Source organism: Microtetraspora fusca (genome assembly GCF_001570365.1).
Classification (GTDB): domain Bacteria; phylum Actinomycetota; class Actinomycetes; order Streptosporangiales; family Streptosporangiaceae; genus Microtetraspora; species Microtetraspora fusca.
Map to the genome: position 1 here is coordinate 183,220 of NZ_BBYK01000042.1, position 113,846 is coordinate 297,065.

The 113,846-nt window shown below is 71.2% G+C and carries 100 protein-coding genes and 1 pseudogene (2 of these 101 only partly in view); 49 read left to right on the plus strand and 52 right to left on the minus strand.

The genetic code is table 11. The features are described 5' to 3' along the window. The 3 genes from AWQ68_RS10055 to AWQ68_RS10065 form a co-directional block, all read right to left on the minus strand. Nucleotides 1–510, minus strand: partial view of a vWA domain-containing protein gene (locus AWQ68_RS10055; protein ID WP_066938174.1) — the start only. The gene continues 1,458 nt to the left of window position 1, outside the view; 510 of the gene's 1,968 nt are visible here — the first part of the coding sequence; the start codon lies at nt 508–510; its stop codon lies beyond the left edge, outside the window. A gap of 72 nt (nt 511–582) precedes the next feature. Then, nucleotides 583–1,434 (minus strand): hypothetical protein, encoded by an 852-nt coding sequence (locus tag AWQ68_RS10060; protein WP_066938177.1) that lies wholly within the window; start codon nt 1,432–1,434, stop codon nt 583–585. A 91-nt stretch (nt 1,435–1,525) separates the two neighbouring features. Next, the gene (locus tag AWQ68_RS10065) at nt 1,526–2,935 is read right to left on the minus strand and encodes a sigma 54-interacting transcriptional regulator (RefSeq protein ID WP_157545090.1); all 1,410 of its coding nucleotides are present in this window, start codon (nt 2,933–2,935) and stop codon (nt 1,526–1,528) included. 174 nt (nt 2,936–3,109) lie between these two features. On the opposite strand from AWQ68_RS10065, the gene AWQ68_RS10070 reads away from it, so the two are divergent. Then, the gene (locus tag AWQ68_RS10070; protein ID WP_066938179.1) at nt 3,110–4,279 is read left to right on the plus strand and encodes an FIST signal transduction protein; all 1,170 of its coding nucleotides are present in this window, start codon (nt 3,110–3,112) and stop codon (nt 4,277–4,279) included. Between the two features lie 124 nt (nt 4,280–4,403). Here the strand turns inward: AWQ68_RS10070 and AWQ68_RS10075 are convergent, their stop codons facing one another. Beyond that, nucleotides 4,404–5,768: a pyridoxal phosphate-dependent decarboxylase family protein gene (locus AWQ68_RS10075; protein WP_066938182.1), complete on the minus strand. Its 1,365-nt coding sequence runs from the start codon at nt 5,766–5,768 to the stop codon at nt 4,404–4,406. A 228-nt stretch (nt 5,769–5,996) separates the two neighbouring features. Here AWQ68_RS10075 and AWQ68_RS10080 point away from each other — a divergent pair, with 228 nt between their 5' ends. The 3 genes from AWQ68_RS10080 to ilvA all read left to right on the plus strand — a co-directional run bounded on the left by AWQ68_RS10080 (nt 5,997) and on the right by ilvA (nt 8,633). After that, the gene (locus AWQ68_RS10080) at nt 5,997–6,569 is read left to right on the plus strand and encodes an RNA polymerase sigma factor (RefSeq protein ID WP_245655836.1); all 573 of its coding nucleotides are present in this window, start codon (nt 5,997–5,999) and stop codon (nt 6,567–6,569) included. Continuing rightward, the gene (locus tag AWQ68_RS10085; RefSeq protein ID WP_066938183.1) at nt 6,566–7,249 is read left to right on the plus strand and encodes a hypothetical protein; all 684 of its coding nucleotides are present in this window, start codon (nt 6,566–6,568) and stop codon (nt 7,247–7,249) included. Before AWQ68_RS10080 ends, AWQ68_RS10085 begins: the two co-directional genes overlap by 4 nt. Before the next feature lie 169 nt (nt 7,250–7,418). Beyond that, nucleotides 7,419–8,633, plus strand: a complete 1,215-nt coding sequence (gene ilvA / locus AWQ68_RS10090) for a threonine ammonia-lyase (protein WP_066938186.1) — start codon at nt 7,419–7,421, stop codon at nt 8,631–8,633. 153 nt (nt 8,634–8,786) lie between these two features. Here the strand turns inward: ilvA and AWQ68_RS10095 are convergent, their stop codons facing one another. The 7 genes from AWQ68_RS10095 to hppD all read right to left on the minus strand — a co-directional run bounded on the left by AWQ68_RS10095 (nt 8,787) and on the right by hppD (nt 16,004). Then, complete coding sequence (locus tag AWQ68_RS10095; protein ID WP_066938188.1) at nt 8,787–9,755, minus strand: ABC transporter substrate-binding protein; 969 nt, start codon at nt 9,753–9,755, stop codon at nt 8,787–8,789. Between the two features lie 44 nt (nt 9,756–9,799). Next, nucleotides 9,800–10,618 carry an ABC transporter ATP-binding protein gene (locus AWQ68_RS10100; protein ID WP_066938190.1) on the minus strand — a complete coding sequence of 273 codons (819 nt, stop codon included), beginning with the start codon at nt 10,616–10,618 and terminating at the stop codon, nt 9,800–9,802. After that, nucleotides 10,611–11,702: a FecCD family ABC transporter permease gene (locus AWQ68_RS10105; RefSeq protein WP_169808890.1), complete on the minus strand. Its 1,092-nt coding sequence runs from the start codon at nt 11,700–11,702 to the stop codon at nt 10,611–10,613. Before AWQ68_RS10105 ends, AWQ68_RS10100 begins: the two co-directional genes overlap by 8 nt. Beyond that, nucleotides 11,699–12,679, minus strand: a complete 981-nt coding sequence (locus tag AWQ68_RS10110; RefSeq protein ID WP_245655837.1) for a FecCD family ABC transporter permease — start codon at nt 12,677–12,679, stop codon at nt 11,699–11,701. The genes AWQ68_RS10105 and AWQ68_RS10110 overlap by 4 nt, the downstream gene beginning before the upstream one ends. A gap of 135 nt (nt 12,680–12,814) precedes the next feature. Then, nucleotides 12,815–14,281, minus strand: a complete 1,467-nt coding sequence (locus tag AWQ68_RS10115; protein WP_084463834.1) for a M1 family metallopeptidase — start codon at nt 14,279–14,281, stop codon at nt 12,815–12,817. 67 nt (nt 14,282–14,348) lie between these two features. Further along, complete coding sequence (locus AWQ68_RS10120) at nt 14,349–14,858, minus strand: RDD family protein (protein WP_066938199.1); 510 nt, start codon at nt 14,856–14,858, stop codon at nt 14,349–14,351. A gap of 54 nt (nt 14,859–14,912) precedes the next feature. Further along, nucleotides 14,913–16,004: a 4-hydroxyphenylpyruvate dioxygenase gene (gene hppD, locus AWQ68_RS10125; protein WP_066938201.1), complete on the minus strand. Its 1,092-nt coding sequence runs from the start codon at nt 16,002–16,004 to the stop codon at nt 14,913–14,915. 96 nt (nt 16,005–16,100) lie between these two features. Here hppD and AWQ68_RS10130 point away from each other — a divergent pair, with 96 nt between their 5' ends. Further along, complete coding sequence (locus AWQ68_RS10130) at nt 16,101–16,583, plus strand: Lrp/AsnC family transcriptional regulator (RefSeq protein WP_245655838.1); 483 nt, start codon at nt 16,101–16,103, stop codon at nt 16,581–16,583. A gap of 144 nt (nt 16,584–16,727) precedes the next feature. Next, a complete protein-coding gene (locus AWQ68_RS10135; protein ID WP_245655839.1) occupies nt 16,728–19,001 on the plus strand; it encodes a transglycosylase domain-containing protein in 2,274 nt (757 codons plus the stop codon). A gap of 140 nt (nt 19,002–19,141) precedes the next feature. Here AWQ68_RS10135 and AWQ68_RS10140 read toward each other — a convergent pair whose 3' ends face one another. The 3 genes from AWQ68_RS10140 to AWQ68_RS10150 form a co-directional block, all read right to left on the minus strand. Beyond that, nucleotides 19,142–21,139 (minus strand): thioredoxin domain-containing protein, encoded by a 1,998-nt coding sequence (locus AWQ68_RS10140; protein WP_066938207.1) that lies wholly within the window; start codon nt 21,137–21,139, stop codon nt 19,142–19,144. Between the two features lie 67 nt (nt 21,140–21,206). Beyond that, nucleotides 21,207–22,106 (minus strand): nucleotidyl transferase AbiEii/AbiGii toxin family protein, encoded by a 900-nt coding sequence (locus tag AWQ68_RS10145; RefSeq protein WP_066938211.1) that lies wholly within the window; start codon nt 22,104–22,106, stop codon nt 21,207–21,209. After that, nucleotides 22,106–22,696 carry a type IV toxin-antitoxin system AbiEi family antitoxin domain-containing protein gene (locus AWQ68_RS10150; RefSeq protein ID WP_218006828.1) on the minus strand — a complete coding sequence of 197 codons (591 nt, stop codon included), beginning with the start codon at nt 22,694–22,696 and terminating at the stop codon, nt 22,106–22,108. Before AWQ68_RS10150 ends, AWQ68_RS10145 begins: the two co-directional genes overlap by 1 nt. Nucleotides 22,697–22,826: 130 nt before the next feature. On the opposite strand from AWQ68_RS10150, the gene AWQ68_RS10155 reads away from it, so the two are divergent. Further along, complete coding sequence (locus AWQ68_RS10155) at nt 22,827–23,987, plus strand: hypothetical protein (RefSeq protein ID WP_066938217.1); 1,161 nt, start codon at nt 22,827–22,829, stop codon at nt 23,985–23,987. Between the two features lie 24 nt (nt 23,988–24,011). Here AWQ68_RS10155 and AWQ68_RS10160 read toward each other — a convergent pair whose 3' ends face one another. Genes AWQ68_RS10160 through mca form a run of 3 tightly spaced genes read right to left on the minus strand, consistent with a single transcriptional unit; the run spans nt 24,012 to nt 25,364 of the window. After that, nucleotides 24,012–24,290: a GNAT family N-acetyltransferase gene (locus tag AWQ68_RS10160; protein WP_066938218.1), complete on the minus strand. Its 279-nt coding sequence runs from the start codon at nt 24,288–24,290 to the stop codon at nt 24,012–24,014. A gap of 3 nt (nt 24,291–24,293) precedes the next feature. Then, nucleotides 24,294–24,473, minus strand: a complete 180-nt coding sequence (locus AWQ68_RS10165; RefSeq protein WP_066938221.1) for a large conductance mechanosensitive channel protein MscL — start codon at nt 24,471–24,473, stop codon at nt 24,294–24,296. Between the two features lie 9 nt (nt 24,474–24,482). Further along, on the minus strand, nt 24,483–25,364 hold the full coding sequence (gene mca / locus AWQ68_RS10170) for a mycothiol conjugate amidase Mca (protein WP_066938223.1): 882 nt from the start codon (nt 25,362–25,364) through the stop codon (nt 24,483–24,485). Nucleotides 25,365–25,481: 117 nt separating this feature from the next. On the opposite strand from mca, the gene AWQ68_RS10175 reads away from it, so the two are divergent. The 3 genes from AWQ68_RS10175 to AWQ68_RS10185 all read left to right on the plus strand — a co-directional run bounded on the left by AWQ68_RS10175 (nt 25,482) and on the right by AWQ68_RS10185 (nt 27,995). Continuing rightward, nucleotides 25,482–25,955, plus strand: a complete 474-nt coding sequence (locus tag AWQ68_RS10175) for a DUF4307 domain-containing protein (RefSeq protein WP_066938226.1) — start codon at nt 25,482–25,484, stop codon at nt 25,953–25,955. A gap of 76 nt (nt 25,956–26,031) precedes the next feature. Next, on the plus strand, nt 26,032–26,532 hold the full coding sequence (greA, locus tag AWQ68_RS10180) for a transcription elongation factor GreA (protein WP_066938229.1): 501 nt from the start codon (nt 26,032–26,034) through the stop codon (nt 26,530–26,532). A 182-nt stretch (nt 26,533–26,714) separates the two neighbouring features. Beyond that, on the plus strand, nt 26,715–27,995 hold the full coding sequence (locus AWQ68_RS10185; RefSeq protein WP_084463835.1) for a C40 family peptidase: 1,281 nt from the start codon (nt 26,715–26,717) through the stop codon (nt 27,993–27,995). Nucleotides 27,996–28,112: 117 nt separating this feature from the next. Here AWQ68_RS10185 and AWQ68_RS10190 read toward each other — a convergent pair whose 3' ends face one another. Together AWQ68_RS10190 and AWQ68_RS10195 are read right to left on the minus strand one after the other, a co-directional pair. Beyond that, nucleotides 28,113–29,660: an ABC transporter substrate-binding protein gene (locus tag AWQ68_RS10190; RefSeq protein WP_066938231.1), complete on the minus strand. Its 1,548-nt coding sequence runs from the start codon at nt 29,658–29,660 to the stop codon at nt 28,113–28,115. A 125-nt stretch (nt 29,661–29,785) separates the two neighbouring features. Further along, a complete protein-coding gene (locus AWQ68_RS10195) occupies nt 29,786–30,418 on the minus strand; it encodes an acyl-CoA-like ligand-binding transcription factor (protein WP_066938234.1) in 633 nt (210 codons plus the stop codon). A 274-nt stretch (nt 30,419–30,692) separates the two neighbouring features. Between AWQ68_RS10195 and abmR the strand changes: the two genes are divergently transcribed. From abmR to phoH2, 5 genes are all read left to right on the plus strand, one after another. Further along, nucleotides 30,693–31,211 carry an ATP-binding transcription factor AbmR gene (abmR, locus tag AWQ68_RS10200; protein ID WP_066938236.1) on the plus strand — a complete coding sequence of 173 codons (519 nt, stop codon included), beginning with the start codon at nt 30,693–30,695 and terminating at the stop codon, nt 31,209–31,211. 272 nt (nt 31,212–31,483) lie between these two features. After that, nucleotides 31,484–33,280 (plus strand): phosphoenolpyruvate carboxykinase (GTP), encoded by a 1,797-nt coding sequence (locus tag AWQ68_RS10205; protein ID WP_066938239.1) that lies wholly within the window; start codon nt 31,484–31,486, stop codon nt 33,278–33,280. 106 nt (nt 33,281–33,386) lie between these two features. Beyond that, complete coding sequence (locus AWQ68_RS10210; protein WP_245655840.1) at nt 33,387–33,917, plus strand: hypothetical protein; 531 nt, start codon at nt 33,387–33,389, stop codon at nt 33,915–33,917. A gap of 42 nt (nt 33,918–33,959) precedes the next feature. Next, complete coding sequence (locus AWQ68_RS10215; RefSeq protein WP_066938244.1) at nt 33,960–34,733, plus strand: isoprenyl transferase; 774 nt, start codon at nt 33,960–33,962, stop codon at nt 34,731–34,733. A gap of 198 nt (nt 34,734–34,931) precedes the next feature. After that, nucleotides 34,932–36,236 carry an RNA 5'-3' helicase PhoH2 gene (phoH2, locus tag AWQ68_RS10220; protein ID WP_245655841.1) on the plus strand — a complete coding sequence of 435 codons (1,305 nt, stop codon included), beginning with the start codon at nt 34,932–34,934 and terminating at the stop codon, nt 36,234–36,236. A gap of 68 nt (nt 36,237–36,304) precedes the next feature. Here phoH2 and AWQ68_RS10225 read toward each other — a convergent pair whose 3' ends face one another. From AWQ68_RS10225 to AWQ68_RS10235, 3 genes are read right to left on the minus strand one after another with little or no spacing between them, the layout of a single operon-like run. Further along, the gene (locus AWQ68_RS10225; protein WP_066938247.1) at nt 36,305–36,925 is read right to left on the minus strand and encodes a hypothetical protein; all 621 of its coding nucleotides are present in this window, start codon (nt 36,923–36,925) and stop codon (nt 36,305–36,307) included. Beyond that, on the minus strand, nt 36,922–38,349 hold the full coding sequence (locus AWQ68_RS10230) for an ATP-binding protein (RefSeq protein ID WP_066938249.1): 1,428 nt from the start codon (nt 38,347–38,349) through the stop codon (nt 36,922–36,924). Before AWQ68_RS10230 ends, AWQ68_RS10225 begins: the two co-directional genes overlap by 4 nt. Then, nucleotides 38,346–39,020: a response regulator gene (locus tag AWQ68_RS10235; RefSeq protein WP_066938252.1), complete on the minus strand. Its 675-nt coding sequence runs from the start codon at nt 39,018–39,020 to the stop codon at nt 38,346–38,348. The genes AWQ68_RS10230 and AWQ68_RS10235 overlap by 4 nt, the downstream gene beginning before the upstream one ends. 364 nt (nt 39,021–39,384) lie before the next feature. On the opposite strand from AWQ68_RS10235, the gene AWQ68_RS10240 reads away from it, so the two are divergent. Together AWQ68_RS10240 and AWQ68_RS10245 are read left to right on the plus strand one after the other, a co-directional pair. Beyond that, complete coding sequence (locus tag AWQ68_RS10240) at nt 39,385–39,984, plus strand: aggregation-promoting factor C-terminal-like domain-containing protein (protein ID WP_505780819.1); 600 nt, start codon at nt 39,385–39,387, stop codon at nt 39,982–39,984. Nucleotides 39,985–40,334: 350 nt separating this feature from the next. Next, the gene (locus tag AWQ68_RS10245) at nt 40,335–42,263 is read left to right on the plus strand and encodes a glycosyltransferase family 2 protein (protein WP_169808891.1); all 1,929 of its coding nucleotides are present in this window, start codon (nt 40,335–40,337) and stop codon (nt 42,261–42,263) included. A gap of 4 nt (nt 42,264–42,267) precedes the next feature. Here the strand turns inward: AWQ68_RS10245 and AWQ68_RS10250 are convergent, their stop codons facing one another. The 5 genes from AWQ68_RS10250 to AWQ68_RS10270 all read right to left on the minus strand — a co-directional run bounded on the left by AWQ68_RS10250 (nt 42,268) and on the right by AWQ68_RS10270 (nt 48,912). Beyond that, a complete protein-coding gene (locus AWQ68_RS10250) occupies nt 42,268–43,293 on the minus strand; it encodes an alpha/beta fold hydrolase (RefSeq protein ID WP_066938260.1) in 1,026 nt (341 codons plus the stop codon). Nucleotides 43,294–43,341: 48 nt separating this feature from the next. After that, nucleotides 43,342–44,721 (minus strand): MFS transporter, encoded by a 1,380-nt coding sequence (locus AWQ68_RS10255; RefSeq protein ID WP_066938264.1) that lies wholly within the window; start codon nt 44,719–44,721, stop codon nt 43,342–43,344. Nucleotides 44,722–44,764: 43 nt separating this feature from the next. Then, nucleotides 44,765–46,624 carry a helix-turn-helix domain-containing protein gene (locus tag AWQ68_RS10260; protein WP_066938266.1) on the minus strand — a complete coding sequence of 620 codons (1,860 nt, stop codon included), beginning with the start codon at nt 46,622–46,624 and terminating at the stop codon, nt 44,765–44,767. Then, complete coding sequence (locus tag AWQ68_RS10265) at nt 46,625–47,398, minus strand: 3-hydroxybutyrate dehydrogenase (RefSeq protein ID WP_066938716.1); 774 nt, start codon at nt 47,396–47,398, stop codon at nt 46,625–46,627. A 95-nt stretch (nt 47,399–47,493) separates the two neighbouring features. Further along, nucleotides 47,494–48,912 (minus strand): class II fumarate hydratase, encoded by a 1,419-nt coding sequence (locus tag AWQ68_RS10270; protein ID WP_066938269.1) that lies wholly within the window; start codon nt 48,910–48,912, stop codon nt 47,494–47,496. 270 nt (nt 48,913–49,182) lie between these two features. On the opposite strand from AWQ68_RS10270, the gene AWQ68_RS10275 reads away from it, so the two are divergent. Then, nucleotides 49,183–49,779, plus strand: coding sequence for a DUF6879 family protein (locus AWQ68_RS10275; RefSeq protein ID WP_066938272.1), 597 nt, complete (start codon nt 49,183–49,185; stop codon nt 49,777–49,779). On the opposite strand, the gene AWQ68_RS10280 is transcribed toward AWQ68_RS10275, so the two are convergent. After that, nucleotides 49,763–50,560: a type 1 glutamine amidotransferase domain-containing protein gene (locus AWQ68_RS10280; protein ID WP_066938274.1), complete on the minus strand. Its 798-nt coding sequence runs from the start codon at nt 50,558–50,560 to the stop codon at nt 49,763–49,765. The genes AWQ68_RS10275 and AWQ68_RS10280 overlap by 17 nt on opposite strands. Nucleotides 50,561–50,703: 143 nt before the next feature. Here AWQ68_RS10280 and AWQ68_RS10285 point away from each other — a divergent pair, with 143 nt between their 5' ends. Then, complete coding sequence (locus AWQ68_RS10285) at nt 50,704–51,570, plus strand: LysR family transcriptional regulator (protein WP_373281517.1); 867 nt, start codon at nt 50,704–50,706, stop codon at nt 51,568–51,570. 29 nt (nt 51,571–51,599) lie between these two features. Here AWQ68_RS10285 and AWQ68_RS44165 read toward each other — a convergent pair whose 3' ends face one another. From AWQ68_RS44165 to AWQ68_RS40645, 4 genes are all read right to left on the minus strand, one after another. Further along, nucleotides 51,600–53,144 (minus strand): serine/threonine-protein kinase, encoded by a 1,545-nt coding sequence (locus AWQ68_RS44165; protein WP_066938279.1) that lies wholly within the window; start codon nt 53,142–53,144, stop codon nt 51,600–51,602. 42 nt (nt 53,145–53,186) lie between these two features. Further along, nucleotides 53,187–54,323 carry a serine/threonine-protein kinase gene (locus tag AWQ68_RS10295; protein ID WP_066938281.1) on the minus strand — a complete coding sequence of 379 codons (1,137 nt, stop codon included), beginning with the start codon at nt 54,321–54,323 and terminating at the stop codon, nt 53,187–53,189. 411 nt (nt 54,324–54,734) lie between these two features. Next, on the minus strand, nt 54,735–56,411 hold the full coding sequence (locus tag AWQ68_RS10300; RefSeq protein WP_066938284.1) for a fumarate hydratase: 1,677 nt from the start codon (nt 56,409–56,411) through the stop codon (nt 54,735–54,737). Beyond that, complete coding sequence (locus tag AWQ68_RS40645; RefSeq protein ID WP_245655842.1) at nt 56,296–57,423, minus strand: DMT family transporter; 1,128 nt, start codon at nt 57,421–57,423, stop codon at nt 56,296–56,298. Before AWQ68_RS40645 ends, AWQ68_RS10300 begins: the two co-directional genes overlap by 116 nt. A gap of 68 nt (nt 57,424–57,491) precedes the next feature. Here AWQ68_RS40645 and pdxR point away from each other — a divergent pair, with 68 nt between their 5' ends. Both pdxR and iolB read left to right on the plus strand, forming a co-directional pair. Continuing rightward, the gene (pdxR, locus tag AWQ68_RS10305; protein WP_066938287.1) at nt 57,492–58,865 is read left to right on the plus strand and encodes a MocR-like pyridoxine biosynthesis transcription factor PdxR; all 1,374 of its coding nucleotides are present in this window, start codon (nt 57,492–57,494) and stop codon (nt 58,863–58,865) included. A gap of 93 nt (nt 58,866–58,958) precedes the next feature. Continuing rightward, complete coding sequence (iolB, locus tag AWQ68_RS10310; protein WP_066938289.1) at nt 58,959–59,750, plus strand: 5-deoxy-glucuronate isomerase; 792 nt, start codon at nt 58,959–58,961, stop codon at nt 59,748–59,750. A 28-nt stretch (nt 59,751–59,778) separates the two neighbouring features. Here iolB and AWQ68_RS10315 read toward each other — a convergent pair whose 3' ends face one another. Beyond that, on the minus strand, nt 59,779–60,981 hold the full coding sequence (locus tag AWQ68_RS10315; protein ID WP_066938292.1) for an MFS transporter: 1,203 nt from the start codon (nt 60,979–60,981) through the stop codon (nt 59,779–59,781). Between the two features lie 252 nt (nt 60,982–61,233). On the opposite strand from AWQ68_RS10315, the gene AWQ68_RS10320 reads away from it, so the two are divergent. Then, nucleotides 61,234–61,896 carry a DUF1707 SHOCT-like domain-containing protein gene (locus AWQ68_RS10320; RefSeq protein WP_245655843.1) on the plus strand — a complete coding sequence of 221 codons (663 nt, stop codon included), beginning with the start codon at nt 61,234–61,236 and terminating at the stop codon, nt 61,894–61,896. Nucleotides 61,897–62,066: 170 nt separating this feature from the next. Here AWQ68_RS10320 and glpX read toward each other — a convergent pair whose 3' ends face one another. Beyond that, nucleotides 62,067–63,095, minus strand: a complete 1,029-nt coding sequence (glpX, locus tag AWQ68_RS10325; RefSeq protein WP_066938294.1) for a class II fructose-bisphosphatase — start codon at nt 63,093–63,095, stop codon at nt 62,067–62,069. Between the two features lie 145 nt (nt 63,096–63,240). Between glpX and AWQ68_RS10330 the strand changes: the two genes are divergently transcribed. Both AWQ68_RS10330 and AWQ68_RS10335 read left to right on the plus strand, forming a co-directional pair. After that, entirely contained in the window at nt 63,241–63,828 is a 588-nt protein-coding gene (locus AWQ68_RS10330; RefSeq protein ID WP_066938297.1) for a TetR/AcrR family transcriptional regulator, read from the plus strand. 173 nt (nt 63,829–64,001) lie between these two features. Continuing rightward, complete coding sequence (locus AWQ68_RS10335) at nt 64,002–64,535, plus strand: DUF4245 domain-containing protein (protein ID WP_066938722.1); 534 nt, start codon at nt 64,002–64,004, stop codon at nt 64,533–64,535. A 29-nt stretch (nt 64,536–64,564) separates the two neighbouring features. On the opposite strand, the gene AWQ68_RS10340 is transcribed toward AWQ68_RS10335, so the two are convergent. Continuing rightward, a complete protein-coding gene (locus tag AWQ68_RS10340; RefSeq protein WP_066938299.1) occupies nt 64,565–64,837 on the minus strand; it encodes an exodeoxyribonuclease VII small subunit in 273 nt (90 codons plus the stop codon). A gap of 48 nt (nt 64,838–64,885) precedes the next feature. On the opposite strand from AWQ68_RS10340, the gene AWQ68_RS10345 reads away from it, so the two are divergent. Beyond that, a complete protein-coding gene (locus tag AWQ68_RS10345; RefSeq protein ID WP_066938302.1) occupies nt 64,886–65,356 on the plus strand; it encodes a GNAT family N-acetyltransferase in 471 nt (156 codons plus the stop codon). Here the strand turns inward: AWQ68_RS10345 and xseA are convergent. Further along, a complete protein-coding gene (gene xseA / locus AWQ68_RS10350) occupies nt 65,331–66,536 on the minus strand; it encodes an exodeoxyribonuclease VII large subunit (protein ID WP_084463839.1) in 1,206 nt (401 codons plus the stop codon). The genes AWQ68_RS10345 and xseA overlap by 26 nt on opposite strands. Beyond that, nucleotides 66,537–67,520: a hypothetical protein gene (locus AWQ68_RS42255; RefSeq protein ID WP_066938305.1), complete on the minus strand. Its 984-nt coding sequence runs from the start codon at nt 67,518–67,520 to the stop codon at nt 66,537–66,539. Between the two features lie 77 nt (nt 67,521–67,597). Here AWQ68_RS42255 and AWQ68_RS10360 point away from each other — a divergent pair, with 77 nt between their 5' ends. Next, nucleotides 67,598–68,569, plus strand: a complete 972-nt coding sequence (locus AWQ68_RS10360) for a 4-hydroxy-3-methylbut-2-enyl diphosphate reductase (RefSeq protein ID WP_066938307.1) — start codon at nt 67,598–67,600, stop codon at nt 68,567–68,569. 78 nt (nt 68,570–68,647) lie between these two features. Here the strand turns inward: AWQ68_RS10360 and AWQ68_RS10365 are convergent, their stop codons facing one another. Beyond that, complete coding sequence (locus tag AWQ68_RS10365) at nt 68,648–69,490, minus strand: GNAT family N-acetyltransferase (RefSeq protein WP_218006829.1); 843 nt, start codon at nt 69,488–69,490, stop codon at nt 68,648–68,650. Between the two features lie 508 nt (nt 69,491–69,998). Continuing rightward, a complete protein-coding gene (locus AWQ68_RS10370; protein ID WP_066938310.1) occupies nt 69,999–70,250 on the minus strand; it encodes a twin-arginine translocase TatA/TatE family subunit in 252 nt (83 codons plus the stop codon). A 135-nt stretch (nt 70,251–70,385) separates the two neighbouring features. Between AWQ68_RS10370 and AWQ68_RS10375 the strand changes: the two genes are divergently transcribed. Next, nucleotides 70,386–71,888 (plus strand): LCP family protein, encoded by a 1,503-nt coding sequence (locus tag AWQ68_RS10375; protein ID WP_084463842.1) that lies wholly within the window; start codon nt 70,386–70,388, stop codon nt 71,886–71,888. A gap of 26 nt (nt 71,889–71,914) precedes the next feature. Here AWQ68_RS10375 and mgtA read toward each other — a convergent pair whose 3' ends face one another. The 4 genes from mgtA to AWQ68_RS10395 all read right to left on the minus strand — a co-directional run bounded on the left by mgtA (nt 71,915) and on the right by AWQ68_RS10395 (nt 76,903). Then, nucleotides 71,915–74,632 (minus strand): magnesium-translocating P-type ATPase, encoded by a 2,718-nt coding sequence (gene mgtA, locus AWQ68_RS10380; RefSeq protein ID WP_066938312.1) that lies wholly within the window; start codon nt 74,630–74,632, stop codon nt 71,915–71,917. After that, a complete protein-coding gene (locus AWQ68_RS10385) occupies nt 74,616–74,981 on the minus strand; it encodes an ArsR/SmtB family transcription factor (protein WP_245655844.1) in 366 nt (121 codons plus the stop codon). Before AWQ68_RS10385 ends, mgtA begins: the two co-directional genes overlap by 17 nt. A gap of 132 nt (nt 74,982–75,113) precedes the next feature. Beyond that, complete coding sequence (locus AWQ68_RS10390; RefSeq protein ID WP_066938318.1) at nt 75,114–75,611, minus strand: DUF6542 domain-containing protein; 498 nt, start codon at nt 75,609–75,611, stop codon at nt 75,114–75,116. Nucleotides 75,612–75,622: 11 nt separating this feature from the next. Further along, nucleotides 75,623–76,903 carry a DNA recombination protein RmuC gene (locus tag AWQ68_RS10395; RefSeq protein WP_084463843.1) on the minus strand — a complete coding sequence of 427 codons (1,281 nt, stop codon included), beginning with the start codon at nt 76,901–76,903 and terminating at the stop codon, nt 75,623–75,625. A 152-nt stretch (nt 76,904–77,055) separates the two neighbouring features. On the opposite strand from AWQ68_RS10395, the gene AWQ68_RS10400 reads away from it, so the two are divergent. From AWQ68_RS10400 to AWQ68_RS10450, 11 genes are all read left to right on the plus strand, one after another. Further along, on the plus strand, nt 77,056–77,799 hold the full coding sequence (locus AWQ68_RS10400; protein ID WP_157545092.1) for an LppU/SCO3897 family protein: 744 nt from the start codon (nt 77,056–77,058) through the stop codon (nt 77,797–77,799). 11 nt (nt 77,800–77,810) lie between these two features. Beyond that, nucleotides 77,811–78,899, plus strand: coding sequence for a redox-regulated ATPase YchF (ychF, locus tag AWQ68_RS10405; protein WP_066938323.1), 1,089 nt, complete (start codon nt 77,811–77,813; stop codon nt 78,897–78,899). Between the two features lie 586 nt (nt 78,900–79,485). After that, nucleotides 79,486–80,208 carry a conjugal transfer protein gene (locus AWQ68_RS10410; RefSeq protein WP_245655855.1) on the plus strand — a complete coding sequence of 241 codons (723 nt, stop codon included), beginning with the start codon at nt 79,486–79,488 and terminating at the stop codon, nt 80,206–80,208. A gap of 48 nt (nt 80,209–80,256) precedes the next feature. Further along, a complete protein-coding gene (locus AWQ68_RS10415; RefSeq protein WP_066938327.1) occupies nt 80,257–80,535 on the plus strand; it encodes a hypothetical protein in 279 nt (92 codons plus the stop codon). 21 nt (nt 80,536–80,556) lie between these two features. Next, nucleotides 80,557–83,568 (plus strand): conjugal transfer protein, encoded by a 3,012-nt coding sequence (locus AWQ68_RS10420; RefSeq protein WP_066938330.1) that lies wholly within the window; start codon nt 80,557–80,559, stop codon nt 83,566–83,568. 192 nt (nt 83,569–83,760) lie between these two features. Next, the gene (locus tag AWQ68_RS10425) at nt 83,761–86,238 is read left to right on the plus strand and encodes an ATP-binding protein (protein WP_066938332.1); all 2,478 of its coding nucleotides are present in this window, start codon (nt 83,761–83,763) and stop codon (nt 86,236–86,238) included. Beyond that, on the plus strand, nt 86,235–88,541 hold the full coding sequence (locus tag AWQ68_RS10430) for a type IV secretion system protein (protein WP_066938335.1): 2,307 nt from the start codon (nt 86,235–86,237) through the stop codon (nt 88,539–88,541). The genes AWQ68_RS10425 and AWQ68_RS10430 overlap by 4 nt, the downstream gene beginning before the upstream one ends. 2 nt (nt 88,542–88,543) lie before the next feature. Further along, nucleotides 88,544–89,188 carry a hypothetical protein gene (locus AWQ68_RS10435; protein WP_066938337.1) on the plus strand — a complete coding sequence of 215 codons (645 nt, stop codon included), beginning with the start codon at nt 88,544–88,546 and terminating at the stop codon, nt 89,186–89,188. Beyond that, complete coding sequence (locus AWQ68_RS10440; protein ID WP_066938340.1) at nt 89,185–90,276, plus strand: C40 family peptidase; 1,092 nt, start codon at nt 89,185–89,187, stop codon at nt 90,274–90,276. The genes AWQ68_RS10435 and AWQ68_RS10440 overlap by 4 nt, the downstream gene beginning before the upstream one ends. A gap of 5 nt (nt 90,277–90,281) precedes the next feature. Next, nucleotides 90,282–90,674 carry a (deoxy)nucleoside triphosphate pyrophosphohydrolase gene (locus tag AWQ68_RS10445; RefSeq protein WP_066938342.1) on the plus strand — a complete coding sequence of 131 codons (393 nt, stop codon included), beginning with the start codon at nt 90,282–90,284 and terminating at the stop codon, nt 90,672–90,674. Nucleotides 90,675–90,783: 109 nt separating this feature from the next. Further along, nucleotides 90,784–91,737 carry a hypothetical protein gene (locus tag AWQ68_RS10450; protein ID WP_157545094.1) on the plus strand — a complete coding sequence of 318 codons (954 nt, stop codon included), beginning with the start codon at nt 90,784–90,786 and terminating at the stop codon, nt 91,735–91,737. Nucleotides 91,738–91,828: 91 nt separating this feature from the next. Here the strand turns inward: AWQ68_RS10450 and AWQ68_RS10455 are convergent, their stop codons facing one another. Genes AWQ68_RS10455 through sdhC form a run of 3 tightly spaced genes read right to left on the minus strand, consistent with a single transcriptional unit; the run spans nt 91,829 to nt 95,310 of the window. Beyond that, entirely contained in the window at nt 91,829–92,581 is a 753-nt protein-coding gene (locus AWQ68_RS10455; RefSeq protein WP_066938345.1) for a succinate dehydrogenase/fumarate reductase iron-sulfur subunit, read from the minus strand. Further along, nucleotides 92,581–94,497, minus strand: a complete 1,917-nt coding sequence (locus tag AWQ68_RS10460; RefSeq protein ID WP_066938348.1) for a fumarate reductase/succinate dehydrogenase flavoprotein subunit — start codon at nt 94,495–94,497, stop codon at nt 92,581–92,583. Before AWQ68_RS10460 ends, AWQ68_RS10455 begins: the two co-directional genes overlap by 1 nt. Nucleotides 94,498–94,509: 12 nt before the next feature. Beyond that, nucleotides 94,510–95,310, minus strand: a complete 801-nt coding sequence (gene sdhC, locus AWQ68_RS10465) for a succinate dehydrogenase subunit SdhC (RefSeq protein ID WP_066938351.1) — start codon at nt 95,308–95,310, stop codon at nt 94,510–94,512. Nucleotides 95,311–97,004: 1,694 nt separating this feature from the next. Between sdhC and AWQ68_RS44805 the strand changes: the two are divergent. After that, a pseudogene (locus AWQ68_RS44805) lies at nt 97,005–97,367 on the plus strand (histidine kinase); the annotation flags it as partial. A gap of 369 nt (nt 97,368–97,736) precedes the next feature. Here AWQ68_RS44805 and AWQ68_RS40665 read toward each other — a convergent pair. Continuing rightward, complete coding sequence (locus AWQ68_RS40665) at nt 97,737–98,342, minus strand: response regulator transcription factor (RefSeq protein ID WP_084463844.1); 606 nt, start codon at nt 98,340–98,342, stop codon at nt 97,737–97,739. A gap of 99 nt (nt 98,343–98,441) precedes the next feature. Between AWQ68_RS40665 and AWQ68_RS10480 the strand changes: the two genes are divergently transcribed. After that, nucleotides 98,442–99,173, plus strand: coding sequence for an ABC transporter ATP-binding protein (locus tag AWQ68_RS10480; protein ID WP_066938359.1), 732 nt, complete (start codon nt 98,442–98,444; stop codon nt 99,171–99,173). Next, entirely contained in the window at nt 99,173–101,650 is a 2,478-nt protein-coding gene (locus AWQ68_RS10485; RefSeq protein ID WP_174554096.1) for an FtsX-like permease family protein, read from the plus strand. Before AWQ68_RS10480 ends, AWQ68_RS10485 begins: the two co-directional genes overlap by 1 nt. 24 nt (nt 101,651–101,674) lie before the next feature. Here the strand turns inward: AWQ68_RS10485 and AWQ68_RS10490 are convergent, their stop codons facing one another. Beyond that, nucleotides 101,675–102,601, minus strand: coding sequence for a LysR family transcriptional regulator (locus tag AWQ68_RS10490; RefSeq protein WP_066938365.1), 927 nt, complete (start codon nt 102,599–102,601; stop codon nt 101,675–101,677). Nucleotides 102,602–102,879: 278 nt separating this feature from the next. On the opposite strand from AWQ68_RS10490, the gene AWQ68_RS10495 reads away from it, so the two are divergent. The 3 genes from AWQ68_RS10495 to AWQ68_RS10505 all read left to right on the plus strand — a co-directional run bounded on the left by AWQ68_RS10495 (nt 102,880) and on the right by AWQ68_RS10505 (nt 106,277). Further along, on the plus strand, nt 102,880–103,515 hold the full coding sequence (locus AWQ68_RS10495; RefSeq protein WP_066938368.1) for a succinate dehydrogenase cytochrome b subunit: 636 nt from the start codon (nt 102,880–102,882) through the stop codon (nt 103,513–103,515). After that, on the plus strand, nt 103,512–105,452 hold the full coding sequence (locus AWQ68_RS10500) for a fumarate reductase/succinate dehydrogenase flavoprotein subunit (protein WP_066938370.1): 1,941 nt from the start codon (nt 103,512–103,514) through the stop codon (nt 105,450–105,452). Before AWQ68_RS10495 ends, AWQ68_RS10500 begins: the two co-directional genes overlap by 4 nt. An 87-nt stretch (nt 105,453–105,539) precedes the next feature. Then, a complete protein-coding gene (locus AWQ68_RS10505; protein WP_066938373.1) occupies nt 105,540–106,277 on the plus strand; it encodes a succinate dehydrogenase/fumarate reductase iron-sulfur subunit in 738 nt (245 codons plus the stop codon). A 92-nt stretch (nt 106,278–106,369) separates the two neighbouring features. Here AWQ68_RS10505 and AWQ68_RS10510 read toward each other — a convergent pair whose 3' ends face one another. Then, entirely contained in the window at nt 106,370–106,951 is a 582-nt protein-coding gene (locus AWQ68_RS10510; protein WP_066938376.1) for a TetR/AcrR family transcriptional regulator, read from the minus strand. Between the two features lie 315 nt (nt 106,952–107,266). Here AWQ68_RS10510 and AWQ68_RS10515 point away from each other — a divergent pair, with 315 nt between their 5' ends. Together AWQ68_RS10515 and AWQ68_RS10520 are read left to right on the plus strand one after the other, a co-directional pair. Next, nucleotides 107,267–107,839: a dihydrofolate reductase family protein gene (locus tag AWQ68_RS10515; protein WP_066938378.1), complete on the plus strand. Its 573-nt coding sequence runs from the start codon at nt 107,267–107,269 to the stop codon at nt 107,837–107,839. A gap of 51 nt (nt 107,840–107,890) precedes the next feature. Then, nucleotides 107,891–108,460 (plus strand): dihydrofolate reductase family protein, encoded by a 570-nt coding sequence (locus tag AWQ68_RS10520; protein WP_066938381.1) that lies wholly within the window; start codon nt 107,891–107,893, stop codon nt 108,458–108,460. Nucleotides 108,461–108,503: 43 nt separating this feature from the next. Here AWQ68_RS10520 and AWQ68_RS10525 read toward each other — a convergent pair whose 3' ends face one another. After that, nucleotides 108,504–109,103 (minus strand): TetR/AcrR family transcriptional regulator, encoded by a 600-nt coding sequence (locus AWQ68_RS10525; RefSeq protein ID WP_066938383.1) that lies wholly within the window; start codon nt 109,101–109,103, stop codon nt 108,504–108,506. A gap of 141 nt (nt 109,104–109,244) precedes the next feature. Between AWQ68_RS10525 and AWQ68_RS10530 the strand changes: the two genes are divergently transcribed. Next, nucleotides 109,245–110,066, plus strand: coding sequence for an SDR family NAD(P)-dependent oxidoreductase (locus AWQ68_RS10530; RefSeq protein WP_066938386.1), 822 nt, complete (start codon nt 109,245–109,247; stop codon nt 110,064–110,066). Between the two features lie 361 nt (nt 110,067–110,427). Next, nucleotides 110,428–111,225 carry a 23S ribosomal RNA methyltransferase Erm gene (gene erm / locus AWQ68_RS10535; protein WP_066938388.1) on the plus strand — a complete coding sequence of 266 codons (798 nt, stop codon included), beginning with the start codon at nt 110,428–110,430 and terminating at the stop codon, nt 111,223–111,225. Between the two features lie 571 nt (nt 111,226–111,796). Here the strand turns inward: erm and AWQ68_RS10540 are convergent. Next, on the minus strand, nt 111,797–112,390 hold the full coding sequence (locus AWQ68_RS10540) for a Clp protease N-terminal domain-containing protein (RefSeq protein WP_066938391.1): 594 nt from the start codon (nt 112,388–112,390) through the stop codon (nt 111,797–111,799). A 2-nt stretch (nt 112,391–112,392) separates the two neighbouring features. After that, nucleotides 112,393–112,626, minus strand: a complete 234-nt coding sequence (locus tag AWQ68_RS10545; RefSeq protein WP_066938395.1) for an RNA polymerase subunit sigma-70 — start codon at nt 112,624–112,626, stop codon at nt 112,393–112,395. A 700-nt stretch (nt 112,627–113,326) separates the two neighbouring features. Here AWQ68_RS10545 and AWQ68_RS10550 point away from each other — a divergent pair. Then, nucleotides 113,327–113,846 carry the beginning of an ABC transporter ATP-binding protein gene (locus AWQ68_RS10550; RefSeq protein ID WP_066938734.1) on the plus strand. 1,172 nt of this gene lie beyond the right edge of the window, so the window shows 520 of its 1,692 coding nt (coding positions 1–520); it begins with the start codon at nt 113,327–113,329; its stop codon lies off the right edge, out of view.

The following is a 113,846-nucleotide window of genomic DNA, read 5'->3' on the forward strand; positions in this document are numbered from 1 at the left end:
GCCGCGGAACTGACTGTCGAGGATCTCCCTGCGCAGCAGGTCGCGCAGCTCCTCGAAGGTGCGCCGCGCCTCCGGCGAGCGCCAGTCGTAGGAGGCCAGCTCATGGATCGCCTGCGAGGTGTCCGACGGCAGCGCGTCGAGGAGCGCCTCGCGGAAGCCCGTGTCGTCCGAGGGGTCGGCGCCGGGCCGGCCGTCGGCCTCTCGCCGCAGCTCGGCCCGTTCCTGCCCGATCGCCTTGTCGAGCAGGGCGCGGGCCTGCTCCAGCGTTCCGTCGAGCCGGGACCCCGAACGCAGCTCGCGACGGCGGCGCCGCACCTGGTGGAGCAGGTCGTCGAGCCCGCGCCGCTCCGGAGCGCCGGGCAGGCCGCGCCGCAGCAGGTCGCGCAGCGCGTCGACAGGCGTGGCCCCGGACAGGACGGCGTCGCCCATCTCGTCCAGGGCCTCACGGACGTCGTACGGCGGAGCCAGTGGATCAGGCCCGTCGTGATACTCCCCGTACCGGTAAGCCACGCCACCACGCTACCCGCTACGCGGCCGGGCCTCCGGTCCCCGGACGGGCATGAACGCCTGTCCGGGAGCGTGTCACCCGCAGGTGTCGCCCTGGCAGGGGAAGACCTCGCGGATCTCCATCAGCTCGCGGCTCGACTTCAGATAGTCCACCTTCACCTGGATCGTCTTGAGCGCGCGCAGCGCGCGGGTGAGGTCGGCGGCCGTGCAGCGCCGCGTGCCGACGCCGTTCCGGTCGGCGCTGGTGGGCTGCTGCGAGTTGTCGGCGCAGGACCGCCCGGTGCGGTAGAAGACCACCGTCCCGTTGTACGGCAGTGTGACCGGGGCGCCCGCCTTCTTCGTGAAGGAGTAGCCCATGGTCGGCACCCGCTTCACCTTGTAGGGCGTGAACGTCACGGCGCCCCGCCCCAGGGAGGCCATGCCGAACGCGGTGGTGGGGTCGTCCGGCGGGTAGAGGAACTCGCGCACCTGGGTCGCGACGCCGGTGGCCGTGTCGTACGTGACCACGGCCGGGACGAGGCCGAGGCCGAGCGTGAACGACAGGTCCTTGTCGGTGCAGCGGGTGGTGCCGAGGCCCTTGGCGTCGACCGCGACGGCGCCCTCGGTCTCCTTGAGGTCGCAGGCGGTGGTGACCCGGCGATAGTCCAGCGACGAGCCGTACGTCACCCGCGCTTCCTTGGCGGAGGGAATCGGCTGGAGGCGGTACAGCTTGCCCGCGCGCGTCGCCTTCCTCGGGCTGACGATCATCGCGCCCGCGCCGTCGGGGCGGGCGAAGCCGTAGACGGTGCGGGTGGAGGCGGCCTGGACGGCGCCGGCCGAGCTCGTCGTCCGCTCGGCCGTGGCGCCCTGGGCCGCCTGGGCGCAGCCGGTCAGGGCGACCGCGACCAGGGCGGTGATCGAGAGCGGGACGCGACCTCGCGTGATCATGATTGGGGCTCCTCTGCTCGTCAGCGATCGATGCGCTGATTGAGATGGCCCCGTCGCCGGAAAAGTTGTCCGGCGGAAGGTCACGATCAGGTCATGTCCGGTAGACGCCGCCCCCGGCCAGCTCGTCCTTGGAGAGGCGGCGCATGAGATACAGCCCTTCGAGCGCGAACTCCAGGGCCGCCGCGGCGTGGCCGGGGGACTCGTCGCCCTCGCCCATGCCCAGCGCCGACATGATCCGCGCCAGGCCGTCCACCCGGCCGATGCGGCGCAGCAGCTCGGTGGCGGGCACCGACTCGCCGGACTCCACCTGCGCGCCCTCTGAGAACCGGGCGAGCAGCGCGGACAGGTCGGTCCCGCCCAACGAGCCGCGGAACGTCTCGGCGGTCGCCCGGCGCAGCAGGTGGGCGAGGACCTCGACCTCGCGCCCCTCCTCGCTCACCTCGAACTCGACCTTGCCGCGCAGCGTGTGGACGACGCCGGGCAGGTCGCACACCCGGGCCACGGCGCGCTCCTCGCCCGCCAGCGCGGCCCGCCGTACGGCCGAGGCGGCGGCGGTCTCGGCGGCGGCGATCGAGAACCGCGCGGAGACGCCGGAGCGGGCGTCCACCGCGGAGGACTCGCGTACCAGCCGGGTGAAGCGGGCGATGATCTCGACGAGGTGGTCGGGGAGGTCGGCGCCGAGCTCGCGCAGCCCGGCCTCCTGCAGGATCAGGACCAGCTCGTCGGCGATCGTGCGGGGATAGTGCGTACGGATCTCCGCGCCGAACCGGTCCTTGAGCGGCGTGATGATGCGGCCGCGGTTGGTGTAGTCCTCGGGGTTGGCGCTGGCGATCAGCAGGATGTCGAGCGGCAGGCGCAGGTTGTACCCCCGGACCTGGATGTCGCGCTCCTCCAGCACGTTGAGCAGCGAGACCTGGATCCGCTCGGCGAGGTCGGGCAGCTCGTTGACCGAGAAGACACCTCGGTTGGTACGCGGCACGAGGCCGTAGTGGACGGTCTCGGGGTCGCCGAGGGTGCGGCCTTCGGCGATCTTGATGGGGTCCACGTCGCCGATGAGGTCGCCCACGGAGGTGTCCGGGGTGGCGAGCTTCTCGCCGTAGCGGTCGTCGCGGTGCCGCCAGGACACGGGCAGGTCGTCGCCGTGCGCGGCGGCCAGCCGGCGGCACCGTACGCAGACCGGGGCGTAGGGGTGGTCGTTGATCTCGCACCCCTTCACCACCGGCGTCCACTCGTCGAGCAGCCCGGCGACGGTGCGGATCAGCCGCGTCTTGCCCTGGCCGCGTTCGCCGAGGAGGACCAGGTCGTGGCCAGCGATCAGCGCGCGTTCCAGGTGCGGGAGTACGGAGTCGTCGAAGCCGACGATGCCGGGGAACCGCGGCTCGCCGGAGCGCAGCCGGGCGAGGAGGTTCTCGCGGATCTCGGCCTTCACGGTCCGGTGGACGTGTCCACTCTCGCGCAGCTCGCGCAGAGTGCTGGGAGCGGGTGCGAGCGATTCGTGCACGGAGTCGAGACTACGTCGCGGTCGGCAGATCCGGCACCTCGGTACGCGTCGGGATCCCGACTATTGCGTGACGACTATTGTGCGTTGAACCCCCCGCAGTGGGGAGAATCGGGCAAGAGGGCAATTCGGGACACAGTGGTGACCCGGGGAGTGTCGACAGGAGGAGGCGAGACGATGGCGGTTTTGACAAGCCGATTCGCCGATGGTCTCGCCGTGGGCACGGATCTCGTGGAGACGGCCGAGGCGGCCATCCGGCAGGCCCTCGCCGGTCTGTCCGGACGGCCCGATCTGGTGTGCTTCTTCATCTGCGGGGACGATGCCGACGACGTCACGCGGGCCGGACAGCGCGCCATGTCCCTGGTTTCGGGCGCGCACGTGATCGGGTGCAGCGCCACCGGCGTGATCGGAGACGCGCAGGGAGTGGAGCTCCGGCCGTCGGTGAGCGCGTGGGCCGCCTCCCTCGGCGACGCCGAGGTGACGACCTTCGCCCTGGAGACGCTCCGCACCGAGGACCGTTTCGTGGTCATCGGCCTGCCCGAACGCGGGCCCGAGGACAAGGTCGCGATTCTGCTCGCCGATCCCTACAGCTTCCCGACGGACGCGTTCGTCGAGCACTCGGCCGAGGTGCTCGGCAACCTGCCGATCACCGGCGGCCTCGCCAACGCCCTCGCGGGCCGCGACTCGGTACGCCTCTTCGCGGACGGCGAGACGTACACGGAGGGCGCCATCGGGGTCATCCTGGGCGGGCCGGTGAAGGTGAGCACCGTGGTGAGCCAGGGCTGCCGCCCGATCGGTCCGACGATGGTGGTCACCCGGGCCGAGGACAATTTGCTGCTTGAACTGGCCGGCCAGCCGGCGCTCGCCCGGCTCGAGGACATTGTGAGCGGGCTCGGTGAGGCGGACCGTGAGCTGGTCGCCTCCGGGCTCCAGATCGGCCTCGCCATGGACGAATACGCCGAACGCCACGAACGCGGCGACTTCCTCATCAGGGGCGTGCTCGGCATCGACCCCGAGCAGGAGGCGGTCGCCATCGGGGACGTCGTGGAGATCGGCCGGACCGTCCGCTTCCAGGTCAGGGACGCCGAGACCGCGGACGAGGATCTCTACCACATGCTCGACGAGCACGTGAACACCGGCGGCCGGGTGGATGGCGCGCTGCTGTTCTCCTGCAACGGGCGCGGGTCGGCCATGTTCGGCTCGGCCGACCACGACGCCCTCGCCGTACGGGACACGCTGGGGCCCATCGGCGTGGCCGGGTTCTTCGCCGCGGGAGAGCTGGGCCCGGTGGCCGGGCACAACCACGTGCACGGATTCACCGCGTCCATCCTGGTCTTCTCGTCGTAGAACGCGTTGCCGGGGGCTCAGGGGCGGCTTTCGCGGCGCGGCGCGCGTTTCGCGATGGCGAGACCGGCGGCCAGGCAGGTCAGCGGAATGGCGGGAATGACATAGCGGACATGCTTGCCCGAGGTCACGGGCGGGCGAGCCGCTCCAGCCGTTCGTGCAGGTGGTCCACGTAGTCCTCGGACTCGGGCTTCATGAGGACGCTGCGCAGGATCCGGGCCCCGTCGGCGTCCTGGACGATCCCCGGGTGCCGGGCCACCATGGCCTCCGCCCCGACCCGGAACGTGCTCACGAAGACCGGATCCTCGGCGTCCGCCATGCCCTCCTGGAGGATCCGGGCGCTGGCGACGTCGATCCGGCTCAGCGCGGCCGGCCGGGTGACGGGGAAGTAGCCGACGATGTCCAGCTCCGGCCGCTGGTACAGCTCCAGGTGCTCGGACTTCTCGATCAGGTCGGCCCAGCGCAGCGCCGCGCGCCGTCCGGCGGCCAGGACCGCCCCAAGTCCGTCCCGGGTGGGAGGGAGGAGCTGGAAGGTGAGCCACAGGGCGGCCGCGGCGGCGCCCGCCCGGGAGCACTCCAGGCTGATCTCCCCGAGGTGCAGTTCCTCCGACGTGAAGTAGGTGTACGGCGAGTCGTGGAGGTAGAAGCGGCCCACGGACGGGTCGCGGAACAGCACCGCGCCGCAGCCGTACGGCTGGAGCCCGTGCTTGTGCGGGTCCACCACCACCGAGTCGCACTGGGTGATCGCCCGCCAGGGGGCCTCGGGCAGGCCCTCCGGCCCGTCCGCGCCGGCCAGCAGGGTGAAGAAGCCGCCGTAGGCGGCGTCCACGTGGATCCGTACGCCGTGGCGCTCGCGCAGGGCGAGCGCCTCGTGGACGGGATCGACCGCTCCGAGCCCCGTCGTGCCGGTGGTGAGCACGACGGTGCCGACCCGCCCCTCGCGCAGCAGCTCCTCCAGGGCGTCGAGGTCCATCGCGCCCCGCGCGTCCACCGGGACCAGGTGCCCCTCGATGCCGAGGACGCCGCACATGCGGCTGTGCGTGTAGTGGGCCTCGGCGCTGTAGGCGACGCCCCGGCCGGGGTGCAGCTCCCTGGCCACGAAGAGCGCCTCCAGGTTGGCGATGGTGCCGCTGGTGGTGAGGTGCCCCAGATGGGTGTCGAACCCGAACATCGTCGCCAACTGGGCGACCACCTCGCGCTCCATCGCGGCGGTGGCCGGGCCGCCGTCCAGCGCGTGGTTGTTGGGATTGATCAGCATGGCGGACAGGTAACCCACGACCGCGGCCGGGTGCGGCGGCTTGAGCATCTGCCCCGCGTACCGCGGATGGAAGAACGGATAGTTGTCCCGCAGCCGCTCGCTGAACAGCGTGAACGCCGCGCTGAAACGCTCGTCGTCGACCAGCAGCGAGGGGTGTGGCGTGACCTGTCCGAAGGCGCGGGACCAGGCCTCGTTGGCGGTCACGGCCTGGTCGAGCCAGTGTCGCAGGTCCATGGAGCACTCCTGACGGGGTCGGGTCCGGCCATGCCGCCGGGCGGTGTGGCGCACGAGCCCCGGCGAGCGGGCCTCGGGTTCCCGTCGCGCCGCCCCGGAGGCTTCATTTGGCAACAAACAAAATAGGCGTCGTGGCCGTCGGCACGCCAGAGCGGAAGCCCTGTAACGGTCGGTATGGGTTCGTCCAAGCATGGTCGTATTCGGACGGACGACCAAGGAGAGACACCGGTGCGCCTGAAACAAAAGGGATTGGCGGACATCGCCGATGATCCCGAGGCGTTCGAAGCCTTCTACCGGCGCCATTTCGAAGCCGTGACCCGGTTCCTCGCGAGGCGGGTGGGGGACCCGCACGCGGTGGCCGACCTCACGGCCGAAGTGTTCCTCGCGGTGTTCGACTCCGCGCATACCTACCGCCCCGGAAAGGGCAGCGAGATCGCCTGGCTCTACGGCGTGACGCGCAACACCCTCCTGGCCGAGCGGCGCCGCTCGGCCAGGGAACTGCGCGCGAACAGCCGGATCGCGGGGCGGCGGCTGCTCGACGGCGACGACATCGCGCGCCTGGAGGAGCGGATCGACGCGGAGTCCCCGGCCCGGCGGGCCATGGACGCCATGGCCGGGCTGCCGGAGAACGAGCGGGCCCTCATGGAGCTGGTGGCCGTGGACGGCCTCAGCCCGGCGGAGGCGGCGGCCGCCCTCGGCATCCGCCAGGGGACGGCCCGCGTCCGGCTCCACCGCGCGCGCCGCGCGCTCCAGAAGATCCCCGGCGTCCTGCCGCCACTCATCATGGAAGGACAGCGATGAACGAAACCTTCGAAGACCGCCTGCTCGCCGAGCTCAAGACCGAGATTGCCGCCCGGCGGCAGGCGCGGCCCGCTCCCGCCGGGCGCCGGACGACCGGTCGCCGGTTCTTCGCCGCCGCCGGAGTCCTCGGGGTCGCCGCGGCCACGGCGGTCGCCGTGCCGGTGGTGATCGGCTCCGGCACCCCCGCGTACGCGCTGACGAAGAACCCCGACGGCTCGATCAACCTCAAGATCCACGAACTTCGGGACCCGGACCAGGTCGAGAAGGATCTGGCCGACATGGGCATCACGGCCGACATCACCTATCTGCCCCTGGGCAAGTGGTGCGGCAACCTCCGGGTCACGCCTGTGAAGGGTGACAATTTCTCGTTGACACCGGAGGAGATCACGAGCAAGGACCCGGCCGTGAAGGCGAGGATGCGAGAGAGGTTGGAGAGCTCGCCCTCCTACAAGGCCGTCGAGATGCGGAACGGCATCACGATCCATCCCGAGTACATCAAGCCGGGCCAGATCGTGATGATCCAGGTGGCGGAGAATCCGGTGGAACCCACGGTGGACAACCCCGGTGTCAACTGGCAGGTCGCCGGCATGTTGTCGGCCGGGCCGGTCAAGCCGTGCCAGGTGATCGACGAGCCCGGCGCGTTCGAGATCGGCGACGCCACCCCTCCGCCCGGTAGCTGACCGCTCCCGGCTCACCCGTTGGTGCGATCTCCTGGGTGGCGCCCGATCGGGGACCGACGACGGCGTGGAAAGGCCGAAGACGCGATGCCGCCCCCTCTCGGGTGAGCCCTGTGCGACACGGGGTGGGTGGGCCGCATGGCGACTGACGGCCGGGTGGCAGACTTCCGCCATGGGTGTCCCACAGGTGTCGTACGACGACGTCGTCGCCGCACGCAAGGTTCTCGACGGGGTGATCGTGCAGACCCCGGTCGTGCAGTCGCGGGTGCTGTCCGAGATGCTCGGCGGCCCGGTCCGTCTCAAGTGCGAGAACCTCCAGCGCGCCGGGTCCTTCAAGGTGCGCGGCGCGTACGTCAGGATCGCGCGGCTCACCGACGAGGAGCGGGCCAGGGGCGTGGTCGCCGCCAGCGCGGGCAACCACGCCCAGGGGGTCGCGTTCGCCTCCGGGCTGCTGGGGGCGAAGTCGGTGGTCTACATGCCCGAGGGCGCCCCGCTGCCCAAGGTCGAGGCCACCCGGGCGTACGGCGCGGACGTGGTCTTCGCGGGGCAGACGGTGGACGTGGCGCTCCAGGCCGCCAAGGACGACGCGGAGCGGTCGGGGGCGGTGTTCATCCATCCCTTCGACCACCCCGACGTGGTGGCCGGGCAGGGCACGATCGGCCTGGAGATCCTTGAGCAGTACCCCGAGGTCGGCACGATCGTGCTGCCGATCGGCGGCGGCGGCCTCGCGGCGGGCGTGGCGCTCGCGGTGAAGTCGCTCCGACCGGGCATCAGGATCGTCGGCGTCCAGGCGGAGCGGGCGGCGGCCTACCCCGAGTCGCTCGCCGCCGGCCATCCGGTGATGGTGGAGCCCATGTCCACGATGGCCGACGGCATCGCGGTCGGCCGCCCGGGGGAGCTGCCGTTCGAGCTGATCCACTACCTGGTGGACAGCGTCGTGACGGTCTCGGAGGAGACGCTGTCCCGGGCGCTGCTGCTCTGCCTCGAACGCTCGAAGCTGGTCGTGGAGCCCGCGGGGGTCGCCGGGGTGGCCGCCCTGCTCGACCATCCGCACGCGTTCGAGCCGCCGGTGGTGGCGGTGCTGTCGGGCGGCAACATCGACCCGCTGCTGCTGGCCAAGGTCCTACGGCACGGCCTCGCGGCGGCGGGCCGCTATCTCGCGTTCCGGATCCGGCTGACCGACCGGCCCGGCGCCCTGGCGGCGTTGCTGGCCAGGCTCGCCGACCTCGGCGCGAACGTGCTCGACGTGGTGCACGAGCGGGTCGCGCCGCGCCTGCACATGGACGAGGCCGAGGTCCTGCTCCAGTTGGAGACCCGGGGGCCCGCGCACTGCGACGAGGTCCTCGGGGCGCTGCGCCGCGACGGCTACAAGCTCATCTTCGGCTAGTGCGCTGTCCGCGGACGTTCACCGGGATCGAGGGAGCGGAGCGGGCTTCGCGAGGACCGCGGGCTCCTTCCGGCAGACACCCACTGGCGGACCGGGCGTTCGCGGACACGAAGACCCCCGGGCGCGCGGTGGCGCCCGGGAGGTCCCCGTCGATCAGCCCTTGTTCGTGACCATCTTGGCGGTGAAGTCCTTCAGGAACTCCAGGGCGGCGAGGCCGCCGGAGCTGTTGTTCCACAGGTCGTTGCGCACGGTCAGGACGCGGTCGTTCTTGACGGCGTCCAGCGACCGCCAGGTGGGCGAGGACTTGGCCTGCCCGAGCGCGGTGTCGGCCTCGGGGTTCAGCGCGCTGATGAAGACGTGGTCCACGTCGATCTCGTCCAGGCGTTCCATGCTCAGGGTCGCGCCGTGGCCGCCCTTCTCCACGTCCACGATCTTCGGAAACCCGTAGCCCAGCTCACCGAGGAGCTGCGCGGACTGCAGGCCGCGGTACATCGGGGTCGGGCCGTCGGTGCCCCACCGGATGAGCACCACCTTGCGCCCGGAGACGTCGCCGAGCGACGACTTGACCGTGGCCAGCTCGGCCTCCACGTCGGAGACGAGCTTGGTCGCCACCTCGGGCCGGCCGAACGCCGTGCCGGCCTCGGTGACGACGTCGCGCCAGGCCCGGAACTGCGCGGCGGGATCGCCGATCACGACGGTCGGGGCGATGCGGCTCAGCTCCTTGTACGCCGCCTCGTCCACGCCGGTCGCGCTGCCCACGATCATGTCGGGGCCGGTCTTCGCCAGGGCCTCGTAGTTGATCTCCCGTACGTTGCCGACGACGGGCACGTCCTTCACCTTGTCGGCGAGGTAGGGGTTGGGCGTGTCCAGGCCGCGCGTCGTCGTGACGCCGACGGGCGTGATGCCCGCCGCGATCGCGAAGTCGAGCGCCTCGTCGCCGAGTACGGCCACGCGCGTGGGCTCGGCCGGGACCTGGCTGGTGCCGTACGCGTGGGCGGCCTGGCGGGTGTCTCCCGCGCCGGCGGCTCCGGACGTCTCGCCGCCGCACGCGCTGAGCGAGAGCGTCACCAGCGCGCCCGCCGCGAGCGCCGTCCGCATCCTCGCGGCCTTCCACACTTTCATCACGTCGTCTTTCTCCTCAGCTCGTCGATTTTCGGTAAGGGGCATCAAGAGGCGGCCGGGGCGGCACGGCGTACGGTCAGCGGCACGGAGGCGGGGATGACCAGCGGCGCGCCCGAGTGCGGGTCGGCCACCACGTGCGCCTCGACGTCGAAGACGGCGCGCAGCGTCTCGGGGGTGATCACCTCGTCGGGCGTCCCGTCGGCGGCGATCCGGCCCCGTTCCATGGCGATCACCCGGTCGGCGTACCGCGCGGCCTGGTTGAGGTCGTGCAGGACGAACACGATCGTCCGCCCGGCCGAGACGTTGAGCTCGACGAGGAGGTCGAGCACCTCGGCCTGGTGGCCGATGTCGAGGTACGTCGTCGGCTCGTCGAGCAGCACCGTGTCGGTCCGCTGCGCGAGGGCCATCGCGATCCACGCCTTCTGCCGCTGACCGCCGGACAGCTCGTCGACCGGCCGCCCGGCGAACGCCGTCATGTTGGTACGCTCCAGAGCCTCGCGGACGGCGGCCTCGTCGGTCTCCGACCACTGCCTGAGCCACCTCTGGTGCGGGTAGCGGCCCCGCGCGACCAGGTCGGCGACGGTGAGCCCCTCGGGCGCCGACGGTCCCTGCGGCAGCACGCTGAGCCGCCGGGCGATCTCCCGGGTCGAGAGCGTCGCGGTGTCCCGGCCGTCCAGGACGACGGTGCCCTCGCTGGGCAGCAGCCGGGACAGCGCCCGGAGCAGGGTCGACTTGCCGCAGCCGTTGGCACCGATGATCGCGGTGATCCGGCCCCGCATCAGGGCGAGGTCCAGCCCGTCGATCACCTCGTGGCCCCGGTAGCCCACCACCAGGCCGCGCGCGCCGAGCGCTTCGTCATCCATTGGTACTCCTAGAGCCGCGCTTCATCAGCAGGTAGACGAGCCAGGGGCCGCCGGCCAGGGCGGTGACGATCCCGACGGGGATCTCGGCGTCCCCGGCGAGCTGCCGCCCGGCGAAGTCGGCGGCCACCGCGAGCAGCGCGCCGAAGATCGCGGACGTGACCAGGCCGCCGTCGGGCCTGCCGATCAGCCGCCGGGCGATCTGGGGTGCGACGAGCGCGATGAACGCGACCGGCCCGGCGACCGCGACCGATGCGGCGGCGGCCAGCACGCCGGCCCCGATGAGCAGGAGCCGGGAACGCTCCAGGGGCAGTCCGAGGGCGCGGGCGACGCCGTCGCCGAGTGAGAGCGTGCGCAGCCGGGCGGCGAGCCCGGTCGCGAGCGGCAGCGTCACGGCGAGTCCGGTCGCGAGCACCGCGACCTGCTCCCAGCCGAGGCCGTTGAAGCCGCCCAGGGTCCAGTTGTGCGCCCGCTCGGCGGTGTGCACCTCGGCGAGCATGAGGACGTACGACGTGCCGCCGGTGACGCACGCGTTGACCCCGATGCCGACCAGGATCAGCCGCATCCCGTTGATTCCCCGCCGGTACGCCAGGAGGTAGACGGCGGCGGTGGCCACGGCGGCCCCGGCGAACGCGCCCCCGGTCAGCGCCGCCGTACCGGTGAGGCCGAGGGTCATCAGGACGACCGTGACGAGCGCGGCGCCGGTCTCGACGCCGAGGACGTCGGGGCTGGCCAGCACGTTCCTGGCGAGCGTCTGGAAGACGGCGCCGGAGAGCCCGAGCAGCGCGCCCGCCAGCGCGCCGCCGACCGCGCGGGGCAGGCGGAACCGCTGCACGATGTACGACTGGCCGCCCGAGCCGCCGAAGATCGCGTCCACGACCTGGTCGAACCGCAGCGGATAGTCGCCGAAGCAGATCGACGCGACGGCCAGCGCCAGCAGGACGGCCAGCGCGGCGGAGGCGACGAGCAGGGCGCGCGGGGCCAGCCGGGCGGAGAACCCGGGCCCGCGTACGGCACGGCCCAAGGCCCGGTTAAGAGCGCGGTCGGGGGCCGGGTCCGCCGCGCCGCTGTGGAGGGACGCGGTCACAGCTCGCGCACCGCCCTTCTGCGTACGAACCAGATGAACACCGGAGCGCCCACCGCGGCGGTGATGGCTCCCACCTGGACCTCCGAGGGGATCGCGACGACCCGGCCCACGATGTCCGCCCCGAGCAGCACCAGCGGCCCGAGCAGCGCGGAGTACGGCAGGACCCGGCGGTGGTCGGGGCCGGCCAGCGCCCGCGCGACGTGCGGCACGGTCAGCCCGACGAACCCGATCGGCCCGACGGCGGCGACGGCCGTGCCGGAGAGCAGGACGACGGCGAGCGCGGCGGCGCCCCGGACCAGGCTCACCCGCTGTCCGAGGGAGCGGGCGACGTCGGCGCCCATGGACAGGGCGTTGAGGCCGCGGATGACGCCGAACGCGAGCAGCGCTCCACCCGCGAGGAACGGTGCCGCGGCGAGCAGCAGGTCCGCCTTCGCTCCGGCGAGCGAGCCGACGCTCCAGAAGCGGAACTCGTCGAAGGCCGTCGAGTCGGCGTAGAGCACCAGCGAGGTGGCCGAGCCGATGAAGGCGCTGATCGCGGCGCCGGCGAGGGCCAGCTTGACCGGCGTGGCGCCGTCCCGGCCGCGCGAGCCGACCAGCCAGACGGCGGCGCTGACGAGAGCGGCCCCGGCGAACGCGAACCCGACATAGGCCCGGAAGTCCAGCAGCCCGAAAACGTAGATCGCCACGACGACGCCGAAGGCGGCGCCCGCGTGGACGCCGAGGATGCCCGGGTCGGCGATCGGGTTGCGCGTCAGGCCCTGCATGACCGCCCCGGACAGCCCGAGCGCGGCGCCGATGACGAGGCCGGCGACGGTCCGGGGGACCCGCAGCTCCCAGATGACGTTGTCGTAGAAGCCGCCTCCCGGCGAGAACAGCGCGCTCAGCACGCTGCCCGGCGGGATGAACCGGCTGCCCACACCGATCGACAGCATCGCCACGACGCCGACGGCGATCGCGAGGGCCACGAGCCCCGACACCGCAGCAGACCCTCGGGAGGGCATCCCAAAATCACCCCATAGCCCGATCAAAGGACAGGAACGAAGGTAAGGCTAACCTAAGTTCCTGCCGGATGATCCGAGCGGGGTCCCCCTATGTGTCCACGAGTGGTCCGGTCAGCCCAGAGTGGGGCGGGTCGGCTGGAAGAGCCACGCGTCGAACAGCGGCCCCAGCTCCTTGCCGGAGGTCTGCTCGGCCATGGCGATGAACTCGGCCGTCGTGGCGTTCCCGTACTTGTACGTCGCCGTCCACTTCCTGATCAACGTGAAGAACGCGGTGTCGCCGATCTTCTGGCGCAGGGCGTGCAGCGCCAGCGCACCCCGCGTGTAGACCGCGTCGTTGAACAGGTCCTCGGGCCGCGGCTTGGCCGGCGGATAGGTCCACATCGCGTTCGTCTTGTCGGCGTACGCGTTGCGGAACATCTGCTCGGGGGTCGCCCCGCCCGTGTGCTCGGACCACAGCCACTCGGCGTACGTGGCGAAGCCCTCGTTCAGCCACAGGTCCTGCCAGCGTTTGACGCTCACGCTGTCGCCGAACCACTGGTGCGCCAGTTCGTGCGCGATGATGCCGGAGTCGGGCGTGAAACCGCCGTAGATGGGCTTGGTCTGGTTCTCCAGCGCGTATCCCGCGTTGAAGTCGTCGATCACTCCGCCGGTTGAGGAGAACGGGTATGGCCCGAAGACGGTCGCCCAGTAGTCGGTGATCTCGGCGCTCTTCGTGTACAGGGTGTCGAGCGCGTCGCGGTACTTCGGGTCGGTCGCCGCGTAGACGGGGATGCCGCCGGGGGAGGTGCCGGTGCGCACGTCGAACTTCCCGGTGGTCATGGTCGCGAGGTAGCTCGCCATGGGGTGCTTCTCGCGCCAGACGAACGTCGTCTTCCCGCCGCTCGTCTTGGGCGGCGCCGCCTGCTCGCCGTTGGCGATCGCGGTCACGCCTTCCGGAACGGTGATCTCGAAGTCGTACGTGGCCTTGTCGGAGGGGTGGTCGTTGGACGGGAACCACGTCTTGGCCCCGTTGGGCTCGGAGGTCACGAACGACCCGTCCGGCGTCGGGATGAACCCGTACGTGCCCAGGTTGGAGGAGTTGCGCACCGGGTCGGGCACCCCGGAGTAGTGAACCGTGACGGTGAAGGGCGCGTCCTTGGCGATCAGCTTCGGCGCGGTGACCACCAGTTCGTCGCCCTCCCGGGCGAAGCTGGCGTCCGAGCCGCTCACGGTCACCTGGCTCACCGTGAATCCGTGCAGGTCGAGGTCGAACCGCGACAGGTTCTGCACGGCCGTGGCCTGGATCTGGGCGCTCCCCGCGAGCAGCTTGGACGCCGGATCGTAGGACAGCTTCAGCGTGTAGTGCCCGACGTCGTACCCTCCGTTGCCGTCGAGCGGGAACGCGGGGTCGCCGACGCCGGGAGCGCCGACCGTGTCGGAACGTTCCACGCGGGAGCCGGGCGAGGCCGCGGTCCCGCCGCCGGAGGCCCTGCCGTTGTCGGCGGGGGCGGTCACGGCTCCCTCGGAGGGCGCGCACCCGATCATCGAGATCAGGGCGAGCGTGGCGAACATCGTGGTCAGTCGGCGTGCGGCCATCATCGAGCCAGCGTATGCGAGGGAACGGGTGCCCTGGTGACCTGGTGCCCGACAATCGTGCGGCCGGTCATCAGGCGTCCACGACGAGGGTCCCAGCGGTCTTGTCGTGCAGCGCCTGCTTCCTACTGTCGAACACGATCCAGCCGAGGTCGAGGATCCAGAGGCAGCACAGCCACGCCAGCACGACCTCGGTGATCTGCCGGATGGCGGCCTGCCCCACCCCGATGCGCTCGCCGTTCTCGCGCACGACGCGCATCCCGAAGATCTTCTTGCCGGGGGTCTGACCGTTCCAGTACGCGTGGAAGAGCCAGTAGTAGAGGAACCCGACGATGCTCGCCAGATAGGTGTGGGTGACGTCGACGAGGGTTACCGTGCCGGTCTCCGGGTGCGTGACGATGCGCCACGACGTCCACACGACCGGCGAGGAGATGATCGCCACGATGACGAAGTCGAAGATGCCGGCGAACAGGCGGCGCCAACGTCCGGCGAGCGGGGGAGCCGCCGGCCCCAGGGGTGGCGGCTCCCACGGAGTCCGCGGCTCGGGTCGCGGTTCACCTTCAGGCGGAAACGATGGTTCCATGCCCCTTTGGTCACCTCGCTCCGCCCGCCCGAAAGCCCCTGCGGGGCAAAATCGCTAAAGGTTTCCGCGCAGCGCCTGCTCGCGCTCGATCGCCTCGAAGAGCGCCTTGAAGTTGCCCTTGCCGAAACCGAGCGACCCGTGCCGTTCGATCAGCTCGAAGAACACCGTGGGCCGGTCCTGCACCGGCTTGGTGAAGATCTGTAGCAGGTAGCCGTCTTCGTCCCGGTCGACCAGGATCCGCCGCTTCTTCAGCTCCGCGACCGGCACCCGGACCTTGCCGATCCGCGCGCGCAGCTCGGGGTCGTCGTAGTACGAGTCCGGTGTGTCCAGGAAGTCCAGGCCGGCCGCGCGCATGCGGTCCACCGCCGAGAGGATGTCGTTGGTCGCGAGCGCGATGTGCTGCACGCCCGGCCCGCCGTAGAACTCCAGGAACTCGTCGATCTGCGACTTGCGCTTGCCGGGGGCGGGCTCGTTGAGCGGGAACTTGACCTTGCGGGTGCCGTCGGCCACCACCTTCGACATCAACGCGGAGTATTCGGTGGCGATGTCGTCGCCGACGAACTCGGCCATGCGCGTGAAGCCCATGGTCCGCTCGTAGAACTCGACCCACTCCTCCATGTGCTCGACGTTGCCGACGCAGTGGTCGATCGCCTGGAACATCCGCTCGCCGGGCGGGACGATCGGCGTGGCGGCGACGTAGCCGGGCAGGTACGGCCCCGAGTAGTTGGAGCGTTCCACGAGCGTGTGCCGCGTCTCGCCGTACGTCGCGATGGCCGCGAGCGTGACCTTGCCGTGCTTGTCCTCCATCAGGTACGGCTCCACGACGCCGGTGGCGCCGCGCTCCAGTGCTGTCCGGTAGGCGGCCTCCGCGTCCGGCACCTCGATCGCCAGGTCGATCACACCGTCGCCGTGCTCGGCGACGTGCCGCGCCGTCGGCGTGCCGGGCCGTACGGCGCCGCGGAACTCGAATCGGGCGCCGCCCGACGTCAGGACGTACGCGACCTCGTCGCGGCTTCCGTTCTCCGGGCCCCGGTACGCGACCAGGCGCATCCCGAAGGCGGTCGAGTAGTAGTGGGCCGCCTGCTTGGCGTTTCCCACCGCGAAGACGACCGCGTCCATGCCGTGCACAGGGAACATATCACTCATATCGTCACTCTCTGTCACACTGGCCAATGTGTGCAATAGATGCCAAAATTAGTGGACAATCTGCCCGGTCCTCATCGGCAAACCTGGGAGAACGTTGTGACGATTGATCAGCTCGATGTACGGCTCATCTCCATGCTCGCCGCCGAGCCGCGCATCGGGGTCCTCGAGTGCTCCCGGCGGCTCAACGTGGCCCGCGGCACCGTCCAGGCCCGGCTCGACCGCATGGTGGCGCGCGGCGTGATCACCGGATACGGCCCCGACATCGATCCCACCGCCCTCGGGTACGGCGTGATGGCCTTCGTGACGCTGCAGATCCGGCAGGTCAGCGGGCACAGCCCGGTCGCCGACCGGCTCGCCCTCGTGCCCGAAGTGTTGGAGGTCCACACCATCACCGGTGGCGGCGACATGCTGTGCCGGGTGGTCGCCCGCAGCAACGCCGACCTCCAGCGTGTCATCGACCTCATCGTCGACGTGGACGGCGTCGTGCGCACGTCGTCGGTGATCGCGCTGGACACGCCCGTGCCGTACCGGGTCCTGCCGCTCGTCGCCGCCGCCAACCGGGGTGAGAACCGGAACTGAGCACCGGAGCCCATGACCGGGGCTCGGCCCAGGGATGAGGCGCTGTGGACCGGAGCGCGCGGCACCGTTATGGATCGTTTACCGTTGAATGGTTCGCCCAGGTCTCGCAAGGGCAGCGAGAGTGTGAGCAACCGGGGGTAATACGTGGAGACCGAGGAGATTCCGGACCAGCCGTCCGGGTCCGAGCCGCCGTCCCGGCCGACGGGGAAGCGGCCGAGACGGCGGTTTCTCCGGGTCGCCCTGATCGCCTTCGGCGCCTGCGTGGCCGCGGTGGTCGGCCTGGTCGCCGTCGCGTGGGTGATGACGCCGATCCCCGACACGACCCAGGACGACGCCACGGCGCAGGGGGCGGTGATCTACTACCGGAACGGCAAGACCGTCCTCGCCACCGAGGGCAAGAACCGCAAGAACGTCCCGCTGAGCGAGGTGCCCCAGCCGGTCAGGCAGGCCGTCATCGCCGCCGAGAACCGGACCTTCTACAGCGACAACGGCGTCTCCCTCACCGGCACCGTGCGGGCGTTGTGGTCGACAGTCACCGGCAAGCAGCTCCAGGGCGGCTCGACGATCACCCAGCAGCTCGTCCGCAACTACTACAGCGGCCTCAGCCAGGAGCGTTCCGTCGATCGCAAGCTCAAGGAGATCCTGATCTCCCTGAAAGTGGATCGGTCCAAGTCGAAGGACTGGGTGCTGGAGCAGTACCTCAACACGATCTACTTCGGCCGCGGCGCGTACGGCATCCAGGCCGCGTCCCAGGCGTACTTCAACAAGAACACGCGCGACCTGACGCCGGCCGAGGGCGCCTACCTCGCCGCGGTGATCCAGCAGCCGTCCCGCTTCGCGAACCCCAAGGGCGACGATCTCGACGCGGCCAAGGCGCGCTGGCAGTCGGTCGTCGACGGCATGGTCCAGACCCGGTCGATGACGGCCGAGCAGGCCACGTCCCTCACCTTCCCCACGCTGGCCAAGGAGAAGGCCCCGCTCACCCGCAACGACAAGAACGGCTACATGGTCGAACAGGTCGTCGCCGAGCTGCACCGGCTCGGCTACACCGACGAGGACATCCAGCAGGGCGGCCTCAAGATCACCACGACCTTCGACAAGAAGCTGATGAAGCTCGCCGAGGAGTCGGTGAAGGCGGTCCTGCCCGACAACACGCCCAAGAAGGTGCGGACCGGCCTCGCCGCCGTCGATCCCCGCACCGGCGAGGTCCTCGCGTTCTACGGCGGCAGCAGCTACACGTCCAACCAGTACGACAACGCCTTCTCCGCCAAGGTCCAGGCCGGCTCGACCTTCAAGCCGTACACGCTGGCCGCGGCGCTGGAGAACGGCTTCAGCCTGACCAACCGGGTCAACGGCAACTCGCCGATGCGGATCGCCTCGGCCACCATCCCCAACTCGGGCGGCCATTCGTACGGCGCGTCCATCGACCTGGTGCAGGCCACCCGCAACTCGGTGAACACCGCGTTCGTGGACCTCGGCCAGCAGGTCGGCCTGGGCAAGGTCGCCAAGGCGGCCGAGGCGGCGGGCATCCCCGAGAGCCAGCTCGCCCAGCACGAGGCCGCCGCCACGTTCCCGCTCGGCGTCGCCTCGGTGAGCGCCGTGCAGCAGGCGTCCGGGTTCGCCACGTTCGCGGCGGAGGGCATCCACCATGACGCCCACGTGATCCGCTCGGTCACCGACGCCAACGGCAACACCCGGAAGATCACCGCCCCTGGCACGCGGGCGTTCAGCGAGGACACCGCCGCCGACACCACGTACGCGCTGCAGCAGGTGGTGCGCGGCGGCACCGGCACCGGGGCGCAGCTGCCGGACCGCCCGGTCGCCGGGAAGACCGGCACCACCGACAAGTCGGCCGCGGCCTGGTTCACCGGGTACGTCCCGCAGCTTTCGGTCGCGGTCAACATGTTCCGCGACGACAACAAGCCCGTCGAGGTCCCCGGATACGGCGCGCTGTACGGCGGCACGCTGCCGACCCAGATCTGGAAGCGCTTCATGAGCGAGGCGATGGACGGCAAGCCCGTCAAGGAGTTCCCCGGGCCGGTGTCGTACTACTACGGCGGCTACAACTCCTACGACCAGTACGGGTCGTACGGCGGCTACGACCGCTTCGGGGATCGGTACGGCGACCGCTTCGGTCAGGGCGGCGACACGGCGACGCCGAACCCCGACCCGGGGGCCACCGATCCGGGCTCCCCGGGCGGCACGCCCGGCGGCGAGACCACCGGTCCCGGCCGTCCCGGAGGCCCCGGGAACGGAGGCGACGGCGGCCAGGGCACCGGTGGTCCGGGCACCGGCGGTCCGGGCGACGGTGGCCAAGGGACCGGCGGTACAGGAGGCGGCACGGGAGGCGGTGGCACGACGGAGCCGCCGGGGAACGGCGGCGCCACCGAGGCGCCGCCCGACCAGCCGATTCAGTGACCGCCGACCCGGCCGGCCGAGGGGGCCTCTGAGAGCCGTCACACAAGGCCTCGTGGGCGGGCCGGGGCCCGGGGGCCTCTGAGAGCCATCCCGCAAGGCCCCGGTGGGCGGGCCGGGCCTCGGGGACTATGCCGCGCGCCTCATCGGGCCAGCTCCGCCTTCAGCTCCGCCGGGGTCGTGACGGGCGCACGGCAGGCGAATCCGCGGCACACGTACGCCGCGGGCGCTCCGTCCACCGTCGGCCGTCCTTCCAGCAGCGGGACCTCGACGTCCCGCCTGGCCCCGCCGCCGTCGGAGGGCTCCCCGAGCGCGACCACCAACCCCGGGGCGGTGGACGTGAGGGCGGCGCGGTGCAGCGCCTTCGTCCGCGGGTCGTCCTCCGGGCCGACGATCGCCACCTCGGCCGGGCCGTGCAGCGCCGCCTCGGCCACCGCCAGCCCCCACCCGGCGAACCTCGCGTACTTCCCGGCCAGGACGGTGACCGTGCCCAGCGCCTCCTCGGCGGCCTCCCGATGCCGGGACGAGCCGGTGAGCGCGGCGTAGGAGAGCAGCGCGCCCGCTGCCGCGAACCGGCCGGACGGCGTGGCGTTGTCCGTCGGGTCCTGCGGACGCTGGAAGAGCCGCTCGCCGTCGTCCGCCGTGTCGAAGAACCCGCCCGAACCATCGGAGAACCGGGTCAGCAGCGTGTCGAGCAGCTCACCGGCCAGCGTGAACCAGCGCGTCTCACCGGTCACCCCGTAGAGGGCGAGCAGGCCCTCGGCCACGTCGCCGTAGTCCTCCAGCACGCCCGCGTTCCGCCCCGCCCGGCCGTCCCGCGACGTGCGCAGCAGTCGTCCGTCGTCCATGTGCACCCGGGCGAGGAGCTCGGCCGCCGCCGTGGCCGCCTCGACGAGATCGGGCCGCTCGAACAGCGCCCCGGTCTCGGCCAGCGCCGCGATCGTCAGGCCGTTCCACGCCGCCACCACCTTGTCGTCCCGACCGGGGCGCGGCCGCGTCTCGCGCGCCGCCAGCAACGCCGTACGGACCCGGTCGAGACGGGTCCGGTCGCCGGGGTCGGCACGGAGTTGAAGGACCGACGTGCCGTGCTCGAACGTGCCGGTCACCTCGAAGACGGAGGCAGCCCAGGAGCCGTCGTCGTCCCCGAGGACTTCGCGAAGCTGGTCCGGGGTCCAGACGTAGAAGAGGCCCTCGCCGTGCCGGCCGTCCGGGCCGGTGCTGTCCGCGTCCAGCGCCGAGGCGAATCCGCCCTCGGGCGTCCGCATCTCGCGTAGCAGCCAGTCCGCCGTCTCCAGGGCCACCCGCCGGGCCAGGGGCGAGCCCGTCGCCCGCCACCAGTGGGTGTACGCGCGCAGCAGGAGGGCGTTGTCGTACAACATCTTCTCGAAGTGGGGCACGACCCATTCGGCGTCCACCGAGTAGCGTGCGAAGCCTCCGCCGAGCTGGTCGTACATGCCGCCCCTGGCCATCGCGTCCATGGTCTGCTCGGCCATGGCGAGGGCGTCCGGGGTCCCGTGCCGGAGCAGGAACTCCAGCACCATGGAGGGCGGGAACTTGGGCGCGCCGCCGAAGCCGCCGTTACGGGGGTCGAAGCCGCCCGCCAGGTCGCGTACGGCCTGCTCGAGTGTGGCGGCGGTGGGCAGCGGGCCGGACGGCAGCCGGGTCTGCTCGTTGAGCGCCTCGACGATCTTCGTTCCCTGCCGTACGACGGCGTCGCGCTCGTTCTGCCAGGCCTGCGAAACGGCCTGCAGCAACCGCTGGAACTGCGCGCGCGGGAAGTACGTCCCCGCGTAGAACGGATGACCGTCCGGGGTGGCGAAGACGGTCATCGGCCAGCCGCCCTGGCCTGTCATCGCCTGGGTCGCGGTCATGTAGACCGCGTCGACGTCGGGTCGTTCCTCCCGGTCCACCTTGACGTTGACGAACCGCTCGTTCATCAACTCCGCGGTCGCCTGGTCCTCGAACGACTCATGCGCCATCACATGGCACCAGTGGCAGGCGGAGTACCCGACGCTGATCAGCAGGGGGATATCGCGCCTACGGGCCTCGGCGAAGGCGTCGGGACCCCATTCGAACCAGTCGACGGGGTTGTCGGCATGCTGCGCCAGGTAGGGGCTGGTGGCGTCCTTGAGCCGATTCATGAATATCTCCCCGGCATGAGCGTCGCGGCCATCTCCTGCCCAGTAAACAGCCTGCGCGTACCGGGACTCATGACCAGGTGCGCGACGAGCGGTCCCACCTGCTCACGGGGGAGGCGGCCTCCAGGAGCGGGTCGGCGAAAGCGATCACGCCCTGCACGACGGTGGTGAAGTCCTTCGGATATCCGGCGCCTTCGACGCCCTGCTTGGCGCGCCAGGCACTGTACGGAAGCTGCCGGGAGGTGGCCAGGCCGCCGATCACATCGCTCAGCGGGCCGAGCACGAGCCCACGATGCGCGGCGGTGGCGTCGAGAGCGTGTCGCAGCGGCGCCGCCGACAGGTCGTGTTGGCCCGTCAGGCGCCAGACATCGGCGTAGTCACGGTCCCGGGTGTTGGAGCTGGAGCGTTCCAAACATGTGATGACCTTCTCCGCCAGGACGGTCTCGATGGGATAGCCGAGCAGGGGGAAGCTGCCGCCGTCCACCAGTTCGGGATACCGGATCCGCTGCGGCGCCGGGGTGACGGGGTCGCCGAAGCTGATGTCGAGTTGGAGCCGAGCTCGCGCCCTGCCCAGGCGGGCCGGAATGATCACGCGGATCCCGCCGTAGAAGTCGTCCTCTCTGATCGGGGACGCCCGGAGCGCGGAGTGTTCGAAGTCGATCCCGTCGTCCAGCGGCATGGCCGCGATCTTCGCGACATGGGCCAGCACAATCTCCTCGTCGTTGCTGATCGCGCGTGCCAGCAGGTCGATGTCACGCGTGGTACGGCGAGCCTCGAAGAGAGCCAGCAGCAGGCCGCCCTTGAGGACGAACCGGTCGGCGAGGTCCGACGCGCTGATCCGGAAGAGAAAACGCTCCAGCGCGTAGAGCGTGATCAGCTCCTCGGTTGATCGACGTTCCCGGTGCGCCAGAGTGCGCAGATGGTTGTACGCCCGTCCGACCGATGTGTCGTTGGGGGGATAAGGGGACATTACGCAAGCACCACCTCGATCGCCTGTTTCACCGGACCTTCGACGTCGAGAACTCGCGCGAACCGGAGCAATTCGCCGCTGGTGGTCCCTCGTCGCCGAAGGTAGGAGCGAAGGGCACGTAGGGCGACTTCATCGCCTACGCGATGACGAAGCCGCATACAGTCGACCACGCTCCGTGCAGGACTGTAGATCCGAATGTGCTCACCAGGGGCGACTTCACGAATTTCCAGCCCTTCTTCGAAGGTGGCGAGGTTGAAGCGGTGTGCCGTCGTCGGCGGATAGGAGATGTGGGGCAAACCGGCGTTCCTCGGGACGGCCACGTTGACGGCCATGGGGATCTCGTCGGTCAGGTTGTGTACGGACAGTGCCGTTTCGAGGCAGAAGATGCCACGTGGAACCCGTGCCGCGACCGCGAGAAGGTCGAGGAAGGTGGTCTCGGAGGCGTCGGCGCGGCGGTAGACGCCCCGGGACAACTCGTCGATTTCGCCGTTGTCGACGAGCCGCCTCACGGCCCGGGACGACAGGCCCGCCGTCCGCGCCTGGCCGGCCGTGAAGGTCGGTCCGAGACGGCCTGGGAGCTCCGAACGCATGTGCTCACCGCCCTGCATCAAAGTACTACCAGCTTGCGCTTCCTGGTAGTAGTTTGAAGTACCTACCCGGGCGTTTCCTAGTGGGTGGGGGGATGTGTTCTCGGGGCGGCACGGCGTAGGCTCACGGGGCGTGAGCTTGGATTTGGAATTCGCCGTCCGGCACGCGGGCCGGTCGGCGGACGAGTTGACGCGCCGCGACGTGGCGCGGGTGTTGCTGGCGGTGCCCTCGGGTCATGCCCTCGTCGCCCTTCCGGATCTGAGGCGCGAGCTGCTGGCCGTGGGAAATCCGCTGTCGGCCCCGTTCTGGGAGTCCGCCAAGGCGACGCTGTCCAGCATCGAGTCCGGTGTGGCCACGGTCGGCGACGTTCAGCGCTGGCTCGAATCGACGGGCAGCGAGCCGATTCTGCTCACCCGCAGCTACTTCGTGTGGCCCGAGGAGAGCGAGCGCGGGCCGGTCGCGACCGAGATGCACGCCCGCATGGTCGCCTTCCTCGAAGAGCGCGTCGCGTCCGGCCAGATCGACGTGGACGCACTGGCCAGGGGTGACGTGAACGCCCGGCACGCGTACGAGGAGCTGCAGGAGCGCTGGCTGGGCACGCCGCTGCCGGACGGCCGGGTGCCGGGCACGGCGGTCAGCGAGGAGCAGGAGGAGGAGCTGTACGCCGCCTGGGACGAGGAGGAGGCGTACGCGCTGGGCGAGCTCCGCCGGGTCCTGGCCGGGCTGCCCGAGCCGCCGCTGCCCGCGAGGGAACTGCGCTCCGCCGCCCTGCGGCTGCGGGTGACGCTCACCGAAGACAGCTATCCGGGCAACGTGCTGCGGGCCTGCGCCGGGTTCGACGACGGCGTGCTCCCCGACGGCGACGAGGACCTCTGGCTGGCGGTGGCGGCGGGCATCGCCTCGCCGGTGTCGGATCTGCCCGACGAGGAGAACGCCGCCCGGTTCTTCGACCTGGACGGCGAGCTGAGCCACGAGGACTCGATCCTCGCCTCGCTCTGCGCCATCAACCACGCCGACTGGCTCGCGACGGTCACCACGCTGGCGAGGTACGGCCCCGGTGCGCTGGCCTCGCCGGAGCGGATCGCACGGTTCATCGCCGACTCGGAGGACGCCGACCCGGACACCGAGGACGCCCTGACCGAGCCGGAGGATCTGGAGGCGACGGAGATGCTGTTCACCGCCGTCACTCCGTTGTGGGCGCATCTCGGCATCGTGGACAAGGCCGAGGTGTTCACCCCGCTCGGTTGGTGGGGCCTCCCGAAGGCGCTGGAGCGCGCCTGGTCGGTGGACTGACCACACGGCCGGGCCGCCGGGCGGTCACTCCGCCAGCAGGTCGCGGTACTCCGGATGGAGCTCGATGTAGCGGGCGACGAACGAGCAGCGCGGCTCGACCGTCCGCCCGTCCTCCCGCACCTGGTCGAGGGCGCCGCCGACGAGACGGCCGCCGAGGCCCTTGCCCTCGTACTCCTTGCGGATCTCGGTGTGGGTGAAGACGACCGTGTCGCCGCGCAGGACGTACTCCGCGAAACCGACGACCTCGCCGTCGAGCCGGAGCTCGTACCGGGAGGTCGCCGGGTCGTGGATCACTTCCGCCACTCTTCAAGCCTCACGTACGGGGATGGCGGCGTGCTGCTCGCGCTCGTACGGCACCTCAATCTTGCGCATCTGCCTGTTCATGGACTTGATCAGGAAGAAGAGGGCGAAACCGATGGCCGCGACGATGATGAAACCGATCAGACCCGGGCCGATGGCCTGGCCGGCTGCGGTGGTTGGAGTCACGCATCCAGCTTACGAGCAGGCAGGGGTGACCTCCGCGTGGATCCCCGTGAAGAGGTCGTCCTCCGGCAGCGTCGTGTCCACCAGCGACCGGGCGAGGTGGTAGTCCTCGGTCGGCCAGACCTCCTGCTGGATCTCGCGCGGGCAGACGAACCAGAACCCGTCGGGATCGACCTGGGTGGCGTGCGCGATCAGGGCCTGGTCGCGGATCTCGAAGTACTCGGCGCAGGGCACCTTGGTGGTGACCTCCCACTTCTGGGGGCGGTCCTCCCAGCGGGAGATCCAGTCGGCGTACGGCGAGCCCATGCCGCGCGCGTTCATCGCGTCGTGCAGCGCCTCGAACCGCTCCTTGCTGAACCCCATGTGGTAGTAGAGCTTCAGCGGCTGCCAGGGCTCGCCGGTGCCGGGGTACTTGTCGGGGTCGCCCGCCGCCTCGAACGCCTCCACCGAGACCCGGTTGGTCATGATGTGGTCGGGGTGCGGATAGCCGCCGTTGTCGTCGTACGTCAGGATCACGTGCGGGCGGAACTCGCGGACCATCGCGACCAGCGGCGCGGCGGCCACCTCGAGCGGCTGCACGGCGAAGCACCCGTCGGGGAGGGGCTCGCTCTCGTCCTCGGGGAGGCCCGAGTCGACGAAACCCAGGAAACGCTGCTTCACGCCGAGGATCTCGCGTGCGCGCTCCATCTCCAGCCGGCGTACCTCGCCGATGTTCTCGACGATCTCCGGCCGGTCCATCTTCGGGTTGAGGACCGAGCCGCGTTCACCGCCGGTACACGTGGCGACGAGGACGTCCACCCCTTCTCGCACGTAGCGGGCCATCGTGGCGGCGCCCTTGCTCGACTCGTCGTCGGGGTGCGCGTGAACGGCCATCAACCTCAGCGGTGCACTCACGGCTCTCCTCAATGTGTCCAGTCAGCTCCCCGAAGAGGTTAGCTTCTGGAGGGGGCGAGACCCCCGGGTTGGACAATTGCTTCGGACAACACCGTATGACCCCAGGGAGATTCCGCGATGGCCGCCGAATCCAGCAGCAGGTCCGGCGACGGGGCCCGCGACGCCGGTGACAGGACCGGCGCGCCCGTCGCCGCGCCCATCCTCGGCACGCCGGAGGACTTCCCCGAACGGCCGCGCCTGCAGGGGCGCCCGCGGATCCTGGCGTACGTGGTGATCAGCGTGCTCGTCGCCGTCATAGCGGGCGGCTGGGGGTACGTCATGATGGCCGCGCGCGGCAACCCGGATGTGCGCGGCGACGTGATCACGTACGACGCGAGCGCGTCCGACTTCGCCGAGTTCACCTTCTCGGTGCACAAGCCCGCCGACAGCGAGGCGATCTGCCGGTTGCGGGCCGTCGACGCCGGCCACACCGAGGTCGGCAGCAAGGAGGTGACCCTCCCGAAGGGGAGGTCGGACCTCACGCTCACCGATCGGCTGAAGACGAGTTCGCAGGCCACGAGCGTGCTCGTTCAGTACTGCGATCTCGTATAGTGGAATCTTTGGGGAAGCGTTCGAAGGCGTTAACTTGTAAGCCTTTCGAGTCACTTAGAGGAACCAAGGAGAGCCCGTGGCCGTCTCCCAGAACGACAACGTCACCTGGCTGACGCAAGAGGCGTACGACCGCCTCAAGGAGGAGTACGAGTACCTTTCCGGCCCGGGTCGCACGGATATCGCGAAGAAGATCGAAGCCGCCCGTGAAGAGGGCGACCTCCGGGAGAACGGCGGCTATCACGCCGCCAAGGACGAGCAGGGCAAGATGGAGGCCCGGATCTTCCATCTCCGCCAGATCCTGGACAGCGCCAAGGTCGGTGAGGCACCCCGCGCCGAGGGTGTCGTCGGTCCCGGGATGACCGTGACGATCCGATTCGTGGGTGACGACGAAGAGGTGACATTCCTGCTCGCCTCCCGCGAGGAGAGCGGAGCGCCCATCGACGTTTACTCGCCGAACTCGCCGCTCGGCTCCGCCATCAACGGCAAGAAGGTCGGGGACAAGGCGAAGTACACCCTGCCGAACGGCCGTCAGAACGAGGTGGAGATCCTCGACGCCGTTCCGTACGTCGGCAACTAGGCGCTCCTTCCGGTCAGGGCGCGGCCCCGACCACACCTGCTTCGGAACCCGTCGGCACGTCTTCGTGCCGGCGGGTTCCGGCATGTACGGCGATTGCGGTATTCGCCCCCGTACGGCAGTCTCGTTGATCGGGCTCGCCGATCCCTTCCTGGAGCGGGCTCACGGGGCGGAGAAGGGGTGGCATGGTGCTCGACCGGAGCACGCGGTCCACGTTCCGGACGAGCGTCGCCCGGGTCGTGTCCGAGACCAGGCAGGACCTGGCCTACCGGCCGAGGATGGCCCGCCGCCGACGGGCGCCCCGCGCGGCCGTTCCCATCATCGGGGCGCTCCTGGTCTCCGTGTTCACCGCCGACCTGGTGGTGCTCAGCCGCGACCCCGGCACACCCCCGCCCGTACGGCGGGAGGCGACCCGGGCCGGCGCCGAGGAGCGCGACCGGCAGGTCACGTCGGCCGAACAGGTCAGGGCGACGACGCCGGTGGTGGCGCCGCTGAAGAAGCTGCGCGACCCGCACCTGTTCGTGGTGGCCCGCACGTCGCTCTCCCCGGACGTCGTGGCGAAGGTCCGCGCGGTGAAGGGCGTGGTCGCGGCCGAGGTGACCGACGCCGCCGACGTCATGATGGACGGCAAGCGGGTGCAGACCCTGGGGGTGGACCCCTCGACGTTCCGCCCCTTCACGCCGAAGACGACGGCGAAGTCGGACGCCCTGTGGAACAACATCGCCGCCGGCGAGGTCGCGGTCTCCTTCGACCTCGGCCAGGACGGCGGCATCAAGCTGGGCTCGACGGTGCCCGCGGGCGGGCGACACCAACTGCGGGTCGGCGCGTACGCCACGATGGGCATGGGCTCGATCGCGGCCGTGGTGTCCCGGCCGACCGCGCGGTCGCTCGGCATACCCGAGGGCAACGCCCTCGTCGTCAGCGCGCCCAAGGTCGACTCGGGCAAGCTGCGCAAGGCGCTGCTGAAGATCATGCCCAAGGGCAGCCAGGCCGTCTCGATCAACCCGGTGGTCGTCCTGCCGCCCGGCCGGACCACCTCGCAGAAGACCTGGCCGGTGAGCGCCTTCATGTCGGTCGACCAGCTCAAGGTGGCGCTCCAGGCGGCGGTCAGCAAGCTGGGCCGCCCGTACGTGTGGGGCGCCGAGGGCCCGAACAGCTTCGACTGCTCGGGCCTGGTCCAGTGGGCGTACGGCCAGGCCGGGGTCCGGATGCCGCGGGTCACCCACCAGCAGTGGGCGACCGGCCCGCAGGTGCCGCTCTCGCAGGCGCAGCCGGGCGACCTCCTGTTCTGGCGGAACGACCCGACCAACCCCAACTACATCTCGCACGTCGCGATCTACTGGGGCAACGGCAAGATGCTGCACGCCCCGCGCACGGGCGACGTCGTCAAGATCGCTCCGGTCTACACCCGGAATCTGGCCGGGGTGGTCCGGGTCAGCCCCTGGGTCGCCGTCCGCGTCCGCTGACCCGGAGGGACGGGCGGACCCGGCGACCGCGGTGCGGTGTCCGCTGACGTTCACCGGGTCCGTTCCGTGCCGTGACCTCGACCGTCCGTGGAACCCGGCCGAGGTCCGGGTGAGGCGCTACGCGAGCTTCACGGTCATCGGGTCCAGCCACCCGGTCGGGGTGAGGCCGACCTTGGCGATGCGCTCGGAGAACCCGGCCTGCTGGCCGTTGACCCAGAGCGGGATGGCGGGCAGGTCCCTGACCAGCAGCGCTTCGGCCTGCTGGTAGAGCTTGATCGCCTTGGCCGAGGACCGCTCCCGGTCGGCCGCCCGCAGCAGCGCGTCGAAACGGGGGTTGCGGTAGCCGCTGTCGTTGGACAGCCCGTCCGAGGCGTACATGGGGGCGAGCGCGTTCTGGATGTGCGGGTAGTCGAGCTGCCAGCTCGCCCGGAACATGCCGTCCAGCCGTTCGCCGATCACGGCGTTCCGGAAGGCGCTGAAGGTCCGCAGCGACTTGGGGACCACCTTCACCTTGCCGCCGAGCGTCTTGGTCACGCTCTCGGCGACGCGCTTGACCCATTCGCCGTGCGCGCTGTCGGCGTTGTAGTACAGCGGGAGAACGGCCGGCGGCCGGAATCCCGACGCGAGGGCCTTCGCCAGATATTCGCGTGCCTTGTTCGGGTTATAGGTGCACACCTGCCCGCAGGGGTCGCGCCTGCTGCCTTCGGCGGTGGGCGGGACGAAAGAGTGGGCGGGGACGCGATCGCCGCCGAAGACCTCCCTGGCGATCGTCTCCCGGTCGATCGCCATCGAGATGGCCGTGCGGAAGTCGGCGTTCGCCGCGACCTTCGCGGGGAAGGTGACCATCTGGTTGACGTGGCCCGGCCGACTGATCACCCGCCCGCCCAGATCCGTTTTGAAGGTCGCGAGCTTCGTCGAGGGGATCAGGCTGGTGAAATCGATGTCACCGGAGCGCAGGGCGGCGTAGAGCGCATTGTCGTCCCGGTACGCCCGGTAGACGATCCTGGCGACGGTCGGCTTGGGGCCGGGGTAGCCGTCGAACCGCTCCACCACGCTCTCCGAGGAGGGCGACCACGAGGCCACGCGGAACGGGCCGTTGCCGACGGGCTTCTTCTGGAAGCTCGCCGGGTTTTTCAGCGTCGAGTCCGGCAGCGGGGAGAAGGCCGTCATGCTGAGCCTCTTCACGAAGACGCCGAGCGGCGCGGACAGGGTGATCGTGAACGTGTGGTCGCCGGTCACCTTGAGTCCGGACATCTTCGGCTTGCCGTAGCCTTCGATCTCCTCGAAGAGGAAGGAACTGTCCGTCTTCGTCGAGGCGACCTGGTTCCACGCCTCGACGAAGTTGCGCGCCTTGACCTCGGTCCCGTCGTGGAACCTCCAGCCCTTCTTCAAGGTGACGTAGTAGACCCGGTTGTCCTTCGTGGTGATCGACTGGGCGACCGCGTAGCGAGATCCGGACGTGCCGGGCACGTACTCGGTGAGCCCGGTGAAGAGCGCGTCCAACGATTGGGAGCCGCAGGCGTCCACGCTGCCGACGTTCGAGATCGCGTACGGGGCACAGATCCCTACGGTGATCTCCGAGGTGTCGGCGTGCGCGGTGCCTGCCAGCGCCGTGCCGGGCAGCAGGGTAAGGGCCGCGACGGCGGCGAGTCTCCGACGAGACATTTCTGGCCTCCAGTGGAGATTTCCGGTGAAAAGCCGGTTGATCTTACGAGGGAGGCCAGACTCCCGTCCTGACATCAGGCCGCGACTTGATCACGATTTCAGGGTCATGACCCGACGGTCATGGGTCAGAGGGGGAGGCCGCCTTCGAGGAGCGCCAGGGCCTCGTCGACCGCGTCGGGCAGGGAGCGGGCGGTGCCCGTGGCGCCCCAGCTGTACAGCGCCGGGAGGATCGTGCCCAGCACGGCCCCGGCGAAGGTCCGCACGGCCGGGGAGGTCCGCTCCCGGCCGGTGCGCTCGGCGATCACCCCGGCCATCCCGTCCACCGTGGTGAGCAGGTTGTCGAGGCTGCGGGCGCGTACGGCCGGGATGTTCATCATCAGGCGGATGCGGAGGCGGACGTCCTCCAGCTCCGGCTCCGGCACCTGCGCGAAGGTGGTGCGGATCCCCTGGCGGATGGCGGCGAGCGGGGGCAGCTCCGCGGGCTGCGCCCGGATCGCCGCCACGAGCAGGGGGTCGTAGTCGTCCTGGATGATCAGGTCTTCCTTGGTCGGGAAGTACCGGAAGAACGTGCTCGGAGACACCTCGGCCGCGTCCGCGATCTGCTCGACCGTGGTGGCCTCGTACCCCTGCTCGGTGAACAGCCGGAGGGCGTGCTCCTGGATCGCCCGGCGGGTCTTGGCCTTCTTGCGCTCGCGCAGGCTCAGGACGGTCCGCTCCGGGGAGTCCGCGATCCGGTCAGCGCGCTGAGGTGAGCTCATGCTCCCCGATTTTGCCGTCCTGTGGCTATTTGCGCTCCCTGTGTTTAATTGCGCTCGCTCCGCTCGCGCGGCTCGGGGCGCCTTGAGGCGATGTCTTCCCTCGTCGCTCGGAGTCGCTCGTTCCTCGCTGTGTCTATTGGCCTCGCTCCGCTCGGCGGCTCGGGGCGCCCGAAGTCGGCACGTGCCCTCGTCACGTCCTCGCTCCTTCGTCGCTCCGGGCGTTCCTCGGTTACTTCACCGCCGCGCCCCTCGCAGGCGGTGTAATCTTGATTACGTGGATACAGAAGCGCAGGTGCGGAGCTGGTTCGCCGACCGGCTGCCGGAGGGCTGGTTCACGGGGGCGCCCGAGTTCGTGCTCGACCGCGAGGAGATCGCCGTCGTCGGCGCCGTCCCCCCGCTGACGGTGGTGAGCGGGCTGCCCGACGTGGAGCGTTCCGCCGCCCTGGAGGGCTACGTGGAGCGCTTCCGTGAGGAGACCAGGGAGCGCCGCATCGCGATCGCCCGCGAGGCCGAGCGCCGGTTCCGGAGGAAGGTCGCCTGGGGCGTCGTCATCGAGGGACGCAGAGTGATGTTCACCACGTTGTCGGTGCCCGTCATGACGCGGCTGCGGCAGCCGGAGCGGCAGGTCCTCGACACTCTTGTCGCCGCGGGGGTCGCGCGCAGCCGCAGCGACGCCCTCGCCTGGTGCGTACGTCTCGTCGGGCGGCACACCGACACGTGGCTCGCTGACCTGCGGGATGCCCTCCAGCACGTGGATCGGATCCGCTCCGCGGGGCCCGATCGGGTGGACTAAACCAATGCGGAAAATGGCCTAGACCAGTTTCCGTGGCCTATACCAATATCGCGCGATGGAGGTGAACCGGCGCTCGGAACTCGTTTCTTTAATGTGCCGTCATGTGGGTAGGGTTCTCGAACCGTCACGGCTCCTGCCTGGACAAACATCCATTCCGGAGTCGTGTGGGACCTGAATGCCGTCGGATATAGGGCGTGGTCTACGCCAATTGGATTCGGTGGCCGTTCGTCGTCAATGATGATTTGGTCCTTCGAGAAAAAGGAGCCGGTTCCGTGTCCGTATCAGCAGAGGTACGCGTCCCGACGACTCACGCCGAGCTGGCCGCCTGGGTGAGAGAGATCGCCGAGCTGACTCAGCCTGACAGGGTCGAATGGTGCGACGGTTCCGAGGCCGAGTGGACCCGCCTGACGAACCTGCTCGTCAAACAGGGCACTCTCACGCGGCTTGCCCAACGACCCAACAGCTTCCTCGCGACCTCCGACCCCAGCGACGTCGCCCGGGTCGAGGACCGTACGTTCATCTGCTCCGAGCGGCCCGAGGACGCGGGACCGACGAACAACTGGATCGCTCCCGACGAGATGCGCCGCACGTTCGGCAAGCTCTTCAAGGGATGCATGCGCGGCCGCACGATGTACGTCGTGCCGTTCTGCATGGGCCCGCTGGGCGGCACGATCTCCCAGCTCGGCGTGGAGATCACCGACTCGCCGTATGTCGCGGTCTCGATGCGGATCATGACGCGCATGGGTGAGGAGGCGCTGCGCCTGATCGAGGAGCGCGGCGACTTCGTCAAGGCCGTCCACTCCGTCGGCGCCCCGCTGGCCGAGGGTGAGCAGGACGTGCCGTGGCCGTGCAGCGACACCAAGTACATCAGCCACTTCCCGGAGGCCCGGGAGATCTGGTCGTACGGCTCCGGCTACGGCGGCAACGCCCTGCTGGGCAAGAAGTGCTACGCGCTGCGGATCGCCAGCGCGATGGCCAGGGACGAGGGCTGGCTGGCCGAGCACATGCTCATCCTCAAGCTCACCCCGCCGAAGGGTGAGGCGCGGTACGTCGCGGCGGCCTTCCCGTCGGCGTGCGGCAAGACCAACCTCGCGATGCTCCAGCCCACGATCCCGGGCTGGAAGGTCGAGACGATCGGCGACGACATCGCCTGGATGCGGTTCGGCCCCGACGGCCGGCTGTACGCGATCAACCCGGAGGCCGGGTTCTTCGGCGTCGCCCCCGGGACCGGCGAGACCACCAACGCCAACGCGGTCGCGACCCTCTGGGGCAACAGCATCTTCACGAACGTCGCGCTGACCGACGACGGCGACGTGTGGTGGGAGGGGCTGACCGACGAGCCGCCGGCCCACCTCACCGACTGGAAGGGCCGCTCCTGGACACCGGACTCCGGCGAGCCGGCCGCGCACCCGAACGCGCGCTTCACCACCCCGGCCGGGCAGTGCCCGACGATCGCGCCGGAGTGGCAGGACCCGGCCGGCGTGCCGATCTCGGCGATCCTGTTCGGCGGGCGCCGGGCGACCGCCGTCCCGCTGGTCACGGAGTCGCTGAGCTGGCAGCACGGCGTCTTCCTCGGCGCCAACGTGGCCTCGGAGAAGACGGCCGCGGCCGAGGGCAAGGTCGGCGAACTGCGCCGCGATCCGTTCGCGATGCTGCCGTTCTGCGGCTACAACATGGGCGACTACTTCGCCCACTGGATCGAGATCGGCAAGAAGGCCGACCCGGCCAAGCTGCCGCGCATCTACTACGTCAACTGGTTCCGGAAGGGCGCCGACGGCCGCTTCCTGTGGCCCGGGTTCGGCGAGAACAGCCGGGTGCTGAAGTGGATCGTCGGCCGGCTGAACGGCGAGGAGGAGGCGGTGCCGAGCCCGATCGGCAACCTGCCCGCCGCGCTGGACACCAAGGGCCTGGACGTCTCCGAGAGCGACATGGCCGAGCTGCTCAGCGTCGACCCCGAGATCTGGCGCGAGGAGGCGTCGCTGGTGCCGAGCTTCTTCGAGACCTTCGGTGACCACCTGCCGAAGGAGCTCTGGGACGAGTACCGTGCCCTCGTCGCGCGGCTCGGCTAACTGGGAATTGCCCGTTTTGGGATGTTAGCGGCAGGTCGTCGCGGATAGCGTGTGAAACGTGCAGGGGCTACGGTGCGTGGACGGATCATACCTTACCGTTAATCCGGTGCCATGCCGGGACAGGCTCGGTGTCCCCTACGAGGTGACGTTGGACCTGTACCGGGACGGCCTGCCGTACGGGACGGTCGGGGAGCGGTGTGGCTGGTTCCTGGCGAGGCTGGCCAGGGTGATCGTGGACGCGAGAGCGGACGGCGGTCCCCAGGCCGGCGAGTGGCCGGATCCGGAGGACCGCTTCCCCGGTGGGGAGGGCGAGCTCTTCGCCTTTCGCTACCGCAGCAGGGGGGACGTGGCCGGCGGCGGCGAGCTGCGCTGCCAGGTGCGGACGCTGCCGTCGTGGGTGCCCGCGCGCCCGCGCCGCCGCGGCGCCCCCCTGGGTGAGTGGCGGGTCGTCCGCCGGGCCTTTCTGGAGGCGTGGGGCACCAGCGGCGTCGGCCTGCGCGCCGAGCTGACCTCGGGCCGGCTGGCCGCGTTCGTGGACGGTCTCGTGGGCGACGCCGAGGAGCGGCTCGGCTCGGGGTTCGAGATGGAACCCAACAGCAACCTCGTGAACGGAGCGGTCAGGTTCTCGCGGCCCTGATAATTGACGGAGCCACCGGGTCGCGAAGGAAGAGGACTTTGCATGGGCGTGCGCGATCTCGTGTACAAGCTGTACGAGCGCAGGCTCGAGCGAAAGCTCTCCGGACCCGGCAGCACGGCACAGATCCCCCGGCATGTGGGCGTCATCGTCGACGGCAATCGGCGCTGGGCCAGGGCGATGGGCCTGCGCGACGTGAACCGCGGGCACCAGAAGGGCGCCGACAAGATCAGTGAGCTCCTGGGGTGGTGCCGGGAGGCGGGCGTCGAGTACGTGACGCTGTGGCTGCTCTCGACCGACAACCTCTCCCGGGACCAGGCCGAGTTGCAGCCGTTGCTCCAGGTGATCGAGGGCCTTGTGCGCGACCTCGTCGAGCAGGGATGGCACGTCAATCCGATGGGCTCCCTCGATCTGTTGCCCGATCACACCGCCCGTGTCCTGAAAGATGCAAAAGAAGCCACATCGCACCGCCCTGGCCTGATTGTGAACGTGGCCGTTGGGTATGGAGGAAGACGTGAGATCGCTGATGCGGTGCGCTCTCTCCTCCAGGAGCACGCAAGCAAGGGCGCGAGCATCGAGGACCTCGTGGAGGTCCTCGACGTCGAGCACATCGCGGAGCATCTCTACACGCGCGGGTTGCCCGACCCGGACCTCGTCATCCGGACGTCGGGAGAGCTGCGACTCTCCGGATTCCTGCTCTGGCAGAGCGCCCACTCGGAGTTCTACTTCTGTGAGGCCTACTGGCCTGACTTCCGCAGGGTCGACTTCCTGCGGGCGCTCCGCTCGTACGCCGCGCGGCATCGTCGGTACGGTTCCTGAAACGGCACGTGAACGCTCCCTTTCGGTCACAGTCCAGGTATTGGGATCAAAGGGAACGTTACGTACCGTAGTGGGAGAGGGCCTGTCCTTGATCGTGAGGGGGGCCGGAATCCCGGCCCGCTTCCGCAGGGCACGGGTCCGGTCCGTTCACCACCATTCACGGCAGGGCGCCCCACCTCGGCGCCCGGGGGAGAACGCGTGGCACAGTCCTCGAGTAACCCGACCCGCACCTACATCCTTGACACCTCCGTCCTGCTCGCCGACCCGGCGGCGATGAGCCGCTTCGCGGAGCACGAGGTCGTCATCCCGGTCGTCGTCGTCACGGAGCTGGAGGCCAAGCGGCACCATCCGGAACTCGGCTACTTCGCCCGTGAGGCGCTGCGCTTCCTCGACGACCTCAGGGTGCGGTACGGGCGCCTGGACGAGCCCATGCCGATCGGCGAGGGCACGATCCGGGTGGAGCTCAACCACAGCGACCCGTCGGTGCTTCCCGCGGGATTCCGGCTCGGTGACAACGACACCCGCATCCTCACCGTCGCCCAGAACCTGGCGACGGAGGGCTGCGACGTGGTGCTCGTCTCGAAGGACCTCCCCATGCGCGTCAAGGCCGCCTCGATTGGCCTGGCCGCGGAGGAGTACCGCGCCGGCATGGTGGTCGAGTCCGGCTGGACCGGCATGGCCGAGCTCCAGGTGACCACCGAGGACGTCGAGACCCTCTTCGAGAACGGCACCGCAGACCTGGAGGAGGCGCGCGAGCTTCCCTGCCACACCGGCCTGCGGCTGCTCTCCAGCCGGGGCTCCGCGCTCGGCCGTGTGATGCCGGACAAGTCCGTACGGCTGGTCCGCGGCGACCGCGAGGTCTTCGGGCTGCACGGGCGCTCGGCCGAGCAGCGGATCGCCCTCGACATCCTCATGGACCCCGAGGTGGGCATCGTGTCCATGGGAGGACGTGCGGGCACCGGCAAGTCGGCTCTGGCCCTCTGCGCGGGCCTGGAGGCCGTCCTGGAGCGTCGCCAGCACCGCAAGGTCATCGTCTTCCGCCCGCTGTACGCGGTGGGCGGCCAGGAGCTCGGCTACCTCCCGGGCTCGGAGAACGAGAAGATGGGCCCCTGGGCCCAGGCCGTCTACGACACCCTCGGCGCGGTGACCACGCCCGAGGTGATCGAGGAGGTCCTGGACCGGGGGATGCTGGAGGTCCTCCCGCTCACCCACATCCGCGGCCGGTCCCTGCACGACGCGTTCGTGATCGTGGACGAGGCCCAGTCGCTGGAGCGGGGCGTGCTTCTCACTGTGCTCTCGCGCATCGGCGCCAACTCGCGGGTGGTGCTCACCCACGACATCGCCCAGCGTGACAACCTCCGCGTCGGACGGCACGACGGCGTGGTCGCGGTGGTCGAGAAGCTCAAGGGGCATCCGCTGTTCGCGCACATCACGCTCACCAGGTCCGAGCGGTCGCAGATCGCCGCCCTGGTGACCGAGATGCTGGAGGACATCACCTTCTGACGTCCGGTTGCCGGCCGGGAGGTGGGACGGGCGACGGTCCCACCTCCCGGCCGGTGCGTGTTCCGGGGTCAGGGCGGGAGGTGGCCGTTGCGCGGGGCCAGGTCCCAGTACTCCCGGCAGGTGTGGATCTTCAGGTTCTCGCTGCCGCTCTGCGCGATCTCCACCGCCCAGATCTCCGGGCGCAGCCGTGCCGTACAGGTGATCTGGGCCATCGCGATCCGGGACATCTTCGGCCCGCTGACGAACACCCGCAGCCGCAGCCCGGCGCTGTCCGGGTCGTTGCGCGAGTGCGGGTCGGGTGTGTACCGCACGAGCTGGACCTGGGCGAGCCGCATCCGGGACAGGGTGGTGCCGACGCCGCTCGGCGGGCGCCGGCCGGCTCCGAAGAGGGCGGAGAGCACGTCGTTGACGTGGCCGGAGGCCGCGGCCACGCTGACCGGCTCCAGCCGTCCGGACCGGACGAGATAGACGCGCACGATCGTCGAGTCCCCGCTGATGACCGGGGGCGGCCCCTTGTCGTTGACCCCGGTCGGGCTCACCCCGCACCCCGCGACCGCGACGAGGAGCAGGGCGGCCAGCGCGGCCCAATTGAGCGAACGCGGTGAGAGGGCGCGGTGTGTGGCCCGATTGAGCGGACGCGACGAGGTCGTGCGGTTCGAGGCGGCGCGGTTCGGGGCGGGGCGGTTCACGGCTCGGGGATCCACAACGTGAAGAGGGTGCCGGGCTCGCACCGCTTGACATCGATGGTGCCGCGGTGCAGCTCGGCGTTCGCCTTGGCGATGGCGAGCCCCAGGCCGCTGCCGCTGCGGGTCCGGCCCACGCCCGCCTTGTAGAAGCGTTCGAAGACGTGGGGGAGCGAGCGCTCGGGGATGCCCTCTCCGTGGTCCCGTACGGTCACCTGGAGGCCGCTGGGCCGTACCCGGGCGCTCACCTGCACCGGTGGCGCCCCGTGGTGCAGGGCGTTGCCGACGAGGTTCGCGACGATCACGTCGAAGCGCCGGGGGTCGAGGGAGAACACCAGCCCGATCGGGACCGTGAGCTGCACCCGGTCGCTCCAGCCGCGCACCTCCAGGCAGTCGGCGAGGGTGTCGCCCACGTCCACGTTCTCGCGGCGCAGCACCGCGGCCCCGGAGTCGAAGCGGCTGACCTCGATCAGGTTCTCCACGAGCAGCTTGAGCCGGTCGATCTCCCGGAGCACGATGCGCACCGCCTCGCCCGCGTCGTCAGGAAGGCCCTCCGCCTCCTCGGAGAGCATGTCCGTCACGGCGGTCATCGCGGTGAGCGGGGTGCGCAGCTCGTGCGAGACGTCGGCGACGAAGCGCCGGGACATCGCCTCCAGCGTGCGCAGCTCGGACACCTTCTCCTCCAGCGCCTCCGCGGTCTCGTTGAAGATCGCGGTCAGCTCGGCCAGCTCGTCCTTGCCGAGGACGGGGAGCCGGATGTGCAGTTCGCCCGCGCCGAGCATCCGGGCGGCGTCCCCGAGCCGGCGGACCGGGAGCAGGACCTGCCGGGCCGACAGCAGGGCCACGGTGAGCGCGATGGCCAGCGTGATCCCGGCGGCCTGGAGGAGCGAGCCACGGAGCCGGTTGAGCACGCCCTCCTCGTCGCTCAGCGAGACGAAGACGTAGGCGCTGAGTCCGGTGGCGCGTACGACGCCGCTCGGCTGGGCGCGGTGGATCTGGGTGCCGACCAGGAGCCACGGCTGGCCCTTCAGCCGGAGCCGCTGGGAGACCAGGCGGCTGGTGGCCTGCCAGCGGAGCTGGTCGGGCACGTCGTCCATGGTGAAGGGCGATCCCCGGCTGGCGCGGCTGTGGCCCCCGTAGGCGACGATGACGACGCGGTCGGGGCCGTTGAGCGTGTTGACCAGGTCGCCGAGGTCCTCGTCGGTGACCGTGGAGTCGCTCGGCCACACCACGTCGCTGGCGCCGACCGGCAGCGAGACCCGCGACAGCGTGTCGCGCACGTCGGAGGTCGAGATGCGCTCCACCCTGTCCAGCAGTTCCCTGCGTACGAGTTGGTAGCCGAGCCCGGCCACCGCCGCGGACGCGGTGATCGCCACGAGCAGGAAGGTCACCACCAACCGGCCGCGCAGGCCGGTGGGAACCCAGCTCATGGGGGACTGAAGCGGTACCCGAAGCCGCGGACGGTGTGGATGAAGACCGGATCGGCCGGCACCGGCTCGATCTTGGCCCTGATCCGCTGCACGCACGCGTCGACGAGGCGCGAGTCCGCGACGTGGGAGTGGTCCCACACCGTGCGCAGCAGATAGCGGCGGTTGAGCACCTGGCCCGGGTGGCGGACCAGTTCGAGCAGGAGGCGCAGCTCCGTCGGAGTGAGGTGGATCTCGCGCCCCTTGAGCGTCACCTTCAGCGCGCCCCGGTCCACGAGCAGGTCGCCGAAGCTGATCCGGTCGGACGAGGCGGACTCCAGCCGCCGCAGGACCGCCCGGATGCGCGCGTCGAGCACCCGCGGCTCGACCGGCTTGACCACGTAGTCGTCGGCGCCGGCTTCCAGGCCGACGACCACGTCGAGGTCGTCGCCGCGCGCGGTGAGCAGGATGATCGGCAGGGAGTCCATCCGGCGGATGCGGCGGCACACCTCGACCCCGTCGATGCCGGGCAGCATCACGTCGAGGATCACGATCTCCGGGCGTCGCGCCCGCACGTGCGCCAGGGCTTCCTCGCCCGTCGCGTACGCGGTGACGGAGTGGCCCTGGCGGGTGAGCGCGAGTTCGAGCCCCGTGCGTACGGAGGGGTCGTCTTCGACCAGGAGGATGCCAGCCACGCGGACATTATGGACTGTATGTCGGGAATTCCCGTGGGTGTCATGAAACCGTAACGCGGCACGGACACGGCCACGACGAACCGTGTGCATGCTCGCGAGGAGGGTCCTCCCTTCGGTGCGGGGGTCCGAGGGGCGGACCCTGTGACCAAAATCACACAACCGAGGAAAGTCCATTTCCGGGCGGTTAGGGCAAAGATTTCGCCATCGGACTTCCTTGTTCCGGTTGCGCGACACCCCGGGGGACACGGCAAGCTCATGGCTCGTGAGTTCAGGTCAGCAGCTTAAGGAGCGCTCGTCGCGCTCCCGTTCCAAGCGTCGGTCGGGTCCGCGCCTGTTGACCCCCAAACGCGTCATCATCCTCGGCGTGACCCTGGTCCTCGTCGGCGCGGGCACCGTCTACGTCGTGCGCACGGCCATCGAGAACGCCAACACGCCGTCCAATCCGCTGGCCCTTCCCGACATCCTCGCCGCCGATCCCTCCTTCTCCAATCCCGAGCTCGACGCGATGAAGGCGCAGGCCGCGCAGGCGCTCAAGGCCGACAAGCTGAAGGAAGCCCGCGACGGCCAGAAGCCCGACCTGGACCCCGTGAAGATCGCGAAGAAGGCGCCGGGCGGCGGCGGGTTCACCCCCGCGGACTTCCCGCCCGGCTCCAACCCCGACCCCGGCAGCAACAAGGCCCTCGGCCGGCAGATGGCCGCCGCGCGCGGCTGGGGCGACTCCGAGTGGGGCTGCCTGGAACGCCTCTGGGACAGGGAGAGCCACTGGAACGAGCGGGCCATGAACCGCTACAGCGGCGCCTACGGCATCCCGCAGTCGCTGCCGGGCAGCAAGATGGCCAGCGCCGGCGGCGACTGGCAGACCAACGCCGCCACGCAGATCAAGTGGGGTCTCGGCTACATCGCCGGCCGCTACAAGACGCCCTGCGGCGCGTGGGGCCACTCCCAGGCCACGGGCTGGTACTGACCGGCACGCCGCCCCACCCGCCCACCCGCCTCCGCCCGGGCAGAAATTGCCGGTCACGGCACTGGTGCCCCTCCCGGCAATCTTTGCCCCGTCGCGTCGCCCAGGGCGGCACCCGCCGCGTTGACGCCCCACCCACGAAAAGTCCTCGCAGGCTCGGACTTTCCGCGGGGCCCGGGATTGTCGGCCGTAGGCTCCGCTACGGCCTCCTCCTCCGCCTTGCGATGCACCACCCTGGACACCGCTCCGCCCGGGCAAACCTTGCCAGTCGCGGCACTAGCCCTGGTCAGGTTTGGTTGACCTTTCGGCAAGTCCGCAGAGACCCGCCGTACCGGCCGGGCACCCTTGGCCTCATGGGTGTGAAGGTCAGTGTTGTGGTCTCCACGTGCGACGCCGGACCGGCGAGCAACGCCATGGACGCGTGCGTGCGCTCAGTGCTGGAGCAGTCGCTGCCCGCGGACCGGTACGAAGTGATCTTCGCGGACGACGGGTCCAGCGACGGCACCCGCGAGCGGCTCGACGCCGTGGCGGCGACGTGCGAGAACGTACGCGTGCTGCACCTGGACCACAGTGGCGGGCCCGCGCGGGGCCGCAACGTCGCCCTGTCCCTCGTGCGGGGCGACTACGTCTACTTCATGAACCAGCACGACCGGCTGGAGCACAGCGCCCTGCAGAACATGTACGGCATGGCCGTACGCGCCGGGGCCGACGTGCTCGTCGGCAGGCTCGTCGGCGAGGGGACGCCGCTCTCGGCGTTCACCGGCAGCCGGGAGCGCGCCGACGTCATCCGGGACCGCCTGCTGGCGCTGCCGACGGCACACAAGCTGTTCCGTGTCGGCTTCCTCGCCGAGAACCAGATCCGGTTCCCCGATCGGCCGCTGGCCGAGGAGGCGTTCGTCACCCACGCCTATCTCGCCGCCGCGGTCATCTCCATCCACGCCGGGCAGATCTGCTGCCGCGTCGCCGCCCCGCGCGAGGATCCACGGGAGGACCCGGCCGCGCTGGTGGGCGGGCTGCGGACCATCCTCGACATCGTCGAGGCGTACACGCCGCCGGGGCAGCGGCGCGACCGGATCCAGGCGCACTGGTTCCGCGTGCTCGGTCTTCGCCGCCTCGGAGGCGCGCGGTTCGAGGCGATGGGGGAGCACCGCCGGGCGGCCCTGTTCACCCGGCTGCGGGATCTCGCCGCCGAGCGCCTGCCCGCCCGGCTCGACGCGTACCTGCCGGTCCACCTGCGGGCGCGGGCCGCGCTGCTGCGCGCCGGGCGGCAGGAGGAGCTGGCCCGGCTCGTCGCCGCCTCGCGCGGGACCCGGCTGTACGCAGAGCTGCAGGAGGTGCACTGGGACCAGAGCGTGCTCACCATGGACCTGGCCGTCGAGATCGTCGACGCGGGCGGCACGCCGCTGCGGTTCCACGCCGAGAACGGCCGCCTCCACTGGCGGCCGCCCGTCCCGCTCGAGGGCCTGCTCGCCCCCGAGATGGCCGACGTGACCGAGGCGGCCCGCCGGGCGCGCATGGAGGTCTATGTCCGGGACGCGGAGTCCGGCGTCGTCTACTTCCTCCCGGTGACGAGCACGGTCCAGCACGCCCGCGACGGCGACGGCGTCCGGGTCTGGGCCGCGGGCCAGGCCCGGCTCGACATCGGCTCCGCCGCGCTCGGACGGCCGCTGCGACCGGGCCTGTGGGAGGTGCACGTGCGGATGCGCGGCGTCCACCCGGCCCGCACTCGCGTGGCACGGGCCGAGGCGCCGATGAACTGCGCGGGTGTTCTGGCCGACTATCCCCGGCGTCTGGTCGTGCCGTGCTGGTCCGGGCGGGGCGAGCTCAGCGTCTGCATCGAGCCGAGGTCGTTCTCCGAGTCCATCGCGCTGGTGTCGCCGCGGGCGTCGGTGACCCACAGCGACGACGACGTCTACGTCGTCATGCCGGTGCCGTACGTGCCGCCGAGCGGCGGGCCGGCGGTCGAGCTGGTGCTGCGCCAGCTCGGCGGCCGGGGCAGGGGCATGACCGTTCCCGCGCTGGTCGAGCCCGGCGTCCCCGGCCGGGTGCCCGGCCAGCTCGTCGCCAAGGTGCCCGTACGCCGGCTGGGCGGCGAGGGCTGCCTCGGCCCCGGCGCGTGGCGGCCGGGGCTGCGGACGGAGGGCAAGGACGTCGATCTCCGCTTCACCCTGGAGGTCGGGCTGCGGGGGCACGTCCGGGTGCGGCCGGCTGACGCCCGGTCGACGCCGTCGCTGCTGCGCAGGATCGCCGCGCGGATCCCGGGCTACGCCGCCCTGAGCTGAGCGGCTACGCCTCGCGCAGGTGGGCGAACAGAGCCGCGCGGAACTCGGCCGGCTTCTCGACGTGCGGGCTGTGGCCGCAGCCGGGGATCGCGACCTCGCGGTAGTTCCCGTAGCGGTCGAGCGCGGCGCGCGTCTGGGTGACCATCGGCTGGGCGGGCGTGCCGTCCCAGCCGGGCACCGCGCCGATCGCCCCAAGGTGTGCCAGGTCGAACAGGGACGTGTCGGAGACGATCACGTCCTCGGCGCCCCTGATCCACAGGACGGGCGGCTTGGGCTCGATCGTGTGCAGGTCGTCGATCCGGAAGTACGTCGGCGCCATCGTGTTGAGCACGCCCCGCTTGCCCGGCGCGACGCCCGGCCAGGCCGTCGCGGCGGCGCTGTCGCCCGGGTAGTGGTCCTCGCCCAGCCGGGTGGACAGCATCGACTCGACGTAGGCGTCCTCGTCCTCGCCCAGCTCGGTGCCGGGCACCACGTACGCGGTGCGCAGCACGGAGCGCGGCGACACCGGCGCGTCCGCCGACCGGTCCCCGGCCAGGAGCGCCGCGACGAAGTCCGGGTTGGCGGTGCCGCCGCCCGACCCGGCGCCGTCCGGGTGGGTGAGGACGCCGTCCGGCCCGGTCGTCCCGCCGAACCCGTACGGCGAGACCGGGTTGACGAGGGCGGCGCTCCTGACCGCCTCGGGGCGGTCGCGGAGCGCCTGGAGGACGACGCCGCCGCCCATGCTCCAGCCGACCAGGTGGGCGGGGCCGATCACGTCGAGGAGCGCCAGGACGTCGTCGGAGTAGTCCCGCAGCCCACGCGTCGCGTCCACCGGCGCCGGGTCGGAGTCGCCGAACCCGCGCAGGTCGACCGCGAGCGGGCGCAGGCCGTCGGTGTCCGGCGCCTCGGCGAGCGCCGCCATGGTGGGACGCCAGAAGGCGCTCGACGAGACGTTCCCGTGGATGAAGAGCACGGGCTCGCCGGTCGTCCCCGGGACGGAGAGAACGTTGAGCGTCGTACGCGCGGTGCTGATCCGCTCGGCTGAGATCATGGTGCGGCTCCAGATGGATGGGGTCGGAGTTTCAGATCGTCGCGTTCCTCAGGACTCCTGGACGGCGTCGGCCGTGGACGCGTCTCGGGGACCGGAGGTCGGCTCGATGGCGGTCAGATCGCGATCGCGGGTCTCCTTGGCGGCGAAGACCGCGATCACCGTGATCACTGCCGAGACGGCGACGTAGAGGGCGATCGGGACTCCGGAGTCGAACCCCTGGAGAAGCGCGACCGCGATGATCGGGGCGGGAGCGCCGGCCACGATCGAGGCGAGCTGGTAGCCGGCCGACACGCCGGAGTAGCGCATCCTCGTGGCGAACAGCTCGGAGAAGAACGCGGCCTGCGGACCGTACATCGCTCCGTGGAAGAGCAGGCCGACGGTGACCGCCACCGTCGCCAGGGCGAACGACGCGCTGTCGACGAGCGGGAAGAACGCGAACGCCCAGAGGCCGATGCCCGCCGCGCCGATCAGGTACACGGGGCGGCGGCCCAGCCGATCGGAGAGCGCGCCCCACATCGGGATGGTGACGAAGTGGACCGCGGAGCCGATCAGCACCGCGTTGAGCGCGGTCTCCTTGGTCATGCCCGCGGCGGTGGTGGCGTAGACGAGGACGAACGCCGTGATCACGTAGTACGAGACGTTCTCGGCGAGCCGCGCGCCGATCGCCACCAGGACGTCGCGACGGTGATGGCGCAGCACCTCGCGGATCGGGGCCTTCTGCGAGGGAGGCTGGTTGGCCAGCGCCTCCTTGAACACGGGCGACTCGGTGACGGTGAGCCGGATCCAGAGCCCGACCAGCACCAGCAGGCCGGAGAGCAGGAACGGGATCCGCCAGCCCCAGGCGAGGAACGTCTCGTCGGACTGGACCGCCGCGAGCAGCGCGAGCACCGCGGTCGCGAGCAGGTTCCCGCCCGGCGCGCCGGCCTGCGGCCAGGAGGCCCACAGGCCGCGTCGCTTGGGGTCGCCGTGCTCGGACACCAGCAGGACCGCGCCGCCCCACTCGCCGCCGAGGGCGAAGCCCTGCACCAGCCGCAGCGCGGTGAGCAGCAGCGGCGCCGCCGCGCCGACCGTGGCGTACGTCGGCAGGCAGCCGATCAGGACGGTCGCGCCGCCCATCAGCAGGAGGCTGACCACGAGCAGCTGCTTGCGGCCCAGCCGGTCGCCGTAGTGCCCGAAGACCAGCCCGCCGAGAGGCCGCGCGACGAAGCCCACGGCGTACGTGAGGAACGCGAGCAGCGTGCCGGTCAGTGCGTCCTCGGAGGGGAAGAAGAGCTTGTTGAACACGAGCGCGGCGGCGGAGCCGTAGAGGAAGAAGTCGTACCACTCGATCGTGGTGCCGATCAGGCTGGCGCCGACCACCTTGCCGATCGGGGTCCGTGTTTCGTTGGCCACGGGGAGCTCCTCAAGGTTGGGGGGTCCGGCCAACATATGCTGTGACGAAAATCACTCCTATGGCCGCTTCGCACATACCTCAGGCGTCGGTTATGTGGCTCCGCAGGCGGTGCAGCCGCAGGGCGAGCTGGATCTCCAGGGCGCGCTCCGGCTCCTGCCAGTCGGCCCCGAGAAGCTGGGCCACCCGGTCGAGCCGCTGGGTGACCGTGTTCACGTGGATGTGCAGGGCGTCGGCCGTACGGGACAGGGAGCCGCCCGCGCCGAAGTAGGCGCTCAGCGTCCTGATCAGCGCCGTGCCGCGCCGTCCGTCGTAATCCAGGACCGGGCCGAGCGCGGAGGCGAGGAAGCCCGAGACGTCCCGCCCCTCGCCCATCAGCAGGCCGACGAAGCCGAGCTCGTCCGCGCTCGCGCCGTCGCCGGCCCGTCCGAGCGCGATCAGCGCGTCGGCGCAGCGCTGCGCCTCGCGGTACGCGTCGGGCACCCCCGAGGCGGCGGTCCCGGGGGCGGCGGCCCGGGCGGCTCCGGCGGTGGCGGGGCGGCCGAGCGACGAGCTGAGCTCACGGGCGACGCGGCGCGCGACGGCGCCCGGCCCTTCTCCCGGCACCAGCAGCACGACCTCGTCGCCGCGCGCGGCCGCCAGGCCGTGGGCGAGCGCCGCGTGCGACGACGCCCAGAAGGCGGCGCGCTCCCGCTGCCCCTCGTGACGGGCGACGACGAGCACGTGCGGAAGGTCGAGGTCCACGCCCAGCCGGCGCGCCCGCTCGCCGAGACCGGCGAGGTCGGGCCGGGAGATCAGGTCGTCGAGCAGCTCGCCGCGCACCCGCCCCTCGGCCTCGGCCACGCTTCGCCGGAAGAGGAGCAGCAGCGCGGTGACGATCGCCCCACGCTCCAGGATGCGCTGGTCGGCGGCGGCGACCTGCTGCTCGGTCCGCAGCACCAGCGTGCACACCGGCGCCGCCCCCACGTCCACCGACGCGACGTACGCGCCGCCGCGTTTCACCGTACGGCCGAGCGCGCGCGAGGAGCGGGCGGCGTCGAACACGCCGCTGTCGAGGTCGGCGGCCTGGCCGACCAGCGGGCGGCCCTCGTCGTCGAGGACCGTGACGGTGCCGCCGAGCACCTCGGTGACGACGGCGGCGACGTCCTCGACCCCGCCGCCGCGCAGCACGAGCCCGGTCATCCGGTCGTGCGCGTCGGCGGCGCGCTCGATGGCCTCGCTGTGCGCGCTGATCAGGCTGTTGGCCTCGCTCAGCTCGGCGAGCGCGGACCGGGTCTCCTGGAGCAGCCGCGCGGTGTCGATCGCGACGGCCGCGTGCGCGGCCAGCGAGCAGAGCAGCGCCACCTCCTCCTGCACGAAGGGGCGCGCGCTGCGGTTGGCGGCGAACAGCACCCCGATGACCTGGGTGCCGAGCCGCAGCGGCACGCCGAGGATGGCGACCAGACCCTCCTCGTGCACCGCCTCGTCGATGGTGTTCGTGTGCCGCAGCCGCTCGTCCGCGAAGTAGTCCGCCGTGTTGTACGGCGTGCCCGACTCGGCGACCAGGCCGCCGAGGCCCGCGCCCATGGCGAGCCGCAGCCGCCGGAATCGCGCCGAGATCGAGCCGTCGGTGACCCGCATGTAGGTGTCGCCGCGCTCCGGGTCGTGCAGCGTCATGTACGCGATGTCGGTGGACAGCAGCCGCCTGGCCCGCTGCACGATCGCCGCCAGCACGGCGTCCAGGTCGGTCAGCCCGGCCAGGTCGCCCGCGGTGTCGAAGAGGGCCGACAGCTCCGCCTCGCGCCTGGCCCGCCTGCGCAGCATGGCCCGGACCTTCAGGGCCGCGAACTTGTCCTCTTCCAGCTCGGCGGTGTCGAGGCCGGCCGCGCGGGCCTGGAGGACCGGGCCCTCGAACTCCACGGCCGAGGCCTCACGGGCGAGGAGTTCGAGATAGGGGTTCACTTAGTGCGCGCTCCATCCTCCGTCGAGCGGGATCGAGGCTCCGGTGATGAACGAGCCCTGTGGACCGCAAAGATAGGCCACCAGCTCGGCGACCTCGTCCGGCTCCACCAGCCGCTTGATCGCGGCCGGGGCCAACATGATCCGCTCGACCACTTCGTCCTGGCCGATGCCGTGTGTCTGCGCCTGCGCCGCGATCTGGTTCTCCACCAGCGGGGTCCGCACGTACGCCGGGTTCACGCAGTTGGAGGTGACGCCGTGGGACGCCCCTTCGAGCGCGATGACCTTGGACAACCCCTCCAGGGCGTGCTTGGCCGTCACGTACGCGGACTTGTACGGCGAGGCGCGCAGGCCGTGGACGGAGGAGATGTTGACGAACCGCCCCCAGCCGCGCTCGTACATGCCGGGCAGGACGGCGCGGGCGATCAGGAACGGCGCCTCGACCATCACCTTCATGATCTTGGTGAAGATCTCGGGCGGGAACTCCTCGATCGGGGCGACGTGCTGGAACCCGGCGTTGTTGACGACGATGTCCGCCGAGATGTCCGTCCGAACGCCGGTGGAAGCGTCCGCCCAGGCGCGCGGGAAGTCCGGATCGGACAGATCCACCGCGACCGCGGTGCCGCCCGTCTCGGCGGCGACCGCGGCGGCGGTCTCGGGGTTCATGTCGGCGACCACCACGTGCGCCCCGGCCGCCGCGAGCCGCAGGGCACACGCTCTGCCGATGCCACTGCCCCCACCCGTGACCAGGGCCGTGCGGCCCTCAAGGCTCGTCATGCCGACCAACCCTAGGAATCCCGGGGCGACCGGCCCATGGTGGCCGTGGACATATATGCGGCACTTTCTATGTGGCTCTGCCGAGGCCTCGCGGTCTACCGGGTGGGGTCACCGCCCTCGGACCCCTCGGGCCGGGTCATGGACAGGACGTCGAGGACCTCGTCCAGCCGCTGCGCGCTGATCGTGCCGTTCGCCACGTGCCCGCGCTCGACGACCACCTGGCGGATCGTCTTGCGCTCGGCGAGCGCCTGCTTGGCGATCCTGGCTGCCTCCTCGTAACCCAGGTAGCGGTTCAGCGGGGTGACGATCGACGGCGACGACTCGGCGTACTCCCTGAGCCGGTCCACGTTGGCGGTGATCCCGCGCACACAGCGCTCGGCGAGCAGCCGCGAGACGTTCGCGAGCAGCCGGATCGACTCCAGCACGTTGCGGGCGATCACCGGGAGCATCACGTTGAGCTCGAAGGAGCCGGAGGCGCCCGCCATCGTGACCGTCGCGTCGTTGCCGACGACCTGCGCGGCGACCATGGTGACCGCCTCCGGGATCACCGGGTTCACCTTGCCCGGCATGATCGACGACCCGGGCTGGAGGTCGGGCAGGTTGATCTCACCGAGCCCGGCCCTGGGGCCCGAGCCCATCCAGCGCAGATCGTTCGCGATCTTGTTGAGGGAGACGGCGACGACCTTGAGCGCGCCCGAGAGCTCGACCAGCGCGTCCCGCGCGCCCTGCGCCTCGAAGTGATCCCTGGCCTCCGTGAACGGCAGGCCGGTCGCGCGGCCCAGCTCCTCGATCACGGCCGCGGCCCAGCCGGGGTCCGGGGTGTTGATGCCGGTGCCGACGGCGGTGCCGCCCAGCGGCAGCTCGGCGAGCCGGGGGAGCACCGCCTGGATCCGCTCGATGCCGAGCTCCATCTGCGTGGCGTACCCGCGGAACTCCTGTCCGAGCGTGACCGGAGTGGCGTCCATCAGGTGGGTCCGGCCGGACTTCACGACGTCGGCGAACTCGACCGACTTCTCCTCCAGCGCGGTCGCCAGGTGTTCCAGCGCGGGCGTCAGGTCGTGGGTGACCGCCTGCGTCGCGGCGACGTGGATCGACGACGGGAACACGTCGTTGGACGACTGCGCGGCGTTGACCTGGTCGTTGGGGTGGACCGGCCGTCCCAGCCGTTCCGCGGCCAGTGTCGCGATCACCTCGTTGGCGTTCATGTTCGACGACGTGCCCGAGCCGGTCTGGAACACGTCCACCGGGAACTGGTCGTTCCACCGCCCGGCCGCGACCTCCTCCGCCGCCTCGCGTACGGCCCGGGCCATGTCCTCGCCGAGGACGCCGTACGCGGCGTTGACCGTGGCGCAGGCGGCCTTGATGCGCCCGAGCGCCGAGATGTGCGCGGGGTCGAGGCCCCGCCCGGAGACGGGGAAGTTCTCCACCGCCCGCTGCGTCTGCGCCCCCCACTTGGCCGAGGCGGGCACCCGAACCTCACCCATGGAGTCGTGCTCGATCCGGAAGTCGTCCATGCTCCTGTCCTATCAAGAGCCCGTCGCGTCCGTTCCGCCCGCCCGGCGGCGGCTCTGTCTCCGGTTCCCGGCGGGGACGGCGCCGGCCCGGCCGGCGGCGGAACTCGTCCTTGACTGGCCTGTGGAATTTGTTGATCGTGAAACTTGACGAGGCCCCAGGGAAGGGCCGTCCGGCGCGGCCGGACACGACGCCGTGGAGCGAGGGAACGGATCGCGGCGACCGGGCGGACGGCCGGCTGGGGCACCGAGCCGCCGATCTGAAAGGGAGACATGGATTTCGTCGACACTGTGCGGAACGCGCCGGCGCGGACGCTCCCCGTCGAGGAATACCAGGCCGAGTTCGCCGAGGTGTACGCCTCGGTGACCGAGCCGGCGCTCAAGCTGGAGCGGGCCCAGCATTTCGACGAGGAGGACTTCCCCAGCTGGGTCGCGTTCCTTGAGGGCGACTGGAACCGTTCCCTCGCGCTCCTCCGGGAGACCCGGGACGCCCTCGTCGACTACTACCGCAGCCACGCCGAGTTCCGGCGGGTCCGGATCGCCGAGAGCCCGCTGACGCCGTACATGCGATGGGAGATGCACGCCTTCGTCGAGCGGGTGGCGGCGGGGGAGCGGATCAGGGTCCTGCCCGCCGCCGAGGTGGCCGATCTGGAGCGTTCTGGGCCGCTCCCCGAGCTGGTGATCCTTCGCCCGGACCGGATGTACGAGGTGCTCTACGACGCGGGAGGGGTGCACACGGGCGCGCGGCGCATCACCGACCCCGAGGTTGTGGCGTACGCGCGCGGCGTGGTGTCCTCCCTCTTCGGCCGCGGCGAGGAGCTGAGGGCGTTCTTCGCCCGCGAGGTCGCCCCGGTCACGGCGCGCTGTTGATCGGCCGCGCCGGAGTTCCCGATCCCGCTGCCGCGGCCGGGCGCGCCACGAAGGCGTCCATGACGCCGCCACCCTCGCTCACTCGCAGGCTGACGCGTTCGGTGTGAAGCGGCGGAATCAACTCGACCACCGCTTCGGCCACACCGCGCGCCGAGGCCGGGTTCTGCCCGGTGACGAGGCGGCCGTCCCGGACGACGTGCGCTGTGAACGCGTCGGCCGGGACGTGCCGCGCGCCCTGCTCGATGAGCCGGTCGGCCAGCAGGAAGGGCACCACCCCGGTGAGCCCGACCGCCTCCTCCTCGGCATTGGTGAAGGCGGCCACCCGCTTGCCGTCGATCAGATGGGAGTCATCGGACAGCGTGACCCCGACGAGGGCGGCCGGGCCGTGGCAGACGGCGGCGACGACCCCGCCGTTCTCGTAGATCCGCCGGGTGAGCGTGCCGAGCGCGGGATTGTCGGGGAAGTCCCACATGGAGCCGTGACCACCCGCGAAGAAGATCGCGTCATAGCGGGACGCGTCCACCGCATCGGGAGTCGGTGTGTCGGCGAGCTGGGCGGCGATGCGGGGGTCGTCCAGGAAACGCCGCTGCGCCGGATCTGTGAGGTCTTCGCCGTCGCGCGGTGGTCTGCCTCCGGCGACGCTGACCAGGTCCACCTCGTGGCCGGCGGCGGTGAACACCTCCCACGGGTGGGCGGCCTCCGGCAGGTAGAACCCGGTCGTGCGCCCGGTCTCGCCGAGGTCGGCGTGGCTGGTGAGAGCGATCAGGATGCGCTTGGGCACGGGTTGTGCTCCTTTGGGGCGATGGGTGAGGTGCCTCTTCTGGTGAAGGAGACCCAGATCACCACCCACCACACCCATCGGCATCCAATAGGAATCGACCCGTGATGCCATCAGATTTCTGATAGATATCGAGTCTCGTGGGCCTGTCTTTCGATCTGCTGCGTACCTTCCTCGCCGTCTATCGGTCGGGGTCGGTGACCCGCGCCGCAGAGTTGCTCGCGCTCTCCCAGCCCGCGGTGACCGCCCAGGTCAAGGCCCTTGAACAGGCCCTGGGGCGGCCTCTGTTCGACCGGTTGCCGCGGGGCATGGCCCCCACCGTCGCAGCCGACCAGCTCGCCCGGCGGATCGCCGCACCGCTCGACGTGTTGGAAGAGGCGGTCCTGGGCGACCTCAGCGGTCCAGCGGAGGCGTTCGGCCGTGCCGTACATCTGGGCGGTCCGGCCGAGTTGGTGTGCTCGCGCGTGCTGCCCTCGCTCGCCTCGATGGTCACCCAAGGGCTGCAACTGCGCGTGACCCTCGGCCTTCCCGACGAATTGCTGGCCGCGCTCGCCGACGGCGGCCTGGACCTGGTCATCTCCACGACGCGGCCACGGCGCCGGGGACTGCGGGTGGAACCCCTGTGTGACGAGGAGTTCGTGCTGGTCGCGGCCCTGGGCTGGAGCGGCCAAGATGTGGAGCGGGCGCCGCTGGTCGCCTACGCGGAGAACCTGTCCATCCTGCGCCGCTATTGGCGCACGGTTTTCGACACCCGCCTGACCCGCACCCCGGCCCTGGTCGTGCCGGACCTCCGCGGTGTCATGGCGGCGGTCGTCGCGGGTGCCGGCGTCACCGTCCTGCCGCGCTACCTATGCGCGGCTGAACTGGCGGACGGCCGGCTGCGTACGCTTCACGAACCCCAACTGCCCCCGATCAACACGCTCTTCCTGGTCTCCCGCGCCGGCGCGGCGCATCCGGCCGCCCGTGCGGTTCACGGCCACCTGCTCCTCCAGGGCTCTCTGTGGCCGGGATGACCCGGCATCGTGGAGTTCGGACACTCCGGTCAGCCGCGCAGGGCCGTCATCGCGACGACGACGAGGACGAGGAACGCGACGACCGCGATACCCATCAGCAGGAGCACGCGGATCCGCCCGGCCCGGTCGGGCGTCGGAGTGGCGTGCATGGCGAACAGGTCGGTGCCGAGGCCGCCGCGACCCGGGGGGACGGGGCCCTGCGGCAGGTGCGCGACCGGTGTCTGGGAGCCGGGCGGCGTCGGGCCCTGGTCGCGCGGCGCCTGGCGGGGCAGCAGGCCGCCGACCGCCGCGTCGCCGCGTCCGCTCCGGTCCACGGCCTCCGCCGCCGAGCGTCCCGGGACCGGGGGTCCAGCGGGCGCTCCCGCGCTTCCCGGCGCGTTCCCCGTGGCGGCGGCCGCAGGGGACGCGGGCCGGCTCGGCGGCTGCTGGGCCTGCGGAGCTTGCGGGGGCTGCGGGGAGGCCGGGCGGGCCGAGGCGGGCGGCGGGGGAAGCCGGAGCCCGGACTTCGGCCGGATGACCAGCATGGTCTTGTCGGTGTCGACCTCCCCGGCCGGCTCAGGGGGAGAGCTCGGGGCCGGTGGCTCGGAGGGAGAGCTCGGGGGCGGTGGCTCCGGGCGAGGGTTCGGGGGCGGTGGCTCGGGAAGAGGACTCGGGGCCGGTGGCTCCGGGTGAGGGTTCGGGGCTGGCGATTCCGCGGCTCTGGTGGGCCGCTCCCGCTCCAGCCGCCGTACCGGAGGCGTGGCGACCGACGCCGCGCCGATGGGCGTGTCGGCGACCGTGCGCAGCATCGCCGCCGCCCGCTCGGACGTGAGCCGCAGCGTGTGGTCCTTCTCCAGCAGGCCGTCGAGGACGGGGCGGAGCGGACCGGCCTGGGTCGGCGGGTCGGCCGACTCGGTCATCAGCGCGCTCAACGTCTCCGCGACCGACGCCCGCTCGTACGCCGGGCGGCCCTCGACGGCGAAGTACAGGGTCGCGCCGAGCGACCAGAGATCGGACTCGGGCCCGGCGTGGTCGCCGCGGGCCCGCTCGGGCGCGGTGTAGCCGGGGGAGCCGATCACCATGCCGGTCTTGGTCAGCGCGCTGTCGCCCTCCGCCTTGGCGATGCCGAAGTCGGTGAGCACGACCCGCCCGCTGTCGGTGATCAGCACGTTGCTCGGCTTCACGTCGCGGTGCAGGATGCCCTGGGCGTGCGCCGCGCGCAGCGCGTCGAGCAGGTCGTAGCCGACCTCGGCCACCAGGCGGGGCGGCAGCGGCCCCTCGTCCTCGATGACCTGCTCCAGCGACCTGCCCTCGACGAGCTCCATGATGATCCACGGGCTGCCGTCGATCTCGATGGCGTCGTAGACGGTGGCGACCGAGGGGTGGCTGATCCGGGCGGCCGCGCGGCCTTCGCGGATCATGCGTTCCCGGAGCTCCCGCCGCTGTTCGGCGCCGAGGGCCGGATCCTGGCGGATCTCCTTGACGGCGACGTCGCGCCCGAGCGTTCGGTCGAAGGCCCGCCAGACGGTGCCCATCGTGCCGCGCCCCAGCATTGTGGTCAGTTCGTACCGGTCGATGAGCAGCTTGCTCCCCATGACATGAAAGATATCGATTCCGCCTTGGGGAGCGCTTTCTGGTCAGTTGAGAAAACTTTTCGGCCAGAATCGCCGGGGCAGGAGAATCTGGATCACCATCCGCAGCACCCGCACCGCCGAGTTCCGCGACTTCGGCCGCTCGACCGGCTTGCGGTGAACGCCTTCGGCGGGGCGGCGCCGCTGTACGGGCACCTCGGCCGAGTCCTCGCGGAACTCACGCTGGAACGCGTGCGGCGGCGTGCGCGGCGTCGGCCGCGACTCGGCGCGGTGCTGTCCCCGGTGGGTGGGGCGGCGGACCGCAGGCGGCAGAGCCGCGGGTGAGGGCCGCATCGGCCGGTGGGCGACCGGCTCCTCACTGGTGCCGCCCGCCGCGATCCGGGCCAGCGCCACCGCGGCCCGCACCCCGTCGAGCCGCGCGTCCGGGTCGATCTGCAGCAGGCCGCGCAGGACGGGGGCGAGGGGGCCGGCCCGCTCCATCGGGATCGGCGCGCCACTGGTGAGCGCGGCCAGCGCGGCGGCGGCGGTGCGCCGGCCGTGCAGGCCGCGCCCCTCGACGGCGGTGTACAGCGTGGCCCCGAGCGACCACAGGTCGGCGGCCGGGCTGGCCTTGGCCCCGAGCACGCGCTCCGGGGCGATGTATCCGGCGGAGCCCAGCACGATGCCCGCCTGGGTGATCGAGACGTCGCCTTCGAGCGCGGCCAGCCCGAAGTCGGTCAGCACGGCCCGGTCGTCGGTCACGAGCACGTTGCTCGGCTTCACGTCGCGATGCAGGATGCCCTTGGCGTGGACGGCGCGGAGCGCGCCGAGCACCTGCCGCCCGATCTCGGCCGCCCGCTGGGGCGGCAGCGGGCCGACCCGCCGGACCAGCTCCTCCAGCGACTGCGCCCGAAGGAGCTCCATCACGATCCAGGGGCGGTCGTCCTCGGTGATGACGTCGAACACCGTGATGACCGACGGGTGGGCGACCATCGCGGTGGCCCGGCCCTCGCGCTCGGTCCGCGCGCACAGCTCGGCGCGCAGGTCCTCGTCCAGGACGAGCGGGAGCCGTACCTCCTTGACCGCGACCTCTCTGTCGAGCAGTTCGTCGCGCGCCCGCCAGACCGTGCCCATGCCCCCGCGCCCGACCGGCTCGACAAGCCGATACCTCGCGGCGAGCTGGTATCCGGACGGCGCACGCATGGGTGGCAGCTTACCGATTTGTGTAATGCGACCAGTAGAGACCATGCCGCGAAATTGTTGAGATCTTTTGTCAGATCTTTTGACTGGCGTCATGACAGGACGTGGCGTCCGGGCCGGCCTCTCCGGCCACTGGAGGGGAGGGCGCGCGGTCTTCCCCGTCGACGAGGACCAAACGAGCGCCTTCACCAGCGAAAACGAGCCGACGGACGAGCGGTCGGAAGATCGGCGGGCGGGCCGGATGTCATCGGGACATGACAGGAAGCCGGAGTGTCAAGTCAGAGCCCTTGTCGAGGACGCCGGTGGCCGTGACCGCGCCACCGTGCGCCTCCACGAGCTCGCGGACGATCGCCAGGCCGAGCCCCGCCGCCGGCACCGATGTGATCGGCGCCGGCGGCCGGGCTGAGGATGCCGTTACTTGGCGCCGTTGCGGGTCGGGATGCCGACGAAGGTGGCGCCGCCGTCCTGCTGCCGCTGGTCGAAGAAGTCGTTGCCCTTGTCGTCGACGACGATGAAGGCGGGGAAGTCGACGACCTCGATCTTCCAGACGGCCTCCATGCCGAGCTCGGGGTACTCCAGGACCTCGACCTTCTTGATGCAGTCCTGGGCGAGCCGCGCGGCCGGGCCGCCGATGGAGCCCAGGTAGAACCCGCCATGCTGCCGGCACGCCTCGGTGACCTGCTTGGACCTGTTGCCCTTGGCCAGCATCACGAACGAGCCGCCCGCCGCCTGGAAGCGCTCCACGTACGAGTCCATGCGCCCGGCGGTGGTGGGGCCGAACGAGCCGGAGGCGTACCCTTCGGGGGTCTTGGCCGGGCCGGCGTAGTAGACCGCGTGGTTCTTCAGGTATTCGGGCATCTCCTCGCCCGCGTCCAGCCGCTCGGCGATCTTCGCGTGGGCGATGTCGCGGGCGACGACGAGGGGGCCGGTGAGGGAGAGCCGCGTCTTGACCGGATACTTCGTGAGCTCGGCGAGGATCTCCGACATCGGCCGGTTGAGGTCGATGCTGACCACGTCGTCCGAGAGCTGCTCGTCCGTCGTGTCGGGCAGGAACCGGGCCGGGTCGGTCTCCAGCTTCTCCAGGAAGACGCCCTCAGGGGTGATCTTGGCCAGGGCCTGCCGGTCGGCGCTGCAGCTCACCGCGATGGCGACCGGGCAGGACGCGCCGTGGCGCGGCAGCCGGATCACGCGCACGTCGTGGCAGAAGTACTTGCCGCCGAACTGGGCGCCGATGCCGAGCTTCTGGGTGAGCTCGAAGACCTTCTTCTCCATCTCAAGGTCGCGGAAGCCGTGCCCGCTGGTCGACCCCTCGGTGGGGATGGTGTCGAGGTAGCGGGCCGAGGCGTACTTCGCGGTCTTGAGTGCGAACTCGGCGCTGGTGCCGCCCACCACGATCGCCAGGTGGTACGGCGGGCAGGCGGCGGTGCCGAGCGAGCGGATCTTCTCCTCCAGGAACTGGAGCATCCGCTTCTCGTTCAGGACGGCCTTGGTCTCCTGGTAGAGGAACGACTTGTTCGCCGATCCGCCGCCCTTGGCCATGAACAGCAGCTTGTACTCGTCGGCGTGCCCGTTGGGGTCCTCGGCGTACAGCTCGATCTGGGCGGGGAGGTTGTTGCCGGTGTTCTTCTCCTCCCACATGGTCAGCGGGGCCATCTGGGAGTAGCGCAGGTTCAGCTTGGTGTAGGCGTCGTACACGCCCCGGCTGATGTGCTCGGCGTCCTGACCGTCGGTGAGGACGTGCCGGCCCCGCTTGCCCATGACGATCGCGGTGCCGGTGTCCTGGCACATCGGCAGCACGCCGCCGGCGGAGATGCTCGCGTTCTTCAGCAGGTCGAGGGCGACGAACCGGTCGTTGGCGCTGGCCTCCGGGTCGTCGATGATCTTGCGGAGCTGGGCGAGGTGAGAAGACCGCAGATAGTGTGAGATGTCGTGGATGGCGGCCTCGGTGAGCAGGCGCAGCGCCTCCGGATCGACCTCAAGGAACCTGCGGCCGGCCGCCTCGGTGATCCGCACCCCCTCCGTGGTGATCAGACGGTATTCCGTCTCGTCCGTGCCAAGCGGCAGCAGGTCGGTGTAGTCGAACTCGGGCATCGTCTTCGATCCTCTGGTGTCTCGCCTGTTCCTCCGAGCGGAGGATATGCCCGTCGGCGCGCGGGCGTGGCCGAGGGGGCCGCCCGCCGGTACGCGGGCGTGGCCGAGGGGGCCGCCCGCCGGTACGCGGAGCGAGTCCGAGCAGGATGCCCGCGACGACCACGGCGGCCCCGCCGACGTCCGCGAGCGAGGGCACGCCGAGGCCGAGCACCACCGAGGTCACGAGGGCGCCGATCGGGATCATCCCGGCGAACAGCCCCGCGCGGTCCGGCCCGAGGCGGGGGAGCGCGCTGTACCAGAGGAAGAACGCCACGGCGGTCACGATCACCGCCTGGTAGCCGATGCCGAGCGCCTCGGCCGTGGTCGGCATCCGCAGTACCGCCGCCCCGTCCAGCACGAGCCCGATGACCAGCAGGTACGGCACGGCGAGCGCCGCGGAGTAGGCCGAGACCCGGACGGCGCCCAGCTTCGGCAGCAGCGGGAGGGCGAGCAGGGAGAACAGCGCCTCGCAGGCGAGCGCGCCCAGTGACCAGAGCAGGCCGGGCAGGTTGCCGCTGCCCAGGCCGGTGGCCAGGGTGGCCCCCGCCATGACGACGAGCGCCGAGGCGACGATCCGCGGCGACGGCGCCGAGCGGGCGCCCCCGCCGAACAGCGGGCCGACCAGGGCCAGCACCACGGGCGACGCGCCGAGGACGGTCCCGGCCAGCGTCGGGCCCGCCGCGATCGCCGCCTGGACGAGGCAGACGTTGAAGATCGCCAGCCCCGTCAGGGAGAGCGCCGAGAGCAGCGCGAACTCCCGTGCTGTGAGCCGCAGGAGGGAGAGGCCACGGGCGCGGGCGACGGCGAGCAGGACGGCCGCGCCGACGGCGTAGCGCAGGGCCTGCCCGCCGTACACCGGGTACGTCGAGATGAGGTCGGACACCGCGGTGAGCGTGCCCACAAGGAACATTCCGACCGTCGCCCGGATCGCCGCCGGCCCGAGCACGGTGCGGGTGCTGGTTTCTGTCGTCACGGTTGGCGATGCTAGGAAGACATTGGCTCTCTCAATGAGTCCAATCAGACGTCAAAATCGAGGACCAATTGACCGATCTCCATCTCGTCGTCGATCGGAGCCGGGGCGGCCTGGCCGGGCAGATCGCCAGTGAGCTCCGGGAGTCGATCCGCTCGGGCCGGCTCGGCCGGGGCGCGCGGCTGCCTCCCAGTCGCGATCTCGCCAGGGACCTCGGGCTGTCCCGCGGCGTGGTCGTCGAGGCGTACGAGCAGCTCGTCGCGGAGGGCTTCCTGGAGGCGCGGGTCGGCGCGGGCACCCGGGTCGCGGCCGGGCCGGTGCCGCGGCCTGAGGAAGGCGCCGCCGAGCCCGGGGCGAGCCACCACGGCCGCCGCCCGACGTCTCCGGACCTGGCCGCCTTCCCGAGGCAGGCGTGGCTGGCCGCGATCCGCCACGTGCTGGCGACCCTGCCCGGAGACTGCCTCGACTACGGAGACCCGGGGGGAGTTGCCGAGCTGCGCGAGGAACTGGCCGGCTACCTGCGCCGGGTGCGCGCGGCGGACACCGACACCGGGCGCGTGGTCGTCGTCACCGGCGTCGCCCAGGGGTTGAGCCTGGTCGTGCGGGCGTTCGCCGAGCACGGCGACCCATTGGCGGGCGGCGGTCCGGTCCTGCTCGCGGTCGAGGAGCCGACGAGCCCCCGGCAGCTCCCGCTGCTCCGGCGGGCCGGCGCGCGCCTGGTCGGGGTGCCGGTGGACGCCGAGGGGATCCACGTGACGGCGCTTGCCGGGACGGGGGCGCGGGCGGTCCTGCTCACCCCGGCCCACCACTACCCGACCGGGGTGGTGCTGTCGCCGCGCCGCCGGGCCGAGCTGATCGCCTGGGCCGCCGACACCGGCGCGCTCATCCTGGAGGACGACTACGACGCCGAGTTCAGGTTCGACCGGGAGCCGGTCGGCTGCCTCCAGGGACTCGCCCCCGACCGCGTGGTCCTCGCCGGAAGCGTGAGCAAGTCCCTCGCCCCCGGCCTGCGGCTCGGCTGGCTCGTGGCGCCCCCGGCCGTCGCCGCCGCCGTACGGCGGGCCCGGGGTGAGCTCGATCTCGGCTCTCCCGTGATCGACCAGTACGCCCTGGCCCGGTTCATGCGCACCGGCGGGTACGACCGGCACCTGCGGCGGATGCGCAGGGAGTACCGGCGGCGGCGGGACGCGCTCGTCCGCGCCCTGGCGGAGCAGCTGCCCGAGCTGACGGTGCACGGCATCTCCGCCGGCCTGCACCTGTACGCGGAGCTGCCCGGCGGGTGGGACGCGCAGCGCACTGCGGAGGCGGCCCGCACCTGCGGCCTCGCCGTCGATCCGCTCCCGTCCGGCCTGGTGATCGGCTTCGCCCGGCTCTCCGAGCACCGGATCGCCGACGCCGTACGGGAGCTGAGGGCGCGGACAGATGGTCAGAATGTCTGGACATAATCTTGACCCGAACGCGTGCCGTCCGGGATGGTGGACAAGCGGCACCGTGCGGATCTCCCGCGCCGCGCGCGGGCCGCTCGACGAGGAGACGAGATGACGCACATTCCCGCGGGTTCCGCGCCCTCCGGACGGTGGAGCCTGGAGATCACGCCCGAGCTGGCGGGCTGGGTGTACACCGGCCTGCGCGTCGTCGAGCTGGGGGATGAGCCGGTCGAGTTCGCGACCGGCCCGGAGGAGATGCTGGTCGTTCCTCTCGCCGGGTCCTGCGAGGTTGTGGCGGACGGCGTCCGGCTGGAGCTCGCCGGGCGGCGTTCGGTCTTCGAGGGGGTCACCGACTTCGCGTACCTGCCGATCGAGGCGTCGGTGCGCCTGTCCGGCGAGGGCCGGATCGCCCTGCCCGCCGCCCGCGCCACCCGGCGGCTCCCCGTCCGGTACGGCCCGGCCGACGGGGTGCCGGTCGAGACGAGGGGCGGGGGAGCGGCGACCCGCCGGGTCAACAACTTCTGCGCCCCTGAGGCGTTCGAGTGCGACCGGCTGATGGCGGTCGAAGTGATCACGCCCGGCGGCAACTGGTCGTCGTACCCGCCGCACAAGCACGACACGCCCGGCGGCCACGAGGCCGTCCTGGAGGAGATCTACTACTTCGAGGGCGGGCCCGGCTACCAGCGCGTCTACAGCTCGCCGGGAAACCCCATCGACGTGCTCGCCGAGGTCGGCTCCGGCGACGTCGTGCTCGTGCCGTACGGGTATCACGGGCCCTCGATGGCGTCCCCCGGGTACGACCTCTATTACCTCAACGTCCTCGCCGGGCCGGGCGAGCAGCGGTCCATGGCGTTCTCGGACGATCCCCGGCACGCGTGGATCCGCGAGTCCTGGAACCGCTGACCGCTCGCGCGACCACGAGGACGCCGGGTCACGTGGTCGAGGTCGCGGGCGTGCGGGGCTGGAAACCGCGCGCCAGCAGGATGATCACCGCCGCCAGCACGAGCGGCGCGGCGAACGCGACCCGATAGTCGGCGGCCTCGGCGATGCCACCGACCAGGGCCGCTCCCACGATGAAGCCGACATAGTTGAACATGTTGACCCGCGCGATGGCCACGCCCGTCCCGGCGGGGTCGAGCCGTCCGGCGGCCGAGAACGACTGCGGGGCGACCACCGACAGGCCGACCCCGGTGAGGGCGAAGCCCGCGATGGCGAGCGGCTGGGTGGGCGCGGCCACGATCGCGACGAAGCCGACGGTGGCGACCGCCCCGCCGATCCTGACGATCGCAGCCGGGCCGTACCTCCGGACGGCGAGGTCGCCGCCCACCCTGACCAGGAACGTCGTCGCCTGGTACGCACCCAGCGCCAGCGGCACCACGGACGCCGACGCGTGCGTGACCTTGTCCATGAAGACCGAGCCGAAGTTGGAGATCGACGCGTCGCCCACGTAGAGGAAGGCCATCGCCAGGCACAGCGGGATGATCGGCTTCCAGGGGAACCGCGTCTCGGCGCGCGTGACCTCGGGGGTCGCGTGCTCCTCCTCGGGACGGCAGAGCCAACGTGCGGCGACGACCGCGACGGCGGCAACGGGTGCCATGGCGATCGCGAAGGTGGCCCAGAGGTCCAGGCCCAGCTCGGCGGCGGCCGACGCCCACAGTGCGCCGATGACGGCGGCCCCGCTCCACAGCGCGTGGAACCCGGTCAGGATGGCTCGGCCGTACCGGCGCTCGACGGCGACGCCCTGCATGTTCATGCCCGCGTCCACGCCGCCGAGGCCGACGCCGAACAGCACGAGGGCCGCCACGAAGAGGGGGACCGTGGGGGCGAGGCCGGCCAGCACCACGGCGGCGCACGTCAGCGGCTGGAAGGCCTGCAGGATCCGGCGGCTGCCGTACCGCGCGGCGAGCGTGCCGGCCAGCACACTGCCCGCGCCCGCGATCACCGGGACGATGAGCAGCAGGATCGTCAGCTCGCCGTCGCTCAGCCCGTGCTTGCGCTGGAGCGCGGCGACCTGCGTGAGCAGCGTCGCGAACGTGAGCCCCTGGACGAAGAAGACGGCGAACGTGGCCAGCCGCGCCTGGCGGTCGCGTTCGGTGGGGCGCGATGGGGACGATGGCGGCGTGGACGTCGGCAACGCGGCCTCCGAGGGGGGGAAACGTGAGGGGTGTTCAGGTTATGACCCGCCGATCACGCGGTCAATGGTCGAGACAAGTGCCGTCGGTCCCGCACATCACGGCCGTTCGCCCTGCCTCGACCAGCTTCGTGCGGCGGGCGAGGGTGTCCAGGGCAGGAGACGGCGTCGTATGTCCCATGGCGACGGGGAGGTGGGGAAACGATGCCCGCCCGGACTGGTCCCTTCGAACGCGGCAGCGCTTAGGCTCGACGTGTGAGCTTCGAGTCCCGCGCGAGTAACTTCATCTCCGCATTCCTGGGCTCCGGGCCGTCCGGAGCCGCCGGACCGGCCGGTCCCTCCCCGTCCGAGCTGCGGGCGTCCGACGCCGACAGGGAGCAGGTGATCGGCATCCTGCGAGACGCCCTCACCGACGGACGGCTCAGCCTCACCGAGCACGAGGAGCGGGTGGAGCGCGCCTACGCCGCCCGCACGCTGGGCGATCTCGTCGGCCTCACGGTGGACCTCGTCCCGCCGGAGCGCCAGCCCTTCCTCATGGACGGCCGTCCCGTCGTCGCCCTCTTCCGTACGGAGAATCGCGGCGGCCGCTGGGTCGTGCCCTCGGAAGTGCCGGTCACCTCGCTCGGCGGACGGGTCACGATGGACCTGTGCGAGGCGCTGCTGCAGTCCCGCCACGTGGTCGTGCGGCTCGCGGTGATGGCCGGGACCGTGACCCTCGTCGTCCCCGAGGGGGTCCGCGTCGTCAGCGCGCCGGACGCCCGGATCAAGACGTTCCAGGACGAGGTACGGCTGCCGCCGGGCGCGACCGGCCACGCGCCGGACGCGCCCGTCATCGAGCTCGCGGGTTTCGTCTACGGCGGGAAGGTCGTCGCCCGGTCTCCGAAACGCCCTAAGAAGGGGTTGTTCCGCCGCTCCTGACCGAGCACGGTCGATCGGCCGCACACAGACGGGACCGGTGTCGCCCGGAGGGCGGACACTGAGGCCGTCGCAGCGTCAAAGTCCGGCACTCCCTGAGAAGAGAGCTTCAGCCGACAGCGGCCACGTCGCCCGCCGGGCGGAGCGATGGACGTCCCGAGGAGGCGCGGCGGTCAGACGGCGGTGTCGAAGTTGATCGCGCTGTAGGCGCTCAGCTTCCAGAGCTGGTGCTCGCTCTCGATCTTGCGGATCGTGCCGGAACGGCCCCGCATCACCAGCGAGTTCGTCACGGCCGCCCCGCCCTGGTAGCGGACGCCCGGCATCAGCTCGCCGTCCGTGATGCCGGTCGCGGCGAAGAACACGTCGTCGGAGCGGACCAGGTCGTCCGTGGTCAGCACCTGGTCGAGGTCGAGACCGGCGTCGAGGGCCTTCCTGCGCTCCTCCTCGTCGCGAGGCCAGAGCTTGCCCTGGATGACGCCCCCCATGCACTTCATCGCGCACGCGGCGACGATGCCCTCGGGCGTGCCTCCGATGCCCAGCATCAGGTCGACGCCGGTGCCGGCGCGGGCGGCCATGATGGCTCCCGCCACGTCGCCGTCCGTGATGAACCTGATCCGTGCGCCGGTTTCGCGGATCTCCTTGACGATGCTCTCGTGCCGGGGCCGGTCCAGGATCACGACCGTCACGTCGGACGGCTTGGCGCCCTTGGCCCTCGCCACGGCGCGGATGTTGTCCGCGACCGGGGCGTCGATGTCCACGGCGTTCGCCGCGTCGCGGCCGGTCACCAGTTTTTCCATGTAGAACACGGCGGACGGGTCGTACATCGATCCGCGCTCGCTGACCGCGATGACGGAGATCGCGTTGTTCATGCCGAGGGCGCACAGACGGGTGCCGTCGATCGGGTCCACCGCGACGTCGCACCCGGGGCCGGTGCCGTCTCCCACTTCCTCGCCGTTGTAGAGCATGGGGGCGTTGTCCTTCTCGCCCTCGCCGATCACGACGACGCCCTTCATGGACACCGTGTTGATCAGCTGTCGCATGCCGTTGACCGCGGCTCCGTCCGCACCGTTCTTGTCGCCGCGGCCCACCCACCGTGCCGCCGCCATCGCGGCCGCCTCGGTGACGCGAACCAACTCCAGGGCGAGGTTGCGGTCGGGAGCGCGCTCCCCGGTCGCCAGCGCTGCCGGTACGTGATCAGCCATCGTTCCCCTTAAGTGTGGCGTCGTAAGAGTTGATGTTAGTGGCGTATGTCGTTCTTGTCCGATTGGTCTGGACCGGTTGCCGCAGGCAGGAGGCCTTTTCCGTCGCTGCCGACGCCGGGCGGGCGGTGCGGGATATGGTCGCCGCATGAGCAGCGACACGGAGCCGCCGGTCACCGCCCGTACGTCGGAGCGGGGCGCCGCCACGAGGACCGCGCTCCTCGAAGCGGCCAGGGAGACCTTCATCACCTGCGGTTTCGCCGAGACCGGCGTGACAGATGTGGTGGCACGGGCCGGGGCCAGTGTCGGCAGTCTTTACCACCATTTTTCGGGGAAGGCCGACCTTTACCTGACCTTGTTTGAAGATTTCCAGAGTCGGCAGACGCAGCGGACCCGGTACGCCATCCAGGAGGCCAGGTCCCGGGGCGCGTCCGAGCCGATGACCCTGTTCCTCGCCGGCGCCCGGGCCTACCTCGACGGCTGCCTCGCCGAGCGCGACCTCGCCGCGCTGTTCCTCCGCGGAGACGGCCCGACCGGGTTCGAGGTCGTGATGCGGGACCGGCTGCGCCAGTGGACCCGGCGCAGCGCGGCGCTCTTCGAGCACGAGGACGCCCTCGTCCTCGTCGTGACCGGCGCCCTCGCGGCCGTCGTGCAGGAGGTGACCCTCTCCGAGGACGACGAGCACGCCCGCGCGATCGCGGAGGAGGCGCTCGCTCTCATCGGCCGCATCCACTGACCTCGGTCCCCGGCGAGGCGGGCACGGAGAACGATGCCCTGACAACCGGATGAGGCTCGGCCGATCGACGCTCAGAGCACGGTCGATGTCGCACAGGACCGGGCACGGAGGGCACGGCAGGCACGCGGCACCCGTGTCCGGACCGTCGTCCGATGCCGGTAGGCTCCGCTGACGTGCGCCGATTCACTGAGGGCTTCTACGGCTACGCGTTCGCCCTGATCGTCTGCCTGGCCGCCGGCTCGTTGATCCTCTTTTTCATGCCGAACGGCAAGAACGAGCACATTCCACGCATCGACTTCTCGATCGACAAGGTCAACGCCGCGCGTGCCGCGTCGTACACGGTCGAGGCGCCCAAGGACGTACTGCCCGACTGGGTGCCGACCAGCTCCCAGATCACCCAGAAGTCCGACGTGGTGACGTGGCGGCTGGGCTTCGCCACCAAGAAGCGGATGCACGCCATGGTGGCGCAGAGCAACGAGCAGCCGGTCGCCGAGTTCGCCAACCGGATGGCCAACTCCGACAAGGCCACCGGCAGCCGGCAGATCAACGGCACCGCGTGGGAGGAGCGCTTCCGCCAGGACAAGAACCAGCGGTCGCTGGTCCGGGTGCTCCCCGATCACACGGTCGTGGTCACCGGATCGGCCGACTGGGACGAGCTGACCGCGCTCGCCGCGTCACTGGTGGTGCAGCCCAAACCCGCGACCTGAAACGCGTCCAGAAGGGCGCCAGGAGCGTGTCAGAAGGGTGTCTCCTCCTGGGGCTCCTGGCGCTGCGCCATGGCCGCCGCCAGCTTGACCCGGGCCCCCTGGAGCCACTCCTCGCAGATCGCGGCCAGCCGCTCGCCCCGCTCCCACAGCTCGATGGACTGCTCCAGCGTGAGCCCGCCGGTCTCCAGCCGCCGTACCACGTCGGTCAGCTCCTCGCGGGCCCTCTCGTAGGAGAGGGTCTGCTCCGCGCCGGGCGCCTGGTCGGAGGTCGTCTGCTCGGGGGATGCCTTCTCGTCTGCCACGTCCCCACCCTAGAGTCCGCGTACGACAGGTCGGGATAATCGGCAGCCATGACCGTTCGCGCCGCCACCGTCGACGACATCCCCGAGCTGGTACGCCTCCGCGAGGTGCTGGCCGTCCGCATGGCCGCCGACATCCACGGCCAGATCGAGAGCGGCTGGCAGGAGGCGTACGCCTGCGCCCTCGAAGAGCGCCTCGGTGACCCCGACGTCGCCGTGTACGTGGTGGACGCCCCCGGCGGCGGGCTGGCCGCCTGCGGTGCGGGATTCATCTACCGCCGATTCCCCGGGCCGGGCCTGGCCGACGGCCGCTGGGGCTACATCCTCGGGATGACCACGGACCCGGCCTTCCGCCGCCGGGGACACGGACGGGCGATCCTGGACGCGCTCATGGCGTGGTACCGGGAGAACGGCGTGGCCCGCGTGGACCTGCACGCCACATCGGACGGCATGGATCTCTACGCGGGCCACGGCTTCGCCGAGCGCTACCCGGGTCTCACGTGGACGTCGCCGTCACGCTGATCCGGTCGTCGGGGAAACGGATCGTCAGCTCGTCGCCGGGCTTGACCTCGCCCGCGAGCCGTACGACCTCTCCGGAGGGGCGCTGCACGATCGCGTAGCCCCGCTCCATCGTCGCCGCCGGGGACAGCGCGACGAGGCGGGCACGCAGGTGTTCGAGCGAGTCGGCCGAGCGGTCCAGGGAGGAGCCCAGGCAGCGCCGGGCGCGCTCGCGCAGCGCGTCCACCTGCTCCGCCCGGCGGTCGAGCTCGCGTACCGGGTCCGCCAGGGAGGGCCGGGACTGGACCGACCGCAGCCAGGAGATCTCCCGGTCGAGCCAGCCGCCCAGCACGCGCCGGCCGCGATCCCTGAGTTGGCGTACCAGCGCGAGTTGCTCGCCGACGTCCGGCACCACCTTCTTGGCCGCGTCCGTGGGGGTGGAGGCGCGCACGTCCGCCACGAGGTCGATCAGCGGGCTGTCCTGCTCGTGCCCGATCGCGCTCACGACGGGCGTACGGCAGGCCGCGACGGCACGCACCAGCGACTCGTCCGAGAACGGCAGCAGGTCCTCCAGGGAGCCGCCGCCGCGCGTGACGATGATCACGTCGACCTCGCGGTCCGCGTCCAGCCTGCGCAGCGCCTCGGTGACCTCGCCCACGGCGTACGGCCCCTGGACCGCCACCGGCTCCACCTTGAACCGTACGGCGGGCCAGCGGCGGCGGGCGTTCTCGATGACGTCGCGCTCGGCGGCCGAGTCCCGGCCGCAGACGAGCCCGATCGTCGAGGGGAGGAAGGGCAGCCGCCGCTTGCGGTCGGCGTTCGTGAGCCCTTCGGCGACGATGAGCCGGCGCAGCCGTTCCAGCCGGGCCAGCAGCTCGCCGACGCCGACCGGCCGGATCTCCATCGCGGTGAAGGCGAAGGACCCCTTGTTCACCCAGAAGTCCGGCTTGACGTGCATGACGACCCGCGCCCCGTCCACGGGCCGGGGGAGGCTCGCCTCGTACACGCCTCGCGAGCAGGTCACCCGGGCCGAGACGTTGGCCACCGGGTCACGGAGGGTGAGGAAGACGGTTCCTCCTCGGGCGGTCAGCTCGGTGATCTGCCCTTCGACCCAGACGGTGCCCAGCCGGTTGATCCACTGGGCCACCATCTGGAGCACCGAGCGGATCGGAAGCGGCTCCTCGGGAGAGGTCTTCGCGCTCACTCAGGACTCGGCTTCGATCTTGGCCAGGCGCGTCTCGTACATGCGGACCACGTCGTCGCGGTTGGCCGTCCCCTTCTCGTACGCGATCAGTTCGCGCATCTGGTCGGCGGACTTGCCGCGCATCCGGGCGCGCAGCGACGCCAGGGACAGCCCGGCGTACCCCGGGTACGGCTCGGCGACGCCCTCGTGCGTCACGCCCTCCGCGACCTCGGTGGCGGCCGTCTTCTTCTTGGCGCGCGCCTTGGGCGCCACGGTGGGCTCGGCCTCCGCCGCGGCCTCGGCGGCCTTCTTCGGGCGCGGCTTCGCGGCGGGCTTCTCGGCGGGCTTGGCGGCCTCGGGCTTCGGCTTCTCCGCCGCCTTCTCCGCGGGCTTCGCGGCCTCGGGCTTCGGCTTCTCCGCCGCCTTCTCCGCAGGCTTCGCGGCCTCGGGCTTCGGCTTCTCCACCGGCTTGGCGGGCGCGGCCGCCTCGGGAGCCTTGGCGGGCTTCTGAGGGGCGGGCTTGGCCTTGGGAGCCTCCGCGGGCTTCTCGGCGGCGGGAGCCTCCGCGGGGCCCTTCTCCGGCGCGGGCTTCTCGGCAGGCTTCTCGGCGGGCTTCTCGACCGCCGGGGCCTCCCACTCCGCCTTCTCGGCGGGGGCCGCGGTCACGGCCTCCTCCGCGGGCGCGGAACCGTCCGGCGCGGGCGCCTCCTTCGCGGCCGGACGCGGAGCGAAGATGACCGGCTCGCGGCGGGCGGGACGCGCCTCCTCCGCGGCGGGCTCCTCCGTCGTGGTCGCCGGGGCCTCCTCGCCCTCGGACGTGGCGAGCCGCTTTATCGTGGAACGGACCTGGTCCCCGATCAGAAGGGCCTGGCCCACCCCGCTGATGGTGGTCTGCAGCGCGGTCGCGGGCAGGTCCTTGGCCTTGTCCTTCAGCTCGTCCTTCAGCTCGTCGCCCCTTCTGAAGAGGCTACGGAGAGGCTTGATGAGTGATCGGAAGAGGGACATCGCAGCTCCAGCGGAGTCGTTTTCGGATGATGCGGGAGAGGTCAAGAGGCGGCTGACGCTCCACATAGCATAGGAACATGGAGCCATATACCCCCGCCCGTCGTGTCCTGGTTGCCAAGCCGCGCGGCTATTGCGCGGGAGTGGACCGTGCCGTCGAGGCGGTGGAGAAGGCGCTTGACCAGTACGGCGCGCCCATCTACGTACGGAAGCAGATCGTCCACAACACCCACGTGGTCCGGACTCTGGAGGCGCGTGGCGCGATCTTCGTCGACGAGACGGAGGAGGTGCCGGAGGGCGCGATCGTGGTGTTCTCGGCCCACGGCGTGGCCCCCAGCGTCCACGACGAGGCCGCCGCGCGGCGGCTCCGCACCATCGACGCCACATGTCCGCTCGTCACCAAGGTGCACAACGAGGCCAAGCGTTTCGCCGCCAAGGACTACGACATCCTGCTCATCGGCCACGAGGGCCACGAGGAGGTCGAGGGCACGTCGGGTGAGGCTCCGGACCACATCCAGCTCGTCGACGGCCTCGACGGGGTGGACCAGGTCTCCGTACGCGACCCGAACCGCGTTGTCTGGCTGTCGCAGACCACGCTGTCCGTCGACGAGACCACCGAGACGGTCGCGCGGCTGCGCGAGCGCTTCCCGAACCTGATCGACCCGCCGAGCGACGACATCTGCTACGCCACCTCCAACCGGCAGGCGGCGGTCAAGCAGATCGCGGCCGAGTCGCAGCTCGTCATCGTCGTGGGCTCGACCAACTCGTCCAACTCCAAGCGCCTGGTCGAGGTGGCCAAGGACTACGGCGCCGCCGCGTCCTACCTGGTGGACGACGCCTCCTTCATCCAGGACGCGTGGCTCGACGGCGTCAGCACGGTCGGCGTCACCAGCGGCGCCTCGGTCCCCGAGGAACTGGTCGATGGCGTGCTGCGCAGGCTCGCCGAGCACGGCTTCACCGATGTCGAAGAGGTCGAGACGGTGCAGGAGAGGATGCGGTTCGCTCTTCCCCACGAGCTCCGGCGGGACCTGCGCGCCTCCTCGGCGTCGTAACTCCCGGCCCGGTCCCCGCAAGCCCCGCCCACATGGGCGGGGCTTTTCCATGGCGGCGGTCGAGCGGGCCGCTCGCGTTCACCCTTCCGCCGGGCCGGGACGGTTGCACGGGGCGATGGCGAACTCGGTGAACCGGCCGCACGTCTCGAATCCGAGGCGGCGGTAGACGGGCTCACCGTCCGAGGATGCCTGCAGGACCGCCGTGCGACAGCCCGCGTCGTACGCGGTGTGCAGGGTGGCCAGGGTGATGGCGCCGCCATAGCCGCGACGGCGGTCGGTCGCGAGTGTCGCGATGTTGTAGATCCCGGCGACCCCCGCGTGCAGGAAGACCTCGGCCGAGCAGACCGGACGGCCGCTCACATAGCCGACCAGGTACCGGGCGGGGCAGCCGGGCGCGAGGGCCCAATCGGCGGCGTCGGCGAAGAACCGGTGCACTGTGGCGGCCGGCGGGTCCCAGTTCGCGGCCAGGACCGTCGCGTAGTCGGCGAGCTGCTCCGGAGTCGTCACCAGGCGGATGTCGAGGCCGTCGGCGTGCGGCTTCGGCAGGTCGGCGTGCAGGTCCTTCCACATGGCCGTCTCGGTCTCGGACGCCTCCAGACCGGCGCTCGTCAGGAGCGAGCCGAGGTTCGGTGGTGTCGACGCGGGACCGACCCACCATGAGAACGGGCGACCGGTCGCGGCCAGCGCGCGTACGGTCTCCTCCACGCGTGTGGAGACGGTGTCCGAGGTGAAACGCGCCGCCGCGACGATGTTGAAAGTGTCGTCGTCAAGCCCGCTGTCGGCGATCAGGAGGTCGTCCGTCTCCGTTACGGTCGAGCTCTCCATGCGACGGTGCAGGTGGCAGGCGTGCTCGGCAAGGTTCTGCTCTATCTTGACCAGCAGATCGGGATCGCCGGGAACTTGGTGTTTCGAGCCATTCATTCAGGTCATCACATCATGCGGGTTCCTGGTGTGGCACCCATTTTTCGGCCTGCGGCGTCCCCTGGCGATCGGGGTGTCCGCCGCCGTTCGGCCCGCGCCCCAGGGATGGAACGTCTCAGGAGAGGCGGTGGACCACCCCAGGCCTGCGTAGGCGTTCAGGGCATGCCCCAACCGTCTCGTCGGAGGCCGGGCGTCACGGCAGAGGGCTCGGAGTGGACGCGGGCCCATGCGGGGGAGTTTCCCGCACGGGCGCGCCGCAGCGGCGTTCCACGGGCGTTCCCTGCTCCATGACTGTGAGCCGGGGGGTGGGCCGCCCGTCCGGGCCCGCGAAAACGCTCGGCGTGGCCGGGCCCAGGAGGCTGTAGACCTCAAGCCCACACACCAGCGCCCACAGCAGTACGGCGGCCGACCGGCGCGCCCCCCGGCCGGTCCCCCTGGCTCCCGGCCGGGTCAGCACCGCGATCTCCTCGCGGAAGGTCGTTGAGTGACGGGCGGGGCTACCCGCGATCTACCGGTCGCCATCGGCTCGCGACGGCCCACTTTCCGCGCTCGTACGGCCCGGCTCGCAGACGGCCGGGGCGCTCGCCGCGTCCGTGGTCGTGACCTCGGCCCGGAGGGCGACGGTCTCGTTCTTGAAGATGCGCAGCGACCTGCCCAGTGCGCGGGCGGTCTCCGGCAGCTTCTTGGAGCCGAACAACAGCATCAACACGAGTCCCAGGACCAGCAGGTGCCCGGGCTCCAGGCCGTTGCGCAGGAACATCGCACCCCCAACTCCCTTCTCCGCATCGAGACGCGCGATCCGGTGACCCGATCTCGTGCGCCAAGTTTGCTAGATTGCGCAACTATACAAGTGGGCGATCGCTCTGTGGTCGTCCTCCCCAGCAGGAGCGCATTCATGAGGGCATCCACCACGACGGACCCGCGACGGCCCACTGACCGCCCGCGCGGCGTCGGAGGGGCGCTGTACGGGCGTCGCATCCTGTTGGTCGCCGTCATCACGGCGGGGTCGCTGGTAGCCGTCCTCGCCCTGGGGGCCGGCTGGGTGTACTCGCGACTCGACGGCAGCATCACCACCTTCGACGCGAAGGGGATCGACCGCCGCCGGCCGGCGCCGAGCTTCGCCGGGCAGAACATCCTCGTCATCGGTTCGGACTCGCGTTCGGGAAAGAACAGCAAGTACGGCGGGGGCAAGGGGGACGTCGGACGCTCCGACACCGCGTTCCTGCTGCACGTGTACGCCGACAGCAAGCACGCGATCGCCGTGTCGATCCCGCGCGACACCCTGGTGGACATCCCCCGGTGCCGTTTGTCCGACGGGACGTGGAGCCGGCCACAGCAAAACGTCATGTTCAACTCGGCGTTCACCGTGGGGCTCACCGCCGCGGGCAACCCCGCCTGCACCCAGAACACCGTGGAGAAGCTCAGCGGCCTGCGCGTCGACCACACCGTCGTCGTCGACTTCCGGGGCTTCGCCGCGATGACGAAGGCGGTCGGCGGCGTTCCCGTCTGCCTGCCCAAGGACGTCTACGAGGGCGACCTGAACCCCAACCTGGGCGCGCGCGGCAAGCTGCTGTTCACCAAGGGGCGGCAGGTGGTGTCCGGCCAGCGGGCCCTCGACTACGTACGCGTCCGCCACGGCATCGGCGACGGCTCCGACATCGGCCGCATCCAGCGGCAGCAGGCCTTCATGTCCAGTCTGTTGAAGAAAGTGCGGGCCGAGGGCCTCAACCCGACCACCCTGCTCCCGCTCGTGGAGGCGGCCGCGCGGTCGATGACCTTCGACCCCGGCCTGGGGTCGGCCGACAAGCTGCTGTCGTTCGCGCTGTCGCTGCGGGGCGTCGACCTGCGGAACACCAGGTTCGTCACCCTGCCCTGGCGCTACCAGGGGGCGCGGGTCGCGATCGTCCAGGATGAGGCGGACGCCCTGTGGGCGGCGCTCAAGGCGGACCGGACGATCGACGGCGTGGACGCCGGCGGCAGGGCCCGGCCGTCCGGCCCGTCGTCCCCGCACTCGGCGGCCACGGTCTCGGGCGAGGGGATCAGCGTCTCCGTGTACAACGGCACCGCGGTCTCCGGCCTCGCCGCCCGCGCGGCCGACCGGTTGAAGGGGGCCGGGTTCACCGTCACCCGCGTCGCGACCGCGGACTCACAGACGCGCACGACCACCCTGATCAGGTACGGTCCTGGCCTGGCGATCCAGGCCAAGACGGTCGGCCGCCTGTTCCGCGGCGCGCGGTTCCAGCGGAGCTCCGAGCCCGCGATCACGGTCATCCTGGGCACCGAGTATGCGAACGCGCCCGATCCGAGCGCCTCCGTGCCCGCGCCCCTGCCGACGAGCCTGGCGGGCACGTCCAGGTCCGCCGCCGACGGCATCTGCTCCAACCTCTCGTACGGCTGAGCCGCACCCCACCGAAACGGGCCGGGTCACGTACGGTCGCCGTGGCGGCGGTCGAACCACGCCTTGGCCGCCAGCAAGGCGGCGCCGTAGACGGCCACGACGCCGGCGAGCAGCAGGTAGTAGGAGGCCGGGAGCGCCGTCATGTCCAGCGGGGCCGCGAGCGGCGAGAGCGGCAGCAGCACGCCCACGGCGACGAGGAAGCACGCGGCCACCATGAGCGGGACGGGGATCCGCCTGCGCCCGCGCAGCACCAGCATCGCCACGGCCTGCGTGAGGAGGTTCTCGACGAACCACCCGGCGTGGAAGGTGGCCTGGCCGCTCGCCTGGCCGGACAACGGGACCGCCGACACCAGAACGGCGAAGGTCGTCAGGTCGGCGAGCGCGTTGAGCGGGCCGAAGACGGCGATGAAGCGCAGCAGGCCGCGCGGCCGGAGCCGGGACGGACGCCGCATCGCTCCTCGGCCCGGCCGGTCGAACGCGTACGCGAGCTGGGCGGCGTCGAAGCACAGGTTCTGGGCCAGGACCTGGATCGGCAGCATCGGCAGGAACGGCAGGAGCAGCCCGGCCGCGAGCATCGCGATGACGTTGCCGACGTTGGAGGACAGCACGACGCGCAGGTAGGTGACGATGTTGCCGGTGCTGCGGCGTCCGGCGGCGATCGCGTGGTCGATGGCGGTGAGGTCCTTGGCCGCCAGCACCACGTCGGCGGTCTGCCGCGTCACGTCGGCGGCGTCGCTCGGGCACATCCCGACGTCGGCGGCGCGCAGCGCGGGCAGGTCGTTGACGCCGTCGCCGAGGAACCCGGTCGTGTGCCCCGCCGCGCGCAGCGCCGCGACGACGCGCGCCTTGTGCTCGGGAGCGCAGCGCGCGAAGACGGTGGCACGCGCGGCGAGCTCGGCCACGGCATCGTCGTCGAGGCCGTCGAGCCGGTCGGCGGTCACGACGGCACCCGAGCCGAGGCCCAGATCCGGACCGAGATCGAGGCCGAGGTCCCGGCAGGCGCGGGCGGCCGTACCCGGGTGATCGCCGGTCAGGATCTTGACCGCGACGCCGCGCCCGGCGAGTTCGGCCAGCGCGTCCCCGGCCTGCGGTGCGAGCGTGTCGCGCAGCCCGACGAAGCCCACGAAGGTCAGGTCGTGCTCGTCGCGTGGCCCGTACGGACCGGGACGGGCGGGCCGGTCGGCGAGGGCGACGGCGAGCACGCGCAGCCCGTCGGCCGCCATCGTCCCGGCGGACCGCAGCAGCCGCTCCCGGGCGGCGGCGTCGAGTTCGCCGTCCGTCTCCCCGTCGGGACCGGCGGCGCGTACGAGCGTGCAGCGGTCGAGCACGTCCTCGACCGCGCCCTTGACCACCAGGGTGTGCACCCCGAGACGGCCCGGACGCTGGACGACGGCGCAGGAGCTGCGCCGGGCAGGGTCGAAGGGGAGCGCCGCGACGCCGTCGGACGCGGGCGGCCCCGCGTCGAGCCGCTCCGCCGCGTCCATGATCGCCTCGTCCAGGGCGTCCGGGCAGGGGAGGTCGGCGAGCTGGATCGTCCACAGGCTGTTGACGGCCGCCCAGCGCAGCACCGCCGGATCGGGCCGTCCGTCCGGATCGAGCGAGCAGTCGAGCACCGGCAGATCCCGCGTGAGGGTGCCGGTCTTGTCGATGCACAGGACGTCCACCGCGCCGAGGTCGTGCAGCGCGGGAAGCCGCCGCACCATCACTCCGCGGTCGCGCGCGAGCAGGGCGGAGCCGCGGGCCAGCGCCGTGGTGACGATCACGGGCAGCATCTCGGGTGTCAGCCCGACCGCCACCGCCACGGCGAACGGCAGCGCCTCCAGCCCGCGCCCGCGCAGCGCCGCGTCCCCCAGCAGCGCGACGGGCGGGATCAGCAGCATGAACCGGATGAGCAGCCAGGAGATGCCGTTCACCGAGCGGTCGAACGAGGACGGCCGGCGCCTGCTCGCGTTCCCCTGATGCGCCCCGGCGAACATGGTCCGGGCGCCGGTCGCCACGACGACGCCCGTGCCGGTGCCGGACACCACACCGGTGCCCTGGAAGCACAGCTGCGGCCGGTCGAACAGCTCCGCGCCCGGAGCCGTGCCCGTGAGCGGGCCGTCGGGCGCGTCCACGGGATGCTTCGCGACGGGACGGGACTCGCCGGTGAGCGCCGCCTGGTGCACGGTGAGCCCGTTCGAGCGCAGCAGCAGCACGTCGGCGGGCACGAGGTCGCCCGGGCCGAGCCGGATCACGTCGCCCGGCACCAGCTCGCCGACCGGGATCTCCCGGTACAGCGGCGCCGAGGCCGCGCCCGCCCGGCGCCGAACCGTCGCGGTGGTGGCGATCAGCTCACGCAGCGCGGCGATGGACCGGTCGGCGCGGTACTCCCCGCCCGAGCGCAGCAGGGCGCTGACCACCACCAGCAGCACGGTCACGCACGCGGTCCCCCAGGAGGCGATCGCGGCGGACACCAGCCCGAGACCCAGCAGCACCATGGTGAACGGGTCGCGCAGGCTACGGGCGAGACGCCGCGGCCAGGTGGTGGAGACCGGCTCCGGCAGCACGTTCTCGCCGCACCGCAGCAGACGCTCCTCGGCCTGGGACTCCAGCAGGCCGCGCGGCCCGCTCCGCATCAGTCGCAGCGCCTCCAGCGGGGTGAGCCCGGCCACGTCGGTGATGGAGACGCGCTCGGCGGGTCCGGCGTCCGTCCCCCGGACGTCGCGCGGTCCGGCGCCCGATACGGCCTCAGGCGCCCAGACCATGGACGCGCTCCGTCGCCCCCTCGTGGCCCGTCAGCTGTCCGACCAGCCAGCGGACCATGGTCACCACGTTCTCGTCGCTGATCAGGTAGACGACCCGGCGACCCTCGCGCCGCGAGCGCACCAGCCCGGCCAGCTTCAGCTTGGTCAGGTGCTGGCTGACCGCGGGCAGCGCGCCGCCCACGCTCTCGGCGAGCGCGCTCACGTCGCGCTCGCCCTGCGCCAGGGCCCAGACGATCTGCAGACGCGCGGGGGAGGCCAGCAGGCCGAAGGTCGCGGCCGCCTCGGTCAGCACCTCGGCCGACGGTTCCGCCACGTCGCCGCTCGTCGCCACTGTCGCCCTCCCGCTCACCGCCTGAAACCTGCGCCGCGACGGCCCTCCTGCCGGCGATGCCGGGAGAGGGCGCACGTCGTTTGCTCACCGTAGCCGCACATCCGACCGTTCACGACGGCCCGTCCGGGTCGGCGCGTACGGACGCGGCGCTCAGTCGCGGGCCTCGCCGTACACGCGGGGCTCGAAGTAGCCCTCGGGCTCGGGGTCGAAGGCGGTTTCCTCGCCCTGGCGGGGACGCGGCACCTCGGCGCGGGCGGCCAGATCCTGCCGGAGCTCGCGCACGTTCTGGGGGAGGCCGCGCCACCACGCGATCGCGAGCACGACCGCCGATCCGGCGAACAGCCACGGCGCCGCGGACGACAGCGAGGTGAACAGCCCGAGCCCGAGCGCCTGGAGCATCGAGGCCGCGCGCAGCGACCGGAAGAACTCGACGAACGCGGCCGTCGCGAAGAAGACCAGCGGCGGCGTGACCACGAGGGGGAGCAGGTCGCGCGGCTGGACCAGCAGCGCCGCCGCGACGCAACCCACGACGAAGACCGGTCCGGGGCTGAAGATCTGGCCGAGCAGCGTGAGCACGAGGAGCAGGGCGACGGCGCCCCTGGCCGTCAGCCGCAGCCTCACCCGACCGGCATGATCGGTGCCTCTCATCGTGTCCCCCTTTACGACGAGTCTCGCGCCAACTTACCGTTCTGGACCGGGCCAGGAGAGGCGCTTACGCGCTCTTCGTCCCCCAATTCCGGAACGGCGGGCAGGCGGGGCGGCTCCTCGACCAGGGCCGGGCCGTCCAGCGACTTGTCCGTGATGCCGAGATCGTTCATCTTCCTCGCGCTCACCAGCACGCGGCTCTCCAGCGAGCCGACCGTCCTGTTGTACGCGGTGACCGTCCTGGACAGGGCGCGCCCGAGGCCGTCGACGTGCCGGCTGAGTCCGCCGAGCCGGTCGTACAGCTCCTTGCCCAGGTCGAAGACCGCCCGCGCGTTCTCGCTGAGCGCGGCCTGCTGCCAGGCGTAGTGGGCGGTGCGCAGCATGGTGATCAGGGTGGTCGGGGTGGCGATGTGGACCCGCCTGTTCATCGCGTACTCCAGCAGGGCAGGGTCGCGTTCGAGCGCCGGGGCGAGGAACGCCTCCCCCGGGATGAACAGGACCATGAACTCCGGCGCGGGGCTGAACGCCTGCCAGTACGCCTTGGCCGCCAGCCGGTCCACGTGCTCGCGCAGGTGGCGGGCGTGGGCGTCGAGCCGCGCCGAGGTCAGGTCCGGGTCACCCGCCTCCGCCGCCTCCAGGTACGCGGCGAGCGAGACCTTGGAGTCCACGATGATGTTCTTGCCGCCGCTGAGCCGTACGACCATGTCGGGGCGCACCAGCCCGTCCGGGGTGTCCGCGCTGACCTGCTCGTCGAAGTCGCAGAAGCGGGCCATCCCGGCGATCTCCGCGACCCGGCGGAGCTGCAGCTCGCCCCAGCGTCCGCGGGCCTCCGGCCGCTGCAGCGCGCGGACCAGCGCCGACGTCTGGCTCCTGAGCTGCTCGGAGCTCTGCCGTACGAACTCCATCTGCTGGCCGAGCTCGGCGCGGGCGGCGCGGGCGCCGAGTTCGCTCTCCCTGAGCTGGTTCTCGACCTTCGCGAGCGTCTCCTTGAGCGGGCCGATCAGGTTCTCCACGGCCTGCCTGCGCTGGTCGAGGTCGCCGGTGGCCTCCGCCCTCGTCGTGTTCAGCCGGTTCTCGGCGAGTTCGAGGAAGCGCAGGTTGTTGACGTCGAGCGCGCGGGCGCTGAGGGCCTGGAACCGCTCCGCGAGCTGGCCTTCGACGTACGCGACCTTGTCCTCCGCGGCCCGTCTCCGCGCCTCGGCCTCGGAGATTCTGGCCCGGGCCAGCAGGAACCCGATCAAGAGCCCCACGGCGAGACCTACGGCGAGCTGGAGGACGAGCGCCACGACATCCACGGTTCGGGATGATCCCAGGCAATCCGGCTCCGGAGGGGGAGGCGCGCGGGCGTCCCTCCCTCGAGGACACGCGCGGAAGCCGGGCGGCGCGTCCCCCTCCCGGGCGTCCCGTTCGGCTTGTGCGAACGGCGGACATCACCCAAAGTCGTCATGTGAATACGTACGGCTTGCGCTCCCAGATAGCCGGGATAACGGCCGGGGTGGTGATCGTGCTCGTCATCGGGCTGGGCGCGGTCGTCGCGGCGAGCCGGGAGACGGCCCCCGGGACCGCCGGCGAGCCGCTGACCTGGACCGAGGGCGCGTGCGTGCGGCGGACCGGCACGCGGGTCGGGCTGGTGCTCTGCGAGCGGGCCACCGGCCGCGTCGTCGCGGTCGTCGACAGCCCGCCGCGTTGCCCCGCCGACACCGACGAGTTCGTCTCCCTGGGCTCCGGCCGTACGGCGTGCGTACGGAGCGTGGGCGGACGCCATCCCGGAGACCCGGGGAACGGCGGCGGCGTGCTGCGGGCCGGCGACTGCGTGGCCGTGCGGGGCGGGGAGCGGCCGTGCGCCGACGGCGACTGGTACGGCCAGGTGATCGGCGTCGTGGAGTCGGCCCGGAGGTGCTCGCTGGGGACGGTCGAGGCGCTTCCCCTCAAAGGGGGTGACGTGGCCTGTCTCGGGAAGGGTGGCCGGGTGGTCGCGGCGGGAGACTGCGTCGAGCAGCCCGAGTTGCCCACCTCGTCCCGCCTGCTGGTGAAGGTCCCTTGCGCGTCCGATCGGGCCTGGGCGAAGGTCACCGGCCGGGTGGAGTCGCCGAGCCAGTGCGCCGAGGGATCCGACCACTATCTCCGGTCCCTGCGCGGGACCGAGGTGATCTGCCTGTCTGGTGTCGGAGCAACCCGCGACGGCCCGTAAACTCGGCCTACGTGAGCCTGAGCATCGGGATCGTCGGCCTGCCCAACGTCGGCAAGTCCACCCTCTTCAACGCGCTGACCAAGAGCGGCAACGCCCTGGCGGCGAACTACCCGTTCGCCACGATCGAGCCCAACGTGGGCATCGTCGGCGTGCCCGACCCCCGGCTGGCCAAGCTGGCCGAGATCTACGGCTCGGCGCGCATCCTGCCGGCGAAGGTCGAGTTCGTCGACATCGCCGGTCTGGTCAAGGGGGCGTCCGAGGGGCAGGGACGGGGCAACCAGTTCCTCGCCAACATTCGCGAGACCGACGCGATCTGCCAGGTGATCCGGGTGTTCTCCGACCCCGACGTCACCCACGTCGACGGCGACGTCGCGCCCGAGCGCGACATCGAGACGATCAACACCGAGCTGATCCTCGCCGACCTGCAGACCATCGAGAAGGCGCTGCCCCGCCTCCAGAAGGAGGCCAGGAACAACAAGGACCGCAAGGTCCAGCTCGACGCCGTCTGGGCCGCCGCCCAGCTGCTCGACTCCGGCACCACCCTGTACGCGGGGGGCAAGGCGGCGGGCATCGACCTCGCCGAGCTGCGTGAGCTGCACCTCCTCACCGCCAAGCCGTTCCTGTACGTCTTCAACCTGGACGCCGACGAGCTGGTGGACGAGGAGCTGCGGGCCCGGCTGTCGGCGATCGTCGCGCCGGCCGAGGCCGTCTTCCTGGACGCGAAGATCGAGTCCGAGCTGGTCGAGCTGCCGGACGAGGAGGCGCTGGAGCTGCTGCAGTCCGTCGGCCAGGAGGAGTCCGGGCTGGCCCAGCTCGCCCGCGTCGGCTTCGAGACGCTCGGGCTGCAGACCTACCTGACCGCCGGGCCGAAGGAGACCCGCGCCTGGACGATCCGCAAGGGCGCCACCGCGCCCGAGGCCGCCGGTGTCATCCACACCGACTTCCAGCGCGGCTTCATCAAGGCCGAGGTCATCTCGTTCGACGACCTGGTCGAGGCCGGGTCGATGGCCGCGGCGCGCGCCGCCGGCAAGGCCAGGATCGAGGGCAAGGACTACGTCATGCGCGACGGCGACGTGGTCGAGTTCCGTTTCAACGTCTGATCGCCGCCCGATCGCCCACCCGCCACGTCTCTGAGCTGCGAGGACAGCAATACGTGGCGGTTAGGTAATCGATGAAGCCGCTGGCCAGGCACAACACGCTTTTCCTGTGCAACGGATGGGCATGGGGTGCGGGTCCGCGCAGAGACCCGGTTTGCTCGGTCGCGGCGATGCTTGCACCATGGGCGTGGCTTTCCTGGAAGAATTGGCCCGACCGCTAGGGTGAAAACTTCAATGCGGCTAACCGGATCGAGAGTAAGACGACACCGCGCCAGCCGGGGGGATCGGCGCGAGCGGAGGCGTGATGGCTCGCAGGTCAACCGTCCAGCCGGATCCTCGGATCGCTGGCGACCCCGAGTCGTACCCTCCGCAGGGCCCTGAACGGGTGGCGGACACGCGCGAGAACGCCCGTCGGCGCGGGGGTTGGAGCGGCGGTGGGGGCCGCTGGCTCGTCTGGACCGGCCGTGCCGTCCTGTGGGCACTGATCATCGTCATCGTCGTCAACGGAGTGCGTGCGCCGTTCGAACGGCTCACCCAGGGGGACACGACGGCCGGGGCGATCCCCGAGCCCAGCGATTCGGGATTTCCCATGACACAAGCCGCGGCTTTTGCCAATCAGTTCGCGGCGGTCTATCTGAATTTCGACGCGTCTAATCCGCAACAAAGAGCGGAGCGGTTGAAGCCATTTCTGCCCCAGGGGGCGCAGGAGCAGTTCGGCTGGAATGGGTACGGCCGGATGTCCGCGGGCGCCTTCCAGTTCACCGGGATAAACGTACGCGACGCCAACAACGCCGTCGTCACCGTGACATATCAGGCGGGCAGCAGGCGCGGGCTTCTCTCAGTGCCGATCTACTACGACGGGTCCAAGTTCGTCGTGTCCGAGCGGCCGGGGCTGCTGCCGGACTCCGGCCCGGCGGGGCTCCCGGCGGTGGCCGACCCCGACCGCGACTCCGCGACCGAGGCCGAGCTGCGTCCCCAGCTTGAGGGGTTCTTCAAGGCGTACGCCGCGGGCGACCAGGTGGACCTGCAGCGCTACGTCGCCAACGGCGTGACCGTCGAGGGCTTCGACGGGGCGCTCACGCTCGCCCAGCTCAAGGACGTCGTGGTCCCCGCGGGCGAGGGGAGCACCCGGGAGGTCACCGCCGTCGTCGTGTGGGCCGTGTCGTCGGGCGGGGGCGCCGCCACCCCGCGTACGGACGATCCGGCGACGCAGCCGGCCGGGCTGGAGCAGGCCTACCGGCTCACGGTGGAGAAGCAGGGCGGCAAATGGTTCGTCGAGGCAGTCCAGGGCGCGAGCCGCCCCGTGGGGTAGCGCATGACGGAACACGAGGCCGCTGATCCATACCCCGGGAGGGCGTGAATGATTCTGAAGACCATCGTGGAGATCGCGTTCGATCCATCGGCTCCACCCGCCACCGGGATCGACACCGAGGGCCTGGCGGACTTCCTGCGCAAGTTCTTCGCGCCACTCTTCCTGGTCGTCGTCTCCGTTGTGGCGATCTTCTTCCTCTTCACTCGAGAGATCACCAGATTCATGCAGTTCATCATTCTGGCGATCGCGATCGGCGTGATCTTCTACGTGCCCAACATCATCGAGGTGACGGCGAAGGCGATCGCGGGGGCGCTCGGCATCAAGTGATCAGGCAGAGAGGAGGATCGGGTGGATCTGCCCACGTATACCAATATTTGGCGAATTGAGAAGCGGCTCTACAAGCTGTACGACCTGAAGCTGCCGACACCGCTTCCCATCGTCTGGATCGGTGTGTTCGTGGGCGTCCTCGTCCCCTGGTGGACGTTCCTCCTTCTCGTCGGGCTTCCCTTCGACGCGCCGTGGCACGTGGTCTATCTGGTTCCTCCCGGGATAGTCACCTGGCTCTCGACCCGGCCCGTCATCGAGGGGAAGCGGCTCACCGAGCTGCTCCAGTCGCAGGTGCGCTACCTCGCCGAGCCGCGTACCTGGTGCCGGATGGCGCCGGCCAGCGAGCCGGAAGAGATCACCCTCACGGTGCGGGTCTGGCGCTCCGCCCCCGCGCGCAAGGGCCGGGCCACCGGACGGCAGCGTCGCGCGGCCGCCCCCACCGTGCGACCCGCCGTCGCCGCCGCGGCCAAGGGCGCGGCCGCGGTGCCCGCCGTCGCCGAGCCGCTGCCCCTGCCGACCGCCGTCGCGGAGCCGCTGCCCCTGCCGACCGCCTCCGCGAGCGCGTCGGCGAGGGCGACCTCCGCGCCCGCGCCCGCTTCCTTCGGGAAGGGGACCGCGGACGCCGGCCCCGGGAGCACCCTTCTGAGGAACGACGGCACGCCGGCCAGGAGCGGGCGGGCCTCCTCTGGAGCCGACGCCGGGTACGGCGCGCCCGCGGTGCCGCGCATCGGCCCCGACGCGCTGCGCAAGCTCCGCAGGCTGGCCGCCTCCGCGCAGGACGGCTCGGACCGGCGTCGGGTCGCGGAGCGCGCCGTGGGCGCGCCCGGCCTCGCTGAGCCGGGGACACCCGTGCGCGACGAGCGCGGCGCCGCGCCGGGAGGCGAGGAGGCGCTCCGCCTGCCGCCGAAGGTCTGGTCCTCGGCCGAGGCTCCGGAGACGGCCCCCGCGACCGCCGATGGCGATGCCGTCGCGGGCCCGGACTCCGGAACGGGCGCTCCCCTCGGCCCCGAAGGTGAGGCCCCCGCGACCGCGGACGCCGGTACGGATGCCGCCGCTGCCGCCGGTTACGGATCGGATGCCGCCGCGACGGCGGCCCACCGCCCTGATCCGGTCGGCGTCGCCCACCTGGAGGCGGAAGCCGCCGAGATGGGGCCGACCGCGGAGGTGGGGGCGCACGATGCGCGGGCGACCGGCGAGGTCGCAACGGCCGCCGAAGCGGAGGGAACCACCGAGGTGGCGGCCCGTGCGGCCGACAAGGCCGCTGAAGTGCACAAGGCCGCCGAGGTGGCTGCCGCTGGAGCGGACGTGACCGCTCCGGCAGAGGTTCCGCAGCCCGAACGGCTCGCGCATGACCGGCCCCGGCACGCCCGGCCCGATTCCACGCCGGAGGAGGCGCGCGAGTCCGCGCACGACCAGCCGAGACACGCGCGGCCGGATTGGGCTCCCGTGAATGCGGGTGAGTCCGCGCACGAGCCGCTGCCGCACGCCAACGCGGAAGCGACCGAGGAGCCGCTGCCGCACGCCAACGCGGAAGCGACCGAGGAGCCGCTGCGGCACGCCAAGGCGGAAACGGCCGAGGAGCCGGGGCGGATCGCCCCTGGCCGCCCGGACGTCGTCGCCGCCGAGCCGTCGCACGCCCAGCCGCCACACTCCGAGCCGTCGCACGCCCAGCCGCAACACGCTGAGCCGCCGCAGGTCCCGCCGTCGCTTGCGGAGCGGCCCGGCCGGGGCGCGGCGCGCCCGGCTGCCGAGGCCGCCCACCCGGCCGCAGGGGAAAGTGGCGGGACTCCGCCGGTCCGCCCGCTTCGCGAGGTCGCGGATGCCACTGCGGCCTCGGCGGAGGAGCCGGCCCGCGAGGTCGTACGGCCGCTGTCGCGGGTCCCCCTGGAGGAGACGCCGCCGGTACGCGAGCCGGTGGCGAAAGCCCCGAGAAGGGGCGGAGCCGCCGGAGAGCACGCCGGGGAAGCCGTCCGGCCGGTACGCGAGCCGGTCCACGAACCCACCGGGCAGCCCGTCCAGCCCGCCGATCCGCCCGCGGTGCCGGTCCAGCCCGCCGATCCGCCCGCGGTGCCGGTCCAGCTCGCCGACCCGCCCGCGGTGCCCGTCTCGATCCGCGCCGCCGCGCCGGGCGACGAGCCGAGGGTGCGCCGGGTCGAGTCGGTCGTCGGCCGGGACACCTCCGGAGGGTGGCGCAGGATCGCGCAGGTCGTCGTGGGCGGCGGCGGAGGCCGTACCGACGGCATGGAGATCGACGTGGCACGGGCCCGCACCGTGCTCACCGGGAGCAGGCGGATCCTGGTCCTCGGCTGCACCGGCGGCGCCGGACAGACGACGACGACCGTCATGCTCGGCCACACCTTCGCCAAATACCGGGACGACCGGATCGTCGCGCTCGACGCGAGCGCCGGCGAGCACACCCTCACCACCCGCATCCCGGCGGAGTCGCCCGAGACGCTCAGCTCCCTGCTCGCCGGGTCGGGAGGGGTGAGCGGCTACCTCGGGATGCGCGCGTACACGAGCCGGTGCGACTCGGGGCTGGAGGTCGTCGGCGCGGACTCCGACGCTGGGGCCGCCCAGCGGCTGGAGAGCGGGTGGCCGCGCATGCTCGCCGCGCTGGACCGCCACTACCGGCTGATCATCGTGGACCCGGCCGCGGCGCTGGCCGCGCGGCTCCTGCCGTACGCCGACCAGCTGGTGCTGGTGGCGCCGGCCAGCGAGGACGCGCCCGACGCGGTGGCCATGACGTACGAGTGGCTGGACGGGCACGGCTGCTCCGACCTGCGGCGCCGGGCCGTCATGGTGGTCAACGGCGTGAGCAGGCGCAGCGCGTCCGACGTGGAGCAGGCCGAGGCGGTGGCCAGGGGACGCTGCCGGGCGATCGTCCGCATCCCCTGGGAGGACGAGCTCTCCCGGCAGGGGCCGGTCGATCCGGCCCGGCTCCGGCCCGGGGGCCGCAGGGCGTACGTGGCCCTCGCGGGAGTGATCGCGAGCGGCCTGGCGGCCAACCAGCACAAGCAGGAGGTGGCCAGGTGAGCGGTCCGCAGCGTGAGAGGGGAGCGGTGAGCGACCAGTGAACCCCGGCTCGCGAGCGGAGTGGCAACTGTCTGCGGAGTGGGTGGGGAGTGGTGAGCGACAAGTGAACACCGGGCGGGCCCGGCACGGCGAGCTGAGCGATACCCCGGGAACGGGCGGCCCCCGGGGTCGGCGAAGAGTGGTGAGCGACCGGTGACCAGGACGCGCAGCCGGCTCGCGGTGCGGTACTTCGATGATCGTGTCCTGCTCACCGACACCGCGGCATGGGCGTATTTCCGGCTTCCGACGGTGAGTTACGAGTTCGTCACCCCCGAGGAGCGCGAGGCGCTGGCCACGAACATCACCATCGCGCTCGCGGCGATCAGGATGCCCGACGCGGAGGTCCACCTGCGGATCGCGCACCGGACCTATCCGGCGGCGGAGTGGGCGATGGCCCTGAACGCCACCTCGGACGAGGGACCGGGCTGGCGCGACTACCTGGAGGAGATGTACCGGCACGTCTGGGCGAAGGACTTCTGGAGCAAGGAGATCTACCTCGGTGTGAGGCTTGGCCGGCGAGGGGCCCAGCTCGGTACCGGGGTGCTGGCCCAGTTGTTCGGCTTCTACCAGCGCAGCGAGAAGGCGCTCGGCATCGAGGACGACAACGTGCCCGAGCGGGAGATCGAGCGGTGGACCGAGCAGGCCGAGCGGCTCGGGCGCGCGCTCGCCTCCAGCTCGCTCTACGCCAGGCACGCCAGCTCGACGGAGATCGCCTGGCTGTTCCAGCACGCGGTGTCGGGCGCGCTCGGCGACCCTCCGCCGTCCGCGACGCCGCGCCGCAGGTGGGGCAAGGGCGAGATCGAGTCCCTGGTCGAGGGGCAGATCCACAACGGCCGCTCGCTGCTGCGGATCGAGCAGCCGACGGGCGACTCGTTCACCGCGCACTTGTCGTTCGCGCGGTTCCCCGATCTGATGCCGTTCCCCGACGGCGAGCCGTGGATGCACTTCGCCGACCAGATGCCGTTCCCGGTGGAGATCTCCAGCAGGATGCGGCTGATCCCCCCGGTGATGGCGAGCAAGGACGTGGCCAGGAAGCTGGCCCACGCCCGCGACATGGACATCCACATCCGCGAGGCGGGCGCGGAGGCCCCGCTCGCGCTGGCCGAGCAGATCGACGCCGCCCGGATGCTCGAACACGGCATCACCAAGGAGCGGCTGCCCTTCGTGTACGGCTGGCACCGGCTGAGCGTGAGCGCCCCCACGGAGGAGATCTGCGTCCAGCGGGTCGAGGCGATCGTCGAGCACTACCGCGACCTCGGCATCGATGTGGTGAACTCCACCGGAGATCAGTTCTCGCTCTTCTGCGAGGCGCTGCCCGGCGAGAAGGTGCGGGTTAACGCGTACGCGCAGCGCCAGCCGCTGCGGACGATCGCGGGCGGGATGGCGACCGCGACGGTTGATCTCGGCGACCGGGTGGACGAGTCGAGTGCGGGCTGGCGCGGGCCGTACATCGGGGAGACGCTGGGGCGGGCGCGCAGCATCGTCCACTTCGACCCGCTGGTCGCGGCGACCAGGAACCGCCCGACGGCCATCGCGATCACCGGCGAGCCGGGCGGCGGCAAGACGACGCTGGCGCTGCTGCTGATGTACCAGATGGCGCTGCGCGGCGTCACGGTCGCGGTCATCGACCCGAAGGGCGACGCCGAGTCGCTGGTGCGCCTGTTGGAGGACCGCGGCCGCCGGGCGCGGATCATCCCGCTCGGGGCGGCGGCGCCCGGCCTGCTCGACCCGTTCTCCTTCGGCGACGACATCGCGGCGAAGAAGACGATGGCGACGGAGACGCTCCGGCTGCTGCTGCCGCGCATGTCCGAGGAGCGCGAGTCGGCGATGATCCAGGCGGTCGCGGCGATCTCGAACCAGCCGGATCCGTCGCTGGGCAAGGTCGTCGACCATCTGGAGCGCTCGGAGGACCCGGCGTCGAAGAACCTCGGGGCCGTGCTGCGGTCGATGTCCGAGATGCACCTGGCGCAGCTCTGCTTCGACCCCTCGGGCGGCGACCAGATCGACACCGAGGGCTGGACGACGGTCTTCACCCTGGACGGGCTGACCCTGCCCGACGTGGCGACTCCCCGCGACGACTACTCGTACGAGCAGCGGCTCTCGGTGGCCCTGCTGTACCTGGTCTCGCAGTTCGCCCGGCGGCTGATGAACGGCCTGGACCGGCGCACGCCGAAGGCGATCTTCCTGGACGAGGCGTGGGCGATCACCTCCACGCCCGAGGGGGCCAAGCTGGTGCCCGAGGTGTCGCGGATGGGCCGATCCCGCAACACGGCGCTCGTCCTGGTCTCCCAGAACGCCGGTGACCTGCTGAACGAGCAGGTCACCAACTGTCTCTCGTCGGTGTTCGCGTTCCGCTCCACGGAGCGGGTGGAGGTCGAGCACGTGATGGAACTTCTCGGGGTCGAACCGTCGGAGGAGCACAAGGCGGTGCTGCGGTCCCTGGGCAACGGGGAGTGCGTCTTCCGGGATCTGGACGGGCGGGCGGGGCGGATCGGGGTGGACCTCATCTCCGATGAGCTGCTCCGCTGGCTCGACACGAATCCGACCCACGACAAACCGCACGAGAAAAGGCATGATCTTCTTGGCGGGGGCGCCGGCAAGCAGGGGGTCGCGCAGGAGGTGCGGTCTTGAGAACGCGGGTGAACGGTCGCGCTCACTCAGGTCGTAGACGCAGGCTCGCCCTGCTCCTTGTGGTCGTCGGGGCGTTCCTGACACTGCCCCTGGTGCTGTCCGGTACCGCCAGTGCGGCGGGCGTGTGCGACCTCTCGCCCGCCCTCGCCCCCGAGATCGTCGACGGCGGTGTGGACGGCCTGGTCAAGCCGCCGCCGCCCGACACCGCCGCCACCGCCACCGCCGCCGCGGGGACCGGCACCGAATCGACGGGCGGCGCGACCGGCACCGGTACGGGCGCCGCCCCCGCCCCCGCCGAGCAGGCGGCGCTCACCAACTACGGCCGGTACGGCATGGCCGGCCAGTTCTGGCACACGTACGACCTGGGCTGCTCCGACGTGACGGCCGTGCTGGGCAACTCCTGGGCGAACGCGATCTTCTCCTGGGCCAAGGCGATCGACCGGCTCACGATCAGCACCTACCAGGCGGCGGCCTCCGAGGGCCCGATCCAGCCCATCAAGAACGTGGTCGACGACATCGTCACCAACCTCGCCAACGCCATGTACTGGCCGTACCTGCGGCCGATCGTCATCCTCGGCGCGATCTGGCTCGCGTGGTACGGACTCATCCGCAAGCGGGCGACGACGACCACCGAGGGTGTCATCTGGATGGTCATCGCGGTGGTCGCGGCGGTGTGGTTCTTCAGCCGCCCCGCGGACTTCACCGGGCTCGGCAAGGTCGTGACCGACAAGACGGGTGAGATCGTCAACTCGGCGTTCTCCGGGCTGCCGGGGGCGGGAGGCGCGTCCTGCCTGCCCGCCAAGGGGGGTGGCGACGCCGAGACCACGGCCGGCGGTTATGCCCAGCCGGGCACTCCGGGAGTGGACCAGAATGCCGACGCGCTCTGGTCCACACTTGTCTGCAAGCCGTGGCTGATGGGCGAGTTCGGCACCGCGGACCCGGACGCCCCGGTGGTGAAGACGTTCGGCGCCAAGCTGCTCGACGTCCAGGCGATCGACCGTGTGGAGCAGGCGGCCCGGCAGATGCCCAGCACCGACGCCCACCAGAAGCGCTTCGAGGAGGAGATCGCCAAGCCGCTGCAGACCACCTCGATGTACTTCCTCTTCCAGGGGAAGGACTGGACCAGCCGGCTCGGCATCGCGATCGGCGCGTTCGTCGCGGCGATGGTCGCGGGCCTGCTGATCTTTCTGGTGGCGGTGTCCCTGCTGGCCCTCAAGATCGGCTTCCTGCTGCTGCTGATTCTCGGGCCGGTGTTCCTGCTGATCGGTGTCCATCCCGGCTCCGGGCGGATCATCGCCATGCGCTGGGTGGAGATGGTCATCGGCACGCTGCTCCGCCAGGCCGTGCTGGCGCTGGTGCTCGGCGTGCTCGTGTACGGCTACTCGCTGATCATCTCGACCAACCTGCCGTGGAGCATGCAGATCCTGTTCATGGCGTTGCTGACGATCGCGGTGTTCTTCTACCGGCGGCCGTTCCAGCACCTGTTCTCCTCGATGGACGGGCACACGCTCACCACGCGGATGCTCGGCGAGGCGGCCAGCGCGCCGACCCTCTCCCGCGCGGCGAACGCCTTGCCGCCGGTGGCGGCGAGCCGGGTCGGACGATGGGGCCTGCGCAAGGCTGAGCCGATCGTCGGCGCCGCCGCGATGGCGACCGGAGCGGGCACGGCCGCGGCGGTGGCCGCCTCCTCGGTCGCGCAGGGCAAGGTGCGCGGCGAGGAGGGCGCACCCGGCACGATCCCGGCCGGCGTCCGGGCCGCGGCGCAGCCGGCGCCCCTGGAGACCGACGCGCCCGGCCCCGGGCGGCGCAAGGCCACCACGATCCCGCGCCAGGGTTCGGCCCCGCCGCTCAACCTCTCCGGCGTACGGCCCGCCACGCCCACGCGCACGCCGTCCGGCTCGGGCTCGTCCGCCGGGTCGGGCTCGGGCGGCGGTTCCGGCGGCGGCTGGTTCAGCGGCCGCTCGGGCGGCTGGGCGTCGCGCCCGTCCCGTAGCGGTTCGGGCGGTTCTGGGGGCCGCAGGTCGCTGTGGTCGGGCTCGTCGGGCGGCTCGTCCTCGCGCGGCGGCTCCGGCGGGTCGAGCCGATCCGGTGGATCGAACCGGTCGAACGGCTCGGCCTCCCGGTCCGGCTCCGGCGGGCGGTCGTCGGGAGGGAGCATCTTCGGCGGCGGTTCGGCCTCGGGCGGCTCGCGCTCCTCCGATGCGCCCCCGCTGTGGCTGTCCAGCCGCGGCGAGAGCGGGCGCAGCCCCGATGACGCGCCCGGTCCCTTCTGGGCGAGGCCCTCCGGCTCCGACAAGGAGTGACCATGAAGGGAAGGGACGGCCGGCGGGGGCTGGCCTTCGCCGCGGTCGTGGTCGTCCTCGCCATCGTCGGCGTCTATCTCACGTCGTCCGGGTCGTCGGGCGGCGATGCGTCAGAGCGGCCGCCGGGCACGTCCGAGCGGACCAGGACGCCACTGCCCGGGGCCGCCCCGACCACGGTCCCGAGCCAGGTCGCCACCACGCCCGCGACCTTCGACATCTACTCTTACCTGCCGCTGTCGAAGGCCGAGTTGGGCGCGGCGGCCGACCTCGCCCGCCGGTTCACCGAGTCGTACGGGACGTTCCGGCACGACGAGGATCCGGCGGCGTTCGCGAAGCGGCTCGCGGGGTTCGCGACGGTCGAGTTCGGCGCGGACCTGACCCGCACGATGACCGCGCCCGCCCTGGTCAACCACAACCGGTCCGACAAGGTGGTGTCGCGCGGCACGGCGACCGTGCGCTCCATCCGGGACATGACGGCCAACATGGTCACGTTCGTGGTCGGCTCGGTCCAGCACGTCACCGCGCAGAGCGGCGAGAAGGAGCAGCGCGACGAGTTCGCGGTGACGGTCATCAAGGTCGGCGCCGACTGGAGGGTGTACGACCTGCAGCCCGCGGACGCCGGCCAGGACGGGGACACGTCGCCGTGATACCGCCCAAGGCCCTTTCGGGGAGGTTCTCCTGGCGCGGGCTGGCCGTCGCCCTCGCGATCCTCGTCCCGTTCACGCTCTTCGGGTCGATCATGCTGATGACGCCCTCGCCGTCCCTGCTCATGGGCGGGGGAATGGGCGGGGTGGACTGCGCCGAGGCCGCGACCGCCTCCGACCTGTCCGAGTCGGCGCGCGAGGACATCCCCGCCGACTATCTGGAGCTGTACAAGAAGTTCGGCGCGCAGATCGGCGTGCAGTGGAACGTGCTCGCGGCGGTGGGCAAGCGGGAGACCGACCACGGCAGATCCAAGCTCCCCGGCGTGAAGGAAGGCACCAACTACGCCGGAGCCGCCGGCCCCATGCAGTTCCTGATCAGCACGTGGGGCGGCAAGTCCAGGATCAAGATGGGCAGCGACTTCAACGGGTACGCCTCGGACGGCGACGGCGACGGGTACGGCGACGTCTACGATCCCGCCGACGCGATCCTGGCCGCGGCCAAGATGCTCAAGCGCAACGGCGCCCCCGACGACCTCAGGCGGGCCATCTTCGTCTACAACCGCGCCGACTGGTACGTCGACCAGGTCCTGGCCATCGCCAAGCGGTACGCCGCCACGGGCGGGATCGACACGCCGAACCCCGCCTGCGACACGGCCGAGGACGCCCCCGGCGGCGTGGTGCAGAAGATCCTCGAGTACGCCCTGGCGCAGCGCGGCAAGCCGTACCGGTGGGGCGGGACCGGTCCGGACGCGTTCGACTGCTCCGGGATCATCTACATGGCCTACCGCAACGCGGGCCTGACGATCCCGCGCACGACCTTCGGCCAGTGGCCCTTCGGCGTACGGATCGAGCCGGGCAGCGAGCAGCCGGGCGACCTGGTGTTCTTCAACGCGGGACCGGGCACCGGGCCCGACCGGCCGGGACACGTCGGCATGATCGTGTCGCCCGGGAAGATGATTGAGGCCCGTTGCACCAGATGCGGCCCCATTAAAGTCACGACATATGCGGATCGCGGGAGTGTGGTCGGGTTCACCCGTCCGCTCCAGAACGCGGATGTGCTGGAGCAATTGAAAAGCGCCGCTCTAACGTAAGGGCCATGGAGACCATCGTCGTCGGAGCAGCGATCATCGAGAACGGCCGGCTCCTGGCCGCCCAGCGGGCAGACCCGCCCGAGCTGAAGGGCGGCTGGGAGTTCCCGGGAGGGAAGGTCGATCCCGGCGAGAGCGACCACGACGCGCTGATCCGCGAATGCGCCGAGGAACTCGGCGTCAAAATCGCGGTCGGGCGCCGGGTCGGCGGCGAATGGCCCCTGTCCAGCAGCTCGGTGCTGCGGGTCTGGGTCGCCACCATCGTCTCCGGCGTGCCCGAGCCCCTGGAGCATCTCGCGCTGCGGTGGCTGGGCCGGGAGGAACTTTACGACGTTCCATGGCTTCCGGGCGACCTGCCGATTGTCCGGGCGGTTCAGGGATTGCTCAATGGTTCTTCGTGAGTTGTCTTTACTGTTCCTTTTGTCTGCGTAGAATTCCGCTTTAGCAAAGCGGATGGCGACGGAGGCGGCAGTGAGCGGAAGCGCACGACTGAGGACCGCCTTCTCCGCCTTGATCATCACGATTTCGGTGCTGGTCGCCGTCCCGGTCATCGCCGCCGCGGCGGACGACCGGATCGAGCCGTGCGACGTCGGCCAGACGTGCCCGCCCGAGGTCACGGTGACGATCACCGAGACGCCCGGCGGCGCCTCGCCGAGCCAGACGGGCAGCCCGGTGGTGACGGCGACGGTCACCGTGACGCCGACGCCGAGCACGTCGCCCACCCACTCGCCCACTCCGTCGCCCGTGCCGAACACGGTCGAGACCACGACCGCCGCGCCGATCCCCGACGTCGTGGACACGACGCCGGAGCCGCAGGAGGAGCCGAAGCAGGAGGATCCCCAGATCTCCCTGCCGGAGGCGACGGACACCCCCGGTGAGGCGGCCGCGCCGCCGACCGACTTCGGCGACCCGACCCCGCAGGACGCGGCGTACGAGCTGCGCAACGCGACGCCGGAGTTCGACCAGGTCACGCTGAGCCACAAGCTGGCCATCCCGGCCGCGCTGCTCGTGCTGATCGCTCTGTTCGGCTGGCTCATCTTCGAGGGCAGGCTGCGGCGGATGGCGCACGCGGCGGCGGTGCGGAAGGGCGGCCCGGCGGCGCCCGTGCCGGCGGCGGGGGCGGCGTACGCGCCGATGGTCGGCTTCGTGCCCGTCCCGGTGGCGTACCCGCCGGCCTACGGCTACCCCTACGTCGCCGAGCACCCGTACGGGTACCCGCCGCAGGGCTACCCCCAGGGATACGCGCCCCAGCAGGCGTACGGCGCCCACCCGGCGTACGGGATGCCCCAGGGGTACGGCGTGGCCCCGGGATACGGCGTACCCGGGCAGCAGACGGACGCCTGGAGCCTCGCCGTGAACGAGCCGGGCCCGGCGGCGGCGCCCCGCCCGGACGCTCCGGGGAGCGCGGCTCCCGGCGCGCCCGGAGCCGACGGGACCCCGGGCACGCCCCGCCAGGCCGGCTGACCGCTCCGTTCCCCTCGGGAGACCCGCGACAAGCGAACGGCCGCCCGCGCGGGAAGCGCGGACGGCCGCATATAGCTCAGGAGGGTCCTTCTCAGCCGGAACGCCGGAAGATCTTGTTACCCAGCCAGACCAGCGGGTCGTACTTCCGGTCGACCACGCGCTCCTTCATCGGGATCAGCGCGTTGTCGGTGATCTTGATGTGCTCGGGGCAGACCTCGGTGCAGCACTTGGTGATGTTGCAGTAACCGAGGCCGTGATCCTGCTGCGCGGACTCCTTGCGGTCGGCCGTGTCGTACGGGTGCATGTCCAGCTCGGCGATCCGCATGAGGAAGCGCGGACCGGCGAAGGCCGGCTTGTTCTCCTCGTGGTCGCGGATGACGTGGCAGACGTTGTTGCACATGAAGCACTCGATGCACTTGCGGAACTCCTGGGACCGCTCGACATCGATCTGCTGCATCCGGTACTCGCCGGGCTTGACGTCCGTCGGTGGGGTGAACGACGGGATCTCGCGCGCCTTCTGGTAGTTGAACGAGACGTCGGTCACCAGGTCCTTGATGACGGGGAACGTCCGCATCGGGGTGACCGTGATGGTCTCGGTCTCCTCGAAGGTGGACATCCGGGTCATGCAGCCGAGCCGCGGCTTGCCGTTGATCTCCATCGAGCAGGAGCCGCACTTGCCCGCCTTGCAGTTCCAGCGGACCGCGAGATCGGGAGCCTGCGTCGCCTGCAGCCGGTGGATGACGTCGAGGACGACCTCGCCCTCGTTCACCTCGACGGTGAAGTCCTCCAGGCGGCCCTCGCCGCCCTCGCCGCGCCAGACGCGGAACTTGGCCTTGTATCCCATCACGACTCCTTGACCGCGTCGTACTCCGTCAGCTCGCCCTCGGTGAGGTACTTGCTGAGCTCCGTCCGGTCGAACAGGGCCAGCAGGTCAGCGCGCATCGACGGCTGGATCCGCTCCTCGACGTCCACGGTGTCGCCGTCCGGCGTCGCCGAGCAGACCAGGAGCTTGCGCCGCCACTCGGGCGACATCTTGGGGTAGTCGTCCCTGGTGTGCCCGCCCCGGCTCTCCTCACGCAGGAGCGCGGCCCGCGCCACGCACTCGCTGACGAGCAGCATGTTGCGCAGGTCGAGGGCGAGGTGCCAGCCGGGGTTGTAGATCCGGCCGCCCGGGGACGCGGTGTGCTGCGCCCGCTCCTTGAGCTTCTCGACGGCGTCCAGCGCCTCGGAGATCTCCTCGGCCTTGCGGATGATGCCGACGAGGTCGTTCATCGTCCGCTGCAGCTCGTGGTGGACCTCGTAGGGGTTCTCGCCGCCCGACCGCTCCAGCGGCGCGAGCGCCTCGGCCCGCGCGTCCTCGACCGCCGCCTCGGACACGGCGGGCCGCCGTGCCAGGCCGTTCACGTACTCGGCCGCGCCGGCGCCGGCCCGGCGGCCGAACACCAGGAGGTCGGACAGCGAGTTGCCGCCGAGGCGGTTGGAGCCGTGCATGCCGCCGGAGACCTCGCCCGCCGCGAACAGTCCGGGCACGGAGGCGGCACCGGTGTCGGCGTCCACCTCGACGCCGCCCATGATGTAGTGGCACGTCGGGCCGACCTGCATGGGCTCCTTGGTGATGTCGACGTCCGCCAGCTCCTTGAACTGGTGGTGCATCGACGGCAGCCGCTTGACGATCTCGGCGGCCGGCAGCCGGGTGGAGACGTCGAGGAAGACGCCGCCCTGCGGTGAGCCGCGGCCCGCCTTCACCTCGGCGTTGATGGCCCGGGCGACCTCGTCACGCGGCAGCAGCTCGGGAGGCCGGCGGTTGTTCGCCTGGTCGGTGTACCAGCGGTCGGCCTCCTCCTCCGTCGTGGCGTACTTGTCCTTGAACACGTCCGGCACGTAGTCGAACATGAAGCGCCGGTTCTCGGAGTTGCGCAGCACGCCGCCGTCTCCGCGTACGGACTCGGTGACGAGGATGCCGCGCACCGACGGGGGCCAGACCATTCCGGTGGGGTGGAACTGGATGAACTCCATGTTGATCAGCTGCGCGCCCGCGAGCAGCGCGAGCGCGTGGCCGTCGCCGGTGTACTCCCAGGAGTTCGACGTGACGACGTAGGACTTGCCGATGCCGCCGGTGGCCAGCACCACGGCCGGGGCGTCGAAGACGACGAACTTCCCCGTCTCGCGCCAGTAGCCGAAGGCCCCGGAGATGGCACCGTTCTTTCCGTGCACGGAGCTGGCGTCCTTGAGCAGGCGGGTGATCGTGCACTCGGCGAAGACCTTGATGTACGCCTCGGGGTCGCCGTGCAGCTTCTCGTCCTCCTGCTGGAGCGCGACGACGCGCTGCTGCAGGGTGCGGATGAGTTCGAGGCCGGTGCGGTCGCCGACGTGGGCGAGACGCGGGTACTCGTGGCCGCCGAAGTTCCGCTGGCTGATCTTGCCGTCCTTGGTGCGGTCGAACAGCGCGCCCCACGCCTCCAGCTCCCAGACGCGGTCCGGGGCCTCCTTGGCGTGCAGCTCGGCCATCCGCCAGTTGTTCAGGAACTTGCCGCCGCGCATGGTGTCGCGGAAGTGAACCATCCAGTTGTCGTCGGAGTTGACGTTGCCCATCGCCGCCGCGGCGCCGCCCTCGGCCATGACGGTGTGCGCCTTGCCGAAGAGCGACTTGCAGATGATGGCGGTGCGCTTGCCCTGCTGCCGCGCCTCGATCGCCGCGCGGAGCCCGGCGCCTCCCGCGCCGATGACGACGACGTCGTATTCGTGACGCTCGATTTCCACTGTGATCCCTCGTTATGCGAACGGGAAGTTGATGACGCCCTTGGCGACCAGCCGGACGTAGAGGTCGGCGATCATGACCGAGAACATCGACGCCCAGGCGAATTGCTGGTGCTTGGCGTTGAGTTTCGACACGAACGTCCACGCCTTGTACCTGATCGGGTGCTTGGAGAAGTGGTTCAGGCGGCCTGCCGTGATGTGCCGGCAGGAATGGCAACCGAAGGTGTAGGCGAGAATCAGGATCGCGTTGACGAGGAGAATGATCGTTCCCAGTCCAACATGTCCCCAGTTGCCGTCTTTATCCCGGAACGAGAGAACCGCGTCATAAGTCAGGATCAGGCCGATGATGACGGCGAAGTAGAAGAAGTAGCGGTGGATGTTCTGGATGATCAGCGGCAGGCGGGTCTCGCCGGTGTACTTGCCGTGCGGCTCGGCCACGGAGCAGGCGGGCGGCGACAGCCAGAACGAGCGGTAGTAGGACTTCCGGTAGTAGTAGCAGGTGAGACGGAAGCCCGCGGGCAGGCCGAGGATCAGCAGTCCCGGCGGCCAGGTGTACCAGTCGCCGATGGGTGCCAGGCCGAACAGTCGCGCCCCTTCGGGGCAGGCCGTCGCCAGGCAGGGAGAGGCGAAGGGCGCGATGTACGGCTCCGCCAGGTAGCTCTGGTCGAAGATCGCCCAGAACCCGTAAACAAGGAATGTCATCAGTCCGGTGAATGTCAGCGCCGGCGCCAGCCACCATCGGTCGGTGCGCAGAGTGCGGACCTTGATCTGGGCGCGTTGCTTTCTGGCCGAGTTTTCGGCCGTTGTCTGGGTCATCAGAGACCTCTCCACCTTCCGCGGTCCCTTTCCTGTACGCCGGGGGTCCGCGTCCATTCGTGTCGCGCCGGCCGATGCGCCACGAGGTGTATCAACGCCGTGTAACAACGCCGACGCCTGTTGGTGGGGCATACGTTACGACGCCGACAGGGCAAAATGTGAGAAGGGTCACCCCCTATTTCGGCAAGAGAGTGTGATTGTCGTCACGTCCGGTCGAAGCGCAGGCACTATTCCCCCACATGTCCGGTTTTTCCTGGTGTTCTGGAAGACTTGCTCTGGCGAATGGGGAGGTCGAGGCCAGAGTGAGCGCGGTGAAATCCTTCGTCGCCCGTACCGAGCCGGGTCCGCGGCTCGCACGGCTGACCGTCGCCGTGGTCTTCGCGGGTTTCGCCTCTGTGTACGTGCTGGCGGCCGACGGCGTGGCGGCGGCGCTGCTGCCGCTGGGCGTCCTCGTGCTCCAGCTCGGACATGTCGTCCCCCGGTGGCGGCGCCTGCGCGGCCCGGTCGCGCTCGCCACGCAGGGAGTTCTCGCGGTGGTGGCGGTGCTCGTCTGCGGCGTGTCCGTCGGTCTCCTCGGCTTTCTCGCCGGGTCGCTGCTGCTCGTCTCCGCGTGGCCCGCGGCGGTCCTCGTGGTGGCCGGGGCGGCGCTCGTCCAGGCCACGCGTTCGGCGGGCGGGCTCGTGGTGATCGATTCCACGATCACCACGGCGCTCACCGCTCTCGTGATCTACGGTCTGACCCGGATGGCGGCGCGGGTGGACGAGGTCGCCGCGGCCCGGGTGCGGCTCGCGCTGGCGGCCGTCGCGGAGGAGCGGCTCCGGATCGCCACGGAGCTGAACGAGGGCATCGGGCGGGGGCTCGACGCGATCGAACGCGGCGCGCGCCGGACCATGGGGTCGGCGGCGGCGGACGCGGCCGCGACCGGGCAGACGATAGGCGACGTCGCCGCCACCGCGCGGCGCTGCCTGGCCGACGCCCGCTCGGCGGCCGCGGACTACCGGGCGCTGTCGCTCGCCCCGGAGGTGGCGACGGCGCGGGCGCTGCTGTCGGCGGCGGGGGTCGAGACGGAGGTGCGGATCGGTCACACCGAGCCGCTCGGCTCGGCCGGGGCGCTGCTCGCGACGGTGCTCCGCGACGCGGTCACCGACGTCGTACGGCAGGGAACCGCCCGGCACTGCCTGATCGAGACCGTGCACAGTGACGGCATGGTGCGGCTGCGGGTCACCAACGACGGTGTGCGAACGGCGGACGCGGGCGTCGAGGGGTTGGACGACGTCATCGACCGGATGGCGGCGGCGTCGGGGGACCTGCGCGCCGGGCTCGATCCCGACGGCAGGTTCGGTGTCGAGGCCGCCATCCCGGCCACGCCGCCCGCTCCACCGCCACCGGACACCGCCTACGGCCTGTCGATCGCCCTGCTCGGCACGGTGGTCGCCGGATTCTGCGTCAAGGCGTTGCTCCTCGTCCCGGGAGATCTGGTGCTCCCGGCGGTGGCGTGCCTGGTCGTGATCGCGTACCTCCAGCTCCGGTCCGTGCGCGGGCGTCATCCGTACGCGTTGGCGGTCATGGCCCTGCTCGCCTATGCGCCGCTGTTGATGTTCGACCGGGCCTGGCTGGGCGTGGCCGGCTTCCTGGCGGGCCCGCTGCTGCTCGCGTTCCGCCCGGCGGTGTCGTTGCCGCTCGTGGCGGCCGTCATGGCGAGCGTGGCGACGGCCGCGACGGCGTTCGGGCTCCCGGCGGGAGCGGTCGTCAACTACACCGCCAGCACGCTGGTCACCGGGTTGGTGATCCAGGGCCTGGTCGGGTTGGCCCGGCTGGCCAAGGAGCTCCAGGACTCGCGGGAGGAGCCGGCCCGCGCCGCGATCGTCCAGGAGCGGCTGCGCGCCGCCCGCGACCTGCACGACCTCCTCGGACACAACCTGGCGGCGATCCTGCTCAAGTGCGAGCTGGCCCGGCGGCTGGCGGACGCCGCTCCCGAGCGGGCCCGCGCGGAGATCGCCGACGTCATCGTGATGGCCGGGCGGGCCAGGGCCGATCTGCGGGCCGCGTCGGGCGACCACCGCGAGATGTCGCTCGATGAGGAAGCGGAGTCGGCCCGTTCCGTGCTGGCCGCCGCCGGGATGGAGGTCCGACTCTCGCTCGGCCACGGGCCGCTGTCCGCTCCGGCCGAGACCGTGCTTGCGACCGTTTTGCGGGAGGCCGTGACCAACGTGCTCAGGCACAGCTCCGCGCGGAGTTGCCACATCACGTCGGAGGTCTCCCAGGGCGTCGTACGGCTCAGCGTGCGGAACGACGGGGTAGGCCCGAACGCGGGACGTGGCCGGCCGGGCTCGGGCATCGGCAACCTCACCGCCCGGCTGGCCGCGCTCGGGGGCGAACTGACCACGCGGGTGGAGGACGACGGCTGGTTCCGGGTGCGCGCCGTCCTAGATCCAGCCGGCCTCCCGGGCGATGCGGACGGCGTCCGTACGGTTGCGGGCGCCGAGCTTGGCCACGATCGCGGTGAGGTAGTTGCGCACGGTCCCGGCGCTGAGGAACAGGCCGGCGGCGATCTCGGTCGCCTCGGCGCCGCCGGCGGCCAGCCGTAGGACGTCGGCCTCGCGTGGCGTCAGGGGGTTCGCGGCGAGGTCCCACGCGGCGACGGCCAGCGACGGGTCCAGGACGCGGCCTCCGGCGGCGACCGAGCGGATCGCCGCGACCAGATCGTCCGGCGGCGCGGTCTTCAGCAGGAACCCGTCGACCTGGGCGGTCAGCGCCCGGCGCAGGTCGCCCGGCCTGCCGTGCCCGGTGAGCATCAGCGTCCGGCACTCCGGCAGTTCGGCGCGTAGCTCCGCCGCCGCGGCGAGGCCGTCGAGGCCGGGCATGTCGATGTCGAGCACGGCGACGTCCGGCCGGTGCCGGAGCGCGGCGGGCACCACGGCGTCGCCGGAGCCGACCGCGTCCACCACCGTCAGGTCGGCCTCCAGCTCCAGCAGCGCGACGAGCGCTCCGCGCACCACGTGCTGATCCTCGGCCAGCAGAACCTTGATCACGTCATTATGTCTACCCGTGTCCGACTTATGACGACGTCATGGTCGACTGGTGACCGGCTCTCTGGTCCGCGTCCGCCCCGATTCAGCAGGCTGAGGCGCATGAACGACGCGGTACGGCTGGACGCCGTGAGCAAGGTGTACGGCAAGGGGCAGGGGGCGGTCGCCGCCCTGCGGGAGGTGTCGATCGGCATCCCTCGCGGGGCGTTCACCGCCGTGATGGGGCCGTCCGGATCGGGTAAGAGCACCTTCCTCCACTGCGCCGCCGGGCTGGACCGGCCGACCTCCGGCTCCGTACGGCTGGGCGGCACCGAGCTGGCGGGGATGGACGAGACCCGGCTGACGGAGCTGCGCCGTGACCGGGTCGGCTTCGTCTTCCAGGCGTTCAACCTGGTGTCCTCGCTGACGGTGGTGCAGAACATCACGTTGCCGCTGCGCCTGGCCGGTACGCCGGTGGACCGGGCCTGGCTGGAGGAGGTCGTCCGGCGGGTCAGGCTCGACGGCCGTACCGGCCATCGGCCCGCGCAGCTCTCCGGCGGCCAGCAGCAGCGGGTGGCGATCGCCAGGGCGCTGGTCACCCGGCCGGAGGTGGTCTTCGGCGACGAGCCGACCGGCGCGCTCGACACGATGACGGCGCGCGACGTGCTGACCCTCCTGAGAGACGTGGTGGACGGTCTCGGCCAGACGGTGGTGATGGTGACCCACGACCCGGTGGCCGCGTCGTACGCCGACACCGTGCTGTTCCTCGCCGACGGCCGCATCGTGGACACGATGAGCGCCCCGACGGCCGACAGGGTCGCCGACCGTATGACCCGGCTGGGAGCGTGGGTGTGATGACCAGGTTCGCCCTGATGACGATCCGGGACCGCACGGCTGGTTTCGCCGGAGCGTTCTTCGCGCTGCTGTTCGCGGCGGCGCTCGTCTGCGCCTGCGGCGTCCTGCTGGAGACCGGACTGCGCGGCCAGGTGCGGCCCGAGCGGTACGCGGGCACTCCCGTTCTGGTCGCCGGGGACCAGAACGTCCGCGAGACGATCAAAAAGGACAAGGGGGATGGCGAGGTCAAGACGAAGGTCAAGGCCAAGCCGCTGTCCGAGCGGGCCTGGGTCCCCGCCTCTCTCGCCGACCGGCTGGCGGGCGTCTCCGGGGTGCGCTCGGTGGTCGCCGAGGTGACCTTCCCCGTCCACTCCGGTGGTGCCACGTTCACCGGCCACGGCTGGGAGTCCGCGAAGCTGACCCCGTTCACCCTGCGGGAGGGGCGGACACCGGAGGCCGCCGGGGAGGCGGTCGCGGACGCCGCGTCGGGACTCTCCGTCGGAGCGCGGCTCACCGTCGAGGCCGTGGGCGAGTACCGCGTGGTCGGTGTGACGGCGGAGGCGCTGGAGAGCGAGCGCACCTTGTTCTTCGGCACCGCGGAGGCCCACAGGCTGGCCGGGCTGCTGGCCGGGCGGGCGGACGACCGGGTCAGCGCGATCGGCGTCTTCCCCGAGGGGGATCTCGCCACGGTCCTGAAGGGCGTGAACGCGGTCCTGGACGGCAGCGGCGCGCTCACCTACACCGGTGTCGAGCGTGGCGCCGTCGAGTTCCTCGACGCCGAGAAGGCCAGGGTCAAGCTGATCAGCCTGGGCGGAGCCCTCGGCGGCACCTCGCTGCTGGTCGCGATCCTCGTGGTCGTCGGCACGTTCGCGCTGTCGATCCAGCAGCGCCAGCGGGAGATCGCGCTGCTCCGCGCGGTGGCCGCCACGCCCCGGCAGATCAGGAAGATGCTCGGCGGCGAGGCCCTGATCATCGGCCTGGTCGCGGGCATCTCGGGCGCCGCGCTGGGTGTCGGGCTGGCGTTCTGGCTGCGGTCGCGGTTCGTGGACCTCGGCGCGATGCCGCCGAACCTCGACCTGGTGCTGAGCCCGTTCCCCGTCTTCGCCGCGCTCGGGGCGACCGTGCTGGCGGCGTGGGCCGCGGCCCGGCTCTCCGCCCGCCGCACCGTCAGGATCCGCCCGGTCGAGGCGTTGGGTGAGGCCGCGCTGCGCCCGGCCGGGCTGCCCTGGGGCCGGCTGATGGCGGGGCTGCTCTGCGTCGGCGGGGCGATCACGCTCACGCTGGTGCTGTCCACGCTGTCGAGCGAGGCCGCGTCCAGTCCGGTGACCATGCTGACCGCGCTGGTGTGGACGACCGCGGTCGCCCTGCTCGGCCCCGTCGTCGCGCGGGTCGCCGTCGCCGTGCTCGGAGCGCCGATGCGCGCCTTCCGGGTGGGCGGCCATCTCGCCGCCGCCAATCTGCGCGCGGGCACCGCGCGGCTCGCCGCCGTCGTCACCCCGCTCAGCCTGATGGTGGCGATGACCTGCACCATTCTGTTCGTCCAGACGACCATGGGACACGCGGCCCAGGAGCAGGCCAGGGCCGGGACGCGTGCCGATCTCGTCCTCGGACCGCGCGTGCCCGAGGCGGCGGCGGACGCCGTACGGAAGGTGCCGGGCGTGACGGCGGTGACCGAGGTCCTGCGCACCTCGGTCCGGGTCGGCCTGGCCAAGTACGGCGCGCAGGGCGTGACCCCCGCCGGTCTCACCTCCACGGTTGATCTGGACGTACGGGAGGGATCCCTGGATCGGATGGGTTCCGGCACGCTCGCGCTCAGCGGGAACGCGGCGGCCGGCCTGGACGCGTCCGTCGGCGACCGGGTGGCGCTCACCCTCGGCGACGGGACCCCCGCGACGCTCACGGTCGTCGCCGTCTACGCCCGCGGCTTGGGCTTCGCCGACGTCACGCTGCCGCACGACCTGGTCGCCGCGCACGTGGACGACCCGCTGGCCCGGACCGTGTTCGTGGCCGCGCCCTCGGTCGATCGAGCCGCCGTGGCCGCCGCGCTGCGCGACCACCCGGGCGTGCGCGTGCTCGACCGGGTCGAGGCGGTCGTCACGCCCGCCAACGCCGAGGTCAACTATGTGGCGATGGGGCTGATCATCGCCTTCACGGCCATCGCGGTCGTCAACACGATCGCCATGGCGACGTGTGACCGGTCCCGCGAGCTCGCGCTGCTCCGTCTCGTCGGCGCCACCCGCCGGCAGATCATGCGGACGCTCCGCTGGGAGACCTCCGTCGCGCTGCTCGTCGCCGTGGCCCTCGGTACGGGCGTCGCGTCGGTGACGCTCTCCGCGTTCAGCGCGGGGATGACCGGATCGGCCACGCCGTACGTGCCGCTCGTGACCTATCTGGCGATCGTCGCCGCCGTGGCGGCGCTGGCCCTGACGGCCACTGTGCTCCCCGCCCGGATGGTCCTGCGTGCCAGGCCGGCGGACGTCATCGGGGCGAGGGAGTGAGCGCCCTTCGAGGTGGAGGGCGGCTCAGTCCGCGCAGATGAGCTCGATCCCCTGGGGCAGGCTGCCGTGGTGCGCCGCCTCGGCGAGATAGAAGAGCAGGGTCGCGCGGAACGCCTGGGCCGCGCGGGTCGGCTCGACGTCCTTGCGATGGGCCAGCGCGACGGTGCGGCGCAGCCCAGGAGGAGCGAGCGGCGTGCCCGCGAGGCCCGGCCGCCCGTCCAGCACCATGGACGGCACCACCGCGATGCCGAGCCCCGCCTCGACGAAGCGCAGCACCGCGTCCATCTCGCCGCCCTCGACCGCGAAGCGCGGCTCGAACCCCGCCTGCCGGCACGCGGCGAGCGTCGCCTCGCGCAGGTCGTAGCCGCGCCGGAACATCACCAGCGGCCGCCCGCGCAGGTCCTCGATCCGCATGTACGGCTTGTGGCGTCCCGGGGGAGAGGCGACGACGAGGTTCTCGCGGAGGATCTCCTCGGTCACGAGGGAGGGGTCGCTGCTCTGCAGCGGCAGGATGATGAGCGCGAGATCGAGTTGGCCCCTGGCCAGGTCGCGCACCAGGTCACGCGAGCCGCTCTCCTCCACGAGCAGCTCGACGCCCGGGTAGTCCCGGTGGAAGCGGGCGAGGGCGTCGGCCAGCAGTCCCGCGCACAGGGACGGCGTGGCGCCGAGCCGTACCCGGCCGCGGCGCAGCCCGGCCAGTTCGGCGACCTCGCGGCGCGCGGTCTCGGCGTCGGCCAGCATCCGGCGGGCGAGCGGCAGCAGCGCCTCGCCGGCCGGGGTGAGCGTCACGTTGCCGCGCGCCCGGCTGAACAGGGGCGCGCCGAGCTCGGTCTCCAGGGTCCTGATCTGCTTGCTCAGCGAGGGCTGGGCAACCCGCATCCGCTCGGCGGCATGGGTGAAGTGCCGGGTCTCGGCCACCGCCACGAAGTACGCGAGTTGCTGGAGCTGCACGCCTCCCAAGAGTACGGCTGTGAGATTCGTCGCATCGGGTCGAGGCCACCGCAACGGATAAGCCCGGACGGCCAGAGGTCATAGCCTGCGGCTATCGGGACGACGCCTGCGATGACTTGGACTCGCTTCGGAAGCCGAACCTAGCGTGAACAGCTGTGACAGCCACGATAGACCGGGGAGCGGCCACCACGCCGGTCGCACCCCACGCAGCGCAGAAAAATCCCCCCACACGTCGGCGCCCGGGCTTCTTCGCCTCGTCGAACGGCAAGAAGGCCGTCATGGCCGTCACGGGTGCGATTCTGGTGCTCTTCCTGCTCGGCCACATGGTCGGCAACCTCAAGGCGTTCTTCGGAGGGGACGCCTTCAACCACTATGCCGAATGGCTGCGGACCATGGGCTCGCCCGCGGTGCCCTACCGCGTGCTGCTGACCGTCGTCGAGATCGTTCTCGTGGTCGCGGTGGTCCTGCACATGTGGTCCGCCGTGTCCCTCGCCCGCCGCGCGTCCCAGGCCCGGCCGGTGAAGTACGCCGCGAAGCGCAAGTCGCAGGCCAACGGCTACGCCACCCACACCATGCGGTACGGCGGCGTCATCATCCTGCTGTTCGTCATCTGGCACCTGCTGGACATGACCTTCGGCACGGTCAACCCCAAGGGCTTCGACGCGGCGCCGTACGACCGGTTGGTGGCGGGCTTCGACCCCTCGCGCTGGTGGGTCACCCTCTTCTACGTCGTGGCGATGATCATGGTCGGCCTGCACCTGCGGCACGGCCTGTGGAGCGCGTTCCAGACGCTGGGCCTGGCGAGCGGCCGGAGCTACGGGAAGCTGAAGGCGGCCGCGGCGCTGGTGTCGCTGGTCCTCGTGGTCGGCTTCCTGTCCGTGCCCGTCGGGGTGATGATCGGAGTGATCAAGTGAGCGATCAGACGCACGGCTACAAGGTCGGCGAGCCGATCCGGGACACGAAGGCGCCCGAGGGCCCGATCGAGGACCGCTGGGACAAGCGCCGCTTCTCGGCCAAGCTGGTCAACCCGGCCAACAAGCGCAAGATCAACGTCATCGTGGTCGGCACCGGCCTCGCGGGCGGGTCGGCCGCGGCCACCCTCGGCGAGCTGGGCTACAAGGTCAAGTCGTTCTGTTACCAGGACACGCCCCGGCGCGCGCACTCGATCGCCGCGCAGGGCGGGATCAACGCCGCGAAGAACTACCGCGGCGACGGGGACAGCGTCTACCGGCTCTTCTACGACACGGTCAAGGGCGGCGACTTCCGCGCCCGCGAGTCCAACGTGTACCGGCTGGCCCAGGTCAGCGTGAACATCATCGACCAGGCCGTGGCCCAGGGCGTCCCGTTCGCCCGTGAGTACGGCGGTCTGCTCGACACCCGCTCCTTCGGTGGCGCGCAGGTGTCCCGCACCTTCTACGCCCGCGGCCAGACGGGCCAGCAGCTCCTGCTGGGCGCGTACTCGGCCCTGGAGCGGCAGATCGCGGCCGGGACCGTCGAGATGCACACCCGGCACGAGATGCTCGACCTGGTGGTCAGCGGCGGCCGGGCGCGCGGCGTCATCGTGCGCGACATGGTGACCGGCGAGATCGAGACCCACCTGGCCGACGCGGTCGTGCTCGCGACCGGCGGCTACGGCAACGTGTTCTTCCTGTCCACGAACGCCAAGGGCTGCAACACCACGGCGATCTGGCGGGCGCACCAGCGCGGCGCGATGTTCGCCAACCCGTGCTACACGCAGATCCACCCGACCTGCATCCCGGTCAGCGGCGACTACCAGTCGAAGCTGACGCTCATGTCGGAGTCGCTGCGTAACGACGGCCGGGTGTGGGTGCCGCTCGCCAAGGGCGACGCGCGCAAGCCAGCCGAGATCCCCGAGGACGAGCGCGACTACTACCTTGAGCGGATTTATCCCGCTTTCGGAAACCTGGTGCCGCGTGACATCGCCTCCCGGGCGGCCAAGAACGTCTGCGACGAGGGTCGCGGCGTCGGGCCCGGCGGCCTCGGCGTCTACCTCGACTTCGCCGACGCCATCGCCCGGCTCGGCCGGGACGCCGTCGAGAAGAAGTACGGCAACCTCTTCGAGATGTACGAGCGCATCACCGGGGAGAACCCGTACGAGACGCCGATGCGCATCTACCCCGCCGTCCACTACACGATGGGCGGCCTCTGGGTGGACTACGACCTGCAGTCCACGATCCCCGGCCTGTTCGTGGTCGGCGAGGCGAACTTCTCCGACCACGGCGCCAACCGCCTCGGCGCGTCCGCGCTGATGCAGGGCCTGGCCGACGGGTACTTCGTGCTGCCGACCACGGTCGGTGACTACCTCGCGGACGTGAAGTCGTTCGGCGACGTCGACCCGGCGGACGTGGAGCAGGCGCGCGAGGCCGTCCAGCAGAAGATCGACAAGCTGCTGAGCGTGAACGGCACCCGCACCGCCGACTCCTACCACCGGGAGCTCGGCAAGGTCATGTGGGACTACTGCGGCATGGAGCGCACCGAGGAGTCGCTGCGCAAGGCCCTGGAGCGGATCCCCGAGCTCCGTGAGGAGTTCTGGAACAACGTCAAGGTGCCGGGCGACCCCGAGGGGCTCAACCAGGCGCTGGAGCGGGCCGGGCGGGTCGCGGACTTCTTCGACCTCGCCGAGCTCATGTGCATCGACGCGCTGCACCGTACGGAGTCCTGCGGTGGCCACTTCCGCGCCGAGTCCCAGGACGCGGACGGCGAGGCGCTGCGCGACGATGAGAACTTCGCCTACGTCGCGGCCTGGGAGTGGGGCCCGGACGGCCCGACCCTGCACAAGGAAGCGCTCGAGTACGAGTACGTCAAGATGACCCAGCGGAGCTACAAGTGAGCGAGCCCGACGCAATGAGCGGAGTGAAAAGCGCCGCGCAGCAAGCTTTTCGCACAGCGAATGAGGAGTGGTGAGCGAACAATGGGCATGAATCTGACCCTGAAGGTCTGGCGTCAGAACGGCCCGTCCGACGAGGGACGGATGGTGACCTACAAGGTCGAGGACGTCTCGCCGGACATGTCCTTCCTGGAGATGCTGGACGTACTGAACGAGCGGCTGATCCTTGAGGGCGACGACCCGGTCGCCTTCGACCACGACTGCCGCGAGGGAATCTGCGGCATGTGCGGCATGGTGATCAACGGCGTCGCGCACGGCGAGCAGCGCGCCACCACCACCTGCCAGCTCCACATGCGGCACTTCAAGGACGGCGACGAGGTCACCATCGAGCCGTGGCGTGCCGCGCCCTTCCCGGTGGTGAAGGACCTGGTCGTGGACCGGTCGTCGTTCGACCGGATCATCCAGGCCGGCGGCTTCATCAGCGTGCCCGCGGGCTCGGCGCCGGACGCGCACAGCGTTCCGGTGAAGAAGGAGGACGCGGACGCGGCCTTCGACGCGGCCACCTGCATCGGCTGCGGCGCCTGCGTGGCGGCCTGCCCGAACGGGTCGGCCTCGCTGTTCACCGCCGCGAAGATCACGCACCTGGGCCTGCTGCCGCAGGGCCAGCCGGAGCGCGACTCGCGGGCCAAGGCCATGGTCGAGCAGATGGACCTCGAAGGCTTCGGCGGCTGCACCAACACGGGTGAGTGCACAGCGGTCTGCCCGAAGGGCATCCCCCTCGACACGATCGCCCGCATGAACGCCGACTACCTGAAGGCGTCCAAGTAACGACACCGGCCGTGCCGGAGGCGTGAGCCGTACATCCCCTGGGTGTACGGCTCACGCCTTTTCGCGTTTCAGGGGGCCCGCGTGGCGGCCGGCTACGGGGTGTCCGGGGGCAGGACGCGTTCGACGACGTCCGCGATCAGGTCGTCCACCTGCGCCTCGGGGAAGATGTCGGGCAGGGTGAGCCGTTCGAGGATCAGCCAGTTCAGCGCCATGTAGAGCACCGTCACCGTGGTGGCGTCGCCCGGCATCCTCGCCTCCAGGTGGAAGCCGATGTTGGCGTCCAGGTCGTCGCGGATCCTGCGCGTGAGGACGGAGCGCAGCTCGGGGCGGCGGGTGGCCTCCAGGCGCAGCTCCACCAACGCCAGATAGCCCGCCGGGAAGGCGGTCAGACGGCCCACCATCTCGCGCATCAGCGCGGTCACGTGGGCGCGGTCGTGCGGCCCCTCCAGGACGTCCGCGAAGAGGGAGGAGTCGGGCTGCCACCGCTCGTAGACCCGGGCGCCGGCCTGGGTGAGCAGGTCGTCGCGGTTGGCGAAGTAGTTGGACGCGGTGCCGTTCGGCACCTTCGCCTCGACGTCCACCGCGCGGAAGGTCAGGCCGCGGGCGCCTTCGCGGGCCAGCACTTCGATGGCGGCGTCGACGAGCGCCGCTCGCCGGGCCGGATTCTGCCGCATCGCATTCTCCAGGGATCTCGGATTGACACCACTCTAAGCGTAGTACTACGGTCTAACCACTCCAAGCAGAGTACTACTGCTGAAGCGCTTTGAGGGGGTTCCGTATGCGCGTCGAATTCACCGCACTGTCCGCCATCGCGGGCGCCAAGGCCCTCCCGGGTCGTACGGCACTGCCGGGGCAGGTCGTCCCCGGCGGCCGCCCGGAGCGCCGTCAGACGCCCCGGCCGCGTTCCGTCCCCCGCCCGCGGCCGCTGCCCAGCCCGGCGCGGCCCGCTGACCGGCGCACCGTCATCCGGCACACGAAGAGAGGTTCAGATGCGAAAGCTCACGTACTACGTCGCCACCACGATCGACGGCTTCATCGCCGACCCCGACGGGGAATTCGGCTTCTTCCCCGTGGCCGAGGACATGGCGCGGTTCCTCAACTCGGAGCTGCCCGAGACCGTCCCGACCGCGTTCCGCGGCCAGGCCGGGCTCGACGGCGTCGCCAACAAGCGGTTCGACACCGTCCTGATGGGCCGCGGCTCCTACCAGCCCGCGCTGGACATGGGAGTGACCAGCCCCTACCGCCACCTGCGCCAGTACGTCGTCTCCACCACCATCGGCGAGATCGCCGACCCCGAGGTGGAACCGGCCTCCGGCGATCCGGTCGAGCTGGTGCGCCGGCTCAAGCGGGAGGACGGCCTCGGGATCTGGCTGTGCGGCGGAGGGAAGCTGGCCGGCTCCCTGCTGCCCGAAATCGACGAACTGGTCATCAAGCGGTACCCGGTGGTCATCGGCGCGGGCATCCCGGTCTTCAGCGCGCCGTTCCAGCCCCAGCTGTTCGACCTGGTCGACACCCGCACGTTCAGCAACGGCGCGGTCGTCCTCACCTACGCCAAGAAATAGCCGCTGTCGGTTCCCCGGCCCCTCACTCGACTCACTCGACGAAGGAAGCGCATGCGAAAGCTCACGTACTACATCGGCATGACCATCGACGGCTTCATCGCCGCCCCGGACGGCGCCGCCGACTTCTTCCCGCTGACGCAGGACGTCATCGACTTCATCCGCGACGACTATCCGGACATGCTGCCGACTCATGTCCGCCCCCAGTTCGGCCTCGACGACGGCAACCGGGATTTCGACACCGTGGTACAGGGGCGCGTCACCTACGAGCCCGCGTTGGAAATCGGCGTGACCAGCCCGTACGCGCACATGCGCCAGTACGTGGTGTCCCGGAGCATCGCCGGCAGCCCCGACCCGGCCGTCGAGATCGTCGCCGGCGATGTGCTCGCCAAGATCCGTGAACTCAAGGCCGAGGACGGCAAGGGCATCTACCTGGCCGGCGGCGCCCACCTCGCCGGCGCTCTGCTCCCCGAGATCGACGAGTTGGTGATCAAGCTCTATCCCGTCGTGGCCGGGTCCGGCATCCCTCTGTTCACCGCCGACTTCTCCCCGGCGTTCTTCGAGCTCACCGGTACCCGCGTCCTCGACAGCGGGACGGTCGTCCTCACGTACGTCCGAAAGTGATCGGCGACGCCCGGCGGGGCGCGCCGCACGACCGGGACGGCGGTCAGGGGCGGAAAGCCTTGAGCGTGACCTCGACGAGGGCGTCGGCGTACTCGGCGGTGAGCGGCCCCGAGCGGTGCAGCCACCGCTGGTAGAGGGGGGCGTAGAGCACTTCGAGCACCAGGTCGAGGTCGGCGTCCGCCGCGAGCTGACCCGCCTGCTGCGCGCTCCGCAGCCGCGCCTTCTTCGCGTCGTCCACGGGGCCGGCGAGTTTCTCCCGGTACTGGCCGGCGAGTTCGGGGTCGTTGATGATCTCCGCGTTGAGCGCGCGGATCGGCGCCTCGAAACGCGGGTCGGCGAACTCGGCCACCGTCGCGCGCATGACGAGCTTGAGATCGGCCTCGATGTCGCCAGTGTCGGGCAGTGTGACGCCCTGCCCCTCGGCGTCCCGGCTGAGGTCCAGGAACGAATCGAAGATCACCGCTCCCTTGGACGGCCACCACCGGTAGATCGTCTGTTTTCCCACGCCGGCCCGGGCGGCGATCGCCTCGATCGAGACCCGCGCGTACCCCATCTCGGAGATCAGCTCGCGGGCGGCGGCGAGGATCGCTTGCCGTGACCTCTCGTTGCGGCGGGCGGGGTTCGGCTTCCTGGTGTCCGGCATGGGTTGAGATTACTACCAAAACGAGACGGAACGGTCCGTCTTGACAGCGGTGGCGTTCCGGCACACACTGGAGCGGCATAGCGAGACGAGACGAATCGTCTCGCTAGGAAAGCTCGCTGCTGGAGAAGGAGATGATGCCCTGTGACGACCGGCAAAGTGTGGTTCATCACCGGCGCTTCACGTGGTCTGGGCAGGGCGTTCACCGAGGCCGCCCTCGGCGCCGGAGACCGTGTCGTGGCCGCCGCCCGTGATGTGGAGCCGCTCGCCGACCTGGCCGGGGAGCATCCGGGCGATCTTGTACGGCTTCCGCTGGACGTCTCCGATCGCCAGGCCGTACGCGCGGGTGTGGACCGGGCCGCGGCGGCGTTCGGCCAGCTCGATGTGGTGGTCAACAACGCCGGCGGCCTGTTGTACGGCATGGTCGAGGAGGCCACGGAGGAGCAGATCCGCGCCCATCTCGACGTCAACTTCCTCGGAGCGGTCTGGGTGGCGCAGGCCGTGCTCCCGCACCTGAGGGCGCAGGGAGGCGGGCGCATCCTGCAGGTCACCTCGATGGCCTCCGGCGGCGGGATGGCCTCCGTCGGGTTCTACGGCGCCGGCAAGGCGGCGCTCGACTCGCTCAGCGAGGCGCTGGCGATGGAGGTCGAGCAGTTCGGCATCAAGGTCACCATCGTGCAAATGGGTGGCTACGACACCGGGCTGTTCACGACCGGCACCACGGTGACCCCGCCCCATCCGGCCTATGAGTCCCTGCGGACGAAGATGGCGGAGATGTGGGGCGATGACGCCGGCCCGGACCCGCGCACGGCCGCCCCCGTCATCATGGAGCTGGCCACACTGCCGGAACCGCCCCGCCGGCTGATCCTCGGCAGCCGGTCCTATGACATCGTCCAGGAGATGGACCGCGCCCGAACCGAGCTCTACCAGGCATGGGAGCACCTCAGCCGGATGGCTCCGGGCTGACCGGGGGTGGTTTCTCGGACCGGTCCGCCGAATCGGCCGACGACCCCTCGGAAGGTCGGAGGCGGCCGTCCTGGACGGTGACGGCGTCAGGGGCGTCGCCTGATGTGTGCCGACCGGCTGCCGGCCGTCCACCGCCCGATCCTTGATCGCCGCCCGACGGGTGTTCGGATTTCTCATGTAGGGTGCCGGGCATGGGTAGCGCATTTTGCGCCTGCGCTTTCGCGGGCGCATCTTACGAAAGGCCCCGCCGCGCCTAGCGGCGGGCTGATCTCACCTTTCCCAGTTCCGCCGCACATCGGAGTCATCGCCGGTGCGGCATCGCGTGCTGCCCGGCTCCGACCGTCCAGCGCGGAGCGAACCCATGCATCACCCTTCTCAGGGCGGCCGACACGAACTCGGCCAGAACTTCCTCGTCGATCCCTCGGTAATCGCCACCATCGAACGGCTCGTCGCGCGTACGAGCGGGCCGATCGTGGAGATCGGCCCGGGGGACGGAGCCATGACCCTGCCGCTGAGCAGGCACGGTAGGCCCATCACGGCGGTGGAGATCGACTCCAGGCGCGCCCGGCGCCTGGAACGGCGCACCCTGCAGAACGTCGTCGTCGTGAACACGGACGCCATGCGCTTCCGGTTCCCCCGGCATCCTCACGTGATCGTGGGCAACCTTCCCTTCCACCTGACCACCGCGATCATGCGGCGTCTCCTCGCCGAGGACCGATGGCGCGCGGCGGTGCTGCTCGTGCAGTGGGAGGTCGCCCGGCGCAGAGCGGGCGTGGGAGGGGCCACCCTGCTGACCGCGAGCTGGTGGCCCTGGTACGAGTTCGAGGTGCACTCGCGCGTGCCGGCCCGATCCTTCCGTCCCGTGCCCTCGGTCGACGGCGGCCTGCTCACCATGGTCCGCCGAGAGGCCCCGCTCGTCGCCGACCGCGGGCGGTACCAGGACTTCGTCAAGCAGGTCTTCACCGGCAGGGGGCGCGGACTGCGCGAGATCCTCGACCGGACCGGGCGGCTCGACCGTACGGCGGTGCGCGAGTGGATGCGCGCCGGACGTGTCGCACCGTACGCGCTGCCGAAGGAGCTGACCGCCGAGCAGTGGGCCTCCCTGTGGCACCTCGTCGCCGACGGTGCGGCCGATCGGCCGCCCGTACGGCGCCGCTGACGACCGGCAGGAGTCGGCTGTCGCGACGTGCCTGCGGACTCCCACGCCCTGGACTGATGTGGGAAACACGCGGGCACCCGCGACACCCGGTCTACTGCCCGGTTGTTTTGGCGGGGCCTTCCGGCGCCTCCGTCATGGCACCCGAGTTGGGGGCGGCCGGGCCGGGCACTCGCATTTGGGGGTCGGGGCTGCCGGTCCGGGCACTCGCGTTTGGCGGCCGGGGCTGCCGGTCCGGGCCGTCGCGGGGACGCGACCGGGAGCCCTGCGAGCAGGCGGCCGTGCCGGGCCGCCGGAAGCTGACCGCCCCCACGGGTGCCAGGGCGTGGTGCCCGCGGCCGGGCACGACCGCGGTTTTCCACAAGGTCGGGGTTTTCCACAGAACGGCGGTCGAGCCGAAGCGGGCCGCGGCCCCGCTGCGAGCCTGGCCTTCCGTCGTCCAGTGGAGGTGCCCATGACCGCCAAGATCCTGCTGCCGGTGGCCGCTTCGGTGCGCGCCGAGTATGTCGGCGCCGCTTTCGAAGAGCCCGCCCCCGACGCGGCGGTCGCCGCACTGGTGATGGCCGGTGGCAGGTCAGGAGGCGCGGGGCCGTCGGGAGCCCGGTGCGAGCAGTTGTTCCAGTTCGATACGGAGGGAGGGGATGTCGATGCCCGAGGAGCTGATCACCCGCGCGCCGAGCCCCTCGGCCTCTCGCAGCAGGCCGAGGAGGATGTGGCCGTCGCGGATCTCCTTGCACTTCAGGGCGAGCGCCTCGCGCAGGGACAGTTCGAGCGCTTTCTTCGCTCCTCTGTCGAAGGAGATGTGGCGACCGCTGACGAGCAGACCGCGATGGTCGCGGCTCGGTGCCCTGTCGAGGGCGCCCGGCCCGAACGCCTCCTCCACTCGTTCTCGTACGGCCGCGAGATCGATGCCGATCGCCTCCAGGGCGTCGGCGTCCAGGTCGCCATCCCGAGGATCCGGGCCGGGCTGTGCCCGGAGCAACTCCGCCTCCGCTCGTTCGGAGGTGAGTCCGTGCCCGTGCAGGATGCGCGCCGACATCGTGTCCGGCTGCCCCAGGAGGCCGAGCAGCAGGTGCTCGGTGCCGATTCTGGGGTGATGCAGGCGCCGGGCGTGTGCCTGCGCCTGGGTGACCGCCTGCCGGGCTTCCCTGGTGAACCGCTCGAACATCCCTACTTCTCCCGTCTCAGTAGCCCACGACCACCCGCGTACTTCTTGTGAACCGCCTGCCGGGTGACGCCCAGCAGGACGGCGATCTCCTGCCAGGACCAGCCCTGGGCCCGTGCGCTCTCCACCTGCAGTGCTTCAAGCCGCTCGACCAGCACCCGCAGGGCGCGTACCGCCCTCAGCCCGATGCCCGGATCGCGGCTGCCGGCATCGCTCGCCAGCTGCGCCGTATCGTTCATGCTGTCAACCTAGGTTTACATCCGGCGGATGTCAACCAAGGTTTACGCAACTGCCCGATGACCTCGCCGTTTGAACTTTCGCCTCGCGCTCAGCGCGCTCCGCACAGCCTGGGGTGGCGGCATGAAGCGGCATGAAGCGGCATGAAGCGGCATGAAGGGCACGGAGAGCACGGGCGGCGCGGACGGCGTCGGCAGCGTGGCCGGCACCGGTGGCGCGGTGCCATGGGCGTCTGTATGGGACCGCAGGTCTGGCGACGCGGCCGTCGTTGGCGTCTGCCTGGGGTGGGATGTCTGGCGGCGCGGCCGCCGTTGGCGTCTGCCTGGGGTGGGATGTCTGGCGGCGCGGCCGCCGTTGGCGTCTGCCTGGGGTGGGAGGTCTGGCGGCGCGAATGGCATCCGGCGAGGGCGGGGCCCGGCTGTGATCTGCGGTCCGAGGGAGCCCGAGCCGGCCGGCCCACGTCATCGACGAGTACTGCGTGATGCATGATCGCGCGCATCGAGGCGGGCCGTCCGGCGAGGTCCGGTGTTGGCCTGTCTGCGGCCCGAGGGAGGCCCAGCAGGCCGATGTCACCGGCGAGTGCTGCGTGATCGCGCGCATCGAGGGGGCCGTGCGGCAACGTCGTCGGGGCAAGGTCGGCGACACGCCATCAGGAAAATCGTTTGCCGGGCCGGTGACCGGCCTGTGAGCCTGGAGGACGCCATGCTCTCCTTGCCAGTCGCCGATCCCGGCGTACCCGACGCCCGAAGTCCCATCCGCTACCTGTGGTGGGTCGCCCGTGCCCAGCTCGCTCCGCTGCTGATCGGCATCGGCTTCGCCATCCTGTGGTGGCTGGGCCAGGCCCTCGTGCCTGCCGCCATCGGCACCGCCGTCGACGCGCTGTCATCGAAGGACACAGACGGCCTGGTGCGCTGGTCGTTGGTGCTGCTCGGGCTCGGCGTGGTGCAGGCCGTCGCCGGCGTGCTGCGGCACCGGTTCGCGGTGTTCACCTGGCTGGCCGCCGCGTACCGCACGGTCCAGGTCACCTCCCGCCAGGCCACCCGGCTCGGAGCGACGCTGCCGAAACGGCTCTCGACCGGCGAGGTGGTGAGCGTCGGCAACTCCGACATCGCCCACATCGGCAACGCGATGGACATCCTGCTTCGCGGTACGGGAGCGGTCGTCGCCATCGTCACGGTGACCGTCATCCTGCTCACGTCGTCGCTGCCGCTCGGGCTCCTGG

What these genes read in the sequence shown, in the direction of transcription:
- AWQ68_RS10115 (WP_084463834.1), bottom strand. Translation starts at nt 14,281, where the DNA reads ATGATGGCCGCACGCCGACTGACCACGATGTTCGCCACGCTCGCCCTG.
- AWQ68_RS10455 (WP_066938345.1), bottom strand. Translation starts at nt 92,581, where the DNA reads ATGGGATACAAGGCCAAGTTCCGCGTCTGGCGCGGCGAGGGCGGCGAG.
- AWQ68_RS10300 (WP_066938284.1), bottom strand. Translation starts at nt 56,411, where the DNA reads ATGCCCGAGTTCGACTACACCGACCTGCTGCCGCTTGGCACGGACGAG.
- AWQ68_RS10330 (WP_066938297.1), top strand. Translation starts at nt 63,241, where the DNA reads ATGAGCAGCGACACGGAGCCGCCGGTCACCGCCCGTACGTCGGAGCGG.
- AWQ68_RS10120 (WP_066938199.1), bottom strand. Translation starts at nt 14,858, where the DNA reads ATGGAACCATCGTTTCCGCCTGAAGGTGAACCGCGACCCGAGCCGCGG.
- AWQ68_RS10190 (WP_066938231.1), bottom strand. Translation starts at nt 29,660, where the DNA reads ATGTCTCGTCGGAGACTCGCCGCCGTCGCGGCCCTTACCCTGCTGCCC.
- AWQ68_RS10270 (WP_066938269.1), bottom strand. Translation starts at nt 48,912, where the DNA reads ATGGACGACTTCCGGATCGAGCACGACTCCATGGGTGAGGTTCGGGTG.
- AWQ68_RS10345 (WP_066938302.1), top strand. Translation starts at nt 64,886, where the DNA reads ATGACCGTTCGCGCCGCCACCGTCGACGACATCCCCGAGCTGGTACGC.
- AWQ68_RS10540 (WP_066938391.1), bottom strand. Translation starts at nt 112,390, where the DNA reads ATGTTCGAGCGGTTCACCAGGGAAGCCCGGCAGGCGGTCACCCAGGCG.
- ilvA (WP_066938186.1), top strand. Translation starts at nt 7,419, where the DNA reads ATGGGTGTCCCACAGGTGTCGTACGACGACGTCGTCGCCGCACGCAAG.
- AWQ68_RS10150 (WP_218006828.1), bottom strand. Translation starts at nt 22,696, where the DNA reads ATGCGTTCGGAGCTCCCAGGCCGTCTCGGACCGACCTTCACGGCCGGC.
- AWQ68_RS10480 (WP_066938359.1), top strand. Translation starts at nt 98,442, where the DNA reads ATGAACGACGCGGTACGGCTGGACGCCGTGAGCAAGGTGTACGGCAAG.
- AWQ68_RS10495 (WP_066938368.1), top strand. Translation starts at nt 102,880, where the DNA reads ATGGCCGTCACGGGTGCGATTCTGGTGCTCTTCCTGCTCGGCCACATG.
- AWQ68_RS10370 (WP_066938310.1), bottom strand. Translation starts at nt 70,250, where the DNA reads ATGTTCCTGCGCAACGGCCTGGAGCCCGGGCACCTGCTGGTCCTGGGA.
- AWQ68_RS10245 (WP_169808891.1), top strand. Translation starts at nt 40,335, where the DNA reads ATGGGTGTGAAGGTCAGTGTTGTGGTCTCCACGTGCGACGCCGGACCG.
- AWQ68_RS10255 (WP_066938264.1), bottom strand. Translation starts at nt 44,721, where the DNA reads ATGTTGGCCGGACCCCCCAACCTTGAGGAGCTCCCCGTGGCCAACGAA.
- AWQ68_RS10525 (WP_066938383.1), bottom strand. Translation starts at nt 109,103, where the DNA reads ATGCCGGACACCAGGAAGCCGAACCCCGCCCGCCGCAACGAGAGGTCA.
- AWQ68_RS10365 (WP_218006829.1), bottom strand. Translation starts at nt 69,490, where the DNA reads ATGAATGGCTCGAAACACCAAGTTCCCGGCGATCCCGATCTGCTGGTC.
- AWQ68_RS10360 (WP_066938307.1), top strand. Translation starts at nt 67,598, where the DNA reads ATGGAGCCATATACCCCCGCCCGTCGTGTCCTGGTTGCCAAGCCGCGC.
- AWQ68_RS10410 (WP_245655855.1), top strand. Translation starts at nt 79,486, where the DNA reads ATGACACAAGCCGCGGCTTTTGCCAATCAGTTCGCGGCGGTCTATCTG.
- iolB (WP_066938289.1), top strand. Translation starts at nt 58,959, where the DNA reads ATGACGCACATTCCCGCGGGTTCCGCGCCCTCCGGACGGTGGAGCCTG.
- mgtA (WP_066938312.1), bottom strand. Translation starts at nt 74,632, where the DNA reads ATGGTCTGGGCGCCTGAGGCCGTATCGGGCGCCGGACCGCGCGACGTC.
- AWQ68_RS10265 (WP_066938716.1), bottom strand. Translation starts at nt 47,398, where the DNA reads ATGACGAGCCTTGAGGGCCGCACGGCCCTGGTCACGGGTGGGGGCAGT.
- AWQ68_RS10445 (WP_066938342.1), top strand. Translation starts at nt 90,282, where the DNA reads ATGGAGACCATCGTCGTCGGAGCAGCGATCATCGAGAACGGCCGGCTC.
- AWQ68_RS10515 (WP_066938378.1), top strand. Translation starts at nt 107,267, where the DNA reads ATGCGAAAGCTCACGTACTACGTCGCCACCACGATCGACGGCTTCATC.
- AWQ68_RS10195 (WP_066938234.1), bottom strand. Translation starts at nt 30,418, where the DNA reads ATGAGCTCACCTCAGCGCGCTGACCGGATCGCGGACTCCCCGGAGCGG.
- AWQ68_RS10375 (WP_084463842.1), top strand. Translation starts at nt 70,386, where the DNA reads ATGAGGGCATCCACCACGACGGACCCGCGACGGCCCACTGACCGCCCG.
- AWQ68_RS10095 (WP_066938188.1), bottom strand. Translation starts at nt 9,755, where the DNA reads ATGAAAGTGTGGAAGGCCGCGAGGATGCGGACGGCGCTCGCGGCGGGC.
- AWQ68_RS10140 (WP_066938207.1), bottom strand. Translation starts at nt 21,139, where the DNA reads ATGAATCGGCTCAAGGACGCCACCAGCCCCTACCTGGCGCAGCATGCC.
- AWQ68_RS10075 (WP_066938182.1), bottom strand. Translation starts at nt 5,768, where the DNA reads ATGGACCTGCGACACTGGCTCGACCAGGCCGTGACCGCCAACGAGGCC.
- glpX (WP_066938294.1), bottom strand. Translation starts at nt 63,095, where the DNA reads ATGGCTGATCACGTACCGGCAGCGCTGGCGACCGGGGAGCGCGCTCCC.
- AWQ68_RS10295 (WP_066938281.1), bottom strand. Translation starts at nt 54,323, where the DNA reads ATGCGTGCGCCGTCCGGATACCAGCTCGCCGCGAGGTATCGGCTTGTC.
- hppD (WP_066938201.1), bottom strand. Translation starts at nt 16,004, where the DNA reads ATGAGTGATATGTTCCCTGTGCACGGCATGGACGCGGTCGTCTTCGCG.
- AWQ68_RS10415 (WP_066938327.1), top strand. Translation starts at nt 80,257, where the DNA reads ATGATTCTGAAGACCATCGTGGAGATCGCGTTCGATCCATCGGCTCCA.
- AWQ68_RS10100 (WP_066938190.1), bottom strand. Translation starts at nt 10,618, where the DNA reads ATGGATGACGAAGCGCTCGGCGCGCGCGGCCTGGTGGTGGGCTACCGG.
- AWQ68_RS10060 (WP_066938177.1), bottom strand. Translation starts at nt 1,434, where the DNA reads ATGATCACGCGAGGTCGCGTCCCGCTCTCGATCACCGCCCTGGTCGCG.
- AWQ68_RS10520 (WP_066938381.1), top strand. Translation starts at nt 107,891, where the DNA reads ATGCGAAAGCTCACGTACTACATCGGCATGACCATCGACGGCTTCATC.
- AWQ68_RS44165 (WP_066938279.1), bottom strand. Translation starts at nt 53,144, where the DNA reads ATGGGGAGCAAGCTGCTCATCGACCGGTACGAACTGACCACAATGCTG.
- AWQ68_RS10485 (WP_174554096.1), top strand. Translation starts at nt 99,173, where the DNA reads ATGACCAGGTTCGCCCTGATGACGATCCGGGACCGCACGGCTGGTTTC.
- AWQ68_RS10185 (WP_084463835.1), top strand. Translation starts at nt 26,715, where the DNA reads ATGGTGCTCGACCGGAGCACGCGGTCCACGTTCCGGACGAGCGTCGCC.
- AWQ68_RS10145 (WP_066938211.1), bottom strand. Translation starts at nt 22,106, where the DNA reads ATGTCCCCTTATCCCCCCAACGACACATCGGTCGGACGGGCGTACAAC.
- AWQ68_RS10070 (WP_066938179.1), top strand. Translation starts at nt 3,110, where the DNA reads ATGGCGGTTTTGACAAGCCGATTCGCCGATGGTCTCGCCGTGGGCACG.
- AWQ68_RS42255 (WP_066938305.1), bottom strand. Translation starts at nt 67,520, where the DNA reads ATGTCCCTCTTCCGATCACTCATCAAGCCTCTCCGTAGCCTCTTCAGA.
- AWQ68_RS10175 (WP_066938226.1), top strand. Translation starts at nt 25,482, where the DNA reads ATGGCCGCCGAATCCAGCAGCAGGTCCGGCGACGGGGCCCGCGACGCC.
- AWQ68_RS10215 (WP_066938244.1), top strand. Translation starts at nt 33,960, where the DNA reads ATGGGCGTGCGCGATCTCGTGTACAAGCTGTACGAGCGCAGGCTCGAG.
- AWQ68_RS10230 (WP_066938249.1), bottom strand. Translation starts at nt 38,349, where the DNA reads ATGAGCTGGGTTCCCACCGGCCTGCGCGGCCGGTTGGTGGTGACCTTC.
- AWQ68_RS10390 (WP_066938318.1), bottom strand. Translation starts at nt 75,611, where the DNA reads ATGAGAGGCACCGATCATGCCGGTCGGGTGAGGCTGCGGCTGACGGCC.
- sdhC (WP_066938351.1), bottom strand. Translation starts at nt 95,310, where the DNA reads ATGACCCAGACAACGGCCGAAAACTCGGCCAGAAAGCAACGCGCCCAG.
- AWQ68_RS10275 (WP_066938272.1), top strand. Translation starts at nt 49,183, where the DNA reads ATGGATTTCGTCGACACTGTGCGGAACGCGCCGGCGCGGACGCTCCCC.
- AWQ68_RS10085 (WP_066938183.1), top strand. Translation starts at nt 6,566, where the DNA reads ATGAACGAAACCTTCGAAGACCGCCTGCTCGCCGAGCTCAAGACCGAG.
- AWQ68_RS10250 (WP_066938260.1), bottom strand. Translation starts at nt 43,293, where the DNA reads ATGATCTCAGCCGAGCGGATCAGCACCGCGCGTACGACGCTCAACGTT.
- AWQ68_RS10510 (WP_066938376.1), bottom strand. Translation starts at nt 106,951, where the DNA reads ATGCGGCAGAATCCGGCCCGGCGAGCGGCGCTCGTCGACGCCGCCATC.
- AWQ68_RS10545 (WP_066938395.1), bottom strand. Translation starts at nt 112,626, where the DNA reads ATGAACGATACGGCGCAGCTGGCGAGCGATGCCGGCAGCCGCGATCCG.
- erm (WP_066938388.1), top strand. Translation starts at nt 110,428, where the DNA reads ATGCATCACCCTTCTCAGGGCGGCCGACACGAACTCGGCCAGAACTTC.
- AWQ68_RS10435 (WP_066938337.1), top strand. Translation starts at nt 88,544, where the DNA reads ATGAAGGGAAGGGACGGCCGGCGGGGGCTGGCCTTCGCCGCGGTCGTG.
- AWQ68_RS10505 (WP_066938373.1), top strand. Translation starts at nt 105,540, where the DNA reads ATGAATCTGACCCTGAAGGTCTGGCGTCAGAACGGCCCGTCCGACGAG.